General features: G+C 37.7%; 121 protein-coding genes, 2 tRNA genes and 1 riboswitch (2 of these 124 only partly in view). Of the genes, 47 read left to right on the top strand and 76 right to left on the bottom strand.

The annotated features are described in order from the left end of the window. The 4 genes in view from hemF to purD are tightly spaced (at most 58 nt apart) and all read right to left on the bottom strand, a layout consistent with a single transcriptional unit that may run on beyond the window. A protein-coding gene (hemF, locus tag OOL07_RS00920) for an oxygen-dependent coproporphyrinogen oxidase (protein WP_264694277.1) crosses the window boundary here: on the bottom strand, positions 1-763 show its 5' portion. 167 nt of this gene lie to the left of the window's left edge; the window shows 763 of its 930 coding nt (coding positions 1-763); the start codon lies at positions 761-763; its stop codon lies beyond the left edge, outside the window. Between the two features lie 56 nt (positions 764-819). After that, positions 820-1,380, bottom strand: coding sequence for an L-threonylcarbamoyladenylate synthase type 1 TsaC (gene tsaC, locus OOL07_RS00915; protein WP_264694274.1), 561 nt, complete (start codon positions 1,378-1,380; stop codon positions 820-822). Between the two features lie 4 nt (positions 1,381-1,384). Beyond that, complete coding sequence (locus OOL07_RS00910) at positions 1,385-2,257, bottom strand: phosphoribulokinase (RefSeq protein WP_264694272.1); 873 nt, start codon at positions 2,255-2,257, stop codon at positions 1,385-1,387. A 58-nt stretch (positions 2,258-2,315) separates the two neighbouring features. Continuing rightward, on the bottom strand, positions 2,316-3,614 hold the full coding sequence (gene purD, locus OOL07_RS00905; protein WP_264694270.1) for a phosphoribosylamine--glycine ligase: 1,299 nt from the start codon (positions 3,612-3,614) through the stop codon (positions 2,316-2,318). A 153-nt stretch (positions 3,615-3,767) separates the two neighbouring features. Further along, positions 3,768-3,865, top strand: a riboswitch (TPP riboswitch). Positions 3,866-3,921: 56 nt separating this feature from the next. On the opposite strand from purD, the gene thiC reads away from it, so the two are divergent. Further along, positions 3,922-5,796, top strand: a complete 1,875-nt coding sequence (gene thiC / locus OOL07_RS00900) for a phosphomethylpyrimidine synthase ThiC (RefSeq protein ID WP_264694268.1) — start codon at positions 3,922-3,924, stop codon at positions 5,794-5,796. A 59-nt stretch (positions 5,797-5,855) separates the two neighbouring features. Here thiC and OOL07_RS00895 read toward each other — a convergent pair whose 3' ends face one another. From OOL07_RS00895 to mutH, 3 genes are read right to left on the bottom strand one after another with little or no spacing between them, the layout of a single operon-like run. Then, a complete protein-coding gene (locus tag OOL07_RS00895; protein ID WP_264694266.1) occupies positions 5,856-6,761 on the bottom strand; it encodes an ROK family protein in 906 nt (301 codons plus the stop codon). A 16-nt stretch (positions 6,762-6,777) separates the two neighbouring features. Next, on the bottom strand, positions 6,778-7,389 hold the full coding sequence (locus tag OOL07_RS00890) for a VanZ family protein (protein ID WP_264694264.1): 612 nt from the start codon (positions 7,387-7,389) through the stop codon (positions 6,778-6,780). An 18-nt stretch (positions 7,390-7,407) separates the two neighbouring features. Beyond that, on the bottom strand, positions 7,408-8,085 hold the full coding sequence (mutH, locus tag OOL07_RS00885; RefSeq protein ID WP_264694262.1) for a DNA mismatch repair endonuclease MutH: 678 nt from the start codon (positions 8,083-8,085) through the stop codon (positions 7,408-7,410). Between the two features lie 73 nt (positions 8,086-8,158). Between mutH and OOL07_RS00880 the strand changes: the two genes are divergently transcribed. From OOL07_RS00880 to OOL07_RS00835, 10 genes are all read left to right on the top strand, one after another. Beyond that, complete coding sequence (locus OOL07_RS00880) at positions 8,159-9,814, top strand: DUF262 domain-containing protein (protein WP_264694260.1); 1,656 nt, start codon at positions 8,159-8,161, stop codon at positions 9,812-9,814. A gap of 16 nt (positions 9,815-9,830) precedes the next feature. Then, entirely contained in the window at positions 9,831-10,757 is a 927-nt protein-coding gene (locus tag OOL07_RS00875) for an ABC transporter ATP-binding protein (protein WP_264694258.1), read from the top strand. Then, a complete protein-coding gene (locus OOL07_RS00870; protein WP_264694256.1) occupies positions 10,754-11,530 on the top strand; it encodes an ABC transporter permease in 777 nt (258 codons plus the stop codon). The genes OOL07_RS00875 and OOL07_RS00870 overlap by 4 nt, the downstream gene beginning before the upstream one ends. Before the next feature lie 34 nt (positions 11,531-11,564). After that, positions 11,565-12,356, top strand: a complete 792-nt coding sequence (locus tag OOL07_RS00865; RefSeq protein ID WP_264694254.1) for an undecaprenyl-diphosphate phosphatase — start codon at positions 11,565-11,567, stop codon at positions 12,354-12,356. Positions 12,357-12,452: 96 nt separating this feature from the next. After that, complete coding sequence (rplM, locus tag OOL07_RS00860) at positions 12,453-12,881, top strand: 50S ribosomal protein L13 (RefSeq protein WP_264694251.1); 429 nt, start codon at positions 12,453-12,455, stop codon at positions 12,879-12,881. A 20-nt stretch (positions 12,882-12,901) separates the two neighbouring features. Beyond that, positions 12,902-13,291 (top strand): 30S ribosomal protein S9, encoded by a 390-nt coding sequence (rpsI, locus tag OOL07_RS00855; RefSeq protein WP_413774096.1) that lies wholly within the window; start codon positions 12,902-12,904, stop codon positions 13,289-13,291. A 14-nt stretch (positions 13,292-13,305) separates the two neighbouring features. After that, positions 13,306-13,379, top strand: a tRNA-Gln gene (locus tag OOL07_RS00850). Between the two features lie 283 nt (positions 13,380-13,662). Then, on the top strand, positions 13,663-13,875 hold the full coding sequence (locus OOL07_RS00845; protein WP_264694249.1) for a cold-shock protein: 213 nt from the start codon (positions 13,663-13,665) through the stop codon (positions 13,873-13,875). 90 nt (positions 13,876-13,965) lie between these two features. Further along, positions 13,966-14,238, top strand: a complete 273-nt coding sequence (locus OOL07_RS00840; protein ID WP_264694247.1) for an RNA recognition motif domain-containing protein — start codon at positions 13,966-13,968, stop codon at positions 14,236-14,238. Positions 14,239-14,333: 95 nt separating this feature from the next. Further along, positions 14,334-15,860: a DEAD/DEAH box helicase gene (locus tag OOL07_RS00835; protein WP_264694245.1), complete on the top strand. Its 1,527-nt coding sequence runs from the start codon at positions 14,334-14,336 to the stop codon at positions 15,858-15,860. Positions 15,861-15,918: 58 nt separating this feature from the next. Here the strand turns inward: OOL07_RS00835 and OOL07_RS00830 are convergent, their stop codons facing one another. Further along, entirely contained in the window at positions 15,919-16,902 is a 984-nt protein-coding gene (locus OOL07_RS00830) for a multicopper oxidase domain-containing protein (protein WP_264694242.1), read from the bottom strand. Between the two features lie 202 nt (positions 16,903-17,104). On the opposite strand from OOL07_RS00830, the gene hldE reads away from it, so the two are divergent. From hldE to waaA, 3 genes are read left to right on the top strand one after another with little or no spacing between them, the layout of a single operon-like run. Then, complete coding sequence (gene hldE, locus OOL07_RS00825; RefSeq protein WP_264694240.1) at positions 17,105-18,538, top strand: bifunctional D-glycero-beta-D-manno-heptose-7-phosphate kinase/D-glycero-beta-D-manno-heptose 1-phosphate adenylyltransferase HldE; 1,434 nt, start codon at positions 17,105-17,107, stop codon at positions 18,536-18,538. 12 nt (positions 18,539-18,550) lie between these two features. Continuing rightward, positions 18,551-19,507, top strand: coding sequence for an ADP-glyceromanno-heptose 6-epimerase (gene rfaD, locus OOL07_RS00820; protein ID WP_264694238.1), 957 nt, complete (start codon positions 18,551-18,553; stop codon positions 19,505-19,507). A gap of 6 nt (positions 19,508-19,513) precedes the next feature. Next, positions 19,514-20,797, top strand: coding sequence for a lipid IV(A) 3-deoxy-D-manno-octulosonic acid transferase (waaA, locus tag OOL07_RS00815; RefSeq protein WP_264694236.1), 1,284 nt, complete (start codon positions 19,514-19,516; stop codon positions 20,795-20,797). On the opposite strand, the gene OOL07_RS00810 is transcribed toward waaA, so the two are convergent. The 3 genes from OOL07_RS00810 to OOL07_RS00800 all read right to left on the bottom strand — a co-directional run bounded on the left by OOL07_RS00810 (position 20,794) and on the right by OOL07_RS00800 (position 23,216). Then, positions 20,794-22,125, bottom strand: a complete 1,332-nt coding sequence (locus tag OOL07_RS00810) for a TolC family outer membrane protein (protein ID WP_264694234.1) — start codon at positions 22,123-22,125, stop codon at positions 20,794-20,796. The two genes, waaA and OOL07_RS00810, sit on opposite strands and share 4 nt — an antisense overlap. A gap of 94 nt (positions 22,126-22,219) precedes the next feature. Next, positions 22,220-22,858: a protein-L-isoaspartate O-methyltransferase family protein gene (locus OOL07_RS00805; RefSeq protein ID WP_264694232.1), complete on the bottom strand. Its 639-nt coding sequence runs from the start codon at positions 22,856-22,858 to the stop codon at positions 22,220-22,222. 103 nt (positions 22,859-22,961) lie between these two features. Beyond that, positions 22,962-23,216, bottom strand: a complete 255-nt coding sequence (locus OOL07_RS00800) for a sulfurtransferase TusA family protein (protein ID WP_413774095.1) — start codon at positions 23,214-23,216, stop codon at positions 22,962-22,964. Between the two features lie 145 nt (positions 23,217-23,361). On the opposite strand from OOL07_RS00800, the gene OOL07_RS00795 reads away from it, so the two are divergent. Continuing rightward, the gene (locus OOL07_RS00795) at positions 23,362-24,867 is read left to right on the top strand and encodes a beta-barrel assembly-enhancing protease (protein WP_264694230.1); all 1,506 of its coding nucleotides are present in this window, start codon (positions 23,362-23,364) and stop codon (positions 24,865-24,867) included. Here the strand turns inward: OOL07_RS00795 and lpxD are convergent, their stop codons facing one another. The 10 genes from lpxD to nfi all read right to left on the bottom strand — a co-directional run bounded on the left by lpxD (position 24,868) and on the right by nfi (position 33,209). Then, positions 24,868-25,908, bottom strand: a complete 1,041-nt coding sequence (lpxD, locus tag OOL07_RS00790; RefSeq protein WP_264694228.1) for a UDP-3-O-(3-hydroxymyristoyl)glucosamine N-acyltransferase — start codon at positions 25,906-25,908, stop codon at positions 24,868-24,870. A gap of 8 nt (positions 25,909-25,916) precedes the next feature. Beyond that, on the bottom strand, positions 25,917-26,336 hold the full coding sequence (gene hemJ, locus OOL07_RS00785; RefSeq protein WP_264694226.1) for a protoporphyrinogen oxidase HemJ: 420 nt from the start codon (positions 26,334-26,336) through the stop codon (positions 25,917-25,919). A gap of 100 nt (positions 26,337-26,436) precedes the next feature. Continuing rightward, positions 26,437-27,807 carry a DNA repair protein RadA gene (gene radA, locus OOL07_RS00780; protein WP_264694224.1) on the bottom strand — a complete coding sequence of 457 codons (1,371 nt, stop codon included), beginning with the start codon at positions 27,805-27,807 and terminating at the stop codon, positions 26,437-26,439. A 4-nt stretch (positions 27,808-27,811) separates the two neighbouring features. Further along, positions 27,812-28,882, bottom strand: a complete 1,071-nt coding sequence (gene alr, locus OOL07_RS00775; RefSeq protein WP_264694222.1) for an alanine racemase — start codon at positions 28,880-28,882, stop codon at positions 27,812-27,814. Between the two features lie 41 nt (positions 28,883-28,923). Further along, on the bottom strand, positions 28,924-30,315 hold the full coding sequence (gene dnaB, locus OOL07_RS00770) for a replicative DNA helicase (RefSeq protein ID WP_264694219.1): 1,392 nt from the start codon (positions 30,313-30,315) through the stop codon (positions 28,924-28,926). Between the two features lie 65 nt (positions 30,316-30,380). Continuing rightward, positions 30,381-30,833, bottom strand: coding sequence for a 50S ribosomal protein L9 (rplI, locus tag OOL07_RS00765; RefSeq protein ID WP_264694217.1), 453 nt, complete (start codon positions 30,831-30,833; stop codon positions 30,381-30,383). Between the two features lie 43 nt (positions 30,834-30,876). Then, a complete protein-coding gene (rpsR, locus tag OOL07_RS00760) occupies positions 30,877-31,101 on the bottom strand; it encodes a 30S ribosomal protein S18 (protein ID WP_264694214.1) in 225 nt (74 codons plus the stop codon). Positions 31,102-31,185: 84 nt separating this feature from the next. Beyond that, positions 31,186-31,593 carry a 30S ribosomal protein S6 gene (rpsF, locus tag OOL07_RS00755; protein WP_264694212.1) on the bottom strand — a complete coding sequence of 136 codons (408 nt, stop codon included), beginning with the start codon at positions 31,591-31,593 and terminating at the stop codon, positions 31,186-31,188. Between the two features lie 145 nt (positions 31,594-31,738). Further along, on the bottom strand, positions 31,739-32,524 hold the full coding sequence (gene rlmB, locus OOL07_RS00750) for a 23S rRNA (guanosine(2251)-2'-O)-methyltransferase RlmB (protein WP_264694210.1): 786 nt from the start codon (positions 32,522-32,524) through the stop codon (positions 31,739-31,741). 28 nt (positions 32,525-32,552) lie between these two features. Then, a complete protein-coding gene (gene nfi, locus OOL07_RS00745; protein ID WP_264694208.1) occupies positions 32,553-33,209 on the bottom strand; it encodes a deoxyribonuclease V in 657 nt (218 codons plus the stop codon). Positions 33,210-33,262: 53 nt separating this feature from the next. Here nfi and OOL07_RS00740 point away from each other — a divergent pair, with 53 nt between their 5' ends. Beyond that, positions 33,263-33,511: a glutaredoxin family protein gene (locus OOL07_RS00740; RefSeq protein WP_264694206.1), complete on the top strand. Its 249-nt coding sequence runs from the start codon at positions 33,263-33,265 to the stop codon at positions 33,509-33,511. 20 nt (positions 33,512-33,531) lie between these two features. Here OOL07_RS00740 and OOL07_RS00735 read toward each other — a convergent pair whose 3' ends face one another. From OOL07_RS00735 to gspE, 7 genes are all read right to left on the bottom strand, one after another. Beyond that, positions 33,532-33,933 (bottom strand): hypothetical protein, encoded by a 402-nt coding sequence (locus tag OOL07_RS00735; protein ID WP_264694204.1) that lies wholly within the window; start codon positions 33,931-33,933, stop codon positions 33,532-33,534. 96 nt (positions 33,934-34,029) lie between these two features. Continuing rightward, complete coding sequence (locus OOL07_RS00730; protein ID WP_264694202.1) at positions 34,030-34,362, bottom strand: DMT family transporter; 333 nt, start codon at positions 34,360-34,362, stop codon at positions 34,030-34,032. A 28-nt stretch (positions 34,363-34,390) separates the two neighbouring features. After that, positions 34,391-34,804 carry a type IV pilus modification PilV family protein gene (locus OOL07_RS00725; protein WP_264694199.1) on the bottom strand — a complete coding sequence of 138 codons (414 nt, stop codon included), beginning with the start codon at positions 34,802-34,804 and terminating at the stop codon, positions 34,391-34,393. Next, entirely contained in the window at positions 34,797-35,243 is a 447-nt protein-coding gene (locus tag OOL07_RS00720) for a GspH/FimT family pseudopilin (RefSeq protein WP_264694197.1), read from the bottom strand. Before OOL07_RS00720 ends, OOL07_RS00725 begins: the two co-directional genes overlap by 8 nt. A 73-nt stretch (positions 35,244-35,316) precedes the next feature. Next, complete coding sequence (gene gspG / locus OOL07_RS00715) at positions 35,317-35,757, bottom strand: type II secretion system major pseudopilin GspG (protein WP_264696293.1); 441 nt, start codon at positions 35,755-35,757, stop codon at positions 35,317-35,319. 15 nt (positions 35,758-35,772) lie between these two features. Then, positions 35,773-37,005 (bottom strand): type II secretion system F family protein, encoded by a 1,233-nt coding sequence (locus tag OOL07_RS00710; RefSeq protein ID WP_264694195.1) that lies wholly within the window; start codon positions 37,003-37,005, stop codon positions 35,773-35,775. 4 nt (positions 37,006-37,009) lie between these two features. Then, entirely contained in the window at positions 37,010-38,731 is a 1,722-nt protein-coding gene (gene gspE / locus OOL07_RS00705; RefSeq protein WP_264694193.1) for a type II secretion system ATPase GspE, read from the bottom strand. Between the two features lie 170 nt (positions 38,732-38,901). On the opposite strand from gspE, the gene asd reads away from it, so the two are divergent. Continuing rightward, entirely contained in the window at positions 38,902-39,786 is an 885-nt protein-coding gene (gene asd / locus OOL07_RS00700) for an archaetidylserine decarboxylase (protein WP_264694190.1), read from the top strand. A 10-nt stretch (positions 39,787-39,796) separates the two neighbouring features. On the opposite strand, the gene rnr is transcribed toward asd, so the two are convergent. Next, positions 39,797-41,962, bottom strand: coding sequence for a ribonuclease R (rnr, locus tag OOL07_RS00695; protein ID WP_264694188.1), 2,166 nt, complete (start codon positions 41,960-41,962; stop codon positions 39,797-39,799). A 61-nt stretch (positions 41,963-42,023) separates the two neighbouring features. On the opposite strand from rnr, the gene OOL07_RS00690 reads away from it, so the two are divergent. Beyond that, positions 42,024-42,110: transfer RNA gene (locus OOL07_RS00690), tRNA-Leu, on the top strand. A gap of 40 nt (positions 42,111-42,150) precedes the next feature. Here the strand turns inward: OOL07_RS00690 and OOL07_RS00685 are convergent. Both OOL07_RS00685 and OOL07_RS00680 read right to left on the bottom strand, forming a co-directional pair. Further along, positions 42,151-43,065, bottom strand: a complete 915-nt coding sequence (locus tag OOL07_RS00685) for a hypothetical protein (RefSeq protein ID WP_264694185.1) — start codon at positions 43,063-43,065, stop codon at positions 42,151-42,153. 171 nt (positions 43,066-43,236) lie between these two features. Continuing rightward, a complete protein-coding gene (locus OOL07_RS00680; RefSeq protein ID WP_264694183.1) occupies positions 43,237-43,521 on the bottom strand; it encodes an HU family DNA-binding protein in 285 nt (94 codons plus the stop codon). 124 nt (positions 43,522-43,645) lie between these two features. Between OOL07_RS00680 and OOL07_RS00675 the strand changes: the two genes are divergently transcribed. After that, positions 43,646-44,086: an RrF2 family transcriptional regulator gene (locus OOL07_RS00675; protein WP_264694181.1), complete on the top strand. Its 441-nt coding sequence runs from the start codon at positions 43,646-43,648 to the stop codon at positions 44,084-44,086. Between the two features lie 24 nt (positions 44,087-44,110). Here OOL07_RS00675 and OOL07_RS00670 read toward each other — a convergent pair whose 3' ends face one another. The 5 genes from OOL07_RS00670 to OOL07_RS00650 form a co-directional block, all read right to left on the bottom strand. Next, a complete protein-coding gene (locus tag OOL07_RS00670; RefSeq protein ID WP_264694179.1) occupies positions 44,111-44,698 on the bottom strand; it encodes a hypothetical protein in 588 nt (195 codons plus the stop codon). Continuing rightward, a complete protein-coding gene (locus OOL07_RS00665) occupies positions 44,695-45,312 on the bottom strand; it encodes an SCO family protein (RefSeq protein WP_264694177.1) in 618 nt (205 codons plus the stop codon). Before OOL07_RS00665 ends, OOL07_RS00670 begins: the two co-directional genes overlap by 4 nt. Before the next feature lie 119 nt (positions 45,313-45,431). Further along, positions 45,432-46,943 (bottom strand): cbb3-type cytochrome c oxidase subunit I, encoded by a 1,512-nt coding sequence (locus tag OOL07_RS00660; protein ID WP_264694175.1) that lies wholly within the window; start codon positions 46,941-46,943, stop codon positions 45,432-45,434. 29 nt (positions 46,944-46,972) lie between these two features. Continuing rightward, positions 46,973-47,536 (bottom strand): cupredoxin domain-containing protein, encoded by a 564-nt coding sequence (locus tag OOL07_RS00655; protein WP_264694173.1) that lies wholly within the window; start codon positions 47,534-47,536, stop codon positions 46,973-46,975. A gap of 263 nt (positions 47,537-47,799) precedes the next feature. Beyond that, positions 47,800-49,230 carry a pyridoxal phosphate-dependent decarboxylase family protein gene (locus OOL07_RS00650; protein WP_264694171.1) on the bottom strand — a complete coding sequence of 477 codons (1,431 nt, stop codon included), beginning with the start codon at positions 49,228-49,230 and terminating at the stop codon, positions 47,800-47,802. Between the two features lie 115 nt (positions 49,231-49,345). On the opposite strand from OOL07_RS00650, the gene OOL07_RS00645 reads away from it, so the two are divergent. Beyond that, positions 49,346-51,343 carry a LysM peptidoglycan-binding domain-containing protein gene (locus OOL07_RS00645; protein ID WP_264694169.1) on the top strand — a complete coding sequence of 666 codons (1,998 nt, stop codon included), beginning with the start codon at positions 49,346-49,348 and terminating at the stop codon, positions 51,341-51,343. Positions 51,344-51,352: 9 nt separating this feature from the next. Here the strand turns inward: OOL07_RS00645 and dusA are convergent, their stop codons facing one another. Next, the gene (gene dusA / locus OOL07_RS00640) at positions 51,353-52,330 is read right to left on the bottom strand and encodes a tRNA dihydrouridine(20/20a) synthase DusA (protein WP_264694167.1); all 978 of its coding nucleotides are present in this window, start codon (positions 52,328-52,330) and stop codon (positions 51,353-51,355) included. 101 nt (positions 52,331-52,431) lie between these two features. Between dusA and leuC the strand changes: the two genes are divergently transcribed. From leuC to OOL07_RS00620, 4 genes are read left to right on the top strand one after another with little or no spacing between them, the layout of a single operon-like run. Then, on the top strand, positions 52,432-53,847 hold the full coding sequence (gene leuC / locus OOL07_RS00635; protein ID WP_264694165.1) for a 3-isopropylmalate dehydratase large subunit: 1,416 nt from the start codon (positions 52,432-52,434) through the stop codon (positions 53,845-53,847). 29 nt (positions 53,848-53,876) lie between these two features. Next, positions 53,877-54,917, top strand: a complete 1,041-nt coding sequence (locus tag OOL07_RS00630; protein WP_264694163.1) for a glycosyltransferase family 2 protein — start codon at positions 53,877-53,879, stop codon at positions 54,915-54,917. A gap of 6 nt (positions 54,918-54,923) precedes the next feature. After that, positions 54,924-55,904, top strand: a complete 981-nt coding sequence (locus OOL07_RS00625) for an NAD-dependent epimerase/dehydratase family protein (RefSeq protein ID WP_264694161.1) — start codon at positions 54,924-54,926, stop codon at positions 55,902-55,904. 11 nt (positions 55,905-55,915) lie between these two features. Then, a complete protein-coding gene (locus OOL07_RS00620; RefSeq protein ID WP_264694159.1) occupies positions 55,916-56,632 on the top strand; it encodes a metal-dependent hydrolase in 717 nt (238 codons plus the stop codon). Here OOL07_RS00620 and OOL07_RS00615 read toward each other — a convergent pair. The 29 genes from OOL07_RS00615 to lptM all read right to left on the bottom strand — a co-directional run bounded on the left by OOL07_RS00615 (position 56,625) and on the right by lptM (position 85,191). Beyond that, positions 56,625-56,969, bottom strand: coding sequence for a 4a-hydroxytetrahydrobiopterin dehydratase (locus OOL07_RS00615; protein ID WP_264694158.1), 345 nt, complete (start codon positions 56,967-56,969; stop codon positions 56,625-56,627). The genes OOL07_RS00620 and OOL07_RS00615 overlap by 8 nt on opposite strands. 48 nt (positions 56,970-57,017) lie before the next feature. Then, positions 57,018-57,707, bottom strand: coding sequence for a type 1 glutamine amidotransferase (locus tag OOL07_RS00610; RefSeq protein WP_264694157.1), 690 nt, complete (start codon positions 57,705-57,707; stop codon positions 57,018-57,020). A gap of 7 nt (positions 57,708-57,714) precedes the next feature. Then, positions 57,715-58,035, bottom strand: coding sequence for a quaternary ammonium compound efflux SMR transporter SugE (gene sugE / locus OOL07_RS00605; protein WP_264696292.1), 321 nt, complete (start codon positions 58,033-58,035; stop codon positions 57,715-57,717). Positions 58,036-58,110: 75 nt separating this feature from the next. Further along, complete coding sequence (sugE, locus tag OOL07_RS00600) at positions 58,111-58,428, bottom strand: quaternary ammonium compound efflux SMR transporter SugE (RefSeq protein ID WP_264696291.1); 318 nt, start codon at positions 58,426-58,428, stop codon at positions 58,111-58,113. 8 nt (positions 58,429-58,436) lie between these two features. Beyond that, a complete protein-coding gene (locus OOL07_RS00595) occupies positions 58,437-60,698 on the bottom strand; it encodes a glycosyltransferase (protein WP_264694156.1) in 2,262 nt (753 codons plus the stop codon). Positions 60,699-60,710: 12 nt separating this feature from the next. After that, on the bottom strand, positions 60,711-62,318 hold the full coding sequence (locus OOL07_RS00590) for a class I SAM-dependent methyltransferase (protein WP_264694154.1): 1,608 nt from the start codon (positions 62,316-62,318) through the stop codon (positions 60,711-60,713). Positions 62,319-62,335: 17 nt separating this feature from the next. Further along, on the bottom strand, positions 62,336-62,920 hold the full coding sequence (locus OOL07_RS00585) for an acyltransferase (RefSeq protein ID WP_264696290.1): 585 nt from the start codon (positions 62,918-62,920) through the stop codon (positions 62,336-62,338). Between the two features lie 19 nt (positions 62,921-62,939). Further along, entirely contained in the window at positions 62,940-63,848 is a 909-nt protein-coding gene (locus tag OOL07_RS00580; RefSeq protein WP_264694152.1) for a lysophospholipid acyltransferase family protein, read from the bottom strand. Then, on the bottom strand, positions 63,835-65,013 hold the full coding sequence (locus OOL07_RS00575) for an ABC transporter ATP-binding protein (protein ID WP_264694149.1): 1,179 nt from the start codon (positions 65,011-65,013) through the stop codon (positions 63,835-63,837). The genes OOL07_RS00580 and OOL07_RS00575 overlap by 14 nt, the downstream gene beginning before the upstream one ends. Before the next feature lie 17 nt (positions 65,014-65,030). Then, entirely contained in the window at positions 65,031-65,819 is a 789-nt protein-coding gene (locus tag OOL07_RS00570; RefSeq protein WP_264694147.1) for an ABC transporter permease, read from the bottom strand. Between the two features lie 106 nt (positions 65,820-65,925). Beyond that, positions 65,926-67,371, bottom strand: a complete 1,446-nt coding sequence (locus OOL07_RS00565) for a hypothetical protein (protein WP_264694145.1) — start codon at positions 67,369-67,371, stop codon at positions 65,926-65,928. Then, positions 67,346-68,215, bottom strand: coding sequence for a hypothetical protein (locus OOL07_RS00560; protein ID WP_264694143.1), 870 nt, complete (start codon positions 68,213-68,215; stop codon positions 67,346-67,348). Before OOL07_RS00560 ends, OOL07_RS00565 begins: the two co-directional genes overlap by 26 nt. Positions 68,216-68,294: 79 nt before the next feature. Further along, positions 68,295-69,191 carry a peptidylprolyl isomerase gene (locus OOL07_RS00555; protein WP_264694141.1) on the bottom strand — a complete coding sequence of 299 codons (897 nt, stop codon included), beginning with the start codon at positions 69,189-69,191 and terminating at the stop codon, positions 68,295-68,297. A gap of 145 nt (positions 69,192-69,336) precedes the next feature. Beyond that, a complete protein-coding gene (locus OOL07_RS00550) occupies positions 69,337-70,758 on the bottom strand; it encodes a hypothetical protein (protein WP_264694139.1) in 1,422 nt (473 codons plus the stop codon). Continuing rightward, the gene (locus OOL07_RS00545) at positions 70,755-71,054 is read right to left on the bottom strand and encodes a hypothetical protein (protein WP_264694137.1); all 300 of its coding nucleotides are present in this window, start codon (positions 71,052-71,054) and stop codon (positions 70,755-70,757) included. Before OOL07_RS00545 ends, OOL07_RS00550 begins: the two co-directional genes overlap by 4 nt. Positions 71,055-71,127: 73 nt before the next feature. Continuing rightward, on the bottom strand, positions 71,128-71,556 hold the full coding sequence (locus OOL07_RS00540) for a hypothetical protein (protein ID WP_264694135.1): 429 nt from the start codon (positions 71,554-71,556) through the stop codon (positions 71,128-71,130). Positions 71,557-71,857: 301 nt separating this feature from the next. Continuing rightward, positions 71,858-74,512 carry a type II secretion system secretin GspD gene (gene gspD, locus OOL07_RS00535; RefSeq protein ID WP_264694132.1) on the bottom strand — a complete coding sequence of 885 codons (2,655 nt, stop codon included), beginning with the start codon at positions 74,510-74,512 and terminating at the stop codon, positions 71,858-71,860. A gap of 66 nt (positions 74,513-74,578) precedes the next feature. After that, the gene (locus OOL07_RS00530) at positions 74,579-75,115 is read right to left on the bottom strand and encodes a hypothetical protein (RefSeq protein WP_264694130.1); all 537 of its coding nucleotides are present in this window, start codon (positions 75,113-75,115) and stop codon (positions 74,579-74,581) included. A 43-nt stretch (positions 75,116-75,158) separates the two neighbouring features. Beyond that, positions 75,159-75,776: a type II secretion system protein GspM gene (gene gspM / locus OOL07_RS00525; RefSeq protein ID WP_264694128.1), complete on the bottom strand. Its 618-nt coding sequence runs from the start codon at positions 75,774-75,776 to the stop codon at positions 75,159-75,161. Further along, a complete protein-coding gene (locus OOL07_RS00520) occupies positions 75,773-76,888 on the bottom strand; it encodes a PilN domain-containing protein (RefSeq protein ID WP_264694126.1) in 1,116 nt (371 codons plus the stop codon). Before OOL07_RS00520 ends, gspM begins: the two co-directional genes overlap by 4 nt. A 50-nt stretch (positions 76,889-76,938) precedes the next feature. Then, on the bottom strand, positions 76,939-77,868 hold the full coding sequence (locus OOL07_RS00515; RefSeq protein WP_264694124.1) for a type II secretion system minor pseudopilin: 930 nt from the start codon (positions 77,866-77,868) through the stop codon (positions 76,939-76,941). Further along, positions 77,858-78,532: a prepilin-type N-terminal cleavage/methylation domain-containing protein gene (locus tag OOL07_RS00510; RefSeq protein ID WP_264694122.1), complete on the bottom strand. Its 675-nt coding sequence runs from the start codon at positions 78,530-78,532 to the stop codon at positions 77,858-77,860. Before OOL07_RS00510 ends, OOL07_RS00515 begins: the two co-directional genes overlap by 11 nt. Continuing rightward, entirely contained in the window at positions 78,532-80,475 is a 1,944-nt protein-coding gene (locus OOL07_RS00505) for a hypothetical protein (RefSeq protein WP_264694120.1), read from the bottom strand. The genes OOL07_RS00510 and OOL07_RS00505 overlap by 1 nt, the downstream gene beginning before the upstream one ends. Positions 80,476-80,643: 168 nt before the next feature. Further along, positions 80,644-80,973 (bottom strand): c-type cytochrome, encoded by a 330-nt coding sequence (locus tag OOL07_RS00500; protein WP_264694118.1) that lies wholly within the window; start codon positions 80,971-80,973, stop codon positions 80,644-80,646. Positions 80,974-81,168: 195 nt separating this feature from the next. Next, a complete protein-coding gene (xerC, locus tag OOL07_RS00495; RefSeq protein ID WP_264694116.1) occupies positions 81,169-82,086 on the bottom strand; it encodes a tyrosine recombinase XerC in 918 nt (305 codons plus the stop codon). A 170-nt stretch (positions 82,087-82,256) separates the two neighbouring features. Continuing rightward, positions 82,257-83,099, bottom strand: a complete 843-nt coding sequence (dapF, locus tag OOL07_RS00490) for a diaminopimelate epimerase (RefSeq protein WP_264694113.1) — start codon at positions 83,097-83,099, stop codon at positions 82,257-82,259. A 6-nt stretch (positions 83,100-83,105) separates the two neighbouring features. Further along, the gene (locus OOL07_RS00485; RefSeq protein WP_264694110.1) at positions 83,106-83,774 is read right to left on the bottom strand and encodes an O-methyltransferase; all 669 of its coding nucleotides are present in this window, start codon (positions 83,772-83,774) and stop codon (positions 83,106-83,108) included. 23 nt (positions 83,775-83,797) lie between these two features. Continuing rightward, positions 83,798-85,048, bottom strand: a complete 1,251-nt coding sequence (gene lysA / locus OOL07_RS00480; RefSeq protein WP_264694106.1) for a diaminopimelate decarboxylase — start codon at positions 85,046-85,048, stop codon at positions 83,798-83,800. 8 nt (positions 85,049-85,056) lie between these two features. Beyond that, on the bottom strand, positions 85,057-85,191 hold the full coding sequence (gene lptM / locus OOL07_RS09240; RefSeq protein WP_413774115.1) for an LPS translocon maturation chaperone LptM: 135 nt from the start codon (positions 85,189-85,191) through the stop codon (positions 85,057-85,059). Between the two features lie 123 nt (positions 85,192-85,314). On the opposite strand from lptM, the gene pilB reads away from it, so the two are divergent. From pilB to yacG, 5 genes are read left to right on the top strand one after another with little or no spacing between them, the layout of a single operon-like run. Then, a complete protein-coding gene (gene pilB / locus OOL07_RS00475) occupies positions 85,315-87,021 on the top strand; it encodes a type IV-A pilus assembly ATPase PilB (RefSeq protein WP_264694104.1) in 1,707 nt (568 codons plus the stop codon). Between the two features lie 7 nt (positions 87,022-87,028). After that, a complete protein-coding gene (locus OOL07_RS00470) occupies positions 87,029-88,243 on the top strand; it encodes a type II secretion system F family protein (protein WP_264694102.1) in 1,215 nt (404 codons plus the stop codon). A 27-nt stretch (positions 88,244-88,270) separates the two neighbouring features. Continuing rightward, a complete protein-coding gene (locus OOL07_RS00465) occupies positions 88,271-89,140 on the top strand; it encodes a prepilin peptidase (RefSeq protein ID WP_264694100.1) in 870 nt (289 codons plus the stop codon). Then, positions 89,097-89,750 (top strand): dephospho-CoA kinase, encoded by a 654-nt coding sequence (gene coaE / locus OOL07_RS00460; RefSeq protein WP_264694098.1) that lies wholly within the window; start codon positions 89,097-89,099, stop codon positions 89,748-89,750. Before OOL07_RS00465 ends, coaE begins: the two co-directional genes overlap by 44 nt. Positions 89,751-89,756: 6 nt before the next feature. Continuing rightward, positions 89,757-89,969: a DNA gyrase inhibitor YacG gene (gene yacG, locus OOL07_RS00455; protein ID WP_264694096.1), complete on the top strand. Its 213-nt coding sequence runs from the start codon at positions 89,757-89,759 to the stop codon at positions 89,967-89,969. On the opposite strand, the gene OOL07_RS00450 is transcribed toward yacG, so the two are convergent. Then, positions 89,966-90,928, bottom strand: coding sequence for a Nudix family hydrolase (locus tag OOL07_RS00450; RefSeq protein ID WP_264694094.1), 963 nt, complete (start codon positions 90,926-90,928; stop codon positions 89,966-89,968). The genes yacG and OOL07_RS00450 overlap by 4 nt on opposite strands. A 33-nt stretch (positions 90,929-90,961) precedes the next feature. Between OOL07_RS00450 and OOL07_RS00445 the strand changes: the two genes are divergently transcribed. Next, the gene (locus OOL07_RS00445) at positions 90,962-91,162 is read left to right on the top strand and encodes a DUF2905 domain-containing protein (protein WP_264694092.1); all 201 of its coding nucleotides are present in this window, start codon (positions 90,962-90,964) and stop codon (positions 91,160-91,162) included. 10 nt (positions 91,163-91,172) lie between these two features. Here OOL07_RS00445 and OOL07_RS00440 read toward each other — a convergent pair whose 3' ends face one another. From OOL07_RS00440 to OOL07_RS00425, 4 genes are all read right to left on the bottom strand, one after another. Next, positions 91,173-91,403, bottom strand: coding sequence for a zinc-finger domain-containing protein (locus tag OOL07_RS00440; protein ID WP_264694090.1), 231 nt, complete (start codon positions 91,401-91,403; stop codon positions 91,173-91,175). Between the two features lie 20 nt (positions 91,404-91,423). Next, a complete protein-coding gene (gene nadA, locus OOL07_RS00435; protein ID WP_264694088.1) occupies positions 91,424-92,533 on the bottom strand; it encodes a quinolinate synthase NadA in 1,110 nt (369 codons plus the stop codon). Positions 92,534-92,632: 99 nt separating this feature from the next. Next, positions 92,633-94,420, bottom strand: a complete 1,788-nt coding sequence (gene aspS / locus OOL07_RS00430; protein ID WP_264694086.1) for an aspartate--tRNA ligase — start codon at positions 94,418-94,420, stop codon at positions 92,633-92,635. A gap of 84 nt (positions 94,421-94,504) precedes the next feature. After that, positions 94,505-94,828, bottom strand: a complete 324-nt coding sequence (locus tag OOL07_RS00425) for an FmdB family zinc ribbon protein (RefSeq protein WP_264694084.1) — start codon at positions 94,826-94,828, stop codon at positions 94,505-94,507. Positions 94,829-95,124: 296 nt separating this feature from the next. Here OOL07_RS00425 and petA point away from each other — a divergent pair, with 296 nt between their 5' ends. From petA to OOL07_RS00395, 6 genes are all read left to right on the top strand, one after another. After that, positions 95,125-95,733 (top strand): ubiquinol-cytochrome c reductase iron-sulfur subunit, encoded by a 609-nt coding sequence (gene petA / locus OOL07_RS00420; protein WP_264694082.1) that lies wholly within the window; start codon positions 95,125-95,127, stop codon positions 95,731-95,733. Continuing rightward, positions 95,733-96,959, top strand: coding sequence for a cytochrome b (locus OOL07_RS00415; RefSeq protein ID WP_319804015.1), 1,227 nt, complete (start codon positions 95,733-95,735; stop codon positions 96,957-96,959). Before petA ends, OOL07_RS00415 begins: the two co-directional genes overlap by 1 nt. Further along, on the top strand, positions 96,956-97,678 hold the full coding sequence (locus tag OOL07_RS00410) for a cytochrome c1 (protein ID WP_264694079.1): 723 nt from the start codon (positions 96,956-96,958) through the stop codon (positions 97,676-97,678). Before OOL07_RS00415 ends, OOL07_RS00410 begins: the two co-directional genes overlap by 4 nt. Before the next feature lie 103 nt (positions 97,679-97,781). After that, positions 97,782-98,411, top strand: a complete 630-nt coding sequence (locus OOL07_RS00405) for a glutathione S-transferase N-terminal domain-containing protein (protein WP_264694077.1) — start codon at positions 97,782-97,784, stop codon at positions 98,409-98,411. A gap of 11 nt (positions 98,412-98,422) precedes the next feature. After that, positions 98,423-98,836, top strand: coding sequence for a ClpXP protease specificity-enhancing factor (locus OOL07_RS00400; protein ID WP_264694075.1), 414 nt, complete (start codon positions 98,423-98,425; stop codon positions 98,834-98,836). 25 nt (positions 98,837-98,861) lie between these two features. Then, entirely contained in the window at positions 98,862-99,512 is a 651-nt protein-coding gene (locus OOL07_RS00395; protein ID WP_264694073.1) for an epoxyqueuosine reductase QueH, read from the top strand. Here OOL07_RS00395 and gltX read toward each other — a convergent pair. Continuing rightward, a complete protein-coding gene (gltX, locus tag OOL07_RS00390) occupies positions 99,509-100,921 on the bottom strand; it encodes a glutamate--tRNA ligase (protein ID WP_264694071.1) in 1,413 nt (470 codons plus the stop codon). The two genes, OOL07_RS00395 and gltX, sit on opposite strands and share 4 nt — an antisense overlap. Before the next feature lie 146 nt (positions 100,922-101,067). Between gltX and OOL07_RS00385 the strand changes: the two genes are divergently transcribed. The 4 genes from OOL07_RS00385 to OOL07_RS00370 all read left to right on the top strand — a co-directional run bounded on the left by OOL07_RS00385 (position 101,068) and on the right by OOL07_RS00370 (position 106,185). Then, a complete protein-coding gene (locus tag OOL07_RS00385) occupies positions 101,068-102,645 on the top strand; it encodes a Re/Si-specific NAD(P)(+) transhydrogenase subunit alpha (protein WP_264694069.1) in 1,578 nt (525 codons plus the stop codon). Positions 102,646-102,661: 16 nt separating this feature from the next. Then, positions 102,662-104,071, top strand: coding sequence for a Re/Si-specific NAD(P)(+) transhydrogenase subunit beta (gene pntB, locus OOL07_RS00380; RefSeq protein ID WP_264696288.1), 1,410 nt, complete (start codon positions 102,662-102,664; stop codon positions 104,069-104,071). A gap of 298 nt (positions 104,072-104,369) precedes the next feature. Continuing rightward, positions 104,370-105,290, top strand: coding sequence for an ATP-grasp domain-containing protein (locus OOL07_RS00375; RefSeq protein ID WP_264694067.1), 921 nt, complete (start codon positions 104,370-104,372; stop codon positions 105,288-105,290). A 4-nt stretch (positions 105,291-105,294) separates the two neighbouring features. Then, positions 105,295-106,185 (top strand): RimK family alpha-L-glutamate ligase, encoded by an 891-nt coding sequence (locus tag OOL07_RS00370; protein ID WP_264694065.1) that lies wholly within the window; start codon positions 105,295-105,297, stop codon positions 106,183-106,185. On the opposite strand, the gene OOL07_RS00365 is transcribed toward OOL07_RS00370, so the two are convergent. Then, positions 106,172-106,894 carry a HisA/HisF-related TIM barrel protein gene (locus OOL07_RS00365; protein WP_264694063.1) on the bottom strand — a complete coding sequence of 241 codons (723 nt, stop codon included), beginning with the start codon at positions 106,892-106,894 and terminating at the stop codon, positions 106,172-106,174. The two genes, OOL07_RS00370 and OOL07_RS00365, sit on opposite strands and share 14 nt — an antisense overlap. 18 nt (positions 106,895-106,912) lie before the next feature. On the opposite strand from OOL07_RS00365, the gene OOL07_RS00360 reads away from it, so the two are divergent. The 7 genes from OOL07_RS00360 to OOL07_RS00330 all read left to right on the top strand — a co-directional run bounded on the left by OOL07_RS00360 (position 106,913) and on the right by OOL07_RS00330 (position 113,458). Next, positions 106,913-107,944: an ATP-grasp domain-containing protein gene (locus tag OOL07_RS00360; protein ID WP_264694061.1), complete on the top strand. Its 1,032-nt coding sequence runs from the start codon at positions 106,913-106,915 to the stop codon at positions 107,942-107,944. 5 nt (positions 107,945-107,949) lie between these two features. After that, positions 107,950-108,993, top strand: a complete 1,044-nt coding sequence (locus tag OOL07_RS00355) for a hydantoinase/oxoprolinase family protein (RefSeq protein ID WP_264694058.1) — start codon at positions 107,950-107,952, stop codon at positions 108,991-108,993. 6 nt (positions 108,994-108,999) lie between these two features. Continuing rightward, entirely contained in the window at positions 109,000-110,394 is a 1,395-nt protein-coding gene (gene pabB, locus OOL07_RS00350) for an aminodeoxychorismate synthase component I (RefSeq protein WP_264694056.1), read from the top strand. 5 nt (positions 110,395-110,399) lie between these two features. Continuing rightward, entirely contained in the window at positions 110,400-111,005 is a 606-nt protein-coding gene (locus OOL07_RS00345; RefSeq protein WP_264694053.1) for an amino acid kinase family protein, read from the top strand. Between the two features lie 171 nt (positions 111,006-111,176). Further along, positions 111,177-112,130, top strand: a complete 954-nt coding sequence (locus OOL07_RS00340) for a choice-of-anchor A family protein (RefSeq protein ID WP_264694051.1) — start codon at positions 111,177-111,179, stop codon at positions 112,128-112,130. 550 nt (positions 112,131-112,680) lie between these two features. Continuing rightward, positions 112,681-113,232 (top strand): ice-binding family protein, encoded by a 552-nt coding sequence (locus OOL07_RS00335; RefSeq protein WP_264694048.1) that lies wholly within the window; start codon positions 112,681-112,683, stop codon positions 113,230-113,232. Then, entirely contained in the window at positions 113,213-113,458 is a 246-nt protein-coding gene (locus OOL07_RS00330) for a PEP-CTERM sorting domain-containing protein (RefSeq protein WP_264694046.1), read from the top strand. The genes OOL07_RS00335 and OOL07_RS00330 overlap by 20 nt, the downstream gene beginning before the upstream one ends. Before the next feature lie 88 nt (positions 113,459-113,546). Here OOL07_RS00330 and aroB read toward each other — a convergent pair whose 3' ends face one another. The 3 genes in view from aroB to OOL07_RS00315 are tightly spaced (at most 20 nt apart) and all read right to left on the bottom strand, a layout consistent with a single transcriptional unit that may run on beyond the window. Beyond that, positions 113,547-114,623, bottom strand: coding sequence for a 3-dehydroquinate synthase (aroB, locus tag OOL07_RS00325; RefSeq protein WP_264694044.1), 1,077 nt, complete (start codon positions 114,621-114,623; stop codon positions 113,547-113,549). Positions 114,624-114,629: 6 nt separating this feature from the next. Then, the gene (locus tag OOL07_RS00320; RefSeq protein ID WP_264694042.1) at positions 114,630-115,148 is read right to left on the bottom strand and encodes a shikimate kinase; all 519 of its coding nucleotides are present in this window, start codon (positions 115,146-115,148) and stop codon (positions 114,630-114,632) included. Positions 115,149-115,168: 20 nt separating this feature from the next. After that, positions 115,169-115,343: the final stretch of a type IV pilus secretin PilQ gene (locus OOL07_RS00315; protein WP_264694040.1), read on the bottom strand. Its footprint extends 2,114 nt past the window's final position; only the last 175 of its 2,289 coding nucleotides appear in the window; its start codon lies off the right edge, out of view; the stop codon is at positions 115,169-115,171.

The following is a 115,343-nucleotide window of genomic DNA, read 5'->3' as shown; positions in this document are numbered from 1 at the left end:
TTCCCCGATCGTAGAGCAGATTAAATTCTACATATCGTCCTCTACGATAGAGTTGAAAGTCCCGTTCCCGATCTCCGTAGGCTATATTTTTACGTCGCTGTACAATGGGCAGGTAAGCAGATAAATAATGATCACCTACACTTTTCATAAAACTAAAACAACGATCAAATCCCCATTCATTTAAATCGTCAAAGAATAAGCCACCTACACCTCGAGTTTCATCTCGGTGTTTTAAGTAAAAATACTTATCGCACCATTTCTTATACTGATCATAGACTGAATCCCCAAAAGGCATGCAAGCTTTCTGTGCAACCTGATGCCAGTGAATTGCATCCTCTTCAAAAGGATAATAAGGGGTTAAATCAAACCCTCCTCCAAACCACCATAAAGGAGTAGTATTTTCTTTAGTTGCTACAAAAAAACGTACATTTGCATGGGACGTAGGTATATAAGGATTACGAGGGTGAATAACAAGAGAGATCCCTAAAGCTTCATATCTTCTGCCTGAAAGCTCAGGTCGTTGAGCTGTTGCTGATGGGGGAAGATTTTCTCCGAAAACATGGGAAAAATTAACACCACCTTGCTCTAAAATTGCTCCATTAGTACATACTCTAGTACGTCCTCCACCGCCACCGATTGATCGCTGCCAGTTATCCTCAATGAAGTGAGTAGCACCATCTTCCTGTGCTAATGTGTTACAGATTTTATCTTGTAAATTAAGTAAATAGCTTTTAACTATAGCAACATCAATATTAGAATCCATACTCTATTATGAAAAACCTGTTTATATGCTTATCCTAATCAAAGATAGGATGTATTTTAGCGTATTTGTTTTCCTGTCTTTCCATCAAAAATATCGCTAGGATTGACTCTACCGCTGGTTTCCCCCTTAAGAATAAAGTCAACCTGTTTATGGAAGCACTTATATACCTGAAAGGTAGTTCTTGCTGGCGGTTGTCTAGTACGATTAGCACTGGTAGAGATAATTGCACTATTTACTGTCTCGCACAAGGCAATGACTAAAGGGTGATTAGTTACCCGTACTGCAAGCGTATTATGTTTTCCTCTTAACCAAGAAGGTATACTTGGTTTAGCAGGTAGTAGCCAAGTAGTTGGACCTGGCCAGGTCTTAACTAGCCGATCCTTAATTTCATTGGGTAGAGGAAGCAAGTAGGGTTGTAACTGAGAAAAATTAGCAGCAATAACAATTAATCCCTTAGTTTTAGGACGATCTTTAATATGTAATATTCGATCCACTGCCTTTTTATTTAGAGGCTCGCAACCTAAACCAAAAACGCTCTCTGTAGGATAAGCAATAACCCCGCCATTACGAATGGTAGAGGCGGCAACCCGTATAGGTATATTTAGAGCTGCCGCCATAAAATTAGCTATGCTCCTGTTTTCTTGCCATGATGTCATGAATAATAGGGGTGAGTACTACTTCCATGGCTAGTCCCATCTTCCCTCCAGGTACTACAATAGTATTTGCTCGGGACATAAACGAGCCATTGAGCATCTTTAGGTAATAAGGGAAATCAGCCATATGGGGATTCCTAAACCGAATTACTACATTACTTTCATCTGGGGTAGGAATATCTCTGGCGATAAAAGGATCAGAGGTATCTACCAGGGGGACTCTTTGAAAATTAATATGGGTATGGGTAAACTGCGGACAAATATAGTGTACATAATCTGGCATCCGCTTTAGAATAATTTGCACTACTGCCTCGGATGAATAGCCCCGATTGAGGCAATCCCTATGAATTTTTTGAATCCACTCTAAATTAACAACAGGTACAACCCCTATAAGTAAATCTACATGGCGGGCTACATTAACTTGATCAGTAATGATTCCCCCATGTAATCCTTCGTAGAAAAGTAAATGACTATCCGGATCTATAGGCTCCCATGAGGTAAATGTACCTGGAGCATGACCATAGAGTGCTGCTTCCTTATCATCATGGACATATAAACGTTTCTTTCCTGTACCATGATCTGAATACTCTTTAAATAAAGCCTCTAACTTATCTAGCTCATTAGCATCTGGACCAAAATGAGTAAGTATCTTCCCTTGAGCTTCGTATTCTGCAGTTTTCTCTTTCATTGCTTGCCGATCATAGCGATGAAAACTATCTCCCTCAATGACTACAGGTTTAATATCTTCCCGACGGAACATATCATTAAAAGCATGCTTCACAGTGGAAGTACCTGCCCCTGATGAACCAGTTACAGCGATAATGGGATGTGCTACGGACATCAATTTCTCCTAAATGAAATGGACTAAATAAAAATTTTTAATTATTTTTATGTGTTTCTTATAAATTATTTTCTCTAGCAATGGCACGATATCCAATATCTGTACGATAATAGCTATTTTGCCATGTAATTTTCTGTACAAGACTATAAGTTGTTCTTTGGGCTTCAGTGATAGAATCACCTAAGCTGCATACACATAGTACTCGCCCGCCAGCCGTTAAGATACGCCCTTCTTTTTCAATGGTACCTGCATGAAATACTTTACTCATACCATCAAACTTAGATAGAGGCAATCCATAAATTAGATCATTTATCGGATAAGAGCTAGGATAACCTTTTGCTGCCATAACTACCCCTAATGCAGCTTTAGAATCCCACTCTATAGAAGTTTTATCTAAATTTCCCTCTATAGCCTTCATACACAATTCAGCTAAATCCGATTGTAACCGCATCATAATGGGTTGCGTTTCAGGATCGCCAAAACGGCAATTATACTCTAACACTTTAGGGGTGCCAGTTTCATCAATCATTAAGCCTGCGTATAAAAAGCCTTTATAAGGATGTCCTTCTTTTGCCATCCCATGTATAGTAGGCAGTATAATCTCTTCAATAACTCGATGATAAATTGCTTCGGTAATTACTGGAGCTGGAGAATAAGCTCCCATCCCCCCTGTATTGGGACCTTTATCCATATTATCTCGTGCCTTATGATCCTGAGAGCTAGCAAAAGGCAAAATATTTTTGCCATCCGCCATTACAATAAAACTAGCTTCCTCTCCAGCCAAAAATTCTTCTATGACAATTTGTTTACCTGCTTCACCAAATATATTATCTAGTAAAATGCTTTGCACTGCATCAACCGCTTCCTCATGGCTATGGGCAATAATCACCCCCTTTCCCGCTGCTAAACCATCTGCTTTAATAACAATAGGCATGGTTTGGCTATAGATATATTCGACTGCTCGATTTATAAGTTTTATATCAAATACTTGATACCGTGCGGTGGGAATACCATGGCGGGTTAAAAAACTTTTTGCAAAAGATTTTGATTCTTCTAGACGAGCGGCTAATCGATGAGGTCCAAAACAATTCAAACCAGCCTTTTCAAAAGTATCTACAATCCCTAGCATTAAAGGAGCTTCCGGACCTACTAGGGTAAACTTAACTTGTTCTGATAAAGCAAAATTAACCAAAGTAACGACATCATCTGCTTTAATTGGAATATTTTTGACTTTAAATTCCAATGCTGTTCCTGGATTACCCGGTGCTACATAAACTTGGCTTATTTGGGATGACTGAGCAAGCTTCCATGCCAATGCATGCTCACGCCCTCCACCACCTACTACTAAGGCTTTCATAGATAAAAAAATCCAAAATTAATAATTAGGAGAGAAAATATATTCTCAAGCGTTGAAAAATTAATCACTAGTGTAATATTGATCTATGCTTACTATTATCTTATGAATATAGAAAATTATTTATAAATCATTTATCGTAATAGCTTTAAAATCGTTTTTCGCTAGGGGTGTCGAGTGAATCATTCGGCTGAGAGAGTCCCTTTGAACCTGATCCGGTTAATACTGGCGTAGGAAAGCTGATAGTTACTTATATCTTCCCAGTAATACTGCCGGTTTTATCATATAAAAACCTGAATGGAGATAAGTCATGAGTGCTATCCTAGAAAAATTTTTATCTACTCAAGCACGAGTAGATGAGAATGCTATCCAACCATTTCCTAATTCCCAAAAAATTTATGTTACTGGCAGTCGTCCTGATATCCAAGTCCCTATGCGGGAAATCACTCTCTCCGATACACAACATAGTAATGGAAAAGAAAAAAATCTACCACTCACCGTGTATGATACCTCTGGTCCCTACACTAATCCACAAGCTTCTATTGATATTAGAAAAGGGTTAACTGAAATTCGCAACCCTTGGATTGAAGATCGGAAAGATACCCAACTATTATCCCAAACTAATTCTCAATATAGCTACCAACAAGCCAATGATTCTAGCTTAGATTATTTACGATTTCCAAATAAAAAACTGCCTCGGCAAGCACAAAAGGATCGCAATGTTAGCCAAATGCACTACGCCAGACAAGGGATAATCACTCCTGAGATGGAATTTATAGCAATTAGAGAAAATCAGCGACTATCTGAATATAAAGCACAATGCTTTAGACAACATCCTGGTCAATCTTTCGGTGCTCAGCTACCTGATGAAATTACCCTAGAGTTTGTACGATCAGAAGTGGCTAGAGGTCGAGCAATTATCCCAGCTAATATTAATCATCCTGAAATTGAACCCATGATCATTGGGCGTAATTTTTTAGTCAAAATCAATGCCAATATCGGTAATTCTGCTATAACATCTAGTATTTCTGAAGAAGTAGATAAAATGACTTGGGCGATTCGCTGGGGTGCAGATACGGTGATGGATCTTTCCACCGGTAAGCATATCCACGAAACCCGAGAATGGATTATTCGAAATTCTCCTGTGCCAATTGGCACTGTTCCTATCTATCAAGCATTAGAAAAAGTAGGCGGGATTGCTGAAGATCTTACTTGGGAAATTTTTCGAGATACTTTATTAGAACAGGCAGAACAAGGGGTAGACTATTTTACCATCCATGCAGGAGTACGCCTTGCTTATGTACCACTTACTGCAAGCCGTCTTACTGGTATTGTTTCTCGGGGTGGCTCTATTATGGCTAAATGGTGTCTTGCTCATCATCAAGAAAATTTCCTTTACACCCATTTTGAGGAGATTTGCCATATTATGAAAGCCTATGATATTTCCTTCTCCTTAGGTGATGGATTACGCCCCGGATCTATTGCCGATGCTAATGATAAGGCCCAATTTGCAGAACTAGAAACCCTAGGCGAACTTACTCAAATTGCATGGAAGCATGATGTACAAACCATGATAGAAGGTCCCGGTCATGTCCCCATGCACTTAATTAAGGAAAACATGGATAAGCAGCTTTCCTGCTGTGGTGAAGCTCCTTTTTATACTCTTGGACCTTTAACTACTGATATTGCTCCTGGCTATGATCATATTACTTCTGGAATTGGTGCAGCTTTAATCGGTTGGTATGGTACTGCTATGCTATGTTACGTGACGCCTAAAGAGCATTTGGGATTACCTAATAAAAGAGATGTTAGAGAAGGAATCATTACCTATAAAATTGCTGCCCATGCAGCAGACTTAGCTAAAGGTCATCCTAGTGCTCAAATCCGAGATAATGCCCTTTCCAAAGCCAGATTTGAATTTCGCTGGGAAGATCAATTTAATATTGGGCTAGATCCAGATCGTGCTAGGGAATACCACGATGAAACCTTACCTAAAGAATCGGCAAAAACTGCCCATTTCTGTTCTATGTGTGGTCCTAAATTCTGCTCCATGAAAATCTCTCAGGATGTACGAGATTACGCAGCAGAACAAGGAATAGAAACAGATACAGTGTTAGCTCATGGTATGGCAGAAAAAGCAGCGGAATTCCGCCATCAAGGCAGTAAAATCTATCGAGAAGCCTAAATAGAAATATTAAAAGAGGATCTACACAGATCCTCTTTTTTAAAAAAACTATTGCTTAATTATTCTATATTCCATAACCAAGCAGCACCTCGTACACCACTAGAATCTCCATAGGTAGGCGGTACGAGCTGGGTATTGACTTCATCGGAAAATACATAACTTTTCCATCGTTTAGGTACGTTACAATAAAGTCGTTGAAGATTAGATAAGCCGCCACCTAATACAATAACGTTAGGATCTAAAATGTTAATGACATGGGCTAAAGCTCGAGCTAGTCGATCTTCATAAGCTTGCAATACTGCCTCACAGATTTGATCCCCTTGAGTTGCTTTTAGATCAATTTCTTTAGGATTTAGAATTTTACCACTTACACTTTGGTAATCCCTTGCTAACCCTGGGCCAGAAAGCCAAGTTTCAACGCAGCCTTGTTTGCCACAATAACACATAGGAGGATGGCTAAATTCTTCTCCATGGGACCAAGGTAGTGGATTATGCCCCCACTCTCCTGCAATAGCATTAGCACCGGTGAGGATTTTTCTATCTATTACAATACCCCCACCAGTACCCGTACCAATAATTACCCCAAAAACAACCGCTGCACCTGCTGCCGATCCATCGGTTGCTTCAGAAAGAGCAAGGCAATTAGCATCATTTTCTAGTCGAACAGATCTTTGAAGTAATTTTTCTAAGTCTTGTTTTAAGGGTTGCTCATTGAGACAAGTAGAATTAGCATTTTTAATTCTACTTGTTACTAGGGAAAGTGTGCCCGGCGTACCAATACCTACTGTGCCTTGTTGCCCTAATTCCTGTTCTGTTTTCAGTATCAGGGAGCAAATAGCCTCTAAGGTGGCTTGATATTCTCCTTGAGGGGTAGGTTTTCTTCTTCGTAATAGTACTGCCCCTGAATCATCCAAGGCAATCAGCTCAATCTTTGTGCCACCTAGATCTACCCCAATCCGAATCACTCTCTATCCTAGAATCTCATCTATAAAACTTTAACAGTAAATTTTCTACCCAAATTAGCCTTACTTTTTTAGCTGCTCGATACAATCCATAGCCGCTAAAAACCCCTAAAGTGTCCGCTAGCATATCTCCATACTCAAAGTCTCGCCCTGTAAGATCCTGTAAAAACTCTATAGCAATCCCTAAAGAGATAAAAAATATCCCAAACCATAAATGAGATCTAGCTGGATAAATTTGACTAAACCACCAAGCCAATAATCCATAGGCTAAAAAATGCTCCATTTTATCTTGATAGACAATAAGAAAATTTAAATCGGCTAGTGAAGGGGTAAGACTCAAATAAATAATACCTATAACCCCTAACCAACCTAAAAAACGCCATAATTTTAAAAATTTAAAATTTTCCATGAAAAACTCTAGGTGAGTACTAAGTTGATCAAATAGTTGGATAAAAAATAACCAAACGATTAGCAAGATAAAAACAATATAGAATTTAAAAAAATCATGATGAACTAGCCAAGCTCTAAAATGGGATAAAGAAGGAGTATAGCTAAGCCAAGTTACCCCAGTAATCCCTAACCAGCCGAATAATCGCCAAATTTTTAAAAATTTCAGATTCTCATAAGTCATTATTCAGTTTTACAATGCCTAAGTCATATAGTGGTGAGATAAGATAGTGTGCGTAAATGTAGAGCGTAAATAGAATCCTTTATAACCAGTAGAGATATAATTTATCTTTTCATCCATCCCTTTATAGCTTACTTGATTATTAGTTACAGGACGAATTTGTAAATAAACGCCTTGGTGAGCAGTGATTTCTGTTAACTTTTCTAAATTTGCTATTTCAGTAAGCTCATCCCAGTCAATCTTTAAAATTTCTTGCTGTATAGAATTAGGACTCCAAAGTAAAGGCATGCCAATCTGGCGTTTTGAAATTGGGATATTATTTTCTGCCTCTACTGGGATCCATAATACTCGATTTAATTTATGATAAACCCTACTCTGCTCCCAGCAGGTATTTAAATCACCTAAAGATAGGGTACATACAAAGGTGGATTCTTTAGGTTGACTGTTTTGTTTAAGTGGTAAAGTTTTTACCTCTATCCCTAACCGAGGAAAATCAGGAATAGGTCGAGTGCTTGCTTTAGCCCCTAAGGCAGATTCTAATAAATTACCTACCCATCCTCTGGCATGATATAAATCTTTAGGTACTGTCCAATTTAAGGCTGCTGCAACTTCACCTAAGGTTAGTCCAGCAAATCTTTGTGCTTTCGCTAATACTTCCTGCTCGCTGATAGGATCAGTAATATCATAGGATAAACCCATTTTTATGATAGCCTAAGCGAGGATTATTTCTTAACATAGAAATCTAAAAAATATAAATAATATAAAACCCATCATGCTAGCAAAACAAACTACATTACAAGAAATTATTGAAGGTACAAGACAGTATATTGTTCCTCTTTTTCAAAGAACCTATAGTTGGAAAAAGAAGCAATGGGAAGTTTTATGGGAGGATTTAATCGAGCTAAGTGAAATAGATACCCCTCATGCTCATTTTATGGGCTCTATAGTAAGTGTGCAAATTGACTCTAGCCCTGAAGGAATGCTGAAGTTTCTGCTTATTGATGGGCAGCAACGGCTAACCACCATTTTTATAGTACTAGCATTACTTCGTAATAAGCTAGAAGAGCAAGGAAGTGGTGATTTTGCAGATGAAATTAATGATTTGCTTATTAATCGTCATAAGCAAGGAGATGATCATTATAAATTAATACCTACTCAAGAAGATAATATCACTTATCAAAATTTAATTAATAACAAACTTGGTAAAGAAAAAAATTTACTTACGGATGCTTATCGTTTTTTTGAAAAGCAATTAAAAGAAACTAATTATGATTTTCATAAACTTAAACGAATCATTACTAACTACCTTTCAATAGTAAGTATCGTGTTAGATCGCAATGATAATCCCTATTTGGTTTTTGAAAGTCTCAATGCTAAAGGACAGCCTTTAACCCAAGCAGATCTAGTTCGTAATCATCTTTTCATGCAAATCGAGAAAGCAGAACAACAAGAAATTTACCGAAAATACTGGAACCCTATGCAAGATGCTCTAGTAGACGAAAAAAAAGATAATCTAACAGAGTTTATCCGCCGCTTTTTAACGATGAAAGAGGGAAATACAGTTGGAAAAGACAATGTTTATTTTACTCTAAAAGAAAAGGTAAAGGGTGGGAATAAAGATACAATTGAATATATCAAAGAATTATACAGATATTCTTTTTTTTACAGGAAAATAAAAAATCCAGCATTTGAAGAAGAACCTACTCTTCAAAGGTGCTTATCTAAATTAAGCAGAATCGAAGTAACTGTTGCTTATCCACTAATTCTTAGTTTTTATAATGATTATGATAAACATCGTATAAGTAAAGACGATTTTAGTAGTCTACTACTAATAATAGAGAATTATGTGATTAGAAGGCTTTTATGTAACTATCCTAAACACAAACTGTATAAAGTATTTCCAACTATTTATACTAAAATTCAAGATAAATATTCAAATAATATGATTGAGGGACTTAAGAAAACCCTTCAAAATGAAGGATATCCTAAAAATGCGGAATTTACTTCTTGGTTCCATAAAATAAAAATTTATAAAAGCAGCAGTAATTCAACCAATAAATTCATCTTAGAAGCGATTGAACAAAGCTATAATCATAAAGAATCTATTTCTTTTGAGAAACTTACTGTGGAACACATAATGCCTCAGACTCTTACATATAAGTGGAAAGAGGATTTAGGGGAAAATTGGGAAGAAATTTATGATCAGTATCTTGACACTATCGGGAATCTAACCCTCACAGGGTACAATTCAGAACTGTCCAATGGTGGTTTTTCTGAAAAAAAGAAGAAATTAAATGAAAGTAACCTTGAGATGAACAAATACTTTACCCAACACCAAATTGAAAGATGGGGAGAATCGGAAATAAAAGCAAGAGCAGAAATACTTGCTACAAAAGCCTTAGAGATTTGGCCTTATCTTGGTGATTAAATACTACTAGATCCAAATGGATGCACTGGTTATAGAGAATTTACAAAAAGTCTATCGTAATCAATTTACCGCACTTAGAGGCATTAACCTTAGGGTAGCTCAAGGGGATTTTTTTGCTCTACTTGGCCCTAATGGGGCTGGAAAATCCACTACCATTGGGATTTTAAGCTCTTTAGTCACTAAAAGTGCAGGGAAAATTTCTGTATTTGGGATGGACTTAGATGAACAACCCGAGGAAGTGAAAAGTATGATTGGTCTCGTTCCTCAAGAGTTTAACTGTAACGGCTTTGAGCGGATTTCTAATATTTTAGCCACCCAAGCAGGTTACTATGGGATTAAAGCAAAAACTGCTCGAATTAACGCCGAGCAACGATTAAAGCAATTAGGATTATGGGAAAAACGCAATGAGTATTCCCGTAATTTATCTGGGGGAATGAAGCGACGCTTGATGATTGCTAGAGCCTTAGTCCATAACCCTAAGCTATTGATTTTAGATGAACCTACCGCTGGAGTGGATATTGAGCTACGCCGATCCATGTGGCAGTTTCTTCGAGAAACCAATCATGCGGGTACTACCATTATTTTAACAACTCACTATCTTGAAGAAGCGGAACAGTTATGTCGCAATATTGCCATTATTGATCATGGCACTATTGTGGAAAATAGCTCTATGCGGGTTTTATTAGAAAAACTTCACCAAGAAACTTTGGTGCTTTATTTAAAGCAGGGGATGAGTACTGTTCCTGTTATTTCTGGTTATACTCTCCATTCAGTGGATGATACCACTTTAGAAGTAGAGATAAAGAAGGGAGATAGTCTCAATCATTTATTTACTGGCTTATCTCAGGCAGGAATTCAAGTGTTACGAGTTAAAAATAAAACTAACCGTTTAGAGGAGCTTTTTGTTAATTTAATTAGTAAGGGTAATGCTACTGCTCAATGAGTAAGTTAAAGCGATATTATATTACTTTTCACACCCTAGCAGGTCGAGAAATTCGCCGCTTTATTCGAATTTGGATTCAAACCCTACTCCCCCCTGCAGTCACCATGACTTTATATTTTGTTATTTTCGGAGGACTAATTGGCGGGCAGATTGGACCGATGGAAGGGTTTAGCTATATGGAATATATTGCTCCCGGATTAGTGATGATGGCCATTATTAATCACTCCTATATGAATGTAGTTTCTTCTTTATTTAGTGCAAAATTTCAGCACTATATAGAAGAATTAATTGTTTCCCCTACCCCTAATAGTATTATTTTACTGGGTTATGTGACCGGTGGGGTAGTACGAGGATTAATGGCAGGAATCATTGTTTTTTTCATTGCTAACCTTTTTACCCATATTAAAATAGAGCATTTACTGCTGACTTGTATGGTAGCAGTTTTGACTGCTGGAGTATTTTCTCTAGGTGGTTTTATTAACGCAGTTTTTGCTAAGGACTTTGATGGGATTTCTATTGTCCCTAATTTTATTCTTACCCCTCTCACCTATCTTGGCGGCGTATTCTATTCAATTAAATTGATGCCTGAATTTGGGCAGACAGCTTCTCTATTTAATCCTATTTTTTATATGGTCAATGGATTTCGCTATGGCATGCTTGGATCTTCTGATGTGAATATCCAAGTTGCTTTTACCATTATTATCATTTTCTTAATTGTACTCAGTATTGTTGCTCTCTATTTATTAAATAAGGGTATAGGAATAAGAACATAACACTCATTATAAAAATATAAAAGGTATTATTTTTATGGAATTTACCCACACTTTAGCGCTTGCCATTTTACAAGGATTAACCGAATTTCTTCCTATTTCTAGTTCTGCTCATCTTGTCTTGCTGCCTAAGCTTTTCGGTTGGCAAGATCAAGGAGTAGCTTTTGATGTGGTTTTACATCTAGGGACATTATCTGCCGTCATTTTTTATTTTCGATCTGAATTATCGAAAATGACCAAGGATTGGTTTAAATCCTTAGTTTCTTTTAAGTTAGTCGGAGAAAGCCGGCTTGCTTGGGCTGTTTTATTTGGTACTGTTCCAGTAGGATTAGTAGGGCTTATGGTTCATGATGTTGTAGATAATGTTCGATCTGCTACCATTCTTGCTTGGAGTACTATTATTTTTGGCTTACTTTTAGGTTATGCCGATATTGAAGGTAACCGAACTCGAGATGAGCATAGTCTTACGTGGAAAGATGTGGTAATTATTGGGCTTGCTCAGGCAGTAGCACTCATTCCGGGTACTTCTCGCTCAGGTATTACAATGACCGCAGGTCTTATGTTAGGGCTTACTCGAGAAGGGGCTGCACGGTTTTCTTTTTTACTTTCTATCCCTGTGATTATTTTAGCAGGCAGCTTAGAAGGATTTGGACTACTCCGTCATCCTGAAGCAGTAGATTGGAGCGCACTAGTTTTAGGTACCTTAATATCTGCCTTAGTAGGTTATTTGTGTATCCACTTTTTTCTAAAAGCCTTACAATATGTAGGTATGGTTCCTTTTATGATATACCGCCTAATATTAGGTGGTATTATACTTTGGCTATTGTAAGTTTAACCCTAAGATACTTAGGGTTACCTTGACAAGACCAATGTTAATCCATATAGTTTTTGATTTTAATTTAGATAGTTGCGGGAGCAATAACGAATGAAGACCTTTAGTGCCAAGCCTAAAGAAGTACGGCGCGATTGGTATCTAGTAGATGCAGATGGGAAAACACTTGGGCGCCTAGCCAGTGAAATTGCCCGCCGTTTACGAGGAAAACATAAAGCGATTTATACTCCTCATGTAGATACCGGAGATTACATTGTTGTAATTAATGCAGAAAAAATACGTACAACAGGTAGAAAATTAGAACAAAAACGCTATTATTGGCATAGCGAATATCCAGGTGGGATTAAATTTCGTACCTTAGCACAACTTTTAGATCGTACGCCAGAGAGGGTAATAGAAACCGCAGTGAGGGGGATGCTACCTAAAAATCCTCTAGGTCGTGCTATGTTTCGTAAGCTAAAAGTTTATGGTAACGCAGATCATCCTCATACTGCACAACAACCCCAGCCTTTAAACATTTAACTAGGTTATAAGCATTAATTATGTCAGAAAAATATTATGCTACGGGTCGTCGTAAAACATCTACTGCCCGTGTTTATTTAAGCAAAGGCAGCGGGAATATTATCATTAACCGCCGTAGTATAGATGAGTACTTTGGTAGAAAAACATCACGAATGGTTGTCCGCCAACCCTTAGAACTTGCTACTTTAAGTGAAGAATTAGATGTGCAAGTTTTCGTTCGAGGAGGAGGTAATAGCGGTCAAGCAGGTGCTATCCGTCATGGTATTGCTCGTGCACTTGTAAATTACAATGAAACCCTAAAACCCTCTTTACGTAAAGCAGGATTTATTACTCGAGATGCACGAGCTGTTGAGCGTAAAAAAGTTGGGCTTCATAAAGCAAGAAAAGCTCCACAATACTCGAAGCGTTAATAGCGTTTCAGTTTTGGGGGATCGTCTAGTGGTAGGACAGTGGACTCTGACTCCACGAACCTAGGTTCGAATCCTAGTCCCCCAGCCAAGGGATAAATTTAAATAGAAATAACTCTATTTATTTCATAGAGATACTGCTGTCTCTTAAAAGATTTAGAATTAATTTTCTATTATTTATAAATAACCCCTTGTAATTATTTATTTAGTTTTCTATGATACGCAAGAGTACTAAGGGTGGCGTTTTCGCATTAGCGTAGTAGTTTTTATTCCTTCCAAACTTATTTGCTCTCGCTTATTCGCTTCCAAACGCTTGGTAATTTCATGGTATTATCCATGTAACTATTAGTTATATTTATTTTTGAGAGTTTTTTATGTCAGAACAACAGACAGGAACCGTAAAGTGGTTCAATGATTCAAAAGGTTATGGTTTTATACAGCGAGAAGGCGGAGATGATTTATTTGTTCATTACCGTTCCATTTCAGGTAACGGTCATAGGACATTAAAAGAAGGACAGCATGTTAGTTTTGTTGAGGTTCAAGGGCAAAAAGGTCCTCAAGCTGACAATGTAGTTGTAATTCAATAACTCATAGTGCTTGAAATCTAGGGAGAGGATAAATATCATATTTATCCTCTCCAAATCCTTTCTTTTGCTTTAAATTTTTAGAGATGCTTAATGATCAAACTTTTTATACGTGGATTACCTTCAAATACAACTGAAGAAACTCTTACTGAATTGTTCTCAGGCTTTGGCACAGTGCGTGCTTTAACTTTGCATAAAGATCTGTTCACCGGTCAAGCACGAGGTACCGCCTTAATTGATATGGAAGGTCATGAGGGGCGTGCGGCTATTGCAGGCTTAAATGGATCTCAGATTCAAGGATCTACTCTCTATGTAAGCCAAACTAAGGAAGATAAACGGCGCTTAAGAGGCGGTAGACGACGCTAGCTATATATTCTTTAATTTGGCCTGTTTTTTTTCTAACCAAAATAATACTACCTTGTTTTTAGGGTAGTTGTCCTATTTAGGATATTTGTAACAATATGTCATCTCAAGTAGATTCTACTACTTCTTTCGAGTTTTTTTCCATTAACGGACTCATTCTTCAAGCACTGAAAGAATTAAAGTATCAAAATCCAACTTTAATTCAAGTCCAAGCAATTCCCTCTTTCTTAAAAGGCTACGATTTAGTAGGTCAAGCACAGACAGGTACTGGAAAAACTGCAGCATTTGCCATTCCTATTTTAAATCAAATAAATTTACAGCAACAAGATACGCAAGCATTAATTTTAACGCCTACCCGTGAGTTAGCCATTCAAGTTACAGAGGCTTTTCGTAGTTATGCAAAATACTTAACAGGGTTTAGTACTTTTCCTATTTATGGTGGACAGCCTATGGGGAAGCAATTACAACAACTTAAGCATGGCATACAGGTTGTAGTTGGTACCCCAGGAAGGGTAATGGATCATTTACGACGTAAAAGTTTGCGGTTAGATCAGCTTACTACAGTTGTACTTGATGAAGCTGATGAAATGCTGAAGATGGGGTTTATTGAGGATATAGAGTGGATTTTACAGCAGATTCCTCATAAATGCCAAACTGCACTCTTCTCAGCAACGATGCCTCGCTCTATTCGTAATATAGCAAATAAATATCTAAATAATCCTCAAGATATTAAAATTAACCAAGAAGTTAAAACACTTCCAGAAATAACTCAACGTTATTGGCTGGCCTCTAAATTACCTAAATTAGATGCTTTATCTAGAATTTTAGAAATGGAGGGAAATAGTGCAGCCATTATTTTTGTACGTACTAAAGCAGCTACAGAAGAAGTAGCAAAATATTTACAGCAACATGGCTATAGTGCAGCAGCACTCCATGGGGATATGTCTCAAGCTTTAAGGGAGAAAGTGGTAGCTCAGCTTAAAGATAGCACATTAAATATTGTAGTTGCCACTGATGTGGCTGCTCGTGGGCTTGATGTAGAGCGGATAGGTCATGTAATCAATTATGATACTCCCTATGATACAGAAACATATATCCATCGCATTGGACGCACTGGTCGTGCAGGTAGAACTGGAATAGCTACTCTTTTTGTTACTTCTCGTGAACAGAGAGTATTAAATAATATTCAAAAAGTAACTAAACACCCAATTCATAGGATTAATCTACCTAGTGCCCAGCAGATTCAAGAGCAGCGGGTTAAACAATTTAAGGAAAAAATCACAGAAACATTAAAAAAAGAAGAAGTATCTGATTTCCGAAACTTAGTACAACAGTGGATCCAGCAGGAAGGGTTTTCAGCACTTGATATTGCTGCAGCACTTACTCTGTCTATACAGGGAAACCGTCCTTTAATAGATAAATCAATAACAGAAGTTCAAGATACTCCATCTAAAAAGAGAAAAACTACAGAAGCTAATATTAATGGTAGATCACAAAAAGACCAACTGAGAGAAAAGAACAAGCCGTATCAAAAAGCAAGAAAAAAGCATAAAGTTTATTCTTCAACCTCTTTCAAACGAAAGAAATCTTTAGTTACTCCTGATCTATCAACAGCAAATAGCTAAGAAATCAATACTCCATAACACTGCGGATTTAACAGTTGAATCCGCAGTGTTGTTTAAGTTAAGGTGATATTTGATAAGTGGTAACCATGCCGGCATCCATGTGATCTGCAACGTGGCAATGGTATTGCCATTCTCCGATATTATCAGCTTTCATATCAGCCGTAATCATAGAAGCAGGTAATAGTTCCAGAACATCTCCACGTTGCGCTGGAGGAGATCCTATTAACACAGTCTTACCATGCCAATGTGGTGTATGAAGATCGTTCTCATTACCCATACCAAGCACATGCCAACGTACTTGTTCCCCATTTTTTGCAATCAGACCTTTTAAATTACCAAAAATATAGCCATTAATACTGTGCATTAATCCTGCTTCATCACCTGATAGTTTATTAAAGATAAAAAAAGCAGTAATAAATTCACGGTCTACGTCTTTAGGACTGCCATCAGGGTTAGCCATACCTTGGCGTGTAACAATAATAGGTCCTAAGAGGCCTGAGTTTATATCGCTACTTGATTCCACGTGGGAATGATACCACCATACTTTAGAGGAAGGATCGCCTTTTGAAGGTCCACTTGTTTGATCTGCAGACCAAGTGTAATCAAAGCATTGCCCTGAATGAACCTCAGCGCCAGATCCCGGAGATGTAGACGAGTTTACTCCATAGTAGAGTGCTCCTTCATTATCTTTAGTATATCGTAGCCCATGTGGATGCATACTATAGGCACTACCCAATGTTGTATGATTACAAAAATGAACCTTAATGCTATCCCCCACTTCAGCACGAATAATAGGTCCTAAAATACCCAACCATTGGGGTTGAGATTTAGGTTTAGTAAAAGATCCATCTGTGTACTCAATATAGCGTACGGCGGGGAAAACATGATTATATGGCTTTGGTATAGCACAAGGAGCAGGCTGATCCATACAGTGAACAAGGTTCTGACCACTAGGGGCAAAATCCCAATTAGTGTCTTCTGCTGCAATATAATATTCTCGTGTTACACCAGCACTATCTGAATAGTCACTACTGCTAGCCAATGATGGTAATAATAGAAATAAAATTAAGAATATCTGATTAAATTCCTTCACTATAGTAATATCTCAGTAAGTTAATTTTTATTAAAATGATAATAATTCGTGTTTATATTAACAATATAATATCAAAAATTAAATACCTAATAACCTCGAAATCTATATTCCTTCGTTAGGGTATTTTAGATAAAATTAAACATTTCATTATATGTCTTACAGCTTACCTAATTTCACCTCTGCTCGAATATTAGTGATTGGTGATGTCATCCTAGACCGCTACTGGCACGGCACCACTGATCGTATTTCCCCTGAGGCCCCTGTCCCTATTGTCCATATTAAAAATCAAGAAGATCGGGCTGGAGGAGCAGGAAATGTAGCAATTAATACCGCTACCTTAGGGGCATCCACTACCTTGTTAGGGCTTATAGGAACTGACCAAGAATCTAGTTCATTAAAAAGTTTACTTATGCAACAAGGGGTTTGTTGCTATTTAGAATCTCTATCTGATAGACCCACAATTACTAAGCTACGCATTGTTAGCCATCACCAGCAGTTAATACGTTTAGATTTTGAGGAAAATTTTGATCACTGTCATGAAGGATTGATTCTCGCTCAGTACCGAACGATTTTACAAAGTACTCCTCCTAATATCATTATATTTTCTGATTATGGTAAAAAAACCATCACTCATCCTAATAAATTGATTTCCTTAGCGCATAATTTCAAGATACCTATTTCGGTTGATCCTAAGGGTAAAAATTTTTCTATCTACTATGGTGCAAATATAATTACTCCTAATTTGCCTGAATTTGAAGCTATTGTTGGGTCATGTGCTACTAATGAAGTATTAGTTGAAAGAGGCGAGCGGCTAAGAGAAGAATTAGGATTAGAAGCATTACTTATCACTCGGGGGGAGCAAGGAATGACTTTGATACAAAAAAATACTGCTCCTTTTCATTTACCTACTCAAGCAAGGGAAGTATTTGATGTGACTGGTGCTGGAGATACAGTAATTTCAATCTTAGCCGCTAGTTTAGCTGCTGGATGTAATTATCAAGAAGCTACTCGCCTTGCTAATATAGCTGCAGGTCTTGTAGTAGGTAAATTAGGAACAGCAAGTGTTACATCCCATGAACTTCAAGGGGCTCTTCAAGCATCAGTAAATACTGATTGTGGTGTCTTTACTCAAGATGAGTTATATCGATTGGTCCAAGACGCAAAAAATAGGGGGGAGAGAATTGTCATGACTAATGGCTGTTTTGATATTCTACACCCTGGTCATGTACATTACTTAGCACAAGCAAAAAAATTAGGAGATCGGCTGGTTGTTGCGGTAAATGATAATAATTCAGTTAAGCGGCTTAAAGGCGAATCAAGGCCCGTGAATACTCTTATGTCACGAATGACTATGATTTCAGCTCTTCGAGATGTAGATTGGGTTGTTCCTTTTTCGGAAGATACACCTGCTGCTCTGATTGCCCAGCTTTGCCCAGATATTCTAGTTAAAGGAGGAGATTATACCCCAGATCAAGTAGCTGGTGCTGATATCGTCCTTGCCTATGGAGGAAAGGTTGTTATTCTAGATTATTTAGAAGGTTATTCTACTACCCAAATGATTAATACGATTTCCAAAAAGAATTAAAAGATTAATTTTATGATTATTGTAACAGGTGGGGCAGGATTTATTGGTAGTAACATCGTTTATGCACTCAACCAGCAAGGTTATAGAGATATTTTAGTAGTAGATAACCTGACTCGAGGAGAAAAATTTACTAACTTGGTTGATTGTGAGATCGCTGATTATTGGGATAAGCATCAATTTTTAGAAGCTATTTTAGCTAAAAAAAATCATTTTTCTTCTATAGAAGCTATTATCCATCAAGGGGCTTGTAGTGATACTACCGAGTGGAATGGGCAGTATATGATGGAAAATAACTTCCAGTACTCAAAAATACTATTACATCACTGCATGGAATACAAAATTCCTTTTCTGTACGCATCAAGTGCTGCTATTTATGGTAGTGGTACTTTATTTTATGAAGCTCGAGAATACGAATATCCTTGTAATGTATATGGTTATTCTAAATTCTTATTCGATCAGTATGTAAGACAGCACTACTTTCCAACTCCACCTGCTCAAATTGTAGGATTTCGTTATTTTAACGTGTATGGTCCTCGAGAGTCTCACAAAGAATCTATGGCGAGTGTTGCCTATCATGCTTATAGGCAGTTAAAGGATTCAGGGCGTATTAAACTTTTTGAAGGGTATGCTGGTTATGATCATGGGATGCAGCAGCGGGATTTTGTTTATATTGATGATGTGGCTGCAGTTAATCTGTGGTTTTTAGAAAACCCTCATCTTTCAGGAATTTTCAATGTAGGTACAGGAAAAGCACAAACTTTTAATGAATTAGCTCAAGCAGTTATTGACTATTATCAGCAAGGAGAGATTGAATATATTCCTTTTCCTAACCATCTTCGGGGACATTATCAAAGTTTTACTCAGGCAGACATAAGTAACCTTAAAAAATCAGGTTATACCGCTCCTTTTGCTTCAGTACAAGAAGGGGTGTTCCAGTATATGCAATGGTTAGATCATCAGAATAATTAACTTATTTTGCAAGTTCTGTATAACCTACTATTTTACTTAGCTACACCTTTTATCCTGCTTCGCTTACTATGGCGAAGTTATCGAGCACCTGCCTATCTTCGCCGATGGTCAGAAAGATTTGGTTTTATTCCTCTTCTCCCTAAAAAACCAGTTATCTTAATTCATAGTGTATCTGTAGGGGAAGTTCATGCAAGCTTACCTTTAATTAGAAGGTTACTTGATCGCTATCCAGATCATGTACTGTTAATCACTACGATGACTCCTACCGGATCGGATCAGGTAAAAAAATATTTTGACTCTTGTAATCGTGTCATTCATTACTATCTTCCATATGATTTACCTGATTGTGTTTCCCGATTTTTAAAGCGATCTCAGCCTAAATTAGCAATTATTTTTGAAACAGAGCTTTGGCCTAATTTATTGAGTCAATGCAAGTATCGAAATATTCCAGTAATCTTAGCAAACGCTCGTCTCTCTAAACGCTCTGCTCGTAGATATGCTTATTTAAGTTTGTTAGCTCAAAAAATGCTTTCAGTACTTACTTATATTGCCGCTCAAAGTACTACTGATTCAAGACGCTTTATTACATTAGGTGCTGACCCTAATAAGGTAAGTGTAATGGGTAATTTAAAATTTGAGATTGATTTTCCTTCCGATCTGGAAAGTAAAGGGTACCAACTAAGGCAGAGATGGGGAGGAATACAACGCCCTATTTGGATTGCTGCTAGCACTCACCAAGGAGAAGAAAAACAGGTTTTAGAAGGTTTTAAACAGGTGCAAGAATTTTTTCCGAAAGCTTTATTAGTTCTAGTACCTCGCCATCCAGAGCGTTTTCATAAGGTATATCAATTATGCAAACATGAAGGATTTACTATACAACGCCGTAGTCAATCATTAGATTGTACTCTAGAAACTAACATCTTTCTTGGAGATAGCATGGGAGAGCTACCTCTATTTTTTGCAGCGGCAGATATTGTATTTTTAGGCGGTAGCTTGGTGCCTATAGGCGGTCATAATCCTCTAGAAGCGGCTGCATTAGGGAAAGGGATTATTTTAGGACCCTATACATTTAATTTCGCAAATATTAGTAAACGGCTATTAAAGGTAGATGCAGCAATACAAATTAGCAGCCCGCAAAGCCTTACCCAAACAGTACTTTTCTATTTCAATAATCCAGATAAATTAATTAGGGCAGGTCAAAAAGGAAAAGAATTCGTGATTCAAAATCAAGGTGCTTCTGAAAAATTATTAACCTTGGTTGAATCTTGTCTCAATAGGATTGAAGTTTAATGCAACCAGCTATTCATCATAGTTAAGTCCTCAAGAGTTACAATACCAGCTCCTTGTTTCAGGACAAGGGTATTGACTAAATAATCGTAGCGAGCTTTAGCATAATCTCGAAGAGCACTATATAAATTACTGCGAATAACAAGTAGATCTACTGCAGTTTGCGTACCTACTTTATAACCTTCTTCTGTAGATTCCAATGAGCTTTGGTTAGAAATAATTGCTTGTTTAAGTGCTTTTACTTGGCTGATCTGGGAGGTAACATCTAAATAAGCTTGGCGCGTTTGTAAATAGACTTGTCTTCGAGTGCTTTCCAGCTGTTGCATCGCCTGCTCCAGTTGGTGCTGTGATTGGCGAGTTTTAGACATCACCATCCCTCCTTGGAAGATAGGTAAATTAAATTGCAATCCGATTACATCTTGGCGTGTGCTAAATCCACCGAAACGACCACCCCCTGTGATAATTGATCCGTCAGATCCTACAATATCTAAAGTAGGATAATGGCCTGATTTTTGTAGCTCTATTCCTTGGCGTGCATTGGCTACCGCTGCTTCCGATGCATCAATGAGTGGATTTTGTTGCAAAGCAGTGGCAGACCATTTATCAATATCTATAGGGTCTGGATAAATCAATGGTGTTTCTTTCTGCAACCCATTAAGTTCCGGAATATATTGACCCACTACCTGTCGCAATTGCTCTTTGGCTACAGCCAACGTTTTTTGTGCATCAATTTCCTGAAATACAGCCAAGTCATAGGCCGCTTCAGCTGCATTCGCATCTACAATAGTAGCTAGTCCTACTTTAAACCGCTCTTTGGCCTGTTCCAATTGCTCGCCAATAGACTTTTTGTTCATTGTAGCAAACTCTAAATCTGACTGAGCCCCAAGGATACCAAAATAAAACTGTGCCACTTGCACTAAAAGTATTTGTTCTTGGTTCACTAGATTCGCTTCAGCTTGAGCGATGGTGGCATCGGCTTGTTTTAGCTGAATAAAGCTATCTCGATGATAAATAGGTTGGCTTAGATTTAATGTGTAGCCAAAACTATCAAAATTACCCCGAAACCCAGGTACAATGTTCTTACTTACTAAGCTAATGTCTTGATTTGTCCAATTATAGTTAGAGCTTAACCCAATAGTTGGGAAGAAAAGTGCTTTTGCTTGAGGTTTTGCTTCCAATGCTGCTTGCAGGGCAGCAACTTGATTTTGTAAATCTGGATTAGTTTGCCGAGCAAGTTGATATGCCTCCAAAAGATCTGTCCCTTGTGCAGGCAACAACAAGAAAAAACTAAATAGTAGCCCTAAAAAAAATTGATAAATGATAACTGGCATAACCCTAGATGGGAGGGTAAAATTAGAATTTAAATTATACATACATGAATGTATGTTATAGTAGAATATAATACCTGTCTAGTTTTTAAAAAAACTAAAAATCAAAATTTGACTTAATAGTACTGTTAATCAAAAATGGTAGTGAAGTTTCAAATAACTCTTCATAGGACCACTTTTCAACTTCAATACGAGTAATCAGAGTTGCTTTCATTGCAGCACCTTGACCTAATATGGCAAATAAACGCCCATTAATATGTAATGCTTGCAAAAAAGATTTAGGTAAAGTAGCTAGGGCACCGGAAATAATAATGGCATTAAAACCACCCTCTTGAATCCAACCACCTGCTATATCTTTAGTTTGTAACGATATATTACTGGGGTAATTTTCACCTAGTCGTTGTAAATTTGGGTAAATATCAACACTAGTTACTGAATTAACAAGACCTGATAGTACCACTGTAAGATAGCCTGTGCCAGTACCCACTTCCAAAACAGAATCAGTTTTTTGTAAGTTTAAACTTTGTAGTAAACGACCTTCAAAATTAGGAGAAAGCATAATTTGCCCATGCCCAATAGGGATCTGGGTATCGGCATAAGCTAAATTCTTGAATACGGGAGGCACGAAATTTTCTCTAGGAACTTCAAGAAGCCGGTCTAATATACTTTGCTCAAATACATCCCAAGTACGTACTTGCTGTTGTACCATATTTAAACGAGCTTGCTCTAAATTCATTTTAATCTCACTTATACAGTATTTATAAATTTTATTGGATTAAAGAGTAAGGATTTTTATTGGAGGATGCAATACCTTCGAATTGTTAAGGCAAATTATGATATCAAATTTGCATAGTCCTTGTGCCTTTGCGAATAAAAAAATGGTATTTACTCTCTTTTTCAAAGAATTTCAAAAGATCATTTTTTGTAATGCGGGAAAAGGCTTGGATATCTTTTAAAGAGTCTGGATCAGTAGCTATTGCGTATAAAACTTGCCCTTCCTCTAAGGTAGCTAATGTTTTACGAATACGCAGCAAAGGTAAGGGGCATGCCAAACCAGTAGCATCGATTGCTATATCATAATTAATAATAGACATTGATTTTAAATAAAAAGTACTTATATCTAATGATTAGAGAAAAACCATTATTTTTTAAATAAATATTTATAGAAATAACCTACATAAAACAAAAGCTGATTTAAACTGAATAATAGAGAATAAGTATTTTACTCTCAAAAAAATTGTGTATTTAAGCCTCTCTATCATAATTAAGCAAAGAAAAAATTTATTAACCCTTATAGGAAGTATCACCTTTCTTATTGGGTTAAGAGTAAATGCTGATGAAATTAAATTGCCTGAAATGGGCGATCACTCTGCCGTTACCCTTTCTCCAGAACAAGAGCGCCGTATTGGTCAGCAGTTTATGCAACAATTACGCGGTGCGGTACCTATTGTTGACGATCCAGAACTTACTACTTATATCCAATCTCTAGGCTATAAATTAGTAGCTCAAAGTGATAACGGCGGGCAGAATTTCACCTTTTTCATTATTAAAAATCCTACTATTAATGCTTTTGCAGCCCCTGGTGGCTATATTGGAATTCATTCCGAGCTGATTTTAAATACTCAAACTGAAGGAGAATTGGCTGCAGTGATGGCACACGAAATTGCCCATATTACTCAACATCATTTAGCTCGATCCTTTGAACACAGCAGTCGCTTAAGTCTACCTATGACTGCTGCTATATTAGCGGCTATTATAGCAGGAGCTGCCAGTGGAAATCCTGATGCCGCTATGGCTGGATTAATTGCTGCCCAAGCAGGATCTACCCAATCTCAGATTAATACCACTCGAGCTAATGAGAAAGAGGCGGATCGAATAGGAATGCAAACCCTCAGTAAATCCGGCTATGATCCCTTTGCGATGCCTTCTTTTTTTGAACGATTACAACAAGCAAGTAGATATTATGGGCTTGAACCTCCAGAAATTCTAAGTAGTCACCCAGTGACAAGAAACCGAATTGCTGATGCTGTCGGCAGAGCTGAAAAGTTAGTTACAAATAATACTCGCCAGCTTTTAGTGAAAAATGAAAATGATCTTAAATTTTATTTAATGCGTGCAAGGCTTCAAGTACTCTCTAGTGAAGATGATAGCGAAACGGTTAAATATTTTAATCAATCATTAAAAACAGGGCACTATTTAAATAAAGAAGCTACTCAATATGGATATGCTTTAGCGTTGGATAATGCTGGAAATAGAAATGAGGCGAAAAGACAAATTTTAGCTTTACTAGAACGGGATAAAGATAATCTTACCTATCAACTCGCCTTTGCGGAAATAGAGGAGTCAATAGGTCAGCTTAAAACAGCATTTGATATTTATAAGAAAGCACTAGATTTATATCCAAGTGATTACACGATAGTGATTAATTATACTCAAGCACTGCTTAGAAATAATCAACCTCATATTGCTAGGGATTTGCTTAGGGCACAGATGGAATTAGGTCAAAAGAATGGTTGGACTTATTTATTACTGGCTAGAGCCGAAGAAAATATAGGTAATCAAGCCGAATCCCATCGCTGGATGGCTGAATATTATTACGACTATGGTCAGATTGGTATGGCAATCAGCCAGTTAAAATTAGCGAGTAAATCTATAGGAAATGATTTTCATGAACACTCTAAAATTGATGCTCGCTTGCGAGAATTAGAAGCAGAAGTAAAGATAAATAAAAATAGTGATTTATAGCTATTTATTAGCTTTTTCAAGCTTATTGAGCCGAGTTTCTAGTTCAGCAATTTTTTTCTTTAATACCGAGATACGATTCATTTCCGCTAAAGCTCGGCGGTTTTTTGCAATAGGTTGAGCAGGACTACCTGTTACCACCATATTGGGCGGAATACTCTTAGCAACACCTGATTGAGCAGTGACTATGGCACCATCCCCTATTTTAATATGACCCACTAAACCTACTTGCCCTGCTAAAGTTACCCAATTTCCAACTTTACTACTACCAGAAATACCCACTTGGCTTACAATAACACTATGCTCACCAATTTCTACGTTATGAGCAATTTGAACAAGATTATCAATTTTGCTTCCTAGACCAATCCTTGTTGCTCCTAACATTCCTCGATCAATGGTAGTATTACATTGAATCTCTACATCATCAGCAATTTCAACCCAACCTATTTGAGGTACCTTAAAATAACCTTGCGGTGGGTCAGGCGCAAATCCAAATCCATCACCACCAATCACTGACCCAGGATGAAAAATGACTCGGTTTCCAACAATGACTCGTTCAAGTAAAGTGACCCGAGGATGAAGAATACAGAGATCCCCAAGAGTTGTATTTTTACCTACATAGCAAAATGGGAACAATATAGTATTTGTACCAATCTTAACATTATCTTCAATAACGCAATAAGCCCCAATACTGCAGTTTTCTGCAACCTCTACATTATTACCAATAATTGCAGTTGGGTGAATATTAGGATCAGGAAAAATAAAGGTGTTGAACCATTTATTGATAACCCTTGCAAAATCTCGGTACGGGTTAGGAGAAAAAATTACAGTGCAGTTAATAAACTGATCTTTATTTTTAGAGCTGATAATAAAGGCAGTCGCTTTTGATTGTTTTATCTGATTAGCATACCGGTGATGAGTATAAAAGCTTAAATCCCCACTTTGTGCTTTATCTAATGAGGCTACCCCAGAAATAACTGCAGTTTTATCCCCTAGGATTTCACAGCCTAAAAATTGAGCAATTTCTATTAATTGAACTTCCATATTATTTTTTAAAATGGCTTCACAGCCACTAAAACCACTACCCCAATTAAAATAAGTACGGGAAATTCATTAAACCAGCGATAAAAAATATGGCTATATCGATTTCGATTCTCACGAAAAGTAACTAATAATTTTCCACAATACCAGTGATAGTTTATTAAAACTAACACTAAAGCAAGTTTAGCGTGGAGCCATCCTGCAGTTAGCCACGTTGGGGTAAGATAAATAAGCCATAACCCAAATACAATAGCTAACACCCCGCTAGGAGTCATGATTCCTCGGTATAGTTTACGCTCCATCACTTTAAACCGCTCTTGCCCCAACTCATCTTCACATTGAGCATGGTAAACAAATAAGCGAGGCAAATAAAATAATCCAGCAAACCAAGCTACTACGAAAATAATATGAAACGCTTTTACCCAGAGCATGCTATGTACAATTTCTATTAAAAAACATATTGGTTTTATTATAGTTGATAGGTAGATAAAAATTTTTTGAAAAGATATAAAAAATGAAGATTGTACTAAATTAACTCTTCAACGTTTCTAATACTTCACTAATACGGCTTACCGGAGTAATACGGGCTTCTTTAGGGATATGTTTAGGGAGGTTAGCTTTAGGTAAGATTGCTTGTTTAAACCCGTGTTTAATAGCAGCGGCTAAACGCTCTTCCCCCCCAGGCACAGGGCGGATTTCCCCTGTAAGTCCTACCTCCCCAAATAAAATTAAATCTTGTGGCAAAGGATTATCTCTCAAGCTAGAAACAATAGCAGCGAGGATAGCTAAATCTGCTCCAGTTTCATTCACTCGCACACCACCCACCACGTTAATAAAAACATCTTGAGCGCTAGGCATCATGGCACCATGACGGTGAATAATAGCAAGGAGCATGGCTAAACGATTAGGTTCTAAACCCACCGTAACTCGCCTTGGACTAGCTAGGTGGCTATCATCCACCAAAGCTTGTACTTCTACTAACAAGGGGCGGCTTCCCTCTCGAATCACAGTAACTGCGCTACCTGGTACTGACTCTTTACCTCGAGCGAGAAAAATAGCAGAAGGATTATTTACTTCTCGCAATCCTTGCTCGGTCATAGAAAAAACTCCTAGTTCATTGACTGCTCCAAAGCGGTTTTTGACAGCACGGAGGACTCGAAGTCGTTCGCCATCATCTCCTTCAAAATAAAGCACTGTATCCACCATATGCTCTAATATTCGAGGACCTGCTAAAGCTCCATCTTTAGTTACATGACCCACTAAAATGACGGCAACTCCATTCTGTTTTGCATAACGAAGTAGTTGACCGGCACTCTCTCGTACTTGAGTTACGGTACCAGGTGCAGACTGAAATTGCTCCGAATACAGAGTTTGAATAGAGTCTACTACCATTACCAAAGGCTGTTCTTTTTCAGCTACCGCAAGAGATCGTTCAATTAGGGTATCAGCAAGAAGCCGTACTGGGGCTTTAGCTAGGTTTAATCGTTGCGCTCTTAGATAAATTTGAGCAAGAGATTCTTCTCCCGTAAGATAAAGTACTCGACCTTGCTGGGTAATCCCTATAGCGGCAAGTGCTTGTAAAAGTAAGGTAGATTTACCTATGCCAGGATTGCCTCCTATTAATACTACAGAACCTGCTACTAACCCACCTCCAAGTACCCGATCTAATTCAGAAAGACCTGAAGGTAGTCTGAACTCCGTATTGCTCTGTACTTCTGCTAACGGTTGAACAGTACTCAAAGTACCTGAATAATTGGTATAACGCTCTTGCCGTGTTACTGGAGGGAGCTTTGATAGCTCCTCTAAGGTATTCCAAGAGCCACATCCGGGACATTGCCCTACCCAGCGAGTAGTTTCACTACCACATTGATGGCACTGATAAGCCATATTTTTTTTAGCCATGGTATTAAACTAAAATTCTAGGTACTCTTGGAGTAACTTGGCATACAAGTTCATACGGAATTGTACTTGCGCAGTGAGCAACTCTCTCTACAGGTAAGTCTTCTCCCCAAGCGATTACGGGATCTCCTACCTGAGCATTGAGTTGAGTACGTAAATCTACGGTAATCATATCCATGGAGACTCGCCCAATAATAGGAACAGGGGCTCCATTCACTAGTATAGGGGTTTCATTTTCTATATGGCGCGGATAACCATCTCCATAACCTAGTGCAACTACGCCTACAGGCATAGATTCTGGACAAATCCAAGTAGAACCGTAGCCTACTTTGTCTCCAGTATATAGATGTTGAATAGCGATTAATTGGCTCTTTAAGGTCATGATAGGTTTAAGCCCTAGTTCTGATCCTGTACGATCCTTAAAAGGAGAGATACCATAAAGCATTAATCCTGGACGTACCCAATCTAATTGAGATTGAGGATAAGCTATAATTGCTGCTGAATTTGCAAAACTACAAGGAAGGTTAATTTCTAAATGATTAAAAATTTCTAATTGGGCTTGGGTAAACGAATCACTAGATCTATCCGCATTAGCAAAATGACTCATCAGACCAATAATAGATGAAACTGATGAACAATTACGAATAATCGTAATAGCTTCATAGATCTGCCTAGGAGGAAATCCCAAGCGGTGCATACCAGTATCCACTTTAACCCATACGGAAATTGGATTAGGGAGTATTACTTGCTGCAATAGATTTAACTGAGAGATATGATGGATTACAAGACTCAAATGATGAGTAGAAGCGTGTTCTAAATCTGCTTTGTTTGAAACTCCACTAAGTAAGATAATAGGGCAATGTATTCTATTTTGCCGTAGCCTAATCCCTTCTTCTAATCTAGCAACCCCAAAAGAATCTACACCTCTAATTAGTAATTTTGCTACTTCTACGACACCATGACCATAACCATCTGCTTTAATAATTCCTATGACCTTACTACGAGGTGCTTTTTTGCGTACTATATCTAAATTATACTGTAGAGCAGCTGTGTTAATAAGTGCTTGAGGGTAATCCAAGAGGAAATTTAATTCACTTATTTACTAACTATATGTAATTTTTACTCATAAGGATTTTGAGTGTAATTTTCAAATCGAGTGTATTCTCCCCTAAAAGTTAAGCGCACTGTGCCAATAGGACCATTACGCTGTTTACCTATAATAATTTCAGCCGTGCCTTTCTCTGGACTATCTTCGTTATAGACTTCATCTCGATAAATAAAAATAATTAAATCTGCATCTTGCTCAATAGCTCCAGATTCCCGAAGATCGGACATAACAGGTTTTTTACTAGGTCTTCCTTCTAAGCTGCGATTGAGCTGAGATAAAGCTAGAACAGGTACATTAAATTCTTTAGCAATGGTTTTTAAATTTCGAGAGATTTCTGAAATCTCTGTAGCTCTATTTTCTTTACTACCCGGTACTTGCATGAGTTGTAAATAATCAATCAGAATAAGCCCTAAATTTTCCTGCTCTCTAACTAGTCTACGAATGCGGGCCCGTAATTCTGAAGGAGAAAGTGCTGGAGTATCATCAATAAAAATGGGAGCCTCATTTAAAGATTTAATAGCTATTGTGAGTTTAGGCCAATCTTCATCCCTTAAGCGTCCTGTTCTAACCCGTCCCTGATCGATACGCCCTATAGAAGACATCATGCGCATCACTAGCTGATCTGCAGGCATTTCCATGCTAAATATGGCAGTAGATAAGTGCCGTTTTACTGCGGCATATTCTGCAATATTCATTGCAAAACTAGTTTTCCCCATAGAAGGTCTACCCGCAATAATAACTAAATCTCCTTTCCCAAATCCAGAGGTAAGTGCATCAAAATCAACAAAACCTGAAGGAATACCAATAATGGGATTGTCTTGTTCATGTAAATAGGCAATCCGGTCAACTGCTTTTGTTAATAATGTTTTTATATCAAAAAAATTTTGCCTAACTCGATTACCTTGCTCTGCTATGGCAAAGATTTTTTTCTCTGCCTCATCAAGCAATTCCTTACTTCCTCGACCTTCAGGAAAATAACCACTCTGTGCTACCTCTGTACCAATATGAATAATTTGGCGTAGAACAGAGCGCTCCCGTACTACATCTGCATAGGCTTTAATATTAGCAGCGGTAGGGGTATTTTGTACTAAGGCTACAATATAAGGAAGCCCTCCTACTTTTTCTAAAGCTTGCTGATCACGCAGGTATTCCGAAAGAGTAATTGCATCACAAGGCTGGGAGGCTTCGATTAACCTATTAATCCCATCAAATAAAATAATATGCTCAGATTTATAAAAATCGTCAGGCTCGAGGATATCACCAATATGATCCCAAGCCTGATTATCTAATAATAATCCACCTAATACGGATTGTTCTGCTTCTACAGAATGAGGAGGAATTTTTAGAGAATTAAGATTCTTATCTTCTTGTTCTTGATAAATAAACCTACTTATTTCTCCCATATAAATACCCTATAGAGGATATAGGATATTTTTAAAATAAAATTAAATATACCTATGCTGATTTTCTAAGCTTCGGCAATAATAACTACTTTAATCGATGCTGATATATCTAAATGTAAATAAATTTCTAGATTATAATCACCTACTTGCCGTAATGGTCCATTATGTAGCCTAATCTCTTTCTTATGTACCTCAACCCCTGCTTTATTCAAGGTAGTAGCGATATCTGTAGCACCAATTGAGCCAAATAGCTTACCTTCAGCACCTGCATTAGCAGAAATTGTAACCGATCCTAAGGATTCTATTGCTTGTTTGCGTTTTTCTGCTGCCATAGCAAGTTCAGTCTCAGCTTTTTCTAATTCTGATCTACGAGATTCAAAATAAGCCTCATTTGCCTTTGTAGCAGGAACTGCTTTACCATTAGGAATTAAATAATTCCTTGCATAGCCTGGTTTTACAGATACTGTATTCCCAAGGGTCCCTAAATTTAATACTTGCTCCAGTAATATGATTTCCATTATCTTTTCCTACATATTGATGAATATTTAAAGATCAAACTAATTAATGGTGATCACAGTAAGGGAGCAGCGCTAAATAGCGTGCACGCTTTATCGCTTTAGATAGTTGTCGTTGGTATTTTGTTTTAGTCCCTACAATTCTACTAGGTATAATTCTACCTGTTTCAGTAATGTAGTCTCTAAGAGTTGCTAGATCTTTATAATCAATTTCCTTAACTCCTTCGGCTGTGAAACGACAAAACCTTTTACGTCTAAAATAGTGTGCCATAATCTATCTTCTATAACCTATTGCAATATAATAGTTAACAATTAAAATTTTAACACCGACCAGGTGCTCATTAGTGTCTAATTACTAGGTATTACTATCCTCATCCTCATCTTCTGATTCAAAGCGATTATGCCTAGAATAATTTGAGTGAGAATCATGGTGGTGCCCAGCCTCTTCGCCCTTAACTAAAAATGAAGATTCTGTAATTGCCTCGTCTCTACGGATCGCTATATTCCTTAGTATGGCATCATTAAATCGAAAAGCATTATTTAATTCTTCAAGTGCCTCTGAAGTGCATTCGATATTCATTAATACGTAGTGTGCTTTGTAAACTTTTTGAATTGGATAGGCGAGCTGGCGTCGACCCCAATCTTCTAATCGATGTATAGATCCACCATCTTTTTCAATTATTTGACGATATCGATCAAGCATAGTAGGCACTTGAGCACTCTGATCTGGATGGGTTAAAAATACAATTTCATAATGTCTCATACATGACCCCTTACGGTTTATAAAAGCTACCTTCTTTAAGTAAGGCAGCAAGGAGATAAATGATAATTATCTATATTCTATATAGAGATGGGAATTATACGATAGCTACCGACAAATCACAAAAAATCCCTAGATTTAAGCCTAATCAATTTAAATATCCTCGTTGGCGTTGAATCTCGAAAAGAAAAACACCAGTAGCTACGGAAACATTCAGGCTACCAATTGCACCACACATAGGGATAGATGCTAAGTAATCACAATGTGTTTGCACTAACCTTCTTAATCCTTTACCTTCAGCGCCTAATACCACAGCAATAGAACCTTTTAATTCCATTTGGTAGAGCGATGTTCCTTCGCTAACTACTGCACCAACCACCCACACTCCCTGATCTTTTAGCTTATTTATAGTTCTAGTTAAGTTAGTAACGGTAATAAAAGGGACTCGCTCTGCTGCACCACTTGCTACTTTACGTACTGTAGATGTTATCGATACTGCTTGATCTTTAGGAACAATGACGCCATGGACACCTGCTGCCTCTGCAGTACGTAGACAAGCACCTAGATTATGGGGATCCTGAATACTATCTAAAATAAGTAAGAAAGGAGAATCAGTTAAACCTTTCAATAGGGTAAACAATTGATCTTCAGTAGTAGGTAGCTGGGTTAAAAATTGAACGGCAACTCCTTGATGATTCGCACCTAAACTAAGATCATCAAGATTTTTCTGAGTAACAAAAAAAGGAGTAACCCCTCGAGTATATGCAAGGATCTTAATTTTTTCAATCTGCTGATCTTCTCGATTCTGATTAATCCAGAGCGAGATAATTTCTGTACTCTCTTCTGTAAGTACGCTACACACCGAATGTAATCCGTAGGCAAAATTTTCTTGGTGGCTATTTTCTCTATGAGAGTTTTTATATTTTTTATTCATAAGCGGCTAAAAAAGTAATAATTACTTACTATTTTCTGTTGCTTGCTAGTTTATCAGCCAAACGAGTAGGTTCAGGTAATCGATACCGGATAACACAAGCGAGAGAATATTTAATCGCAGTTTGCAAACTAATTTTATGTCCTATAGAGATGAAAATAGGTCGTACTCCTGCTTTAGTACGCAATACTACACCAATAGTTTCGTTTTTATCTATTAAAGACACCCAACTACCTACTGTATCTGGAATTGGATCATATTTTCCAATTAAGCGGGATTTACCTACACCAATACTAGGGATATTTGTTTCCACACCTACATGACAAGCATTACCAAATCTCCTCGGGTGAGCGATTCCATGACCGTCACAGAGAATTAAATCTGGTGCTTTATTTAACTTTGTTAAGGCAGTTAATATGGCAGGGCATTCACGGAAAGACAAAAACCCCGGTATGTAAGGCAATTGGGTCGGTTGTCGTATAACTACCTCTTCTATTACCTTTAAATTACTAAGAGATAGGGTTACCGCAGCTGCTCGGGTAATTTTACCTTGTTCTTCAAACCCTACATCCACTCCTGCAACGATTTTTATCTCTTTAAAACAATCCTCCCTAATCACTTGAGCAGAAAGTCGCTCTTGTTGCTCTTTTGCTTTATTGGGGAAATTAGGAAAATCAAACCAAGTCATGGAAGCTGATCATTATTATGTTAGTATCTATTTTTTAAGCTAGACCATAAACTATGGAAATCCCTACAGAATTTATCCTATACCATACTGCTGGTTGCCATTTATGCGATAAGGCACGGGCACTTATTGCTCAAATACCTTATCTAATTGTGAAAGAGATAGAAATTGGAGATAGTGCTCAGCTAATGGATTGTTATGGAACAAAAATACCAGTACTCTTTAGTACTAAAACACAAGCCGCGCTAAATTGGCCTTTTACCCTACAAGATATAATACAAGCTATCCAAGTAGATAAAAATTAAAAATTTAACAAAGCGAGCGATTATGGATGAGGAGGATCATATACCCCCATGGGTCGAATAGCATATTCTTTATCTACCAATTTTCCCTCTTTATCAAATTCATACGTAACTACATAAGTAGTACCTTGGTCATTACTCCAGTGCCCCTCTACGGGAACATCTTTAGTATACTGGTATACTGTATATTTTCCCTCTTCCTCTATTTTATCTGGGGTACCTAATAACTTTCGCACATCGGCTTCTGTAGTTTTATTATAAATTAAATTAGAATCTTTAAACTGTGCCCTTGCGGCTTCCTCGGTTCTAGGAGGAAGCTCATCGTCCATGCCAAAGGCCATATGTTTATAACTATCTATTTGAGGACAACCTGCTAAGAGGCCTGCAATACTAACGGTAATAAAGGTGAAAATAAATTTTTTCATTTTTTAATCAAAAAATTGATCTATCAAAATAATAGGTGATTTTAATCTAGTAAAGGATGAAATATATTCAATAGCAAATTCTAGCTTAAATACAATTTAATGTGCTATAGGTTTTGAAAAAATATTCATCACCAAAATACCTAGTGTAATAAATCCCATGCCAACAGTAGCAGCTAAATCTAATTTCTGCCCATAAATCACCCAAGCAGATATGGCTACTAAAACAACACCAGCTCCTGCCCATATAGCATAAGCAATACCTAGCGGTATCGTACGAAGTGTAAGGGAGAAACAGTAAAAAGCATTTAAATAACCAATAATCACTATACTTGTAAAGAAGGGTTTAGAAAAACCATTGCTCTCCTTAAGAGCCGTGGTAGCAACGACTTCACTAAGAATAGCAATTCCTAAATATACCCAGTCTTTCATTCTTTTAATCTTAAATAATGAATTTTACTTACATTAACCCTAATCTAAATGTATTTAAAGTAACTGTTCGTTTTTTATAAGTAGATTCCCAAAATACTTCAACTTTTACTTTATATAATACAGGGATTGAGCTAGCTTGGTTATTAAATCCTCCGTTTAACCCCTGGGTTGGATCGATCTGCTCATAAAGCGTAATAGTTGTACGCCAATGATACTTCTCATCAAATTCCCCCCCATTAACCCCTTCTAAATAAGGAGTTTCTATACCGATAGTAGCTAATTTAGATTCGGCAAGTGAAGTAGCATAGGTATATTCTTCCGAGAGCTGACTTGCGTTCATTCCCGTTGAAAATATTTGCAGCAGGACACCTAAGGAAATACTTAAAATTGCAAATGCAACGAGTACTTCCAATAAAGAGAATCCTTTTTCTTCTTTAATCAAGAATTTTAATTTGACCTGTAAGCCAATTAATATCTACTTGATATTTACTTGTTCCCCGTTCAAGGGTAACTCGTCCTCCAGTAGAAGTCCCATCTGGGAAAAACTTAATTTTACCCGATCTATCTGAATCTACTTGAGAGCGTGCGGTAACTAAATCAATTTCTATATTTTTAGGAAGAGAATATTTACGCTCCCTATCTGTAATCGTAAAGCTACGACTTTCTAGATCCAAAGTAAGGGCAGCTTCCTTATGATAAGTGATTGCGTAGCTACGGGTATATTTTAACCCAGCCGCTAGCCTTCGTGCTGCCCCTCTTATTTCAGTACCCGCTATTTTACCCTCTAACATAGGAGGGACTAAAGATATCATGATCCCAGCAAGGGTTAATACAACCAATAGTTCAACTAAAGTAAATCCTATTTGGTTTTTAGTAATCAAATAGATTTAAACTCTTTTTTTTAGTTGACAAATAGTTACTAATAACGAGCTAGACTAAAAATATACAGAGATACTACTCCCAGCTGGCAACATCTTGATTTTCCCCTTCCCCGCCTTCAACCCCATCAGCACCTAAAGAGTAAACATCAAAGGGACCGTGCTCTCCAGGAGAACGATAGTGATAATCATTACCCCATGAGTCTTTAGGTACTTGTTTTTTCTTTAAATAGGGGCCATCCCAATTCTTAGCACCAGCAGGTGCTTCTATCAGTGCTTGAAGCCCTTCAGATGTACTCGGATAATGCCCCACATCTAAACGATAGAGATCAAGAACAGAGGCGATATTTTCAATTTGAAGCCGAGTTGAATCCGATTTTGCTCCACCTAAGTATTTCATAACTTGAGGACCTACCAACCCTGCGAGTAGTCCTAAAATTACCAATACGACTAATAATTCAATTAAAGTAAATCCCTTATTTACATGGGATAATCTACTGAATTTTTTCAGTTTCATCATTATTCCTCTAAATTAAAACGCTAGATCATTTACACTTAAAATAGCAACTAAAATAGACATAATAATGCCTGCAATTACTACGCCTAAAGTAAGAATTAAAATAGGTTCTAGTAGAGCAAGCAATCGCTTTACAGTAGTTTCTACTTCTCCATCATAAGTTTCTGCCACTTGTCCCAGCATGTCTTCTAGCTGCCCTGTTTCTTCTCCAACTTTAATCATTTGTACTGCCATTCTTGGAAATAAACCAGTTTCTAATAAGGGATCGGCCATCCTATTCCCTTGGCGTAAAGAATTCGCTACTTCTCCAAGTGCTTCGGCTAATACTAAATTTCCTAAAGTATCTTTAACAATTTCTAATGCAGAAAGTAATGGAACGCCATTTAATAACAAAGTACTTAGAGTTCTAGATAGTCGAGCCATTTCTAATTTAGCAACTAAATCTCCCACTAAAGGCAATCGTAATAGCCATCCATCCCACTGATAACGACATTCTGGGATTTGTAATTGATAACGTGCTAATAAAACTATTCCTACAAAACCTAACAGTAATGCCCACCAATAATTTTGTAGTAATTCACCTGCAGCAATGACAATTTGAGTTGCTAGTGGCAGTGCTTTACCCGCACTATCAAATAATTGCTGAAATTGAGGTACAACAAAAGCCAGTAAGATAATCACAGAAAGCCCCGCAACACCTACTAGAATTATGGGATAAATTAATGCAGAGGTAATTAAGTTCTTTAAGGCTTTTGCACGCTCCATGAAATCGGCCAATCGCCCTAAAATAATATCTACTGCTCCACCTGCTTCCCCCGCTCTTACCATACTGATATACAGGGAAGAGAAATCTCCCTCTTGAGCTTCCATAGCTTCTGCAAGAGAAGCACCACCTCGTACTTTATTCTGTACATGAGCTAATAACTCCTTTACCGGTCCCTCATCGGTAATTTCTATTAAAATGCTAAACGCCCGATCTAAAGGTAATCCAGCCCGTAATAAAGTAGCCAATTCCCTTGTAATTATGCCAATTTCATTTTGATTAACCTTTTTTTTACTATTAAATAAGCTAATTCCATTCGTTTGTTTTGTTCGACGTACTCTCCCTGATCCTGATTCCTCAATTCTAATGGGAATATAGCTTTGACCATGAAGCCATTCAATAACACCTTCTTCCCCATCAGCACGATGATCCCCTTCTATAATTTCTCCAGATAGAGTTGTTGCTTTATAGTGAAAAATGGGCATGTGCTTAGTTATCCTGGCTTACCCGAATTACTTCCTCTAAAGTTGTAAACCCAGAAAGTGCTTTGCTTAGCCCATCTTCATACATGATTCGCATCCCTTCTTTTTGGGCTTGGTCTTGAATACTTCCAGAATCTGCATGTTGAAGTACTAATCGACGAATAGGATCGCTCATCACTAGAAATTCCATAATTGCTGCTCGCCCATGATAACCAATCCCTCCACAGTGCTCACAGCCTACCGGGCGATAAAGTACAATCTGATTTTCATTACTAAAACGATAGAGTTTCATTTCTTCTATAAGTTCAGGTAAAGCCTCATAAGGTTCAGCACAATGCTTACATAAAGTACGTACTAACCGTTGGGCTAAAATACCACTTACGGTAGAAGTAAGTAAGTAATCTTCAATCCCCATATCTAGGAGTCGAGTGATCCCTCCAGCCGCATCATTAGTATGAAGGGTGGAAAGCACTAAGTGTCCTGTTAATGAGGATTGTACTGCAATACTTGCGGTCTCCCGATCTCGCATTTCTCCAATCATAATGACATCTGGATCTTGGCGTACGATAGATCGTAGGGCACCTGAAAAGGTTAATCCAATTTGAGCTTTAACTTGTATTTGATTGATTCCCTCTAGTTGATACTCTACGGGATCTTCTACAGTTATAATTTTACGATCTGGTGTATTTAGTTTATTCAATGCGGTATAAAGCGTAGTACTCTTACCACTTCCCGTAGGACCGGTTACAACAATGATTCCATGAGGAAGTTCTAATACTTGTAAAAACCGAGTAAGTGTATCCCCCTCAAAGCCTAGTGCAGTAAAATCTAAAACTATATTACCTTTATCTAATAAACGAAGTACTACACTTTCCCCGTATAAGGTAGGTACGGTAGAGACACGTAAATCTAATTCTCGCCCTTGGATTCTAATTTGAATACGACCATCTTGCGGCAAGCGTCTTTCTGCGATATTCAATTTTGCCATAATTTTAAAGCGGGAAATCACTGCTGCTCTAGAACGAGCTGGAGGTGCTTCTACGTCCTGTAATACCCCATCTACTCGATAACGTACCCGTAGATTATTCTCAAAGGGCTCAATATGAATATCAGAAGCTCTAGATTCTATAGCCCGTTGAATAAGCAAATTAACTAAACGAACAACGGGTGCTTCACTTGCCATGTCTTTTAAATGCTGTACATCTGTTTCAGAATCATCATCTGCACCTAGGTGCTCAACAATTTGACCCATGGCAGATTTACTACTCCCTGCTTGACGTTCAAAAAATGCGTCTAGTTCAGAAGGTAATGCAATTTGTAATTTTACGGATTTACCATAAGCTAATGCGATGGCATTTTGTACATAAATATCTCCAGGATCAGCCATAGCCAATGTGATAGACTTATTTTCCTCTAGTATAGGAATTGCTCTAGATTCTTTGAGAAATTTAAGGGATATTTGTTTCTCTGGTTCTTCATAGGAATCATCGGCTGCTGTCCATAAAGGTAAAGAAAGTAGAGCAGAAAAAGCTTCAGCGACATCTCGTTCAGAAACTAAACCTAATCGAGCAAGCATAGTTGAAAACCGTATCCCTTCATCTACTGCAAGTCGTTTTGCATGTTGAGATTCAGTAGGACGTAACTTTCCTTGATCAATTAAATATTGGCTCAACTCTTCATCTAAATTTTCTATATTAGATCTAGAAATTACAGCGGATGATTGTTCCATAAAAATATATGATTTAGTGATTACCTAAATATAGATAATTTTAAAAAACACATGGTGGCTACTACCTAGCATTTAATTCCTAGATAATGGGGTAGAATAGATCAAACTATTATAGTCAAAGACAACCTATGTTATCTTTAAAAAAGAAAAAGGACAAAAACATCTAATTTATGGCTAATAATGCCTCACATCGGCTTCGAGACTGGTTATTGAGTTTATATCAATACTTATTACCTCAGCATATTTTATCTCTACTAATATATCACTTTACGCGACATAAAATTCGTTGGCTTACCCAGTTAGAAATTCACTTATTTAGGATCATTTTCAGGGTAAATATGGATGAGGCAAAAATCCCTTATGCTAAAGAGTATCCTAATTTTAATACTTTCTTTAGCCGTGCATTACGAGAGAGTGTACGCCCTATTGCTAAACATGGAGAAATTGCCTGTCCAGTAGATGGCCATATTAGTCAAATCGGCACATTAAATCGTGGAAAACTAATTCAAGCGAAGGGCTGGCATTATCAACTTACTGATTTACTTGGTCATCCTCAAATTAGTTTAGATTCTTTTTACCAAGGATCTTTTGCTACTTTTTATCTCCACCCCAGAGATTATCACCGGGTCCATATGCCATTAGATGGACATTTAGAAGAAATGATTTATATTCCAGGTCGTTTATTTTCTGTTAGCCCTAAAACAGTCAATGGCGTACCTCATCTTTTTTCCCATAATGAACGAGTAATTAATATATTTAATACTGAAATAGGTCCTATGATTATGATTCTTGTAGGTGCTATTTTTGTTGGGAGTATTGAAACAGTGTGGGCTGGTCAAATCACACCACCCTATCAAGGTCATACCCGCCATTGGGGTTACACAGAAGAAAACAAGATACCTAAGTTAAGTAAAGGTCAAGAAATGGGTCGTTTTAATATGGGATCTACGGTAATCCTAATTTTTCCTACTAAATCTATGAAGTGGCTATCTCATTTATCTCCAAATACACATGTACTAATAGGTCAGAGTGTAGGTATTTTAAATAAAAGTTAGTAATTATTATTTAAGTGAGTAGCAAATCTATTTTTCGCTCATCCATATTCACATGTGCTACATTAACTAATAATTTATCGCCTAGCTGATAAGTTTTGTGGGTTCGTTCTCCTACAAGCTGGTAATTAGCAGAATCAAAATGAAAATAATCTTTATCCAAAGCACTGATATGAATCAATCCTTCTATATAAATATCACAAAGTTCAACAAATAACCCAAACCCAGTTACCCCAGTAATTAGACCATTAAAGGTTTCGCCTACTTTATTTACCATATATTCACACTTGAGCCAATTTATCGCATCTCGAGTTGCCTCATCTGCACGTCGCTCTGTCATAGAACAATGAGCACCTAAATCTAGCGTATTTTCTTTATTATAGGGAAATGTTTGTAGAGCTCTTTTTTCTAAGATATGATGGATACCCCGATGCACTAATAAATCTGAGTAGCGCCGGATAGGCGAAGTAAAATGGGTATACTCTTTAAGTGCTAGCCCGAAGTGGGTACTATCCGTTGATGTATAGACTGCCTGTTTCAAGCTACGTAATATAGCAGTTTGAATTAAATGAAAATCTGGTCGTTCTTGAATTGAATGTAACAACTGAGAAAAATCCTTACTCTGTGGATTATTACCCCCTAGTAGTTCTACCCCCAATTTTCCTAAAAATTTTCGTAAATCAAGTAGTTTTTCCTCTGCAGGATGCTCGTGGGTACGAAAAAGACTGGGGATTTTATTTTGCTTTAAAAAATGCGCAGCAGCAATATTTGCTAAAATCATAAACTCTTCAATGAGTCGATGAATAGGAGTGCGTACTCTGAGTTGAATATTTTTTATCTTTTGATACTTATCAAAAATAATTTGACTTTCCTCTATTTCAAAATCAATTGTACCTCGGCGAACTCTTGCTTTATGCAACACTTGATAGAGTGCGTACATTTTTTCCAGATGGGGTAATAGAGAATGATAAGTTTTTTTAAGCTCTAGATTATTTTTTAGTAGCATTTCAGCAACTTGCTGATAGGTAAGACGAGCAGCTGATTTAACTATTCCAGGATAAAAGTTAAAATTATGTAAACCCCCACGTGGACCAATTTCCAGTTCACAAACAAGTGCTAATCGATCTTCTTGAGGCTTAAGAGAACATAAATTGTTGGAAAGAACTTCCGGTAACATGGGGATAACTTGGTTTGGAAAATATACTGAGTTACCTCGCTCTTTTGCTTCATCATCTATCGCAGAATGTATAGGCACATACTGGCTTACATCTGCAATAGCTACCCACAATCGCCAATTCTTTCCTTCTTGTGATGCATAAACTGCATCATCGAAATCTTGAGCATCTTCTCCATCAATAGTGACTAAGGGTAATGTTCGTAAATCTACCCGCTTTTCGATTTCTATTTTAGAAATATTAGGTTTAAATTTTTTTACCTCCTTTAATAGCTCTTTTGACCAATAATGAGGCAAGTCGTAATTATAAATAGCAGTTTCTACTTCTATATTCGGGGTTTTATAATCTCCTAATATTGTAGCAATCTTTCCAATTGGAGGTGTTTTATTAGTGGGTTGTTGTGTAATTTCAGCAACTGCTATTTGATTAGGCTTAATACCTTTTTGAAATTTTGTAGGAATAAGAATATCTTGATTTAATCGATGATTACTAGGGATTAAAAAGCCTTGTTTTTGTTCTATAACAAAACGCCCTACAATTTGCTTATTACCATGTCTTAAAATCTCTACAATACTCCCCTCTTTTCGATCTCGTTTATCTATACCAATAACACGAGCAATCACCCTATCTCCATGGAGTACAGAGCGCATCTCTTGTATAGAGAGATAAAGATCTTCCCCCCCCTCATCGGGAGCTAAAAAACCATAACCATCTCGATGACCGATAATTTGACCAGAAATAAGCTTTGGTTGAGATACAATACTATAAGCACGGTGATGATTACGGCTAATTTGGCCTTCCCTAACCATTGCTTTAAGGCGTCGGTAAAAGGCCTTCTGAGACTTATTATCCTTTAATCCTAGGTTTTTTATCAGATCTCGGGAAGTAATCGGTTTATTTTGGTGTTTTAAACACTCAATAATATATTCTCTACTAGGTATAGGCTGGCCATACTTTTGGCACTCACGAGTGAAATAAGGATCTTCTTTTTTCCATTTATCCATTGACAAGTCATCTTTAGGTAAGTACAGTTTGTTTGCCTTAGAATCATTTCTTTTTAAAACTGCCGAGGTGGCGGAATTGGTAGACGCGCATGGTTCAGGTCCATGTGAGGGAAACCTTGTGGAGGTTCAAATCCTCTCCTCGGCACCAGATTACTAAAAAATATTTTTTTCTGAAAATACAGTTAGTATTAACGTCTCACCTTATTTATAACACCTATTGTGCTACAAATCATTCTTATAAAAAATGGGACAATCGTAGGTCTAACAAGACGCTGATCATAGCCGGATAAACGCCGCTCATTTTCGGACAAACAAATTTCAAGAAGATCAACTAATTGAATTTCTACACCAATTTGTTCTGCACCAGTAATTGCAAAATTAGCATCTCGTAGTTCTTTATTTTTATCTAATCCCTTAGCAAGACCAACTCGTTCCCATATTAGAAATACCCATACTGCTAAAATCCGAGTAAAAAACCAAGGTTTCTGCCATATTTTCAAATTACGTTTATACCAAACTACCCAGTTTACAAAGAATAGGATATGACGTGCTTCTTCTTGAATAACTGGCTCAAAAGTATCCGTCAACGCTGTCGGAAAAAAACCGGATCGTTTTGCACTTTCAAATAAGCCAAAAGCAAAAAAACTATCAATACATTCACTATAGCCCGTTACCATCCATGCCCACTCTGGGTTTTTAGGGACCATATAATGGGGTTCATAGGCTATGGTAACATTATAAAACTTAGCAAGCCTACTTAATACTTCTTTATGACGCTTTTCCTCAGCTGCATCCATATCTAAAGCAGCACGTAATGTTAAATCGTTGATTGTTTTTGCATAGGTAGCGACCCGGAGCGAAGCTCGCCCTTCAGTTTGTATTGCAATATCCCAAATAGGAAGGCTAGCTACTCGCTTTAATTCTTTATCGGAGAGCCTAGGCCAATCCATCACTGCAGGTTTATAGGGATTATGGGTTTCTAAAAGTAAAGAGCAGAACATCTCTTTATGGGTATCAGATCCTAGCCGGATAGATCCAGGCTTAGGATCTGACCAGTTTCGCATTTTATAATCAGCATCTGTAATTACGGTAGATGAGGTCATGATTACTTTTATCTAAAAAAACAATAGCTATTAAATTATTGAAAATTTAAGTAATAGAGAAACTCTATGACTATGCTGCTCATATAACAAATATGATCAAGTACGCTTGTTTTTAAATTTTAAAATTTAAACAAGCGTATTTGATCTTCTAAGGCAAAAATTTTAATAAAATTACTTCTTTTTCTTTTGCACCGATTCTTTAAGAGTTTTTCCCGCCTTAAAAGTAGGAATATTTGCTGCTTTTATAGTGATTTCTTCGCCAGTTTTAGGGTGTCTTCCTGAACGAGCTGCTCTAGTTTGTACTGTAAAAGAACCAAAGCCAATTAGACTGATCGTTTCCTTTTTCTTTAGAGTTTCAGTAATAGTTTGTAGAAAAGAATCTACTGCATGATGGGATTCTTTTTGAGACAAATTTGCTTTTGAAGCAACGAAATTAACTAATTCTGTTTTATTCATAGTTAGTATATTCTCCTAAACAAGTAATTGGATTGATTTGATTATGTATTTTATTTTAATTTAAGCTAAAATTAACATTTATTTTAAATAAATGTTATGTGTTGTTTATCAAAAGAGAAAAACTATGCAACTTACACAGTATACAGATTATTCTATACGGGTTTTAATTTATCTCTGCATCCATGATAAGCAACTTGCAACGATTAGCGAAATTGCAAAGAGTTATCATATTTCTCGTAACCACCTTGGGAAAATTGTGCACCATCTAGCTCTTTCCGGGTATATTAGCACTTCCCGTGGTAAAGGAGGCGGTATGCGTTTATCTCGTTCTCCTGAAAAAATTATTTTAGGAGACGTAATACGTAAAACTGAAGGTGAAATTCATCTTGCTGAATGTTTTAGCGACTTGCACAATACTTGCCCTATTTCGGCTTTTTGCCAACTCAAGGGTGTACTTTATGAAGCACGAAATTCTTTTTTTTCCGTACTAGATAGTTATACATTAGCTGATATTGTTAAAAATGAATGCAGCCTTCGTTGCGCATTACCCGCTAACACTATCTAAACTTTTTTTAATTTCTAACATCACTTATTTAATGATGTTAGAAATTAGCTTACCCCAACGTACGCCAAATAAAATTTGGAATGACCAGCTTACTGCCCAAATAGTACCAAGCATAAGTAGGCTACGACCTAAGATTTGCTGATCTCCAAGTAAATAATTTGCACACAAGCGATTCGGAAGGACTACATAAAGCCAGCCTAGACGCATAAAAGTAGCCCAGAACTCTAACATAAGTACTCCCCGAGCAATAGGAGGGAGTTGATACCAACTTAATCCAAGTGCTGTGCCAATGAATAAAGGTACAGTAATAAATTTTACAAGCTCAAAATATGGATCTGAAATAGCAGTATCTAAAGAACGTGGCAGCATCCAATAAAACATAGTAAAAACTACTAATACAGTACCGCTAATTCCCCAGCGATTCCATAAATTAATAGCCCCCTTAATTCTATTTGAGAGAGTGGGTACTATCCTCCAACCAATAATAGCTAATACAGGCAACTGTACCAACATATGCATTGTCATGCTACTTTCTAAGAAGTAACGTAGTGGAGGCAAAGCTAAAGATAGCCATAAAATATAGAGACTATATTTTGTTATTTTAGCTTTCATAATCTTTCGTTCGTAAGTATTTCATGTAAATAATCCTGTAAATGGTTATATTCATCATCACTAAAAATAGCGACTAACTGCCCATCAGGATTGATTATTTGGTAGCCAGCAGAATGAGTAAACCCCCCTTTTTTGTCAGGGATTACAATAATTTTAAAAAAATCTAAAATAGCTTGATTTTCATTGGTGCTAATAGGCCGTGCCGCAGACCAATAATTACTATTTGCACAAAAATGAGAGAGATGATTTCTAAGAACCTGCGGAGTATCTCGTTCAGGATCAAAACTAATACTTAGTAAATGTAATTTATTTTGGCTAAGTAATTCTTTGAAGTTAGTTTGTAGATCTTTTAATCCACTACCTAATATTAAGCAAGCATCAGTGCAAGAAGTATAGATAAAATCTATTACAGTATAGTGACCCTGCCACTCATCGGATAACATAGGATTTTCATTTTCATCCTCTAAATGAAAATTAGGCACCTTGCGTGGACGATCTCTAACTTCTACTTTTCGAGCAGTGTCTGTTGTAAATGCTCTACCCTTGTCTGTTGCTACCCATAAAACCGCTACCCCAGATAACCCTAGCAATACACTTAAAAGTAAGGTTCTCATAACTACTGATCCTCACAATACTAAGTTTTAGAAATTATTATCAATAAATTATCTAACTAGGTAATATGAAAATACATAACTGGGTTCGCCCCTAACTTTTAATTAGGGGCGAATTACAATTAATGTCTAGAATATCCTAAAGCTGGATCAGTTGCTTTAGGTAATTTAATAAATACCCGAACAGCAAACAGTAGTAGACCGAGCGTTACTAATACCCCTGCTATAGCACCCCATTGAGCATAAGGTACCCAAGGATCCATATGTACTGCCCAACGGCGAGGAATACCATGAGCTCCGCTCGTTAAGAATACTAATACAAGCATAAGTACGCCAGTAACATAAGTATATAGAGCAAGTTTCTCAATTAGTGGTGGATTTGCTTCATCCTCTGGAGTGGTAAAGAGATAGAGACTAAATCCGATAATCATAGGTAAAAGACCGAGGAGTAAGTAAAAATGGAAATGCCCAGGTACCCATAATGTATTGTGAAGTACTGAATTAAAGGCCATCATAGAATCAACAACAGCTGGGATACCACCAGCAGCCCATCCAAAAATGGAAAGCACAAGTAACTTAGCTGGGGTACTCCATTGAATACCAGAGCGGTAAACCATCATTAGAGTACCGTAACCGGTCACAATCATGACAGGTAATCCACTACAATAGGATAGTACTTGACCAGCAATGACTGCCCAAGCAGGCATAGGGAAATCCATATATAAGTGGTGAGGATAAACACCCATAATGGTAAAGACTGCTACAAACCATGCAGCATAAAATACCTTAGATGTGTGATATGGACGCTTAGTATAACGAGGAAGTAACTCATATACGGCAGGTACAGATGAGTAGATCGCTGCGTTAATAATAACATGACCAAAAAAGTAAATTAGATTTTTAACTAACAGTGGGTCAGGTTTAAATTCAGGATTAACCGCATTAATAAGCATAATAATTAATGCAACCGCACCGGCAGCAATTCCCATAAAATCAACAATTAATACAACTGTACCAATAGTGACAGTCACTGGATGATGGGTATCTAGAGGATCTTTCCCAAAAAGCTGTGTTACTCCTAAAGCACGGGCAAGGCTCCCATAACGTGAAAGTAGTCCACGGGCAATATCTAAAAGTAGAATTAAAAACCCAACCCCAATAAGGAGCAGACCTGAAAGAAACCCTATTGCAGCACCTACAGACCATACCCCAAGAGAAGTGGTTGGTAGTGGATATAGAAAGGTCCAAGCCCCTGCGTATCCTCCAATAAAGATAGAAGCAAGGATAATCACTACCCCAGTTAGAAAGATACAAAAATTAATCCAAAATATCTTAGTACTTAATTGAACATACTGGCGTAAGAAATACCACAGAATACTAAATCCGACGACACCAGAGATACCTACTACCCCTACACCATGCATCGTCATAATTTGGTAGAAAAGGCTATCATCTACCCCTGCTAGTTTTCCTTGAGCTGCACGCATGGTGGCGCCTGCAACCATCATAAGTAAGAAAACTAAAAAACCAGTAATAATATGAGTTTTTACTGCTACAAGTGCACTGCGATTCTCAGCATCACTATAGCTTATATCATCTGCACTATGGTTTGCGTGCTCTAGTTTAGTTGTCATAACTGCCTCACTCTATTTTACCTTTACTGCTACTTATCTAAATTTATATCTTTATCTTCTTCAGTATCTGCCTTCACAGTAAAGTCACTTACCATGCCATGATGAGCAAGCCCACAATACTCTAGACAAAGAATATGATATTTACCAGGTTTATCAAAAGTATAAACTAACTTATTAGTATACTCTGGCATTGCTTGTGTTTGACCAAGTAGATTTAAATCATCATCGTAGATACCAAACCCATGGTTCACATCTTCACTGGTTACTTCAAAAACTACAGGTTTTTGTGTTACTAAAGAATCAGTACTCATATCCCAATACCACTGATGACCAGTAACCTTGACAATTTGATTCTCCTTTTTACTGTCATAGTTCTTGGTTTGCGAAGGGATAGGGAAAGGATTAAGTGTTAGTAGTGTTAATACAACGCCTAAAACAACTAAAATATAAAACCACTTAGTTCGAAACGCATACCATGCTCCGCTAAAAGAGGAGTAATCTTCTTGTGTTTTGGCGCTATTGATTACAGTGTAGAACACTACGATAAGCGCCACCATACCAAATAGTGTTATTGACCATGCTATTGATTGCATTGTGTGTACCCTTTACTCATCATTGGTTTACCAAAAATTTAATGTATATTTATAATACACCTTTTACAGGTAAAAAAAAGAATTTATCATTCTCCTTAAACTTTATTTGGACCATTTTAGTCTACTTTTAAAATAAAGTGAATTCTTTAGAAGGATTATTTACTGAAAAAAAACGCTAGAGATCAAAGCTAGAGTGGCAAGATAGAATAAAGATAATAAATAGAATTTAATAAAATAAAAAATTAATAAGCTCACTAAACTTATTAATTTTGTACTCTCATTTTTTTTATCGCCTCTTGAATAATTTTTAATCCTTCCTCAAGAGTAGACTGTTGGGTACGCAGATGAAGAATACAAATTCTTAAAAAAAACTGCCCATTAAGTTCAGTTCCTGAAAGCATAATTTTTTTAGATTGGTTGATTAAAGCCAAGAGTTTTCTATTTTGATTATTTTCATTTATTTGATTGATATGATTAAAACGCTGTCTAAAAGCGAATAGGGAAAGCTCTGGAGGAGTTACTATCTCTATATCAGATTCTAAAGAAAGTCTTTCCCAAGCCCAAACAGCTAACCTACGTTTTTCAGCCAGTGCTTGCCGAAATACACCTACACCATGAAGTTTAAAAGGAAACCAAAGCCGAAGACCTCGCCAATCTCGAGAAAGCTCTGGAGAAAGTTCCCTAAAATCTAAATGAGTATTATCTTTTTGTGGATCAGGCAAATAAGCAGCTGATATTTCAAAGACACGACGTAAATCCTCCATATTTTTTACAAATAAAACCCCAGTTCCATAGGCTAAAAACAATCCTTTATGAGGATCTACTGTGACAGAATCGGCCTGCTCCATTCCCTTAAATAGAGATTGAAGTTCTGAAACAAGGTAAAAAACCGCACCATAGGCACCATCGATATGAAACCAAAGTTGATATTTCGCTGCAAGTTGGGCAATTCTCTCTAAGGGATCTATAGCACCCGTATTTACAGTACCTACAGTACCACAAACAAAAAATGGCAACAAACCTGCCTCTTTATCTTTTTGAATTGCTTGCTCAAGGAAATCAATACGCAACCGAAATTGGCTGTCTACCGGGATAGGCCGTAAATTTTCTCTAGGAATTGCTGCTACTTGCACTGCTTTAGTAATTGCATAATGAGCTTGACTCGAATAATAAACAGTACCTCTTAATAATTGGTTACCTAAATATTTATCCCTAGCAGCTACCATAGCAATCAAGGTGGACATAGATCCACCTGAAGTGAATAAGCCCAAGGTACCTTTAGGCAATCCTATTAATTCAGCAAGCCATCTTAGGGCTTGAGTTTCTAGTTCAACTGCAGCAGGAGCAGACTCCCACATACCAGTATATCGATTAACTACTGCAGCAATAAACTCAGCAATTGCTGAAGAAAATAATCCCCCCCCAGGTACATAAGCAAGATAGCCCGGGCTTGCTGGATTCATAGCAGGTGGGATAATTTCGTTAAAAATAAAATCTAATATACTTTGAGAATTGGAAGGTAATTCTGGTATTTTATCTTTAAGCCAATCCGCTTCTGAATTAAATTTCTCAAGATTCTGTACTGGCTGATCATGGATAGTACTCATAAAATAGGCAATTTTCTGTGCAATCTCTGCTAAAAGTATTTGAGCATCTTCAGATGAGAGATTTAGTGGAATTGATTTCTGATTCACTCTGTTTTTACTACTCCGAAAATACCAACAGGGTACATTTTTTAAAAAAATGGTTAAAATAACCTTTTTAACTAGATAGATTTAATTACATTTATTTTTTTATTCTAATTCGCTAATGGTAAAGCGTAAAAACATAATTTTTTCTTTTGCTTTAGGACTAGTAAGCTTCTTAATCACTACGCCAATTTTAGCAGAGAGCTCAGCTAACCCATTCCCTCTCTCATCAGAGCTAGAGCAAGATCTTCAGTTTTGGATTCGAGTTTACACTGAAATTGATACTTATCATGGGTTTATCCACGACAGTGATCATATTAATGTTATCTATAATACGGTTGCACTACCTAAAAGTGGTAACGAAAATATAGTTAAGGATCAGATAGACTACTATAAGAACCTTTTATTGAAGGTAGCCCAAGGAAAAGAAAAAAACCTCTCTACTGAAGAAAAAAAAATACTTGCTCTCTGGCCAAAAAATATAACTCATCAGGAACTTCGTGCTGCTGCCGATAGAATTCGTTTTCAACGAGGACAAGCGGATCGGTTCAAAGAGGGGTTAATTCGATCAGGGGCTTATAAGGATTTTATTTATAAAACGTTAAAATCATCTGGGCTGCCACAGGAATTAGCCGTATTACCCCATGTAGAATCTTCTTTTAATCCAGAAGCTTATTCAAAAGTAGGTGCAGCAGGATTGTGGCAATTTACCCGAGCTACTGGACAGCGTTTTTTACAGATTAATCATATTATTGATGAACGGCGAGATCCTTTTCAATCTACCATTGCAGCAACCCAGCTTCTCCAATATAACTATGAAATGCTAAAAAGCTGGCCTCTTGCAATTACTGCTTATAATCATGGAGTATCTGGTATGGTTCAAGCAAAAAAACAATTAAATACCTCAGATATTGCCACTATTCGCCAGCAGTATAAAAGTCCTATTTTTGGTTTTGCTTCAAAGAATTTTTATCTCTCTTTTTTAGCCGCCCTAGAAGTAGATAAAAATGCAAATCACTATTTTGGTACGCTTACACTCAATAAACCTAACAATGATGAGATAATAGAACTTGCCCATTTTGCTCCTGCTCACTCTCTAGCTCAGGTATTTAAAGTAAGCAAAGAGGAACTAAAAAAAGCAAATCCTGCTTTACTTGAACCCATTTGGCATAGCATTAAGTATGTACCTCAGGGCTATAAATTACATATTCCTTGTGCTCCTACTTGCCGCCGGGCAAAAATAATTGCTTTTTTATCACCTTGGCAAGAGTTTGATCAACAAATCCCAGATCAATTTTATCAAGTACAGCAAGGGCAAACTTTATCGGAGATAGCAACAAAGCATGGAGTTGCAATAGATATACTCGCTCAGATTAACAACCTTTCTCGCCCTTATCCCATAAGGGTAGGTCAAAAATTGCGACTACCAGAGACATCACCAATAAAAACGTTAGCTAAAACTGAAATAAAAGAATCTCATGTATTAAACACTAATAAAGTGCCTACTTTGGCAGAATATACAGTACAACAGGGAGATACTTTATCTGGTATTGCCCAGAGATTTGGTATTCAAGCTCATAAGATTACTAATTTTAATAAAATCTCTGATCCTCGTAACCTTCAGATAGGTCAAAATCTCCAATTACCTATTGCTAAATCAGATTATACTATTCAGCAAGGAGATACTTTATCTACTATTGCTCAAAAATTTAAAGTAAAACCTCATGTATTAGCCGCATTTAATGGAATTTCTGATCCTAGAAAAATCCAGATTGGACAGCATTTGCGATTACCTACTCATACAGAGGTAACAAACTATACGATACAATCAGGGGATACTTTATCTACCATTGCGAAGCAATTTGGAATGAACTCCCAAGAGCTAGCCCGCCTAAACGATATTTCCGATCCAAGGAAGATTAGAGTAGGACAACAACTCAAATTACTTGGTGCTATCACTAAGGACTATATAGTGCGACAAGGAGATACCCTATCTACTATTGCCCAACGATTTGGTATCACTCTGCAAGCACTATTAGACTCTAATGGCATCAATGATAAACACCAAATTTATATTGGTCAGCGTTTACAATTGGCTCAATCACCGATAGAAAATTAAGTAGAAAATTTAAAGAGTGTTAGGTATTTTCTTCAAAGCAGCTTGCACTACAGAGATGCCAGAATCGTAAGGAATACCACTTAAGGATCGACGCCAAATTCTCCCTTTCGGCATACCCTGGAATAAGCTTAGGGTAGATCGAACTATAGTAGCGAGTTTTGTTCCCTGTTTTAATTGCCTTTCTATATAAGGTAAGAAAGCTTCTATAATTTCATGGCGAGTAGGTATGGGATGATCATGGTCATAGAGAGTATGATCTACCCTAGAGAGCAGATAAGGATTATGATAAGCAGCACGACCGATCATAACCCCATCAACTTGTGTTAAATGAGTACGTGTATCCTCCAAAGTAATTACGCCCCCATTAAGCACTATTCTTAGCTGAGGAAAATCTTGTTTGATACGATAAACGGTTTCGTAGCATAAAGGGGGAATTTCTCTATTCTCCTTAGGACTTAATCCATGAAGCCACGCTTTTCGGCTATGGAGAATCACTGTGCTACATCCAGCTTGAGCAATTTTAGCAATAAACTGGCTTAAAAATTCATAGGAGTCATAGTGATCTACCCCAATTCTCGTTTTAACAGTAATTGGAATTGGGCTTATCTGCACCATCTCAGAGACACATTCAGCGACCAGATCTGGCTCTTTCATCAAACAGACCCCAAAGCTTCCAGATTGCACTCTTGGGCTAGGACAGCCCACATTTAAATTTACTTCATCAAATCCATAATCTATAGCCATACGGGTACAGAGTGCTAAATCTTTTGGATTACTTCCACCGAGCTGGAGTGCGATAGGGTGTTCTTGGTTTGAATAGGTCAAAAAACGCTTTTGATCTCCATAAATAAGCGCTCCTGTGGTTACCATTTCGGTATAGAGCAATACATGATAAGAGATAAGGCGTAAAAAATAGCGGCAATGACGATCTGTCCATCCCATCATTGGAGCAACCGAAATTTTATGGTTTAAATTTTGAAAATACATATTTTTAATATTTAAATATATTTAACTTAAATAAAGTTAAATATGTGGGTAGAATGAAAATATTTATTAAATTATAAGAGAGAGCGATGGAGAGATAGATAATGGCTGGAAAAACCTTATATGACAAACTTTGGGATTCCCATCTAGTGCGTACTGATCCAAGTGGCACTGCCCTACTCTATATTGATCGCCATTTAATTCACGAAGTTACCTCTCCTCAAGCATTTGAAGGACTACGACTTGCGGGGCGTCAGCCTTGGAGAATAGAGACTAATCTGGCGGTACCAGATCATAATGTTCCTACTATTCACCGCAACCAAGGAATTGAAGATCCCACTTCTCTGGCTCAGGTAGCTGCTTTAGATAAGAATTGTGAAGAGTATAAGTTAACTGAGTTTAAAATGGATGATCCGCGCCAAGGAATTGTTCATATTATAGGTCCTGAGCAAGGGGCTACCCTTCCTGGTATGACAGTAGTATGTGGCGATTCCCACACGGCAACCCATGGTGCCTTTGGGGCACTTGCTTTTGGTATTGGCACCTCTGAAGTAGAACATGTACTTGCTACCCAATGTTTACTTCAGAAAAAATCAAAAAATATGCTGATTCAAGTAGAAGGTAAACTTCCCTTTGGGGTTTATAGCAAGGATGTAATTTTAGCGATTATTCAAAAAATAGGTACTGCAGGAGGCACTGGCTACACTATTGAATTTACAGGAGAAGTAATCAGAAACTTTTCCATGGAAGGGCGGATGACCCTTTGTAATATGGCGATTGAAGCCGGAGCCAGAGCAGGATTAGTGGGGGTTGATGAAACTACTATTACCTATCTCAAAGGGCGTCCTTTTGCCCCTAGACCAGAATATTGGGATCAGGCAGTAACATACTGGCAAGGTTTAAAAAGCGATTCTGATGCGTATTTTGATGAGGTGATTACCTTAGATGCTAATCACTTAAAACCTCAAGTTAGTTGGGGCACCTCTCCTGAAATGGTTGTACCTATAGATGATACGGTCCCAGATCCAAAACAAGAGCCTGATGCTACTAAAAGAAGTAGTATGGAGCGTGCCTTGCATTATATGGGACTTGAAGCAAATACGCCAATAAACGAAATTTATTTAGATGTAATTTTTATTGGATCTTGTACTAATGCTCGGATTGAAGATCTACGAGAAGCAGCAAAAGTAGTGGATGGCCATAAGATTGCAGAAAATATAAAACGAGCCCTGATTGTTCCTGGTTCTGGATTAGTTAAACATCAAGCAGAGACAGAAGGGTTAGATGAAATTTTTGTTAAAGCTGGGTTTCAATGGCGAGAGCCTGGCTGCTCTATGTGTCTTGCCATGAATGCAGATCGGTTAGAGCCCGGAGAGCGCTGTGCATCTACTTCAAATCGTAATTTTGAAGGTCGTCAAGGTCAAGGAGGACGTACTCATTTAGTAAGCCCTGCAATGGCTGCTGCCGCTGCAATTACCGGTCATTTTATAGATGTTTCAACGTTAGCAAAACCCATTTAATACACACTTGTCACTCTAATAAAATAGATATGGGAAGTCGTAATCATCAAATTCATAATGGTAGGGATAGCCATAATCATAATGCTGAAAACAACATATTAATTTCGATTATTATCGTAAATTTTAATGGTGGCACATTACTCTCTCAATCAGTATCTGCTGTTTTAGAAGCACCAATTTCTTTGGAAGTAATTATCGTTGATAATGGATCAGCTGACAATAGCCTCGTCCATTTAGAAAATTCTGTAGGCGCAGATTCACGAATTTGCATTATTAAGAATCATAAAAATCTTGGCTTCTCTTGTGCAAATAATATTGCCTTACAACACACTAAGGGAGAATATATTCTTTTACTCAATCCAGATTGTATTGTTCCTCCAGATACGCTTCCTTACTTGATTCGCTTTATGGAAACTCAACCTAAGGTAGGTATGACTGGTTGTTTAATTCAAAACCCAGATGGTAGTGAGCAAGCAGGTTGTCGCAGAAGAATCCCTACCCCGGGTCGCTCTTTAATTCGAGTATTATATTTACATAAACTTTTCCCTAAGCAATTTAAATTACAGGGATTTGAATGTACTCAAGATCCTCTTCCCATTCATCCTATGCAAGTGGATGCTATCTCTGGTGCTTTTATGTTGGTGAGAAATTCAGCACTGAGCAAGGTAGGATTAATGGATGAAAATTATTTTCTTCATTGTGAAGATTTAGATTGGTGCATGCGCTTTAAACAATCAGGTTGGGATATCCTATTTGTGCCGGAGGTAACCGTTATTCATTATAAAGGTGCTTGTAGCTGGCAATACCCTCTTACAGTACTTTGGCATAAACATAAAGGAATGGCTTATTTTTATCATAAATTCTTTCAATCTAAATATCCATTAATATTTACTTGGTTAATTATCTTGGGTATTTGGAGTCGCTTTTCCATACTGGCGGGCGTAACTTTCTCTCAACATCTCATAATGAAATTTAAGCCCAAACGACCCCATTACCTCTCAGAAAAGCCAGTAAATCAAACACAAGAAAAAATTTTTCCTCTACAAAATAACCATAAATCCCAGCTATAGGTCTATATGGCAGTATTAGTGACAGGAGCAACGGGATTTATTGGCCAACACTTGATGGCTGCACTGATTTCAGATCAATGCCCCATTCATGTACTGACTCGGGATATTCATAAAGCTCAAGCACTATGGAATAATGATTTAATCAAAGTTTTTCAAATAGATTCCATAGATCAAAATCAAACAACTAGCCTATGGAAAAATGTAGAGATTGTTTTTCATTTAGCCTGTGGTAGTTTTGCAGAAAATGATATGGAAAACTACCAAAAATCTATTGTGATGATGACTCAGTCCTTATTAACGCAGGCTATCAAGGCTAAGGTAAAACAATTTATATTTGTCAGTAGTGTAAAAGCAATGGGGGAAAAAACAGAGCATTGTTTAAATGAAAATAGTCCAGCCCTTCCTGAAACTGCTTATGGAAAAGCAAAATTAACAGCAGAACAACAAGTGCTTGCAGCCGGAAAAGACCATATTATTTGTAGTAGTGTTTTGCGTCTTCCCATGGTTTATGGAAAAAGTACAAAAAGTAGTATCCTACAGATGGTCAGAGCTATTTATCGAGGTTATTTCCCTTCTTTATCTAAAATAAATAATCACCGCTCCATGGTTCATGTGCTTGATGTGGTGCAAGCAATGATGCTGATTGCTAGAAACCCTAAAATCTCTTGCCAGCAAGCCTATCTAGTTACCGATGGCCAGAGCTATTCTACAGATCAAATATACGCTTTGATTTGCCATGCTTTAAATCGAACTATACCTCGATGGTGTATCCCTATAGGAGTACTTATTTTTGGTGCAAGAATAGGAGATTTTATCCAGAGAATTTTTAAAATACCTATTCCATTAAACCCTAAAACTTTGGATAAGCTAACCAGTTCAGCTTGGTATAGCACTAAAAAAATTCAAACCGAACTAGGCTATCGCCCTCAATATTCTTTAACCACTGCCCTGCCAGAAATTATTGATCAAGTTAAACAGCTCAACTAAGTAATTTCTACATGGCGAATTTTAATACTCATATTGCAGGTGCAATGATGGTAAGCGGTATTGGGATTACTGCCTTAATGGTTACCCGTACTTTCCCCATATCTACTTTAACTGCCTATTTTATCTTAGGGGTAATTGGCGGTATTTTGCCAGATATTGATTCTAAAAGCTCCATTGCCATTCGCTGGATTTTTAATACCTTAGGAATCGCCGTGGGTTTTTTTGGAGTTTTATATGGAAACATTTTTTATCATCTTTCCATATTGGAACTCATTTTAATATGGATAGGGTTATTCATCCTAATCCGCTATGGATTAGCTTCTCTATTTACTTGGCTTACTATACATCGAGGACTTATTCACTCTATTCCAATGGGAATAGCCATTGGATTATCCTTTGTCATTATCTCAAGATATATTTTAGAGGTTCCAATTTTAGAGGCTTGGTTTGGTGGTATTTTTCTACTCATTGGCTTTATTACCCACCTTCTATTAGATGAACTCTACAGCGTAGATCTGAGAGGAGTTCGATTAAAGCGCTCTTTTGGTACGGCATTAAGCTTAGGTAGCTTACAAGCACCCATAAAAACCTTGCTACTCTATTTGGTTACTGGAGCATTAATTTATTATGCACCACCCATAGATAGCTTTATTCGTTTTATCCAAAATGATCGGTTACATCAACTGCTTTTAAAAAAATTACTTCCTTTAAAAGATTGGTTTAGCTAAAAGGTAACAATTGATCGGTCTTAGCCGCCATAATAAAGTCATTTTTATGAAGCCCTTCAATTTTATGAGTCCACCAAGTCACCGTGACTTTCCCATATTCTGTTAAAATACTTGGGTGATGATTATAGGCTTCTGCTATTTCTCCTACTTTATTAGTAAATTCTAAAGCAGTGATAAAATCACTAAAAGGAAATACCCGCCGAAGACGAAAAATATTACCCTCCTCTATCATCTTCCATTTTGACACTTGCGGAGATAGTTCTTTTATTTCTTCTTCCGTAATTAAAGAAGAATCTACCCTACAAGCCTCACATTCCATAGCAATCAATTTTTCCATAATATTATCCTCCATATCATTTTCTGCCCCCTATCCATACCTTTTAATTTAGTCCGGTAATTTATCTAATAGGGTGATCATAGCTTCTTTAGCTTTTTTAAAGCCCTCTTCATTATTCAGTATCTGATCTTGAGTTTGAATATATTTACCTAACCCCAATTCATCTCCGCAATGTTCAATAAGCTTTTGTGCATTTTTAGTTTGTATCTCTAAGTGGAATTGCAGAGCAAGTACTTTCTTATTGTAAACAAATCCTTGCTGTATGCACCCCTCGCTTTGGGCGATATGAATTGCTCCTTTAGGCAAAGTAAAGGTATCTCCATGCCAATGGAATACCTCTAATCCTTGAGGTAAAAAATTAAGCCAAGAGCTATTTTTTGCCCCTTGAGTAAATTCCACTGGAAACCAGCCAATTTCCTTATCAGGATTTTTTATCACTGATGCACCTAATACATCTGCAATAAGCTGTGCTCCTAAACACACCCCTATCACTCCTTTATCTGCTTTAATGACTTGCTCAATAAATTCTTTCTCTTGAGTAAGCCAAGGATATATTTGTTCTTCATAAATATTCATAGGCCCACCCATCACAACAAGCCAATCTATTTCTTCAAGATTAGGAAGGGATTGTCCTTGATAAAATCGGGTACCTGATAAATAGTGATGATGACTATGTGCCCAAGGCTCTATGGATCCTAGGGTTTCAAAAGACACATGCTGAAAATAGTGAATATTCATAAGCTAACTATGGCGGAGATGTTAATTTAAGCCCTATGATTCCAGAAATAATTAAAGCTATACAAATCAATCGAGGAAAAGCAGCTGATTCAGAAAAAAGGACAATTCCTAAAATAGCAGTACCTATCGCCCCAATCCCTGTATAAACTGCGTAACCTGTACCTATAGGAATGGTTTTAAGTGCTTGGGACAATAAATAAATACTAACACTCATAACACTTATATTAAACACGCTAGGCCAAAACTTACTAAATCCTTCTGCGTATTTCAAACTTACTGCCCAACATATTTCAAATAAGCCAGCAACTATTAAAACTATCCATGCCATCACTTATTTTAACCTCCAAGTAACAATTGTCTTAAGCGATAACGCTAAAAATAGTGAATATTAATAAGCTAACCATTATGGGGACGTTAATTTAAGCCCTATGATCCCAGAGATAATTAAAGCTATACAAATCAATCGAGGAAAAGCAGCTGATTCAGAAAAAAAAATAATCCCCAAAATAGCGGTACCAGCTGCTCCAACCCCTGTCCAAACAGCGTAACCTGTACCTATAGGAATAGTTTTAAGTGCTTGAGATAATAAATAAACACTGACACTCATGGCAGTTAAAGTAAACATACTAGGCCAAAACTTACTAAAGCCTTCAGTATATTTCAAACCGACTGCCCAGCATATTTCAAACAAGCCCGCTATTATTAAAATAATCCATGCTATCACTTATTTTAACCTCCAAGTAACAATTGTCTTAAGCGATAACGCCAAGAGTCAGGCAATTGCCTCTCTGCCCATCTCCCGAGAGATGTATAGCGAAACCGTATCCCAATCCTTAAAATTTTTATAAAAACACCCTTCAGTAATCCCTCTGATTTTCTATCCTGAGCAATGCCTACCCCTAAACAAGCAGCTTCATAAATCCGTCGAGATGAGAGCTTATCTAGTACAACTATAGAGTCAGATAAACAATACTGCTGATAATATTGTGTAAGTAGGTGCACAATGCGTTGTTCTTCTTCCAGGTCAGGGTAGTTTTTCGGTGCTGGTAAAAGATCTTTTTTCTCTTTAAGCTGGGTTGCAATATCCACTGTTTGATTTAGCATTGATTCTAAATTAGGCCAATTCTCCATAAGCCAGCCGCTGTTTTGCCTACTTTCTACCCGCTCTTTTAATGCCCCAATGGGAGGTACAAGTACTGGTTTATGTGCAGCCCAAGCATCAGAAAGGGCATAACAAAAAGTCTCAGGACCAGTAGACGGAAAAACCACTAAAGCAATACCATAATAATTCAGTAGGTTTATAATATTTTCTGGTTGATAAGGACCATGAAGCGTAAATACATAATCTTTACTTTGATAAGCCTCATACTGGCGATCTGTATAACCAATCACAACCCAGCGAATGGCTAATTTTCTTTTTCTCGTTTGCTCTACTAACCATTCTAAGTTCCTAGCTCCTTTAATGCCACTAATTGCACCAATAACCCCAATATGAACCATGCCATCTTGAGGGAGCAAAAAACAACGCTCTTCTCCAATTAAAGCAGGAGCAATATTGATACGATGCAGGTTAGGCACATGGTGGATTGAAACACTGGGGAAATATTGGGTAAAAATATCCACGACCCATTGAGAAGGGGCCAATATAAATTTAGCTTTTTCTAAAAAAGCCCGATGTTGAGATCGCCAATTATTAATATCTATCCCAGTAAAAGAACCTTGCTTATTTAGACATGCTTGGCATTGGACAAGATCAGTGACTCCATAGCAAAATTCCTTTTTATCATTGAGTAAATTAATAGTAGGACAGGCTAAAAAGAAATCATGGAGATTTACTCCATAGGGAATAGAGGTCTGGGCGAAGACGGATAATAACCCATCTCGACAGCCAGAAATCTGATGGATATGACAAAAGCTAATATTTAACCACCCACATAAAGATTCAAATAGATTTACCCACAACTCATCCTGTTGATGTTTGAAGCTATAACTTCGTTGCTCACCTTTTTCATCTATTTCTTTAATAATCCATTCATGGTTGAGGGCAATTAAAAAATAATGCCGATATTCTTGAGTAGCATGAGCAATATTTCGTGCGTATTTTTCAGTCCCTCCTCCATGACCATGAAGTACATGGAGAATACCTAAGGTGCTAGATTTAACAAGTAAATTAAACTGGGTTTGAATAACATGTCTAATAGGTTTAATGGGATCTACTTTAATAAATTGAGTGACCTGAGAAAGATAACTAGGATGTTTTTTTAATAAAGCTGCCATTTGCTTTTCTGCAAGGGCTTTTTTTTCCTCTCCAAAAGAGCTACTACCTACATGGGCTACATAGGCATCTGGGCATAATACATTTCGATATCCTCTAGCTACAGCTCGCATACAAAAATCGTTTTCTTCCCCATAGCCTCGACCAAAAGTTTCTTCATCAAATAAACCAATCTTATCTAATAGATGACGGCGAATATAAAGACAAAATCCTACTCCGGTGGGAATATCTAAGCTATGAGGCAAGGGAGCAATTTCCATTGCCTGCACCAGTAAATCTAAATTTTCTGGTACGGTATTTTCTTGGCAAAATTGGGGAAAAGAGCAAATTTCTCCGTTATTAGAAAAGGGAGTGATGGTACCAATTCTAGGATCAGAATCGGCACATTTTTTAAGCTTATCCAGCCACTTTGGAGTTACGATAGTATCGGAATTTAGGAGAATTACATCCCGAGTACTCGATCCCATTCCGTAATTGACCGTAGCTACAAACCCTTTATTTTCTGGATTTTCAAGCAGCAGGATATTGGGTTTGTTTTTTACTTTTAATTCTTGAAATAAACTCTGAATTCTTGGATCGGTAGATTTATCATCAATGAGAATAAGTCTATAATCCTTCTCTTCTGTATGGTGCCAAACACTCTCTAAGCATGCAAGTAACTGATCATAGGCGTTGTAAACAGGAATAATAACATCAATAATTTTTTGTGTGCCCATGTACCTTGTAGTTTAAAATTTAAAAAGATTGATGATTTTTAAATAGCGCTGCTTTAACGGTCGAAATGGTCGGCGTAACCAACCTAGCCAACTATTTTGATAGGTAAGCTGAAATTCTAAAGATTGGAGCACTTTATTTTGATCACTAATCTGATGATTTAAAGATTGGATTTGATCGGAAAGTGGAGCGTATTGTGCTATTTCATCTAAAAGACAAACAATTCGTGAATCTTTTTCATTGTTTTGCTGGCTGAGTAAATTAATCTGTAAATCTTTTTCGTTATTTTGTTGCTCTTTGGCTTGTTTTTCGCTCTCTTTAAGCTCGATGATTCTATCTTGAATGTTAGCTTGCTCTCGATACCATTCAATTAATTTATCCTGTTCAATAATGTTACGATCTCTTTGCTTGATGTGTTGAGACAGAGCTAAAAAATCTGCAGACATAGGCCAAGAGAGTTTTAATTCTAAGCATCCTCCATTTTGAAGGGATTTTAAACTATCCTTGTCTAAGGGTAATTCAAAGTAAGGATCTTCTCCAGTCAGTAAGGTATTAGCATCAAAATTATTTATCTTATCTATAAAGTACACTTGATGAATTACATTGAATTGTAACTGTGCACTACCTTTCTGCCAGTACACAATATTATTTATTTGATTATATAAAATAATCTCATAAAGCTGTAAAAATCCAGGACGATCAGCTAAATCTACCCGAATGCCACTAGGAGGATTATTCATAGGAGGAATAGGCAAGAAAATGGTTTGACGCTCTGCACCAATGACTCCTAGACTATAATTACTGTTATATTCCTGATAGGGTTCTTCATCAAATCGCCAATAGATTTGGGTAGCAAAATGAAATTGATTAGAGCGATTATTTTCAGCTAATAAATTAGTTTCTTCTTGCCCAATAGTCGCCTCAACGATAAATTGATAAGTTAAACTATCCGGATAAGCCTTTAATAGATTAAAAATTTGAGGTGGCAGAGTATCCACATAATATTGCCGAAATTCACTATCTCTTAAATCACAGAGTACTGTATCCATAGAGCATATTGCTAAATGGTGATGAGTTAAGAAGGCAAAGAGGGATTTGCGAGTAAAAAACCGTACATGGGTGGTATCTAATAGTCCTTCTGGACCATAGAAAAAATCCCCTGCCAGTAAACTAGCAATCACTCCAGCGTGGGCAATATTAGGAATTGAGAGCAGTATTTTTCCATTAGAGGCTAGCAAATCAGCAAATTGGGATACAATTAGTTCTGGATTCCTTAAGTGCTCTAAGACATCAGCACAAATAATATAGTCATACTTTTCTTGAAATAAGGCGCTGAGGTTGGCTTGCTCTAAATCTGTTTGGCAAAGCTGACGATAAAAAGGCGCGGCAATTTTAGCCTGCACCTCATCTTTTTCTACCCCATCTACCGTGCATTTTAAATCCTGAGCTAGATATTTTCCTAAAACTCCGGGACCGGTGCCTAAATCTAAAATTTGACTATTGGGTTTTATTAGGCGAGCAATTTTTGCCAAGGAATTATTAGCTTTTGGATCAAAATCCCGAGTATAAACGTGGTTGGAATCCCTCTCTGTATCAGGTGAGATATGAAGTTCTTCATTCATAAGTTAAATTTCTTTCGCTAAAACCACCTAAATCTTTTAGGTGTATGCCCACGGCGATAGTGTTTTATTTTGGCTGGATTACCCACCGCTACCCCATAGGGAGGAATCGATCGAGTCACCACACTACCTGCACCTACCACGCAGCCTTCGCCTAATTGCACTCCCTGCAAAATGGTTGCTCCTGCCCCAACCCAAGCCCCCTTGCCAATACGAACAGGGGCATGGGTAATTGAATTACGAGCAATGATTGCATGACCTTGATGAATTTCATGGCCAGCAGATAAAATTCGTACATGAGGACCAATGAGTACTTCTTCTTCGATAACCAATCCCCCTTCCCCTGAGAGATAACAATCTACATTAATAATAGTTTTATCCTGAATGATAAGTTTGGCATTAGAAAGTAGCTCCGTATCTCCAAGCACTAAGCGGACATAGTCAAACAAAATTACTTGGTTGCCTAAATAGATTCCCTGATTTGGTTTAGTAGATACGTCTCTACGCATCACAGTCACCGTAGGACTAATTTGACAATCCTTGCCTAACTTATCAATCCCTAGAAAAGAATCTACCTTTTCTGGAAATCCTAATTGATCTGCCATCACTTAACAGCTTGGTAAATTAACGAGATTTATGATGAAAAAATTCTTCCACCCAATCCCAACAATGCCATGCAGGGGGCATTTGAGTGATCAAATCAGAAAAATAACCTGCCAAGTACTCCATAAATGCTTGAGGATTATCACCAGATAATGGATCACTAATGTGAAGCTGGCGGATTCCAGTAGTTAGATTGATCCCCACACTAAATGCTACCACGGGAATTTGCTCCCGAATCGCAAACTTTACCAAGCCACTGGGCCACCAAGCCTGCCGATCAAATAAACTAATGGGTAAACAAGCCCCTACTTCCCGAGGGGGTACATCTATTAGAGCAGTAATTGCTTTGCCTTCATGGATTGCCGCTTTCATTTGAGTAATACTGCCCCCTTTATAGATGACCGAGCTACCGCTGGCACGTTTTATTTCTTTAATCCGTAATCGAGTATACCCATAGGCTATCCATCTTTTGGGAAAACTGGCTCTATTAAAGCGAGCAGATAAAAAAGCAGCACTTATCCCTTGAGTGTGTAAATGACGCAAAGACCATAGACCTGCCCCCCAATGAAAGGTAATCCCAAGAAAGGGAGGTTTGGGCCAAGTACCAGTAACTTGCATATATTGATCTATCCAGCGATGAGAGCGACATCGGGATAAATATAAATCTCCCTGATCGACTAACTGAATTAGCCGATAAGTCCAGAGCCATTGCACTGGATCTTCAATGTGGATAACTCGTTGAGCTTCTGCAAGCGCTCCGTTTCCTTGAGCACCGTAAAACCATGGACAGTGGGTGGTTATCCATTGAAAAATACGAAACGCCCAGCCCCAAGGCAACAATATTGCTATACTCGGCACTAGGATTCGCTCTAAAAAATCCTTAGTTTCCTGTTTAAATCGAGCAACAGAAAATCTATTACTGCCATTCATGATCAAGACGACACACGCCTAATTCCCTGGTTTGCCCAGTCACTTGAAAAGTTTGCTCCATCGTATCAAACAGCCGTACCCCTTCTGGATCCATCCCATGAGCACGAAGCGTATATTGACCGGGCAATAAAGCAATATTAGGAAATACCAGCTGAAAAGTAAAAAGATGATCCACTACTGGCTGAAGTACCATGCGATCAATATCGGAAATTAAGCCATAAATCTCTGCCCTATTGGCACGAATAATCCCGATGGCAACCACCGGAGGTCGATTATCTGGAGAATAAACCATCCCCTTGACTTTGAGCTGTCCTCCCATAGGAATTTGAGGAAAGTTATCCCCCTCAAGGACGAGTTCTGTCAGGTGATAAGTGGCAGAAGTATTTTTGGCTGTAACTTCAAATTTCACCCTTTGAGGGCTTGTCTTTTTCTCATGGTAGCTTAAATAGGCCTGGCTAACCCCAAAGGCATCCCCATAATCCATCACCTGCCCTTGGTGAATCCAAAGGGCTTTTTGGCATAGTTTTTGGATATGGAACATACTATGGGAACAGAGTAATAAAGTGCCTCCTTGAGTTAAATAATTCTCTAGCCACTGAATGCATTTTTTTTGAAAAGATTCATCACCTACTGCTAAGACTTCATCGGTAATTAAAATTTCAGGCTTTAGAGCAGTCATTAAGGCAAAACCAAGACGAACTACCATCCCAGAAGAATAATGCTTAATAGGGGAATCGATATAAGATCTAATATCAGCAAAGCTGATGATTTGCTCAAGGTTATCTTTAATCTCCCCTTGGCTCATTCCCATTAACGCTCCTGAAAGCCATAGGTTTTCTCGTCCAGTATATTCTGGATGAAATCCTGCCCCTAGCTCTAGTAAAGCCCCAATCCGACCAAAAACCTGCACCTTACCTTGGGAAGATGGGATCACTCCGGCAATATGTTTTAACAGGGTGGATTTTCCTGCCCCATTTTCTCCAATAATGCCTAAGGATTCTCCTTGATAGAGGGAAAAAGAAATATCTTCTAATACTGGTTGAGCGGGGTAGTCATTTTTGCCTTTTAAAATGGCTTTTAAGGCGTGAAACCGATGGGAAGCAGTGGTTAATTTTGGGTAGGATTTGCTTAAATGGCTGACCTCAATCAGTAATTTTTTACCCATAGAAAATACTGCTCTTTTTATAAAAAAGCTTCAAACTGATGAGCACAGCGGCGGAAAAACCATAACCCAACGGCAAAAAGAGCAGCACTTAACAAAACAGCTACTCCATCTATCACACTAAAACTCATCTCGCCGAACAGCAATAATTCCCGTAGGTGATCAAAAAAATAACTCAAGGGGTTGAGTAATAGTAAGGTATGGAAAGGTTCAGGCACTAGAGAAATGGGATAGAGAATGGGGGAGGCGTAAAACAAGAGCATTAAAACAGAGGCTAAAATATGCTCCATATCCCGAAAAAATACTTGTAAGGCGGCTAATATAAACGCTAATCCTAACGTAAACAACAACCATAATCCTAGTAATAATAGAACCCAAGGAAGCATCAGTAGATGAATGTGGGCACCGAATATTGTTAAAATGGCTAAAATGAATAAAAACCCTGTGCCATGAACGGCATAGCTTCCCCCTACCGTGCTATAAATGAGTAATTCTGGAGCTAGAGCGACTTTTTTAAGTACATGAGCATGATTAGTAATCGCCCCTAAGGCTCGCTGAATTCCTTCTTGAAAAGCCAGCCAAGGCCATAGGGCAATGGCAACAAATTCCACAAAACTATGTTGTGCCAGCTCTGGAAAACGAACTTTAAAAATGGTGGCAAACACTAAAGCGTACAACGCCAATTGGGCAATAGGCTGAAACAATACCCACAGATAACCGCTAATACTGCCTAAATAGCGATTTTTAATTTCCCGTAGCCAAAGTTGGTAAAAAATACTTCGAGACTGGAAAATAAGTGGGATGATCATCCAATCATTTTATCACAGCCATTAAAGAAAACAGGGGGCGATTGCCCCCTGAGTAATATTCCCTTAAAGGGATTTAATGGATTAGTACCATGTAGAGGCTTAAGGATTAACCGGTACCACCTGTGCTAGTTCCTGTTCCAGTACCACCTGTGCTAGTTCCTGTTCCGGTGCCACCTGTGCTAGTTCCAGTGCTAGTTCCTGTTCCGGTGCCACCTGTGCTAGTTCCAGTGCTAGTTCCTGTTCCAGTACCACCTGTGCTAGTTCCTGTTCCGGTGCCACCTGTGCTAGTTCCAGTGCTAGTTCCTGTTCCAGTACCACCTGTGCTAGTTCCTGTTCCGGTGCCACCTGTGCTAGTTCCAGTGCTAGTTCCTGTTCCAGTACCACCTGTGCTAGTTCCTGTTCCGGTGCCACCTGTGCTAGTTCCTGTTCCGGTGCCACCTGTGCTAGTTCCAGTGCTAGTTCCTGTTCCAGTACCACCTGTGCTAGTTCCTGTTCCGGTGCCACCTGTGCTAGTTCCAGTGCTAGTTCCTGTTCCAGTACCACCTGTGCTAGTTCCAGTGCTAGTTCCTGTTCCAGTACCACCTGTGCTAGTTCCTGTTCCGGTGCCACCTGTGCTAGTTCCAGTGCTAGTTCCTGTTCCAGTACCACCTGTGCTAGTTCCAGTGCTAGTTCCTGTCCCAGTACCACCTGTGCTAGTTCCAGATGATCCGGTAGTGCATATACCATTTGCTATGGTACCATTGACACAGCGCTCATAGGTATGGATAAACTCAGCACCAAAGTTATTCAGTACGCCTGATTGTACTACCCCATTTTGGAACCGCTCTACTGCAAAACCAATGACAGGTAAGCCAAGAAACGTATTGGTTCCTTTCATAGTATGGCTAGGGGTTAAGTCCAGATTAACCCAACCACTGGGCTGAATATTACCACTACTCTGAATGACATTGAGTAGCTGTGATCCTAACACAGAGGTATTACTTTGGCTGTTAAAGCTCAGTACTGTGACTTCATAAGGTAATGCATTGCTTACCCCTTGAACTACAGGGCGTGGGGAAAAACCAATCGTGCTGGTTTGACCAATAGCCACCTGTTCTTCTCTGCCATAAATGGTGGCATTAATAGGCTCTGGAGCGGTACCTTTCCCATTGGCATTAAACACTACCGTATAAGGAGCAACTGCTGCAGTAGGGGCACTACCTGGGTTAGAAACGCCTGCACTGGTACAGAAAGTATTAATATTACCGTTTTGATCTCCATTGATCGTAGTGCCACTAGAGCCAGAGCTGCTTGGATTTTGAAATGGCACGTAATACCATTTGGTAGGTTGGGTAATCACCCAATCGGTCCCCGCATTTAAGCCAGTATCAATGGTATATTGATTCATAATCGCACTGCGCATTAAAGTTGCACTGACTGCATCTACCCCATTGGTAGGGCAGCCATTCATCAACACTGGAGCAGTAGGGGTAGATAAGTATTTTGCAAATTTAAAATTACCCGCCCAAGTATCTGTGGCAACTTGACTAGATTCCTCCTGGAGTAAAGACATTGCTGGTAGTAGCTGCACTGGCCAGATTAGGCTCATCGGTACCTAATGGTACATGGTTAGCAGTACCGGTTCCCTGGAAGGTGTGATCAATTGCAACCGCATTGACCCCATAGTTAACCGCATCGGCCACATCAATAATATTGGCCTCTCCCATTAATCCACCCGTGGGCTCGCTCACCCCACTCACGTTACCTATGGTAGACCAATTACCATCTGTCCACGCATTAACTAACGCTTGGCAATTGTTAGGCATCCCTGCACTGTTATGCTTGGCCCAAGTGGCTGGGGTAAATTGTTGCCCTGAGCTTAAACTTGCATTAGTTCCCGTAGCAGCGTCAGAAGTATCGTTGATAACCCCCATCTCTAGAATTTCTACATAACCTTCTGTAGTACGATCTAACCCTTCTCCAGCACCATCAGGGAAATAAACAGAGGAGCTCAGATTAGAAAATTCACTGGGGATAAATTCTACTCCTCCTTGAGGAATTGCTGGCACGGTACAGGAGGTATCAGCGGTAGAGAGCATACCCCCTCCGTTTGGACTCATAGTGAGCGCACCGGTCCATATATCTTGAGGAGAGAGGTAGACATCAAAGTCTAAGACTTCCCAGCTATTTTTTCCTTCACGAAAACGAACTTTAACTTCTTTTGTTTGATTGGTGGTATTAACAATGACAATGGAGGTAGTCATAGCACTGCCACTATCAGAAGTCCGTACCGTATAGTACGGAAAATAAAGGGCATCGCCTGATCCATCTGGGTTTAGGTTAACTGCTTGAGCACCTTGCCACGCTCCAACACCTACTGCTAGAGCTAGGGCGGTGGCTAGTTTTGTCTTTTTCATTCTATATTATCTCCTTGTTAGCTTAATAATAGATGTTTATTATTTAGTTAGGGAAGTAAAAAATTTATTAGGATTCATCTTAAAAATTACTATCTTTATTTTTTTGTTTCATAGACTGAATAAATTCATTAATTGCTTCATAATTAACTTCTACCTCTTTTGCTTTATTAATTGCTTCAATATGTTGCTGGGTAATTTGTTCAGCATAGTTAGTTTTAATACTCTGAATAAGGCTATCCTTTACCTCATTGAAGGATTGTAATCGAGCAGGTTTGCGACCTTTTAAGGAAACTATATGATAGCCGAATTGAGTTTTAACAACAGGGCTTATATCACCTATTTTTTTTAGAGCAAAAGCAGTTTCCTCAAAAGGTTCGACAGTATCCCCATGTGCAATCCACCCTATATCCCCTTTATTTTCTTTTACGCTAGGGTCTTGGGAATATTCAAGGGCTAAATCAGCAAAAGATTGTTTTTTCTCAAGGGCTTGTTTTTGTATTTTTTCCGCAAGTTGTTTGGCTTCTTCTTCAGCTGCTTCGTTATTTTCTTTAGACTTAATAATAATATGAGCAACGTCTACTTGTGCAGGTAACTGATACTGATCTTTATTAGCTCGGTATTGTTCTTTAGCAAGAGTCTCATAATCTGGATCTTTAGCTAATGCTTGCTGGCGTAATAGGTTTAACCTTGCTTTACCTAGGGCTGTTTCTATTGCAATTTGGATTTGCCTCTGCACTTCAGGATCTTGTTCTAATTTTAAATCTCTCGCTTCTTGAGCTAGTACTCGATATAAGAAAACATGATTAATAATATCATTAACTTGTTTAGCATGCTGTGCAATTTCTTCTCGATATTGGTAAGGATAGCCAGCAAGTGCAGCTCCAAAATCTGCTGGAGTAACCGTGATATTTTTATATTCAATAAAAGGAACGATTTTCTGGTTGTCAACAGCATGTGCATTTGTATAAAAATACAAGCTTATAGTAATTCCTAGGCTATAAAAAAATTTCTTTATTTTCACAACTTAGTTATTAATAGAAATTAAACGGATTATTATACTCTATAAAAAAGGGCAGGGGAAATCCCCTGCCCTTAGTATTACCACTAACCTAATAACCTAATTAAGGTGTTGGTTTCGTTGATGCTGATACTCCGGTAGTGCATATACCATTTGCTATGGTACCATTGACACAGCGCTCATAGGTATGGATAAACTCAGCACCAAAGTTATTCAGTACGCCTGATTGTACTACCCCATTTTGGAACCGCTCTACTGCAAAACCAATGACAGGTAAGCCAAGAAACGTATTGGTTCCTTTCATAGTATGGCTAGGGGTTAAGTCCAGATTAACCCAACCACTGGGCTGAATATTACCACTACTCTGAATGACATTGAGTAGCTGTGATCCTAACACAGAGGTATTACTTTGGCTGTTAAAGCTCAGTACTGTGACTTCATAAGGTAATGCATTGCTTACCCCTTGAACTACAGGGCGTGGGGAAAAACCAATCGTGCTGGTTTGACCAATAGCCACCTGTTCTTCTCTGCCATAAATGGTGGCATTAATAGGCTCTGGAGCGGTACCTTTCCCATTGGCATTAAACACTACCGTATAAGGAGCAACTGCTGCAGTAGGGGCACTACCTGGGTTAGAAACGCCTGCACTGGTACAGAAAGTATTAATATTACCGTTTTGATCTCCATTGATCGTAGTGCCACTAGAGCCAGAGCTGCTTGGATTTTGAAATGGCACGTAATACCATTTGGTAGGTTGGGTAATCACCCAATCGGTCCCCGCATTTAAGCCAGTATCAATGGTATATTGATTCATAATCGCACTGCGCATTAAAGTTGCACTGACTGCATCTACCCCATTGGTAGGGCAGCCATTCATCAACACTGGAGCAGTAGGGGTAGATAAGTATTTTGCAAATTTAAAATTACCCGCCCAAGTATCTGTGGCAACTTGACTAGATTCTCCTGGAGTAAAGACATTGCTGGTAGTAGCTGCACTGGCCAGATTAGGCTCATCGGTACCTAATGGTACATGGTTAGCAGTACCGGTTCCCTGGAAGGTGTGATCAATTGCAACCGCATTGACCCCATAGTTAACCGCATCGGCCACATCAATAATATTGGCCTCTCCCATTAATCCACCCGTGGGCTCGCTCACCCCACTCACGTTACCTATGGTAGACCAATTACCATCTGTCCACGCATTAACTAACGCTTGGCAATTGTTAGGCATCCCTGCACTGTTATGCTTGGCCCAAGTGGCTGGGGTAAATTGTTGCCCTGAGCTTAAACTTGCATTAGTTCCCGTAGCAGCGTCAGAAGTATCGTTGATAACCCCCATCTCTAGAATTTCTACATAACCTTCTGTAGTACGATCTAACCCTTCTCCAGCACCATCAGGGAAATAAACAGAGGAGCTCAGATTAGAAAATTCACTGGGGATAAATTCTACTCCTCCTTGAGGAATTGCTGGCACGGTACAGGAGGTATCAGCGGTAGAGAGCATACCCCCTCCGTTTGGACTCATAGTGGCGCACCGGTCCATATATCTTGAGGAGAGAGGTAGACATCAAAGTCTAAGACTTCCCAGCTATTTTTTCCTTCACGAAAACGAACTTTAACTTCTTTTGTTTGATTGGTGGTATTAACAATGACAATGGAGGTAGTCATAGCACTGCCACTATCAGAAGTCCGTACCGTATAGTACGGAAAATAAAGGGCATCGCCTGATCCATCTGGGTTTAGGTTAACTGCTTGAGCACCTTGCCACGCTCCAACACCTACTGCTAGAGCTAGGGCGGTGGCTAGTTTTGTCTTTTTCATTCTATATTATCTCCTTGTTACAATTTTTTAATGAAGAATAACCATGGTTTTTAATTTTAAAAACCATATATAGTTATTTTGGGATATAATACCACCATTGATCTTGCTCTTTGATCCATTTCTCCTTAATAATTTGCTTATGTTGTCCCGGCACCATTTGACCCACATGACCAGTATAAGTAAATGTTAAATTTAACACTACATTACACAAGGTCTCCTCACAGGAGACTTTGGTGAGTTCAATATTTTCCCAATGTACTGCATTACCAAAACGAGATTTATAAAGATCTAGGGAATGAACTCCTCGATATCCGGGACTAAGATAACTATAAGCTCCTTGCCAATTTTGAGTAATTAAAGCTTGCCAGCGGGCGACTGTTCTCTGTCCTACTTGTTGCTCTACCGGTATTTTAAGAGTACACCCTATGAGGCTAAATAAACCTAAGAGCAAGGTCAACCCTAGTAAGTGAGTCAATATTTGAATAAGGCTTCGATTTAACAAAAGATTACTACTTTTCTAAATAGTATAGGTTAACGATGGTTGCTATAAGTTCTTTTATCTTAAGCGATATTTATAAAAATTCAACAAAATTGAATTATAAATTTTCTTTTTAGAAAATACAATAAATGATTACACTAATTTATTAATTTATTAGAAGTTAATCTATTATCAAACTCATTATATAAAGCAGTAATTAAGATTCACAATAAATTAAAGCTCTTGAATTCATAAAATCAAGGGGTTTAGTACTTAAAATTCCTCATAATGATTAGATATAAACGAGCCCTATTCTAGAATCTAGCTAGTGATAGGTGGTATTTTGATCTAAATCTTCTTGATCATTTAAGCGTGTTGGATCTTCATAAGGCACAGGACCATACCCAATGGGTTCTTGATTGCCTATCACATCTACGTCCCCCATATGCGTTCTTACATTAGTTTGCTCTACAATACGTTCATTGCTTATGACATCTTCGGCATATTTCATTTTCTTCCGCATCTCATTGGTCACTAAGGTAGCATCGGTTTGATTTTCTACTACTCTTGGAGTCATGAGAACTACTAATTCGGTACGCTTTTTACCATTGGTGGTAGAACCAAAGAGATTACCAATAATAGGGATTTTGTACAAGGCAGGTATCCCTGATTTATTAAAGGTATCATTGGTTTGAATTAATCCACCTAAGACAATGGTTTGACCGTCTTGAACGGTCACTACACTTTGAAAAGCTCTTTGCAAGAAGGTTGGGTTATCAATGCCTCCTGACTTAAGGCTAGCGCCCACATCAGTGACCTGTTGATCAATTTCAAGGGTGACTCGCCCACCGGCGTTTACCCTCGGGGTAACTGCAAGCATCACACCTGTGTTTTTATATTGTACTTGAGAAGTGAGTGCACCACCGCCAGCAATACCACCTAGGGCAGCTTGACTAGATAAAATTGGCACCTGAGACCCTACCATAATTTGAGCCGTTTGATTATCTAATACTAACAGCTGGGGTGAAGAAAGTACATTGAGCTTACTTTCTTGAGCTGCCATATTTAATAAAGCATTGACTGAAGCACCGCTAGTGACCGCATAGGTAAATCCACCCGGAACTGCTGCACTAGTCATAGGACTGAGCGGAAATCCTGAGTTACTCACCCCAGTACCACCGAAATTATCATTACCATTACCTTTACCAATCGCATTTTTAAAAAACCATTCAATACCTAAGCTCAGATTTCCTGATAGTTGTACTTCTGCAATGGAAGCCTCGACTAAAACTTGCCGTGGTGGAATATCTACTTGTCTGAGTACAGCTTTAATTTTTTCGTACATAGGTGGTTTTGCGGCAATCAATAAAGCATTATTAGTAATATCTGGTACGATCCGTACTTCAGGCTCCTCTTGTTCTTTTTTATTTTTTCCCTTCAGTGCTGCTCCTAATGCTTTAAGCTTAGTCTTTGAGCCACCTTCATCAGCCCCAGCTGGGTAGGCAATCACCTCTGGGTTTTCCAAGCTATTTATTTGTGTATTAGATTCTAGATGGGTAGTTTTTTTAGTTGCTTTAAATGAAGCCCTGGTGCCACCACCACTCATACCACCGCTACTGCCAAATCCACCGCCACTCATACCCATGCCACCACTACTGCCCATGCCACCACTCATCCCTCCCCCCATACCACCGCTTCTACCCATACCACCTGAGGATAAACTGCTTCTTTGCTGACCAGGGGCAACTCGACCACCCCCTCCTGCAGAACCACTTCCTTCAATACCAAAAGTTTCCTGTAGTAGCATGGCTAGATCTTCGGCCACTCCATTTTGCACTTGATAAAAATAAAAGTGTTCTTGATCTTCTTCTTGCTCACCTAAATCTAGGCGTTTAATCCAAGTTTCTGCCTCTTTTAAGTATTCAGACTGGGATGTAATGACTAAAATCCCATTGAGCTGCTCAAGGGGTACCATCCGAAACATACCTGCCAGTGGGGTATTTGCCTCAGGACCAAATAGGGTTTCTAGTGCTTGAGAAATAGCAGTGGCATCACTTTGTTTTAGGCGATAAAGCCCAACAGACATGCCTTTCAGCCAATTGACATCAAAAATATCGACGGTCTCTTGCCATTGATCTAGCTCTTGATGACTGCCTGCTAAGATAATTAAGCTGCGTACTGGATCAACTCGTATAATGGATCCTTCTGGCACAAATGGAGTCAGAATTTTTTCCATTTCCCCAGCACCAATATATTTTAAAGGAACAATCCGCACCTGATAGCCAATACCTCCCTGTCCAGAGGTCATCTTTAGATGAGGCGTAAGATTACCTGGAATAGCTTGATTAGCTGGAATCACTTTATACATCCCTTGTACACGCACGAGGGCTGCCCCATTCATGCCTAATAGAGATTCTAAGGTAGGAATAAGCATATTTTTTCCTAAGGGGCGACCCGTTTGTACCGTCACCACACCTTGAATTGCAGGGTCAATCACATAGTTTTCTTCTAAAATGTCCCCAAGTAGAGTTTTGACGACCTCTTGAATACTTGTGTTTTCAAAATTAAGTAAAACCGCTCCTTCTACTAGCTGGAATTCTTGTGGTTTTTGAGCTGCTTTTTGGTTAAAAAATTGATTATTACCAGGGTAGCGATCAGCTTTTGTTTTTTTATCTTTATCTTTATCTTCTTTAGCCATTTTAATCTCTCCATTTTTACTCAATCCTTTAGACTGCTCTTGTTTAGATAGATGTTGGAGAGATTTACCTTCTGATAAGGGCGTAGTGGTTGCTACTTGTGTTGTTTCTTTAGATTTTTTTGGATCTACACGGCTTCGTGTGGTTGGAAAGTGAGAGAGATGGCTACTGCAGGCAGTAAAAAAAACTAAAATGCTTACAAGTACCCCATAAAATTGTAAGAAATTCCACTTTTTTGATATTTTTTTAGGTAAAAACAGAAAAACTAATAACTTAGGTGGCATATTATAGATAAGAATTTTAAAGTACTTGGCGTCTGGAATTTTCTAATATAAAGAATAGAATACTGTCTATCGTTTGATGGGTCGAGTAGCTTTTTTAGGGTTAGAGGCAAAAATTCGCACTAAATCTAAAGTTTCAGTACGATTTTTTAGACTAAAAACTACACTATGAGAGAGGATATTCTGAATTTTCCAGTTCTCTAGTTGTTCTCCTTGGGAGAGACGCAGTATCTTTTTCTCCTTATGATCCTCTAACAATGCTACTGCCTTGCCTCCATCCATTGCTATGCCATTTAAAGTAAATCGATCTTTAATAGATGGTTGCTCTATTTGTTTATTATTTTTACTTCTTCTAGCACGTTCTTCAGGGGTAAGATTATCTTCATCTTCCTCCTCTGGATCCAATGGTTTACGATCTGGGTGAAATAAGGGACGTGCAATGATTTCCTGATAATGAGTCAAAGGGGGGAGAGTATTATTCAAAGAATCTTTTTTTAGACTTTGTTCTTTTTCAGATTCTGCCCCTAGCCCAGAAAATGAAGATGATTCTAAGCTTTTATTTGCAGTAACTGGAAATTTTAATTCCCAAAGAATGATTAATATCATTAAAGCACATAGACTAATTAACCCTAAAATAAGAATCTTATACCTAGGGCTTAATTGCCTCACTTGTACCTCTCATATACCCATATAAATCAAAATTTACAGTCAACTCGGTTTTTTCAATAATATTTTTAGGATCAATACGGCTACGCTGGCGAATTTGTCGTCCTGAGATTTGAATATTTTCTATAAAGAGTAAAGGGCGATGAGACTCCAGAGTATAAAATAATTGCCTCAGCATATTTACCCCTCCGCTTAATCGAATCTTGATTCCAATTTTAAAAAAATTTTTATTGTTAATAATCGGTAAATTTTGGGTGCTAGTTAAAATACCACCACTTGATTCTACTGCTGTTTTTACCCATTGGCGGAGTTGCGTAGCAGCTAATGCGTCTGATTGTTGTCCTAGATAAAGATGATTGTGGCTTTGATCTTGATTAAGCTTTTCAAGCTTTGCAGTTAATTCTGGCTCGCGGGCAATAATTCGTCGATAGCGATTTAGTTTCTGGGTAGAAGTTTCAATATTATCCCGATAATACTTATGTTTGTCTAGGATAGGTTGTAGAGTTATTAGGTATAATAAAAATAATACTACAAGTAGTAGCCCGATAGCAGCTACACTATGCCATTTTTTAGGTAAGTTATCTAGAGAAATAGATCTCATGGAGTAGCTTCTAGTAATAAAAGTCGAGCAGTAATGTGAAAACGATCTCTATTTGTTACTTGGTTAGTAGTTACTGGAGATCGAAATTGTACCTGCTCAAAATAAGAAGAATTCTCTAATAAGGTGATTAGAGCAGAAGCTTCCTGTGCTTCTCCTTGAATATCTATTTGATCTTTATTAATAGTAAATTGGGTAATCCAAATACTATCTGGGAATAAACGGGTAAGTTCATAGAGCAAATTTATAATAATAGGTGCTTGCCCTTTTTGGATTGCAAGAAATTCCGAGTTTTCAACTGCTTCATCTACTTGATTACGAATGGTAATTACTCTATTAGCTTGGAGTTGTGCTGCAGTTGTTTCTGCCATAAGTTTAATGACTATTGAGCGCTCTTGCCATAGAGGTAATAATAGTGCAGCAACAATGAGCAGGAAAAACAAGGTCCCTAGAGCAAAGGCAATTTTGCTTTGTAGTGTTAGGGTTTTATGCGCACGAGATTCTAAAGGTAATAAGTTAATTTGCCCTTCATACTGGGCACCTACCACATCTACTCTTTCTGGCTGTAAATCCCATTTTGTTAGTTTAGTGAGCCACTGCGTTAAAATCTTCTTAGGTACAAGGGCGAGATCTACTACAATTTTTTTTGTCCCACTTGTATAGCGATTAATAATTGTGTAATCGTAATATACTTGGTTAGCGTTAAATGGAGTATATCGCTCCATTTCAAAGGCAAGAACTTGGCGAAGATTTTCTTCTGCCGCTAAGGGAAGCTCTATACGCTTAACCAAGGTGTGTTTGGGGAATAATCTAAAGATAAGCTGGTTGTTTTCTCCAAATAATATGCTATCCCAATGTTGAGCACCATCATAAAATCCCACTTCCTCCTGTTGACCTTTTTGATCACGAATAATGCGTAGCCCATCGCCCTGTGGCGTGAGGATAATTTTTGTTTTTTCTTTCCATAGGAATTTTTGTAAGGATTGAGGTATACAATACTTTAGCCCTTCCCACCACCAAGCAAAAAATCGATTTAATCCGGGAGAAGAAGTGAGAAAATTTTTAAAAGAGTTCTGTCCAGTTCGGTTAGACCATTTTAGTGTTAAAAAACCCATTGCACGCAAAATATTTAGTAATTGAAATTTAAGACAGTACCAAATAAAAACTAATCACTTTTCCATTCAAACACGCTAAGATTAGGCATTACGGACCTTGCTCCTACTCCTTGTACTGCAACAGTACCAGATCCCGTGCTATTAACGGAAATAATCGCCTCAGCGATCGCACTGCCACCATTAATAATTTCAACCTCTGATCGTATTTTATAGGTCTGCCCTCCATTTAAACCCTGAAATTCAGCACCCGTGGGAAGAACAGGAGGGCTTTGCCCTTGTAATTTTCTTGTTTCTCGTGCTTGTATATAGGATTCAATTAAATCTGGAGTAGTTCCTGGAATAGCCATTAATACTTCGGGAGGAGCTACACTTGGATTAATGCCTCCTTGTTTAGAAAATATCGTAACAAAGGGAGCTATTTGTTGATATAGTTCAGAGGTCATGCCCAATATTTGTTGTAGCTCGATAATATTTTCAAAAGGTCCATTTTTAGGACCATGAGATAGTCCAGCTGCTATATAATCTTGACTTTCTGCACCTTGAGGTTGGCGAATATTATCCGGATCAGTCCAGTCTTTAATTTTATCTATTAAAGGAAATACCTCTTGGTTTGGTATACCTATAGTAATAAGCAATCCTATAAAAAGATTAACATTGCCTGTATTAATATCAATTAAACCACTTACATCCTGTATTGAGATGGCAACAACGTTATTATCGATTAGCCAAGAATAGATTGTTCCATCGGGGGTAAATTGGCGACCCATAGGGCGTTGTAAATCAAAAGCAGCATAAGCAACTCCTCCTTCAGCTAGAGCTCTGGCTTCTGCTTGCTCTGTTAAGTGGGTAACTAAGTTGGTTTCAACCCGAACTGTATAGGTAAAACTACTGGCAATAACGGCAACTAAAGTAATGACCCATAATACAATTACAAGGGCAATACCACAGTTTTTTGTGTCTTTTGATTTATTAGCGACCAAAACGAATTGCTCCTGCACCCCCTCCCATCGTATTTTGAGGATCAACCTGAATTTTAGCAACAATTTCGGGCCATTCCATATCATTAGTTTCAATTTTCAATTGTACTAATTGTGGGGGCTGAGTGGGATTATCCCAATAACTATACCAATTAGATCCTAAGTTTTGGTTTAGAGCACCAAAGTAAGAAAAACGAATTGTAGAAATATTCTCCAGAAGTATCTCCTGATCTGAATTGTTGATTTGCTGCTCATTAGGACGATAGGGTCGCCAATACATCACAAGTGTTGCTTCACCGTCCTTATATGTTAGCTCATAAGTAATCCAATATAGTCCACCCAAATCTAGCTCCTCTAAAAAAGGAGCGACAAAAGAAATACTTTGCTCAGATCCAGAAAATGCTAACACTCTTCCCCGATTTGGCACCATATAAAAAGGTAAGCTTAAGGAGCGAATTTGGTGGCGAAAGAGATGATTGATGACTCTAAAGCGTTCAGTAGCACTATTTTTGCTTTCCACTCCTTCCCAACTACGAGTAGCTAGCCGCAACCCAGCAAAAAGAATCACTAGAATAATGCCCATTAAGGTAATGGCGATGAGTAATTCTACTAAAGTAAATCCTGATATTTTTTGGCTATGGGAATGACTATTTACCAAAGTAGTCATTAATGTAGACCTTCTGAATTAATTAAACTAGCCACAGTTTGTACTGCAGTAATAGTTGCTGTATGGGTAGCTGCAGTCATGGCAGCTTGATTTATTTCTGCTTGAGCTTTTTCTGCTAAAGCTGCTTGGGTAGCTGCGGTGGTTGCGGCTTGTTTTGCAGCAGCGGTAGCAATTTGTACTGCTTCAACTACAATAGGTTCGAAATTAGGTTGGATAGGCTGATGAATACCTATGCTGGTTAGAGAACTAAGTTGGGTGGCTGCAGTAAATGCAGCTTGAACCGCAGCAAGCTTTGCTGGTTGTTCTGTAGCAGCTACTGCAGTTTGAATCATCGTCTCTATGTCTGGAGTTGGAGCTGGAGTAGTTATTGGAGGGGTAGGTTGATTTACGTTGATAGATGTATTGTTTTGATTACATGGGGCAGGATCGGCGGTAGAAATACAAGATTGAAAGCTATGAGCATACGAACTACTGAAAAAGCTAGTGGTATCGGCATAGCTGCTTTTAAATTGTTGTACGCTAAATCCAGTCACTGGCAAACCATAATATATGGTACCGTCTTTGGCTTTTAATTGCTGATGAAGATCAGTGGCTAAATGAGCTTTAACCCACCCGTTAAAAACTTCCTCTCCCGTAACAATACTTGATTCTAAGTTGGAAGTACTCAATGGTATGTTTGTTTCAGAGTCTTGGCTGTAGCTAAAGATATTGACTGCCCAAGGTAGTACATTTGTCGCTGAAGTAGATATTGAAAATAAAGTAGCCTGCTTTTTCCCTTCTTCTCTATCAAATAGAGTAATTCCTATATTTTCTGGAGCACCTGTTGCCCCAAAGCTACTAGTGAATGGAGCTATTCCAGCATTTGAACTTAAATTATTTAAGGGCGTATAGTACCACTTGGTAGGAAAAGTAAGTATCCATGAAGTTTCTCCGGCTAAACTAGGATCAATAGTGACCTGGTTAAAAACTGTATTGCTCATCAGTATTGCACTGACCGCATTAACTCCTTGCGTAGGGTTGCCTCGAATTATAGCCTCTTGATTAGGATTATTCGTATACCCAGAAAATGATTGACCTACACCGGACCAATTTGTCGTGATTACTTTGTCTTTAATTATCTGGCTGGTAATATCAGCACTAGAGAAATCTGGTCCATAGACTTGTGGTGGAAGATGGTTAACCGCACCTATATTATAGAAAGTATGATCAATAACGATCGGTTTTATGCTATAGCTAGTTCCTTGTGCAACATTTACGATTATTCCAGTGCCTGTGAGTCCTCCTGTGGGACTGGAGACACCTGCTGTATGGTCTGAAATTACACCATCTACCCAAGCACCTTGATTCCAAGCATCTGTTAAAGCTTGGCAGTTATTTGGGATTCCATTTGTATGAGTTGCATCGGTTGCAGGAGTAAAACTTGGATTGTTTTCTGGATTATTAATCACCCCCATCTCTAATATTTCTATGTAACCCTGTGTTAATCGGCTTTGAGGTGTACCCAAACCGCCATCAATTGCTTCTATTTTTCCATTATTATTTTGAGTGAATCCACTAGTTTTGAAGAGGAGTCCTCCTAGAGGAATAGAGGGAATAGTGCAGGATTTATCTGATGTATTTATCAGTACACCGTTATCACTAGAAGTTAATGTTCCTATCCAGTTATCTTTAGGTGAAAGATAGAGATGAAAACTAAGTACCTCCCAGCCATTTTCTCCTTCTCGAAACCGAACTTTAACTTCTTTAACTTGATCGGTAGTATTGGTAAGAGAAATAGATGTATTAAAACTATTGGCAACTGTGTAATAAGGAAATACTAAAGCATCTCCTACATTATCTGGATTTAAATTTATACCCCATAGTCTAGGAGATATACTCCAAAAATTGATAGCAATAAGTATTACACTCTTGACTTGCTTTAGACTTCTTCTTTTAAAGAACATGAAAATCCCTTAATAAATGCATCGAAACAAGCACTAAATTTTAAATACAGGATTAGTTACTAGAGTAATTTAGAGAGGGAATATATAGATTGGTTTAAAAAATACTTATCAAAAAGAAAACGCTGGCGTATTGCCAGCGTTCCCTAAAGGTGAAACTAAAAAATGAAATTAACCGCCAGTGACAAATGCAGCAATATTGGCTATATCATCATCGCTGAGTGCTTTGGCCTTTGCATTCATAATAACACCGGCACCTTTTCCTACTCTTGCTCCAGACTTAAATGCGTGAAGCTGTTCTACAATGAAGCTTGCATCTTTATCTTTGAGTACAGGAAACATCTTTGCATTAACACTTTGTCCTTCACTACCATGGCATGCGGCACAGCCATTTTTTACATAAGCATCTTTTCCAGCACCTGCATCAGCCGCTAAAACTGATGTGGAAGTCAAAGTAAGTGCAGTAACACCGACTAAAGCAAAAAATATATTTCTTAACATTTTTCCTCCTATTAATTCTCAACGTTAGAATCTAGTCTCAACCATTGCGCTAGATTTTAATAATATTTAGTCCAGAATTACCATTCTAGCTTAGAATAGCGAGCTAGCCAAAATTAGTTTTGGCTACGATTAACACTAAGGTAAAGTTTTATTCAAAAAACACGATCTTAACTTTGAAATTGGTCATTCTTAACACTATGGTGTACGTGCTTTTCTTTTTGCTCTAGGATGTGCTTGATCATATACTTTTGCTAAGTGTTGAAAATCTAAGTGGGTATAGATCTGGGTTGTACTAATACTTTCATGACCCAATAATTCTTGTACTGCCCGTAAATCACCGCTGTTCTCTAATAAATGAGTTGCAAATGCATGGCGCAAGCGGTGAGGATGGATAGCTACATTAAATCCTTGCATATGCCCCCATAAATTCAGACGTTTTTGGATTGCCCGTGGAGAGATGCGATATCCCCGCCGGGTAATAAATACAGCTTGCTCACCGCTGCGAATCCAAGCTGATCTTAAACTAAACCAACGGCTTAATACTGCCATTGCTTGACGACCTACGGGTACTTCTCTGGTTTTAGCTCCTTTGCCTACCACTCGAACCATTCCAGAATTTAAATCTAAATTCTCCCTATTTAAATGAGCAAGCTCGGATAAGCGTAGTCCTGATGAGTAAAATAGCTCTAATATTGCCCAGTCACGAATTAATAACTCCTTATTAACCTCCGAGTTGATATTAAAAAGCTGGGCAATTTGATCGGTATCAAGACTATGGGGAAGCTTGCGATCTTCCTTTGGAGGAGTAATACCCTCTATGGGGTTATGATCTACTCCATGTTCTTTTCGCAAATAGATATAAAAACTCCGTGTCGCAGAGAGTAAACGTTGAATACTACGACTGGATAACCCTTCTTTAGAAAGACTAGTAATCAGTGTTCGTACTTTACGAGGATTGAATTGCTTCCAATTTGCTACATCTTCTTGATCACAAAAAGCTATCACTTTTTTTAAATCATGCTGATAGCTTGTCATCGTATGGGGTGATAAATTCCGTTCGTATTTAAGGTGGTGAATAAAATTATCTACCCAAATCTTTTGATGGTTTTCCATAGGAATATAATAATTATATGAGTTTATAATAAACCTATAGCCAGTAATAAAAGTGGTCTATAGGTGGTAGATATACTCTGTTAAATATCTTAATTATGTTAAGAGCTATCGAATAATTTTTTTTCCATCTTTATTACCTCTGGTGAATAAAGAAACACTTTTCATTAAAATTAACGGCTCATATCGAGTGTAATTGAACCTTCAAAAACAACTGTTGAAGGTCCGGTCATAAATAATGGGTTATTTTCTCCCTGCCAAGTAATATGTAAAGATCCTCCGGGTAAATGTACCGCAACTGATTCAGCTAGCCAGCCCTGATTTCTGCCTACCGCTACTGCAGCACAAGCTCCTGTGCCGCAAGCAGGTGTTTCTCCTACCCCTCGCTCATAGACTCTTAAATTGATTTCATGGGAAGATATTTTTTCTACAAAACCTACGTTAACTTGTTGTGGAAACAAGGGATGAGATTCTAATTCTGGTCCCCAAATTGCTACAGGTGCTGTAGTAACATCTGGAACTTGTAATACACAATGGGGGTTACCCATGGATACCGCACCAATATTGATGGATTGATTAGCTACCGTTAATGGGTAGAATAGTGCTTCTGCATCTACCCCAAAGGGAATTTGTTTGGGATCAAAGCGTGGAATACCCATATTAACCGTAACATACTGGTTTTCCTCTCTTTGGAGTTGAATCACTCCTCCCTTAGTAGCCACATGAAGTATATTTTTATTACTTAGCCCATAATGATGGATATAGTGAGCAAAACAACGTGCTCCATTGCCACATTGTTCTGCTTCTCCGCCATCTTGATTAAAAATTCGATAGCCAAAATCAACCTGACTGGAAGGAGGAGATGTAATGAGTAATACTTGATCGCAACCAATTCCTAGTCGACGATCGGCAATACGCTTAATCTGGGAAGAAGTGAGGGATATGGGCTGAGAAATGGTATTAATAACCACAAAATCATTGCCTAACCCCTGCATCTTAGTAAAAGCGATGTTCATTACAATCTAACCTAGCTTGATAGACATTTCTAAGCCCCCTTCAAATGGAAGGGTTTGAGTCGTATATTTGTGGGTTTTAAGATATGTAAAGAAATCAGCATAACCTTTGCGGAAACTTTCAGTATTGTCTGCAATAATGACTGCACCTGGGCGTAAATATGGATCTATAATTTCAAGGGCAGGCTCTACCATAGGTAGCCATATATCCATTAGCACGAAATCCAAATTGTGAGGAAGAGATTTGAGTGTTTGTCGTAAATCTCCTTCTCGTAAATCTATTTGATCGACTAATCCTGCTTCAAAAAAATGTGCACGAGCGGCAGCAGCTTTAATTGATTCATATTCAGTAGCAATCACAGTGCCACCACCATTATCTCGTATTGCCGCAGCAAGATATAGGGTTGAGACTCCATATGAAGTACCTATTTCTACTGCTTTTTGAGCACCAATTGCACGGCATAAGTGGTAGCAGAATTGTGCTTTATCCTGATCAAGTGCTATCAATTTATCTTGCCAAAATGTCCGCCCAGCAATCATATCAGAGGCAGAACCTGCTATAGATTTTGAGCCAGCTATAGCAATATAATTTTGCACCTCTTCGTTTTGTACAGCGCTACGAGTATGTAGTCGCTTAAGTAAGGTACTTAACTTTTCATCCTCTTGAAGACTATTCATTTATTTGTTTTCTATACCTATTGCTATTTTGGTAAAAGGGATTCCCCTTCATAGAGAGAAGAGATTGTCTCTCGCTTTCTTATTAAGTAAGCTTGGTCTTTATCCACCATAATCTCTGCTGCTCTAGGACGTGAGTTGTAGTTAGAACTCATAGTAAATCCATAGGCACCTGCCGATCGCACTGCAAGTAAATCACCCCTTTGGGTATCAAGGTATCGATCTTTTCCTAGAAAATCCCCCGTCTCACATACAGGTCCTACCACATCTGAGCATATAGGATTAGATTCTGGTTTGATCTGTACTGGCACAATATCTTGCCAAGCATTATAAAGAGCAGGACGAATCAGATCATTCATGGCACTATCTACAACAATAAAATTTTTGTCACCTGTTTGTTTTAAATATTCTACCTGAGTTAAAAGAATACCACTATTACCTACAATAGCACGCCCCGGTTCAAGCCAGATTTCTATACTCCGTGTTCCTAATTTTTTAAGAAGTGCGGTCACATATTGCTGAGGGCTAGGAGGAATTTCGTCACGATAAGTAATTCCTAGTCCTCCTCCTAAATCTAAATGATGAATAGGAATTTGTTGTTGTTCTAGCGTCTCTAGCAAAGTAAGTACTCGATCTAAAGCATCAATAAAAGGAGAAAGAGAGGTTAATTGAGATCCAATATGACAATCTATGCCTAATAAATCAATATTAGATAGATTAACTCCATAATTATAAAAATTTATTGCGTTGTTTATTTCGATCCCAAATTTATTTTCATGTAATCCGGTAGAGATATAAGGATGGGTTTGAGCGTCAATATCAGGGTTCACCCGTAAAGAAACAGGTGCTCGGAGATTTAAAGATTGAGCGATACTATTTAATTGAATAAGCTCTGCTTGGGATTCTACATTAAAGCAGGCGATCCCTATCTGTAGAGCTCTTTTCATTTCATCAATACGCTTACCCACACCAGAGAAGACTATTTTTTTAGGATTTCCACCTGCGACCAATACTCGTTCTAATTCCCCTAAAGATACAATATCAAAGCCAGATCCAAGCTGAGCTAAAATATTTAAAACCGCAATATTACTATTTGCTTTGACGGCATAGCAGATTTGGTGGGGATAATTTTGAAAAGCCTGATCAAAAGCTTTCCATTGATTTTCAATTCCGCTACGAGAATAAACATAACAGGGCGTGCCAAAGCGGGTCGCAATTTCCGTTAAGGGGACTTGCTCAGCCCATAAAATATTATGGTGATAATTGAAATAGTGCATAACTTAGTTTAACTCATTATTTTATGGGAGTTTTCTTTTTGCTTCGGTAAATACAAGGGTCCTTTTTGTCCACAAGCATTTATGGACAAGGTAATAAAAAATAATAAAATAATCTTTAATATTTTCCTTTGATACCTATACATATTATTCATTTTAGGCTTCAATCATAAAATTAAAATTTATTATAATTAACTTTATATATTTATAATAATTAATTATTTTTATAGTAAAAAAGATAATTTTTACTATGTGGATATATAAAAACTATGACACCATCAAAAACACAAATTGCCACCTTATCTCATTGCCTTGCAGCTCATAATCTATTAAGTGAATCAGATGCTCTGCTCTATTATAAAAAATCTATACAAGAAAATATCTCTTTTATCTCCTATTTAACTCAGCACAAGCTAGTTGATAGCCTGACTATTGCCCAAATTGCTTCCCAAGAATTTGGAATACCGTTGTTTAGTTTAAATGTTTTAGATATTAGCTATAGCCCTCAAAATCTCATTGAAGAAAAACTAATTCATGAGCATCGAATATTTCCTTTATTTAAACGGGGGAATAAGTTATTTATCGCAATTTCTGATCCTACTAACCAACAGGCACTCAGTAATATTAAATTTTATACTGGAATAAGCATTGAGCCTATCTTAGTAGAGGAAGATAAGCTCTCTTCTGCAATTGATAAAATCAATCAAGGTCATGGAAGAGCACTAGCAGAACTCAGTAGCACTTTGGAAACCGTTGCGAGTACTCAAAATGAAGATGAGGTAGAAGAAAATTTTATTGAGTCAGACGAGGAAGACGCTCCTATAGTTCGTTTTGTAAATCGTCTACTTCTTGATGCCATCAACCGTGGAGCTTCAGATATTCATTTTGAGCCTTATGAAAAAACCTATCGGGTGCGTTATCGGCAAGATGGTATTCTACACGAGGTAGCTACTCCTCCGGTAAATTTATCCCCCCGAATTACTGCTCGAATTAAGGTAATGGCACGATTAGATATTGCAGAGCGGCGGATTCCTCAGGATGGGCGGATGAAAGCAAAAATTTCTGACAAAAAATCCATTGATTTCCGAGTCAGTACTTGCCCTACCTTATTTGGAGAAAAGGCAGTACTTAGAATTTTAGATCCTACTAGTGCCCAAATCGGTATTCACTCTTTAGGTTATGAACCAGAACAGCAAAAGATATTTTTAGATACTATCCATCAATCTTACGGCATGGTATTGGTTACTGGACCCACTGGAAGTGGTAAAACCGTTTCTCTTTACACCGCACTAAATATTCTCAACACGGGGAATATAAATATTTCTACCGCTGAAGATCCTGCGGAAATCAACGTACCAGGGATTAATCAAGTCAATGTGTATCCCAAAGTAGGACTTACTTTTGCCAGTGCTCTTAGATCTTTCCTACGTCAAGATCCTGATGTGATTATGGTAGGTGAGATTCGAGATCTAGAAACTGCAGAGATTGCCATTAAAGCAGCACAAACAGGGCATATGGTGCTCTCTACCCTACATACTAATGATGCCCCTCAAACTCTAACTCGATTAGTTAATATGGGGGTACCTTCTTATAACATCGCCTCTGCTGTCTCCTTAATTATTGCGCAACGGTTAGTGCGTCGTTTATGCACTCATTGTAAAACAAAAGAGCATATCCCTGATCAGGTGCTCCTAGAAGAAGGGTTTACTGAAGGGCAAATCGCAGATAGGCCTATTTTTTATAGAGCAAATGGTTGTGATCATTGTGCTGGAGGATATAAAGGTCGTATTGGTATCTATCAGGTGATGCCTGTCTCTGAAATCATGGGAGAAATAATTATGGGCGGAGGAAATTCAATGGAATTAGCAGGTCAGGCAAAAAAGGAGGGTATTGCAGACTTACGCCAATCTGGATTTAAAAAAATTATTTCTGGAGTAACAAGCTTAGAGGAAGTAAACCGAGTAACTAAAGAGTGATTGTGCCATGGCTGAAGCAAAAAATAGTACTTTTATTTGGGAAGGAAATAATCGTCAGGGTCAAGCAATAAAAGGAGAAATAGAAGGTAAAAATATTAGTTTAATCAAAGCTAACTTACGCCGCCAAGGGGTTACATCTCTTAAAATCAAAAAAAAGCCTGCTCCTCTTTTTAGCTTTTCTAAGAATAAAATTTCTCCAAAAGAAATTGCTCTATTTAGTCGCCAAGTAGCTACTATGATGTCTGCAGGTATTCCTATGATTCAGTCCTTCGATTTAATTGGACGTAGTCATGAAAATGAAGCAATGAAAAGGCTTGCTAAAAACATAAGAGAAGAAGTAGAAGGTGGTAGTACATTTGCCGAAGCATTACAAAAACATCCAAAACATTTCGATAATCTATTTTGTAACTTAGTTCATGCTGGGGAACAATCCGGTACCCTAGAAACTCTACTAGATAAAATTGCAACTTACAAAGAAAGAACAGAATCGGTTAAAGGAAAAATAAAAAAAGCCTTATTTTATCCTCTCGCTATTATGGTGGTTGCTTTTATCATTACTGCAATTTTACTTATTTTTGTGATTCCTAAATTTAAAGATCTATTTACCGGTTTTGGAGCAGATTTACCGGCAATTACTTTATTTGTTATGAATCTCTCTGAATTTTTTAAAGCCTGGTGGTGGGCAATTTTCTCTGGGATAGGAGTCACTATTTATACGCTGATTACCGCAAAAAATCGTTCTAAGAGCGTAGAGTATCTTTTCGATAAGATGATACTTAGAATACCAGTCATTGGATCGGCATTGAATAAAGCCATTATTTCTAGATACGCTCGTACTCTTTCTACCATGTTTGCTGCTGGCGTTCCTCTAGTTGAAGCATTAAAATCTGTGGCAAATGCTTCAGGTAATATGATTTATACTGAAGGAATTTTAAAAATTCGAGATGAAGTATCTACTGGTAGTCGTCTATATATAGCAATGCGTGATAGCGGGCTTTTCCCTGACATGGTTGTGCAGATGGTATCTATTGGTGAAGAGGCAGGATCTATCAGCCAAATGCTTACGAAAATAGCAGATTCTTATGAAGAGGAGGTCAATAATACGGTAGATAGTTTAAGTAGTCTTATGGAGCCTGTGATTATGGCTATACTTGGAGTTATTATTGGTGGTTTAGTCATTGCCATGTATCTTCCTATCTTTAAAATGGGATCGGTCATTTAAATTACTTATTATAAAAATCATCTTACTATGGAATTTATATATTTTTTTGACGATCATCCAGGTTCGTTTTTCACTTCATCATTCATAATAGGTTTAATGATAGGTAGCTTCTTAAATGTAGTTATTTATCGCTTACCTTTGATGATAGAGAGAACCTGGAAATACCAATGTGCAGAATTACAAGGTAATCCATTGCCGAAATCTGAATCATTTAACTTATGGCTTCCCTACTCCCATTGTCCTCATTGTAAAAAAACTATTTACCCTTGGGAAAATATCCCCATATTGAGCTATCTTGTACTTCGAGGGCATTGTAGCCGCTGTAAAACTAATATTTCCCCCCGTTACCCTCTAGTAGAGCTCCTTACAGGGATGTTCTCCCTCGTGGTTGCTCTGCATTTTGGTATCACTTGGGAAGGGTTAGCTGCATTAACGTTAACTTATGCGCTAATTGTACTTAGCTTAATTGATTTTGATCATCAAATTTTGCCAGATGATATTACCTTACCCTTTCTCTGGTTAGGGCTTATTCTAAGTCTATTTGATTTATTTACTGATGCTCATAGTAGTATTATAGGAGCCGTGGCTGGATATCTTTTCTTTTGGCTTATTTACCAATTGTTCCGCATTTTAGTCCGTAAAGAAGCTATGGGATATGGTGATTTTAAGCTTTTAAGTATGTTAGGAGCATGGCTTGGATGGAAGATGCTCCCGATGATTATTCTATTTTCTTCTTTTGGAGGGGCTATATTCGGAAGTTTATGGCTTTATTTTACTAAGCAAACCAAAGAAACTCCCCTCTCTTTTGGTCCTTATATTGCTACTTCAGGATGGATAGCCTTAATGTGGGGAGATGATATTAATCATCTTTACTTGTCCCTCTCTAAACTTGGTTGATAAAACTATTTATAAAATTGGGCTTACCGGAGGAATTGGCAGTGGTAAGTCTACCGTAGCTCAAGTTTTCTCAACCCTTGGAGTGCCTATTATTGATGCAGATACTATCGCTCGAGAACTAGTTGCTCCAAACCAGCCTGCTTTAGCTGAAATTGTACAGATATTTGGTCCAGAGGTTTTGGATTCTAAAGGAACTCTAAATCGACCGTATCTCCATCAGCGAATATTTAGTGATGAGCAGGAAAAGAGAAAATTAGAGACTATTTTACATCCCAAAATTATTAAGGAAATTTATCACCGAGTCCGTCAGTATATAGGGATTAAGCCTTATTGTATTTTAGTTATTCCCCTGTTATTGGAAATAGGTCTAGAAAAATCTGTAGATCGTATTTTAGTAGTTGATATTCCTAAATCCTTGCAGTTTGAGCGAGTTAAAAAGAGAAACGGATTTTCAAATGAAAAAATTCAATCTATTCTATATACCCAATGTGCTCAAGCACTTCGCCTAAGTGCTGCTGATGATTGCCTAATTAACAGCCAAGGTTTAATTACTTTAGCAGAACAAATAAACTGTTATCATCAATATTATCTTTCCTTGGCTAAAGGATAAAAATTTATGGTAAGTGAATCGAGTAAACGTACTGTTCCCTGCCCTACCTGTAAAAAAGAAACTATTTGGTCAGAAGAAAATCCTTGGCGACCTTTTTGTAGCGAACGGTGCCGTTTAGTTGACTTAGGTGCTTGGGCAGGAGAGAGACACTATATTCCTGGCGAAGAATTCCTTAATAAGGATACTATCGAAAATAGCTATCCTGAAAATAAAGATTAATTAAAAGAAGGTAACTTTAACGATTTTCCCCATAAAACACCAATTGCTGCAATTCCTTGTGCCCCATAATTCCAAGATTCTTGAATGTGGTCCAAGGTTAGCCCACCTAAACCATAAACTGGAAAAGGGACTTCCTTTATAAACTCTTGAAATTGCTGCCAACCCATAGATGAAGTATTAGGATGGGATTGGGTTTTAAATACTGGTCCTAAGACCGCAAAATCAACACCAATCCTAGCAGCATGGGCTAACTCTTCTTTATTATGACAAGAAGCTACCACCCATTGATCAGAATCTAAGGGTCGGTTAGATAAATTCATTAATTGGTTACTCGTAAGATGAATTCCATCTACGTTAACTGTGTTTATCCATTCAAAGTGAGAATTTACTAATAGAGCTGCCTGATAATTAGCACAAAGGTTTTTTGCTTTTTCTGCTAAATAAATATAATCAGCTTGGCTGATATTTTTAACTCTTAATTGTATTAAGCGTATTCCTGAATCTAAGGATACTTTTAAGTTTGCTAAAAATTCTTGCTGATTTCCCGCAAAATCACTAGTAATCAAATAGATTGAAGGAAGGAGAATCGCTTTAATGATATGTTGGCTGGCCGGAGGAAAGGCGTAATTTTTTAAGTCCTGGGGAAAAACCCAAACAATAGGTTGCCCCTCTTTTCCTCTAGGAACCCCTGAAAATCTATTAATTTTATATACGTTTAATTGAATTAATCTATCTGGGTAGTGATAGTAAGTTTGCAATAGGGGTCGGGCACTAAGTATAGTAATATCTAATTCTTCTTTGAGCTCTCTAATAAGTGCTTCATAAGTATTTTCCCTTAATTCTAGTTTCCCCCCAGGAAATTCCCATAAATTGCCCTGATGCACATGGAGGGCACGTTTAGCTAAAAGTACTTGCCCTTGTTGATTGATAATTACACCAATCGCTACTTGGTGTAGCATAAAATATTAACTAAATCTAAAAGGGGAAATACCATGCAGCGAATATTGATGATATTAGGAGTGTTATTTATTTTAGTGGGGCTAGCTTGGCCGTGGCTTACTAAATTAAACCTAGGCCAGCTTCCGGGAGATATTGCAATAAAGCGAGAAAATTTTAGTTTTTACTTCCCTATTACAACTTCTATTTTGACTAGCATTATCATCAGCTTAATATTTTGGCTCTTTCGCCGTTAATACTTATTTTTCAATAGATATTATGTTTTTTAGGATGAGAATGCCAATCTTTTAAAATATATAGAGCACTACAATAAGGACATTCTCTTGTTCCTGTTTCAGTGATGGGGATATAGACTCGAGGATGGGAATTCCAATTTTCCATCGATGGCATAGGACAAGAAAGGGGAAGGTCGGCATAAGTAACTTCATAAGTATGCTCTGCATTAGGCAGAATTTTGTGGGCGGTTGTTTCACTCATAATTATTTTTTCTATTTAATTTAAGAAATTTCAAGCATTCTATCTAAGGTTAAACGAGCAAGTTCTGCATCCTTTTCTGGTACTTTAATTTGATTCACAATGTTATCTTGGGCTAAATTTTCTAAGGACCAAGCTAAGTGCTGCGGATCGGTACGAAACATAGTCGAACACATACACACCGTAGGCGACATGAAGTGAATGAATTTACCTTCATGTTTAAATCGCTCATGCAATCGATTAACTAAATTAAGCTCAGTTCCTACTAGCCATCGAGTGTTTGGTGGACTTTCCGTAATGGTTTTAATAATATATTCAGTGGATCCTATATAGTGGGATTTTTGGCATACTTCAAAGCTATTTTCAGGATGGGAAATTACCTTCGCATCAGGGTATCGCTCAAGGAAACGATCGATATGCTCAGGCTGGAACATTTGATGGACAGAGCAATGTCCTTGCCACAAGATAATTTTTGCATCACGGATTTTCTCTGGTATTAATCCTCCACGAGACCTTAGAAAATTCCATACTACCATTTGTTCTAAAGGGATTCCCATTTTATAAGCAGTATTTCTTCCTAAGTGCTGATCGGGGAAAAATAATACTTTTTCTCCTTGTTCAAATGCCCAATTCAGTACCGCTCGGGCATTACTAGAAGTGCATACAATCCCTCCATGTCGCCCACAAAAAGCCTTTAAATTAGCTGCGGAGTTAATATAGGTCACAGGGATAATTTTTTGAGTATCTATTATTTGCCCTAGCTCTTTCCATGCACGTTCTACTTTTGCTAAATCTGCCATATCAGCCATAGAACACCCAGCTGCAAGATCGGGTAGTACCACCACTTGATCAGGGCGAGAGAGAATATCAGCTACTTCTGCCATGAAATGCACGCCGCAGAAAACAATATATTTTGCATCGGAAGCAGCTGCTTGGCGAGATAGCTTTAAAGAATCTCCAGAATAATCGGCAAACCGAATCACCTCTTCTCTTTGGTAATGATGACCAAGAATCACTAACTTTGATCCTAATGATTCTTTCGCTTTAAGTGCTCGAGCTTGGCAAGCCTCATCATTTAGATCCATGTAATTTTGGATTGCTATTGCTGCTTCAGCCATAATTCTAGCCTCCATTAAAAACTAGTCAATAATTACTTGTGCGTAAAATACGCATACCACAATCAATTCAATTTAGCACGGTAGCATCTATAGATTATAAAATATGTTCGCTATTTATTTTACAATAGATGGCTGATGAATTGTCTTAATTTTTAATTCTCGAAGCTGAGATTCTGAAACTGAACCGGGTGCTTCTGTTAATGGACAGCTGGCAGTTTGCGTTTTTGGAAAAGCAATCACTTCTCGAATTGAGTTACTCCCAGTCATTAACATAGCCAAGCGGTCTAAACCAAACGCAATGCCTCCATGGGGAGGACAGCCGTATTTTAATGCATTAAGTAAAAATCCAAATTTTTCTTGGGCTTCTTCATCATTTATTCCTAAAAGCCGAAACACTTGTGCTTGAATTTTAGCTTGAAAAATACGCATGGATCCTCCGCCAGCTTCAGTGCCATTGAGTACTAAATCATAAGCTCGAGATCGGCAAGTGGCTGGATCTTGTTCAAGTAAAGAAAGATCTTCTTCTTTAGGAGAGGTAAATGGGTGATGAAGTGCATACCATCTATTTTCTTTTTCATCCCATTCAAACATGGGGAAATCAACTACCCATAATGGTCGCCAGCCTTGCTCAACTAATCCATGATCATGGCCAAGTCTAACTCGAAGTGCACCTAAAGCTTCATTTACAATAGAAGATTTATCAGCACCAAAGAACAAAATATCCCCATCTACTGCTTGGGTACGATTTAAAATTTCCCCTACTACTTCATCAGGTAAGAATTTAAGGATAGGAGATTGTAATCCTTCAATTCCTTGGCTGCAGTTTATTACTTTAATATAGGCAAGCCCCTTAGCTCCATAGGTTGCAGTAAATTTTGTATAATCATCAATTTCTTTTCGGCTTAATTTTGCCCCATCAGGCAATCGTAATACTGCCACTCTGCTTTGGGGATTTTTTGCTGGATCTGAGAAAACTTTAAATTCTACTTCTCTCATTAAATCTCCAATATCGATGAGTTTCAAAGGAATTCGCAGATCAGGCTTGTCTGAACCAAATTGATTAAGAGCCTCTGTATAAGACATCCGTATAAAAGGAGTAGTTAGCTGGACATTGACTACCGTAGCAAATAATTTGACAATCATTTGTTCCATCAGATCCATTAGGGTATCTTCATGGAGAAATGAGGTTTCTATATCTAACTGGGTAAATTCAGGTTGCCGATCAGCTCTTAAGTCTTCATCTCGAAAACAGTGGGCAACTTGATAGTAACGATCTATCCCAGCGACCATAAGGAGCTGTTTGAATAGCTGAGGAGATTGGGGTAGAGCAAAAAACTCACCTGGATGGGTTCGGCTAGGTACAAGAAAATCTCTGGCCCCCTCTGGAGTGGATTTAGTTAAAATAGGGGTATCAATATCAATAAATCCTTGGCTGTCCAAAAAATTCCTTAACCGCTGCACAATTAAAGAGCGAGTGCGTAGCCGCTGTAAATTTTCAGGACGACGAAGATCAATATAGCGATAACGTAACCGGGTTTCTTCTCCTACTTCCATTTTTTCATCTACTGGAAATGGGGGAGTTTCTGAAGTATTGAGGATTCTTAGATTTTGCCCCCAAACTTCTATTTGGCCAGTTGCTAAATCTAAATTTTCAGTTCCTTCTGGGCGTGATCGTACTTGTCCTTTTACTTGAAGAACATATTCACTTCTTACCTGATTTGCAAAAGTAAAACTCTCTGGGGAGTGCTGAGGATCAAAAACTAATTGAACAATACCTTCTCTATCCCGAAGATCGATGAAAATAACCCCTCCATGATCCCGGCGGCGATTTACCCAGCCGCAAACAATAACCTCTTGATCCAGATGATTGATAGATAAATCCCCGCAGTAGTGGCTGCGCATGAATACTCCTCAGAATAAATATAGTTAAGCCAATAAGTGTAAGCGACAATACCTTTATTAATAAAGGGAAATACTAAATAAATTTTATTTGCTCGTTGATATGGTAGGTGCACTACTTTCTTTAGACTGAGTTACTGTTGGTCCAGCACTATCTTTACTACTCTCTGTATTACTTGAGCCCTCCTTTGAGGCATTACTTGATGAGGCTAAATTTCGTTTGTTTTTATTACTTTTAAAATCTGTTTCATACCAGCCACCGCCTTTTAGGCGAAAACCTGCAGCTGAAATTAATTTACTTAGTTGGTGCGTATTGCAAGAGGGACATTGAGATAATGGTGTATCTGTAATTTTTTGTAAAACCTCTATCTCATGACCACATGCTTGGCAACGATATTCATAAATAGGCATAGTTCTCCCCTAATATTAAAACTTAAAATTTGGCAATCTCAATATCAAAATATTTTGATAGCAATTTAGCTATTAAATAGTTAAAGAGTATTCAATAATATTTATCTTTCAAAACTTCATACACTAAACTAGGTTTAAAACTAATTTAGTATGATAGAACTGTCAGATGGACACCCAGCTTCCAATACCTTTTATGGTAGAATTGCTGGACACAAAAAAGTACTATAGATTCTTGTTTTTTAGCAAGATTAGTTTTTATTTTAATAGTTTACCTTATTAATAAGGGAGTAAAATACATGAGCATAACAGACAACGTCGATCAAGGTAGACGTCGCCTTGTTACAGCGGCTGCTACTGCCGTTGGTGGGGTGGGTATAGGATTTGCGGCAGTGCCGTTTATCCAATCTATGCAGCCAAGTGCACAAGCACAAGCTGCAGGTGCACCGGTAGAAGTTGATATTAGTAGGCTTGAAGCAGGCCATTTAATGACTGTTGAATGGCGTGGTCAGCCTGTATGGGTATTTCACCGTACACCAGAAGAGCTAAAAGAGTTAGATGAGATAACAAATAGTGGGAAACTTCGTGACCCTAATAGCGATCAAGTATCACAGCAGCCTGAATCAGACAAAAACAATTACCGATCACAAAAACCTGAAATTGGTGTACTTGTGGGAATTTGTACCCATTTAGGCTGCTCTCCTAGCTATCGCCCAGATATAGCCCCTGAAGATTTAGGATCTGACTGGAAAGGTGGGTTTTTTTGCCCATGTCATGGTTCTCGTTTTGATCTTGCAGGTAGAGTATATGAGGGTGTTCCAGCTCCATTAAATCTAGTTGTACCTCCTTATCGCTATCTTGCTGAAAATAAGATATTGATTGGGGAAAACGAAGGAGATAAGGCTTAATGAAAAATATAGTCGTTCAAGTATTTGATTGGATAGATGATCGCCTTCCAATAGCTAAGCCATGGAAAGATCATATGGCTGAATACTATGCACCAAAGAATTTTAATATTTGGTATTACTTTGGATCTATAGCTTTATTAGTACTAGTTATTCAGCTTGCCAGTGGTTTATTTTTAACCATGCACTTCAAACCAGATGCAACTCTTGCTTTTAGCAGTGTTGAGCATATTATGCGAGATGTGCAATGGGGCTGGTTGATGCGCTATATGCACTCTACTGGCTCCTCTGCCTTCTTTATTGCTGTGTATCTTCATATGTTTAGAGGATTAATCTACGGATCCTATAGATACCCAAGAGAGCTTATCTGGATTATTGGGATGATTATTTATGTCATGCTCATGGCTGAAGCCTTTATGGGTTATCTACAACCATGGGGGCAAATGTCCTATTGGGGTGCTCAAGTTATTATCTCTCTCTTTGGTGCTATTCCCTATATTGGCACAGGCCTAGTTGAATGGATTAGAGGGGATTTTGTAGTATCTGATCCTACTCTCAATCGTTTCTTTGCCTTTCATGTGTTCTTAGTGCCTATACTTCTACTGGCCATGGTCGTTGCTCACATTATAGCCCTCCACGAAAAAGGTTCTAACAACCCAGATGGAGTAGAAATTAAAGCGACTAAAGGTAAGGATGGTATTCCTCTTGATGGTATTCCATTTCATCCTTACTATACCGTAAAAGATTTATGGGGTTATGCAATATTCTTATTTATCTTTGCTGCCATTATTTTTTATTCCCCTCAACTCGGTGGATGGTTCTTAGAAAATGACAATTTTGAACCTGCTAACCCACTAAAAACACCTACTGAAATTAAGCCTCTATGGTATTTAACACCATTTTATTCCATATTACGCGCAGTACCTGATAAGCTCTTTGGTGTTATTGCAATGGGAATGTCTCTTGTTGTATGGTTTTTCTTACCTTGGTTAGATCGTAGCCCAGTAAAATCCATTCGCTATAAAGGGATGTACTCTAAAATCACTCTAGCCATTTTTGTAATCAGCTTTATCATATTGGGTTATTTAGGAACAAAGCCGGTAAGCCCAGAAAAGACTATGATTGCACGGCTATGCTCAATACTGTATTTTTCCTATTTCATCTTTATGCCAATTTATACTAAATTGGAAAAGACTAAACCCGTTCCAGAGAGGGTGATCTACAAATGAAAAAAGTTATCGCTTGTTTATTATTTTTGATTTCATCAACTACTTTGGTATCGGCCTCTGAATCCAATTATCCGCTTGATAAAGTCAATATCGATCTAAATAATAAGGATTCCCTCTATAGAGGGGCAAAAATCTTTGTTCATCGATGCTTAACTTGTCACTCAGCACAGTATATGCGCTATAACCGAGTAGCCAAAGATTTGGGATTAGATGAAGAAGATGTTAAGAAGCATTTAATGTTCACTACCGATAAAATTGGTGATCCCATGACTATCACTATGCGCCCTGAAGATTCTAAGAAATGGTTTGGCGTGACACCACCAGATTTAACCTTAGTGACCCGTTATAAAGGTGCAGAGTGGCTTCATACTTACTTACGGACTTTTTACTTAGATCCTAAACGTCCTAATGGGGTAAATAACCTTGTATTTAAAGATACTGCTATGCCAAATCCGCTATGGTCTTTACAAGGTTGGCAAACTCTTATTGAAAAGGGGGATAAAAAGGGTACTCCTGAGTTAAAGGTATCAGAGCCTGGCTCAATGACTCCTAAAGAGTTTGAAGTTGCACTAGATGATTTAGTCAATTTCTTAGCTTATGCAGGCGAACCTGCACAGCTTGAGCGTCAAAAATATGGTCCAAAAGTACTATTCTTTCTCGCTATATTCTGTGTTGTCACCTATTTACTGAAAAAAGAATACTGGAAAGACGTGCACTGATCTGAATCTAGACAGCTCTATTTCATAGCTAGAGCTGTCTAGTGATTTCACAATGGATAGCGTTATTACTAATAGCCTAATTCTACTTTAAGGAAAAACCATAATGCCTATCTCTAATAAAAAAGGGACAATGATTTTATTTTCAGATCCCTTATGTCCAACATGCCACTGTATTCGCATTATCGTAGCTGAAAAAGATATTCCAGTATCTATCGAATATACGGACATTCATTGCCCACCTAAAAATCTAGTAAAAATAAATTCTTATCAGCCAATTCCTATACTAATTGACCGGGATTTCACACTGTATAATCCAAAAATTATTATTGAATATTTCGATGAACGATATCCCCATCCTCCTCTAATGCCAATAGATCCTGCGAGTAGAGCACAAGTTCGCATGATGATCCATCATATTGAGCAAGAATGGCATAGTTTATTAGGATTTAGACCTAATGAAGACATTTCAGTTAAAGCCCGAAATAGGTTAAAATCTGATCTGGTAATACTTTCTGCTGCTTTGGAGAAAACCTCTTTTTTTATGAGTGAATGCTTTTCTTTACTAGATGCTACTCTAGCCCCCCTACTTTGGAGATTACCCACAATAGGAATCAATTTTTCTCCTAAAACAAAGACTGTTGAGAAATATATTCATCGTATTTTTTCTAGACAATCCTTTCAACAAAGCTTAAGTGATTTTGAGCGAACTATGAGAACTAAATTTACTATCTAACCTAGCAAACTATGGATAACGCTTCTAATCTTCCTCCTATCAGTTCAAGCCGCCCTTATTTAATTCGTGCTTTTTATGAATGGATTACGGATAATCAATTAACGCCCTATTTGGTAGTGAATACTAATTTTCCAGATGTAAAAGTACCTGAGCAATATATTTCTGATGGAAAGATCATTCTTAACACGCATCCTCACTCAGTAAAAAATCTATCATTAGAAAATGAATGGATTAGCTTTTCAGCACGCTTTTCTGGGGTTGTGCATGAAATTATCTTTCCGGTGTGCGCAACCCTTGCTATTTATGCCAAAGAAAATGGACAAGGCATGACCTTCCCTCAAGAAAATCTTCCGCCACCAACTTCTCCTCCAGATAAAGATATTAAGGATAAGAGTCGTAAACCTATGCTACGGGTTGTGAAATAATCTATCTAAAATTATATGAATTACTATGCCTGAATTTGAATACCCAAATCTGAATCTACCTGAAGGGCATAGTAGGTTGTTACTTCACTCCTGTTGTGCTCCATGTTCTGGTGAAGTCATGGAAGCAATTACTGCATCTGGCATTGATTACGCTATTTTTTTCTATAATCCCAACATTCACCCTATTCAAGAATATGAATTACGTAAACAGGAAAATATCCGCTTTGCCCAAAAACACCATATTGAATTTATTGACTCAGATTACGATGTAGATAATTGGTTCCATCGAGTCAAAGGCTTTGAAAATGAGCCAGAGCGAGGTGCTCGTTGTACTCTATGTTTTGATATGCGCTTTGAGCGTACTGCTCTATACGCCTATGAGCATGGCTTTGATACCATTACCAGCTCTTTAGGGATTTCTCGTTGGAAAAATATGGATCAGATTAATCAAAGTGGTATTCAAGCTGCAGCTCGCTATCTTGATATGATCTACTGGACTTATAACTGGCGCAAAAAAGGTGGATCCCAGAGAATGCTAGAGATTAGCAAAAGAGAACAATTCTATATGCAAGAATACTGTGGTTGTGTTTATTCCCTACGGGATACCAATCGCTGGCGCCAATCCAGAGGAAAAGAACGCATCAAGATTGGCGTGAAGTACTATGGTAAGGATTAGCTAGCTTTCCCGTTTTTCTGAATCCATCCAGCTACTTTCTCTATACGACTAAGGGTTTTTTCCTTACCTAATAATTCAAGCGTAATGTCAATTGGTGGAGAGATAGCTCTACCCATCACTGCTACCCTCAAAGGTTGAGCTAATTTTGCGAGCTTCAAGTTATACTTTTCAACTACTGAAGAAATAGTTTGATGAATTTCAGGGGCTGCCCAAGAGGGCAAGTTTTTAAAATGGACTTTTAAAGCTTGTAATGGCTCTAAGATACTTATTGTTAAATGCTTTTCAGCAGCTGTACTTTCATATTCTTCAAAATCACAGTAGAAAGGTACGCAATTTTGAGCCATTTCTACTAAAGTTTTTGCTCGTTCTTGTTGTGCTTTAATTAAATCAATTAAATTAGGTCCTTGAGAAATATTTATTTTTAGTTGCTCTAAGTGCCAATGTAAGTGTTGAGCAATATAATGCGGATTGCTACTTTTTATATAGTGCTGGTTTAACCATTGGAGTTTTTCTGGGTTAAATACTGAAGCAGATTGATTAACATCTTTAATATCAAAGAATTGAGTCATCTCTTCAATAGTAAATACTTCCTGATCCCCATAGGACCAGCCTAATCGTACTAGATAATTGAGTAATGCCTCTGGTAAATATCCTAGATCCCGATAACTCATGACACTCACTGCTCCATGACGCTTTGAGAGACGCTGCTTATCTGTACCTAGGATCATAGGGATATGAGCATAATTTGGAGGCTCTTTACCAAGAGCTGAGAAAATATTACTTTGTCGTGGGGTATTATTTAAGTGATCATCACCCCGAATCACATGGGTAATCCTCATATCCATATCATCTACTACAACAGTAAGATTATAGGTTGGCGTGCCATCGGTACGGGCAATGATTAAATCATCTAATTCACTGTTTTGAAATACAACAGTACCTCGTACTAAATCTCGTATTACTACCTGCCCTTCTACAGGATTTTTGAATCGAATGACATAAGGTATTCCTTCTTTAGGTAAGGAAATATGACGACACTTTCCATCGTATCGAGGCTTTTCTTTCCGTGCCATTTGCTCGGTGCGGTGTATCTCAAGTTCCTCCTTAGTACAATAACAGCGATAGGCATGGTGAGAATCAATAAGCTGATTAATAATTTCTTGGTAACGAGAAAACCGCCCTGTTTGATAGAAAGGACCTTGATCATAATCTAGACCTAACCAAGCCATGCTATCTAAAATAGCATTGACCGATTCAGTAGATGATCGCTCTAGATCCGTATCTTCAATACGTAAGATGAAATTCCCGCCCTGCTTGCGGGCATAAAGCCAAGAAAAAAGTGCAGTACGAGCACCACCAATATGTAAATAACCAGTAGGGCTAGGGGCAAACCGTGTGCAAATTGTCATAATAGATTCATTTGAATTAAAAGAAGCATAAAAATTTATTGTTTCTTATATTATAAATACTTAAACTGCTTTTTCTAAGATAATTAGAACTTACAAAGTTTTATAAGTGTGAGATAATCCCTAGCTTATAGTGGGAGTAGTAAAAGATGCAAATTGGGATACCAAAAGAACTTTATAGTAATGAAAAGCGTGTTGCTACTACGCCAGAAGTAGCTGATCATTTACAAAAATTAGGATTTTCTGTAGCCATTGAGTCAGGAGCAGGGCTAAATGCCAACTTCTCTGATGAATCCTACCGCCAAGTAGGTGTAACCATTACTCAAGATGCTAAATCCTTATGGGAAAGCTCGGATATTATCTTAAAAGTACGCCCTCCTGAGACATACATTAAGCCAGAAATAGATGAAATTGCACTATTACGGGAAGGTAGTACTTTAATCAGTTTTATTTGGCCTGCTCAAAATAAAGAATTATTAGAGAAGCTCGCCGCTAAAAATATCACTGTTTTAGCAATAGATAGCGTACCTCGAATTTCCAGAGCGCAAAAACTAGATACCCTAAGCTCCATGGCTAATGTAGCAGGATATCGAGCTGTTATAGAAGCCTCAAGCCATTTTGGTCGTTTTTTTACCGGACAAATCACTGCTGCAGGTAAAATTCCTCCTGCTAAAGTATTGGTGATCGGTGCAGGGGTAGCCGGTCTTTCTGCTATTGGTACTGCTTCTGGGTTAGGTGCTATTGTTCGGGCTTTTGATACTCGTCCTGAAGTCAAAGAACAAATAGAAAGCATGGGTGCTGAATTCCTTGAGCTAGATTTTAAGGAAGAAGGATCAGGGGCAGGCGGTTACGCTAAGGAGATGAGTAAGCAATTTATTGAAGCAGAGATGGCTCTTTTTGCTCAGCAAGCTGCTGAAGTCGATATTATTATTACTACTGCCCTTATTCCCGGTAAAAAGGCTCCAGTGCTTATTACTGAAGAGATGGTAAAATCTATGAAAACAGGGAGTGTGATTGTGGATTTAGCAGCAGAACAAGGGGGAAATTGTGCTCTGACTAAGGCAGATAGTGTAGTAACTAGCCATGGAGTGATTATTATTGGTTATACAGACTTAACTAGCCGGCTTCCTACTCAGTCAAGCCAATTATACGCCACTAATTTACGCCATTTACTTGAAGAACTTTGCCCAGAAAAAGATGGAGTGCTCCACTTAGATATGGAAAATGAGGTACTTCGAGGAGTCACTGCAGTAAATCAAGGAGAAATTACTTGGCCGCCACCAGCACCAAAAATATCTGCTACTTCAGCAGCTAACTCGGTTGATTACTCCACTCTTCCTCCTATAAAAGAGTATGTCAAGGAAAGCAAGTGTCCCCTCTCTAAAAAAGAGCAAATGATTGTTTTATTTATGGGGCTAGGTGGCTTGGGTTTATGGGGATTAGGTGCTGCTGCTCCTTCTTCGTTTATGCCTCATTTAATGGTATTTATTCTTTCTTGCTTTATAGGTTATCAAGTAATTTGGAATGTAACTGCTTCTTTGCATACTCCATTAATGAGCGTTACTAATGCAATTAGTAGCATTATTATCATTGGGGCTTTAATTCAGATTACAAACTCTGGGTTCTTTTTAGGGTTAATTGCTGCCGTTGCAATACTAATTACTAGTGTCAATATCACTGGTGGTTTTTTCGTAACCCAACGTATGCTACGGATGTTTAAGAAATAGGAGCTTAATAAAGGTGATGTCTCAAGGTTTAGTGACCGTAGCTTATATCGGTGCAACTATTTTATTTATTCTCAGTCTAGGTGGTTTAAGCCATCAAGAAACCTCTCAGCGAGGTAATTTCTATGGTATGGCAGGAATGGCGATAGCTATTCTAGCGACCATCTGCAGTGGTGCTATTCATGGCTTTTTTGCTTATCTAGCATTGATTACGACCATGGGTGTAGGTGCTTACTATGGTGTTAAAATTGCTAGAGAAGTAAAGATGACCGAAATGCCAGAGCTAGTTGCCGTGCTTCATAGCTCAGTAGGGTTGGCTGCAATTTTAGTAGGTTATGTTAATTTCTTTGGATCCAAAACTCAATTTACTGGCATAGAGGAATCAATTCATAATGTAGAAACCTATTTAGGTATTCTTATTGGGGCTATGACTTTTTCTGGATCTGTAGTTGCCTTTGGTAAACTCAGTGGAAAAATAGATGGTAAACCTCTACTCCTTCCTGCTCGCCATTGGTTAAATTTAGGGCTTTTTATCCTTATGTTTTGGTTTGGAAAATCTTTTACAGGAACTGAGAGCACAGGTTTAGGATTTCTCTATCTATTTTTAATGACATTGATCGCTCTTGGCTTTGGAGTCCATATGGTGATGGCAATTGGTGGTGCAGATATGCCAGTCGTTATCTCGATGCTCAATAGTTACTCGGGTTGGGCTGCTGCGGCGACAGGGTTTATGCTCAATAATGATTTGCTCATTGTTATTGGTGCCCTAGTAGGTAGTAGTGGTGCGATTTTAAGCTATATCATGTGTCGTGCTATGAACCGTAACTTTGTTAGCGTGATTATGGGTGGCTTTGGTACTGGATCAGGACAATCCAGTGCGGCTACTGCAAGCGGTGGCGAAGTAGTTGCTGTTTCTGCAGAAGATACGGCTGATTTATTAAAATCTGCTAAAAATGTCATTATTGTTCCTGGCTATGGCATGGCAGTAGCACATGCTCAACATATTGTCTATGAGATTACCCGTTTATTACGAGAGAAAAAAACCACCGTACGGTTTGCTATCCATCCAGTAGCGGGGCGTATGCCTGGGCATATGAATGTATTATTGGCTGAAGCCAAGGTACCCTACGATATCGTATTAGAAATGGATGAAGTCAATGAGGATTTTCCAAATACTGATATAGTAGTTGTTATCGGAGCTAATGACATTGTTAATCCATCAGCACAAGAGGATCCTCATGGTCCTATTGGAGGAATGCCTGTACTCGAGGTATGGAAAGCCAAAACTACAATAGTCTTAAAACGGAGTATGGCATCAGGTTATGCAGGGGTAGATAACCCTTTATTCTATCGGGAAAATACTCGAATGTTATTTGGGGATGCAAGAGAGAGCTTAGACACCGTTCTTTCTCATCTTCACGATAGATAATTTTCATGATTTAAACCTAGCTCCTATGATTAATTAGGGGCTAGAGCCCTTCATATCTCACTTTTTTAATCTAAAAATAAATAACTATTTTCCCAAGAATATTTGGGATCCTTCTTGGCCTATTGTCGTTATCGCAGTAACTGTTCGAGCACTTGCTCAAGCCGCAATAACAACTGGATATAAAAGAGTATTTGCAGCTGATTATTTTGGGGACGTAGAGACAAGAGAATTTGCTATAGATTGGGTAAAAATCTCTCCCTATACCACTACAGAAAAATGCTGCTTATCTCTAATGGAGATGCTAGCAGGAGAAAAGCAGCCTATCGGATTAATATTTGGCGGAGGTATTGAAAATCATCTTGAATTACTTAAAGAATTAAACAAGAAATGGATTCTTTTAGGCAATACCTATTATCAAGTTAAAAATCTAAAAGATTTTACTTATTTTTTTCCTCTACTAGAAGAGCTTAGTATTCCTACCCCTCAGATCCAGATTCACCCACCTAGTCACCCTGAAGGTTGGCTATATAAATCAGTCTATGGTACAGGGGGTAGTCATATTAGACTTGCCAATCAGTGTGCTTTCACTTCTGATTCTGGCTACTATTTTCAGAAAAAAATAAATGGCCAAGCAGGATCAGTACTCTTTCTTGCTAACGGTAAGTACTGCCAGATTATTGGGTATAATCTACTCATCATTGCACCTACAAAGACTACTCCCTATCGATATGGGGGAATTTTTGCTCCTTTTAAACTGAGTTATTCCAACCGCACTCTTTTAAAAAAATATATAGAAAAAATCGTACTCACTACAGAATTAAGAGGATTAAATGGTTTAGATTTCATTCAGGATAAAAATGAAAAAATCTGGGTACTAGAAATTAATCCAAGACCTCCTGCTGCTATGGATTTATATCAGGATTTATTTAATCCACTAAGTGCCCATATTAATGGTTGTTTAGGTAACACATTACCTATAAAAATAAAATCTATAGCTCAAACACAAGGCTTTATTATTCTCTACGCTCCTTATGATTTAATCATCCCCTCTTATATAACTTGGCCTAATTTTTGCCATGATTATCCTGCTAATGGCAGTGTTATTAATCAAGGAGATCCTATTTGTACAATACATGCTAAGGGAGCAAATATTGATCTTTGCTATCAGCAAATAGCCCAACGATTCACTCAATTATTAACGCTATTTTCTCCCTGCTAACTCTATGTCCTGTGTTGTTATTTTTAATCATAATCATGGCTGGCATAGCCAACAGCTAGCATCTGCTCTAGTTGATTGTAAGGTAGAAATAATTTACTCAAATTTATCTCAGTGTAAAGTAGATCTTAGCTTACCGTTTGGGCTTTATATTCCGGGATTGAACAATCAATTACCTGATGGAGTGGTTGTACGAGGTATTGCTGGAGGTAGCTTAGAGCAGATTAGCTTTAGACTAGATATACTTCATTGTTTAGAAAAACTAGGAGTACCTATATTTAATAATCCCTCTGCTATTGAACGTACTGTAGATAAAGCAAGAACTTCTTTTCTTTTACACCATAAAGCTATTCCTACACCTCGTACTTGGGTTTGTGAAACCAAAGAGCAAGCACAAGCGGTAATTGTTCAAGCAGCACAAGAAAATTATCAATTAATTATAAAACCTTTATTTGGTAGCCAAGGTAGGGGAATTAGTTTTATTGATCGCAATAACTTAGAAAAAATTATTCCTGAAGGAGAATTGTATTACCTACAAGAATATATTTCACCAGCTATTCCAAACCAGTGGAAAGATTGGCGAATTTTTGTAATTCAACATCGTACTGTTGCAGCGATGATCCGTTATGGACAATCTTGGATTACTAACGCTGCTCAGGGTGCTATCTGTATTCCCATAGTAGACTTAGATTCAGAAATTAATCAGCTGGCTTGTCAAGCTACTCGAGCTGTAGGTGTAGATTATGGAGGGGTAGACATTATTCAGTCTATAAATGGATATCAAGTATTAGAAGTAAATAGTATTCCTGCTTGGAAAGCACTTCAGAGAGTCACTAAAAGCAATCTTGCTCAAACATTAGTTAATGAACTCATTATAAAAAAACTTAAATACCTTTAGGAAATTCTATCCCTACTAGATCTCTTGGATTCAAATGCCCGTAATGAAGAATACTAGCGATCAAAGCACCACTAGCACCCCAAGTCTTTAATTGCTTTAAATCCCCTAAAGAAGAAATTCCTCCCGCAGCAAATAGTTTCCCATTTTTAGCTTGCTTTGATTTTAGCTGAGATAAGAATCGCCAATTAGGTCCTTTTTGGCTCCCCACCGAATCTAAATCCATTCCAATAATAGTTTCTGACCATAGCTGAGATTGCTGGACTAAGCAAGCTGAATCAAGGAAATAATTATTTTTATAATCTAGAGAAAGAATAATTTTTTTAGCCCAAGAATAATTCCATAATTTTTCCCAAGTAGTTAAATTAGTAATACTTTCTGTACCAATGACAGGTCGAGTGATGCCTAAAGTAAATAATTGCTCAATCCCTATATGATTTGTTGTACCTGAATCTACCCATAAATTTAAGCTAGGGAAATTTAAGGCAATTTTAGCAATAACTGAATAATTATTGCCCTGACTCATTAAAGAATCTAGGTCAGCAAGATAAAGATAAGAAAAAGGATACCAAGCTAGTAAGTTAGTAACGATTTCTATAGGATCAGAGTGTTTAGTAAATGATGAAATTAAAGGTAAATAGTGCTTTCGTTCTTTACCTGTAGCATAGACTACTTTACCTCCCATTAAATCAAGTACTGGAACTAGCTTCATTTTTTAGTTAAACCAATAGTGAAAATTTTAGTATATGAATATATAACTAGTGGTGCTTTATGTGAAAATTCTCTACCTGCCTCATTAATGAAGGAAGGAGATTTGATACTGCAAGCAGTGCTTAGAGATTTTTTAGAAGTTAGGGAAGTAAAAGTTATTATTTTACGAGATTACCGCTTACCTACCCTTTCTTATATTCGTTATTATCATACTATTTATACTCTTTCCCAATTTCATCAAACTTGGCAATATTGTTTAGATAAAGTAGATGCGGTATTACCCATCGCTCCCGAATCCAGAAATACTTTAACTAAAATTCAAGAGAAAATTCTAAAAGCAGGAAAAATTTTGCTTGGCTGCCATCCTCAAGCAACACAAATTGCCTCTAGTAAAATAGAAACAGAGAAATACCTAAAAGCAGCTAGTTTAAGTATACCTACTACAATAAGCTTGCTAGATTGGAGATTAGATAAGACTAGTAAGGAAGAATCTTTAATTTGTAAACCAAATGATGGCGCCGGCTGCATTGATACATTTTATTTTAAAGCACCTTTAGATCTACATTTATGGAAACAAAAAAATATCTTTGATGCAAAAAACTATATTGTTCAGCCCTATATTCAAGGACAAGCAATGAGTCTTACTCTGATTTGTGATGGAGATAAAACACTATTACTAAGTGTTAATCAGCAACAAATAAAAATCAAAAAAGATAAAATTTACCTTAATGCTATATTAATCAATGCTATCATGGCTGAAAATCCTATTTATCATCATCTACAAGAGATAGCAAATACTATTGCCAATACCCTACCTAGGTTATGGGGATTTATTGGAATTGATTTAATTATTGCTCAAAACCAATCACTTATTATTCTAGAAATCAATCCTCGTCTTACTACAAGCTATTTAGGATTGCGAACTGTTTATGGTATTTCTCCTATGCGATGGCTATTTACCTTATTAAATGAAGGATTGGATAAAATAGTATTGCCTTCTAATTTTGGCCATCAACCCTTCCTCTCTCTGAGAGAAAAAATAGTAAGGTAAATTATATGACATTTACGGTCAGTGGTTGGGATATTGGAGGCGCACACTTAAAAGCAGCACTTACAGATTCTCAAGGAAAAATCATTATATGCGATCAGGTAGTTTGCCCCTTATGGCAAGGGATAGATCAATTAACTGCTGCTTTTAATCAGATGAAACATAAATTGGGGAGCATTGGGCATATTGTAGTCATTACCATGACTGGGGAGTTAGTAGATATTTTTAAGGATCGCTATGAAGGGGTGGTTGCAATTTTAAACTCTGTTCATCAGTTCTTTACAGATATACCCATATATATATTTTCTGGAATCCATGGATTTGTTGAGTTGGATCAAGCCTATAAACTTATAGCTTCTATTGCATCTGCTAACTATTTAGCTACCAGCCAGTTAGCGGCAAATTTTTGGCATGAAGGGTTATTATTAGATATAGGTAGCACTACCAGCGATTTTATTCCTTTTAAAAATGACACTCCTTGCCCTCAAGGTACAGACGATCACGCTCGATTAATCAACGGGGAGCTAGTTTATTCTGGAGTAGTGCGTACTCCTCTAATGGCTATTTGCAAAAAAGCTCCTTTTCATGGAAATTGGGTACGGCTTACTGCAGAGCACTTTGCAACTACCGCTGATATATATCATATGCTGGGATTATTGCCTCAAGATTCAGATCTCCATCCAAGTGCGGATCGCCAAGGAAAACTTCCTCAAGATTGTGCTAGAAGACTTGCCAGAATGATAGGCATGGACTATGAAAATGAGTCTCTTAATTTTTGGCATCAACTAGCTATCTATTTTTATGAGAAGCAATGCCAGCAGTTGACTGAAGCAATTTTTCAAATCCTCTCTAGAATATCTTTAGTTGCTGAGACTCCCATTATTGGCGTAGGTATTGGACGGTTTTTAGCCCTTGAGTGTGCCAGAAGAATAAATCGACCTTATTTTGATTTTTCTCAAGTATTAAAATTAGGTGTAGATACCATAGATTCTAGCCACGGTCCTGCATTGGCTATTGCCCAATTAGGTTGGGAGCAATTACAAAAACATTAATTTTCTATGCATCAGCAACAGGTACAATGGGTTGAATTACCCTACTCTGAATGCTCTGCATCCTTATTTGAAACAATTTATTCAGAGCCATGGCCTATTTTTTTAGATAGTGGCTGGCCTAGTGATCGGTCAGGTCGTTTTGATATTATTGCCGCTGATCCTTTTATTACCCTAAAAACTAAAGGGTTAATCACTGAAATTGGCTATCGCACTAGCAAAATTTTAAGCACCCAAAACTCTCTTATCTTACTGCAAAGAGAGTTAGATCGTTTCAGTGGTAAACAACTCCCTAACTTTCTTTCTGAAATTCCGTTATCAGGAGGAGCTATGGGGTATTTCAGTTATGATTTAGCACGTCGATTTGAAACCCTACCTAGCATAACCGCAGATATAGAACAAATGCCAGAAATGGCAATTGGCATCTATGATTGGGTGGTTATCGTAGATCATCACTGCCAAGCAACTTTTTTAGTAACACAAGGTTATGATCCTCATACCCAAGTTCATTGGGATTCTTTAAAAGCACGCTTAAGTAAAGCAATACGATCTAATCAGCATTTTTTTCATATTGAAAATTATCCCCAATCCAATTTAAGCAAAGAAAGCTATAATTGGGCTTTTGATCGTATTCAAAACTATATCTGTGCAGGAGATTGCTATCAAGTTAATTTAGCCCAACGCTTTGAGTCAAAAGCCTATGGCGATTCTTGGGCTCTTTACTCTTATTTACGAGAAATTAACCCTGCCCCTTTTAGCAGTTTTTTTTCTATTCCAGAGGGTAGTATTTTAAGCACTTCTCCGGAAAGGTTTTTAAAAGTATCTGGAGATAGAGTTGAAACTATCCCAATTAAAGGAACTCGACCTAGAGATATAAACCCTGTTATTGATACTCAATTGGCAGTTAATCTACAAAATAGTAGTAAAGATCAAGCAGAGAACATTATGATTGTAGATCTATTGCGTAATGATCTAGGTCGAGTATGTACTCTAGGATCTATCCAAGTAATGCAACTTTGCACTGTTCAATCTTTTGCTACAGTACATCATTTAGCCAGCACTATCCACGGACAACTTGCTTCCGGAAAAAATACCCTTGATTTATTACAAGCCTGCTTTCCGGGGGGATCTATAACAGGCGCCCCTAAAATACGTGCCATGGAAATTATAGAGGAACTAGAACCTCATCGTCGTGGAATCTATTGTGGTAGCCTTGGCTATATTAGCTTTGAAGGTAATATGGATATTAACATTGCCATACGCACTCTAGTATATAATCAAAACTCTCTACGGTTTTGGGTAGGTAGTGGCATTGTAGCGGATTCAGATCGAAGTGCTGAATATCAAGAGACCTTAGATAAAGCAGCAGCTATTTTTCAAGCACTGAACCCATATTATCGTTAGCTAAAATGTTTCAAGATATCTGGATAATTAAACTAGGAGGAAGCCTCTATAGTAGTAGCTGCCTTCCGCTTTGGCTTGATCAAATAAAAAATAAAGGAAAGTGTGTCATTGTACCGGGAGGTGGTCCTTTTGCTGATCAAGTTCGTACCGCTCAAAAGCAATGGAAGTTTGCTGATTCCTATGCCCATCATATGGCTTTGCTTGCAATGGATCAATTTGGTTATCTATTACAAAGCTTAGCTCCAGAACTCTCCCTAGCCGCTGGTATAGCAGAAATAAATAAGGCATTAGAAGAAAATAAAATACCCATTTGGTTACCTTCAAAAGAACTTATTAACCATTCAGATATTCCCCAAACTTGGGAAATGACCTCAGATAGTCTAGCTCTATGGCTAACCTACCAATTAGCAGCTAGCCGACTTATTTTAGTTAAAAGTATAAAACTAAGCCAAACTAAATTAAAAGCGATAGACCTTGCGCAACAGGGGATTGTTGATCCCATATTTCCTGTATTACTAAATACGCATAATATTTCTTGTTATATCCTCCATGCTGATCAGTACAATCAGATATCTGATGTAGATACATATTTCAATATTACAAATAGTTAATTTACTAATTATATGACAATATATGTCACAAACGTAATATGTATTTATCTAGCTGTAATTATTAATATTTAATAATTTTAATGTAAAATATGGTCTTATTATGTGATAAAAATAGTCACTTAATGTATAAGAACTAAAGTCTATAGCTTTTATTATAAAGAGGCTTAATTTATGAAAAAAATATTAATAACCATCACTTTATTTATCATTTCTAGTACTTCATTTGCAACTCCACTACTACAAGATTACTCTTTACTCTCTACTCGTGGAAACACGAATATTAGCGGTTCAATTTCTGGAAATATAGGTAGTAGTAATACTCTTAATATGTATTTGGGGGCTAAAATTTATGGAGATGTGCTCTATGGCAATTTTTTAGATCCAGACTCTAATACTACTACTACTGCAATTCAATCACCCCACACTGCTAATCAGAATATAGATTCTAGCTACTGGAATAGTCTTTATGATGATATTTCTGCTGCTTCTAGTGCTGCTAGTGGTATGACTGTAGATCCAAATAATTCCTTGAGTAGCATTACGGGAAATACTGTATTAACTGGCACAGGAGATGCTGAACCCTCTGTATTTAATATCTCTGGGGGTATAAATTTAGGAGGTGCTGATACTCTGACTCTTAGTGGCTCAGCCGATGAGCAATTTATAATTAATGTCGATGGAGGTGCAACTTTTGGTATTGGATCCTCTATTGTCCTTGATGGCGGTGTCACCGCTAATCACGTTCTTTTTAATATAGAAAATGGCGATCTTCAAGGGTTGGGAGGTGTTAAATTATTTGGTACTTTTCTTTTACCAAATGGTAATTTGAATTTATCTGGTGGTGCAAGTTTAATAGGCAATGTTTTAACTGGCGGTACTGGTACAGATAGTATCTCAAGTGGATCAATGATGAATATGTCAATTAGCCCTGGTACATCAGGAATCCCCTATACTGGACCTACTGCTGATACTGCTACTAATACTGTGCTTCCAGGATTAATAAATCCAAATAATGGAAATGATTCTAGTGCAATATCAGAGCCTACTCCCCTATTCATGATTTTGCTAGGATTAATAGGTCTTAGCATGATTACCCGTATGAGAAAAATAACCTATTATCTATAAGAAATTAAACTAAAAAAATTATAAATACTCGCTTAGGGATAGAATAATCCTAAGCGAGATCTTGTATTACTTTACTCCTTCTCTCATTTCCACAAATTTATCCTAGCTTTTTTGCTTATAAAACAAGCCAGTTCTTAAAGATTTAAAGACAATTATCGCTTAAGCCTTTCTCTTTAGAGCTATAGATAAAATCCCTTATAAGCCTCAATATTTTATTGAGAACCTACTCTAAAATTCCAAAGTGACAATTTACGTCATATTTTTAAGTTATATCGGTAGAAAACATAAATATTCTATTTATTATAATTAATAAGATAGCGATGATGGTATAAAAGTTGCTACTCATGTTTTGCGATATATGGGTTATTTAGCCCAAAACGAATAACAAAAAAAGTTTATTTAAGCACATAAATAATATAAAAGAATAATTCTGATTATAAATAAAAAATTATTAGCATTAATTCTCCTTGGAGCCTCTAGTATTACTCTTGCTTCTCCTATTAACCTAGGTGATGCAGGAAATTTTGCATTACTCACCACAAATGGTGGAATGATTGCGGGTACTACTTCAATGACTGGTAGTGGATCTATCAATGGAAATGTAGGTACCAGTGGTGCATTAACATTAACTGGTAGTAGAACTATTAATGGAAATACGGAGTATGGTGATAGTTTTAGTGGAAATAGCTCCCATGTTACTGGTACAGCTACCCAAAATACAAATAGTAGTTATTGGAATGATTTATATAGTGACATAAAAAATGTTTCTGATGCTGCCAACAGTACAACTGCAGATCAAAGTTTAAGTGGCATTAGTGGTACTACTACCCTAAGTAGTGCAGATGGATCCGTGTTTGATATTTCAGGAAATATAAACCTTACAGGCTCAAACACACTAACACTTAGCGGATCAGCAACAGATGAGTTTATTATTAATGTAACTGGTGATGTAAGCCTCAAAGGATCATCTGCTATTATTCTTGCCGGTGGTCTAACCGCAGATCATGTGCTATTTAACGTAGGTGGAGATTTTAGTGCTACTGGATCTAGTGCTTCTTTTGCAGGAACTTTTCTTCTAGCTAATGGTATTTTTCAGTGGTAGTAAGGTTATCAACGGTAGCATTTTAGCTGGAGGTAAAAGTAAGAGTAGTATCACTGGTAGTGCTACCGTAAATTATGTCGGTTATAGTGGATTTACTGGTGATAGTGGCGACCCTAGCGATCCAACTGCGGGCGACTCTGGCACTTCAACTGTACCAGAGCCTTCCTCACTTTTAATGATGTTACTAGGGCTGGTAAGCTTCAGACTTATTTTTTACAGAAAATAATCAATAACAGCACTACGTATTACTGCTTAATCTCATTGATAAATTGCTTAGTACTTAGCCTAAGGCATTTTGCCTATAGACTAAGTATCTATTGAAATTCTTGAATAATTTCTCCTAGTAAAGAATATGGGAAATCACTGGTCACTACTGCTTCTCCTAACTGTTTAAGTAATACTAACCGTAATTGACCATTAGCCACTTTTTTATCTACTGCCATTAGTTCTAAGAAGCGTTGGGTATTTATTTCTTGAGGGGGTTGTGTAGGAAGCCCTACTTGGGTAAGTAGGTGGGTAATTCGCTTAACATCATAGTCAGATAACCACTCTAAGCGACGAGATAGATTTGCTGCCATGATCATCCCTACGCCAACAGCTTCTCCATGAAGCCAATTACCATAGCCCATTCCTGTTTCTATAGCATGACCAAAAGTATGACCTAGATTTAAAGTTGCTCGAATTCCCGACTCTCTTTCGTCAGCTGCAACCACTTCTGCCTTATTTTGGCAAGAACGCTCGATAGCCTGTATCAGTATATTTTGATCCCGCTTTAATAGCCGATCCATATGCTTTTCAAGCCATAGAAAAAAATCAAGATCTCGAATTAACCCGTATTTAACAATTTCTGCAATACCTGCTTTAAATTGCCTTTCATCTAAGGTATTCAAAGTATCTATATCGGCTAAAACACATAGGGGCTGATAAAAAGCTCCAATCATATTTTTCCCTAAAGGGTGATTGACTCCTGTTTTTCCTCCTACCGAAGAATCTACTTGTGCAAGTAGTGTGGTAGGAATTTGAATAAAGGGAATGCCCCGTTGATAACACGCAGCGGCAAACCCTGCCATATCACCCACTACGCCACCACCTAAAGCAATTAGAGTAGTTTTCCTAGAAAATTTATCTTTAAGAAGCCTATCGAAGATTGGCGTGATTCCTTCTAAGGTTTTATATTGCTCTCCATCGGGTAGAGTAATTTCAGTGCAGCGATAATTGCTTAAATTATTGATCACTCTAGATAAATATAAAGGAGCAATTGTTTCATTTGTGACAATCACAACTTCAGATCCAGCAATATGACGATCCAATAGGGATTTTTGATAAAGTAAATTACTTCCAATATAAATTGGGTAACCACGATCTTGAATATCAATTGAGAGGGTTATCATGAGAGGTTATTCAATGGGTCTTAATCGATGAAGGATTTCGTCAGTAATTGCCTTAATTGTTTTTTTTTCAGTACAAATAGTTATATCCGAGATTTCTCGATAGAGCGGATCCCGTTTATGAAATAACTGGGTTAAATAATCTAATGGATTATCTTTTTGAAGTAACGGGCGATTTTTATCATAAGCAATACGGCGATATAAAAACTCTACTGGTGCATATAAATAAACTACTAAGCCTTGTGCTGCCAGCAACATTCTGCTTTTCTCATTAAGAATTGCTCCTCCTCCGGTGGCAAGTACAATATTGTTTAGTTTTACTAGCTCGGTAATTGTTTTATATTCTCGTAGCCTAAATCCTTCCTCTCCTTCTATATCAAAAATTGTAGGAATGCTCGCTTGTGTACTTTGTTCAATTTCATGATCGCTATCATAGAAAGTTTTTCCTAAAATTTTTGCTAAAGATTTTCCAATGGTTGTTTTTCCTACGCCCATTGGGCCAATAAAGAAAATATTCTGCTGGACCATTTTGGAGATAATTTTGCCAATTAGCTAAATTGAGCGGATTCTTCGATAATTTTAGGCGTTATGAAAATCAGTAATTCACTTTTTTGGGTACTATCTACAGTACCACGAAATAATGCACCAATGTAGGGTATACCTCCTAGAAAAGGTACTTTGTTTTTTTGTCTATTGCCCTGTTCTTCATATATTCCGCCCAGT

Source organism: Candidatus Nitrosacidococcus sp. I8, assembly GCF_945836005.1.
Taxonomy (GTDB): Bacteria; Pseudomonadota; Gammaproteobacteria; order Nitrosococcales; family Nitrosococcaceae; genus Nitrosacidococcus.
The sequence above is the reverse complement of the archived record's forward strand: the minus strand, read 5'-3'. Positions and strand labels throughout refer to the sequence as shown.

Coding starts and splice junctions, on each gene's coding strand:
- rplI (WP_264694217.1), bottom strand. CDS start 30,833: ATGGAAATCATATTACTGGAGCAAGTATTAAATTTAGGGACCCTTGGG.
- OOL07_RS00485 (WP_264694110.1), bottom strand. CDS start 83,774: ATGAATAGTCTTCAAGAGGATGAAAAGTTAAGTACCTTACTTAAGCGA.
- purD (WP_264694270.1), bottom strand. CDS start 3,614: ATGAAAGCCTTAGTAGTAGGTGGTGGAGGGCGTGAGCATGCATTGGCA.
- hemJ (WP_264694226.1), bottom strand. CDS start 26,336: ATGCTCTGGGTAAAAGCGTTTCATATTATTTTCGTAGTAGCTTGGTTT.
- OOL07_RS00675 (WP_264694181.1), top strand. CDS start 43,646: ATGCAACTTACACAGTATACAGATTATTCTATACGGGTTTTAATTTAT.
- OOL07_RS00530 (WP_264694130.1), bottom strand. CDS start 75,115: ATGATATTAATCATTCTTTGGGAATTAAAATTTCCAGTTACTGCAAAT.
- rlmB (WP_264694210.1), bottom strand. CDS start 32,524: ATGAATAAAAAATATAAAAACTCTCATAGAGAAAATAGCCACCAAGAA.
- OOL07_RS00735 (WP_264694204.1), bottom strand. CDS start 33,933: ATGAAAAAATTTATTTTCACCTTTATTACCGTTAGTATTGCAGGCCTC.
- OOL07_RS00570 (WP_264694147.1), bottom strand. CDS start 65,819: ATGATCATCCCACTTATTTTCCAGTCTCGAAGTATTTTTTACCAACTT.
- OOL07_RS00500 (WP_264694118.1), bottom strand. CDS start 80,973: ATGTTAAGAAATATATTTTTTGCTTTAGTCGGTGTTACTGCACTTACT.
- OOL07_RS00370 (WP_264694065.1), top strand. CDS start 105,295: ATGTCCTGTGTTGTTATTTTTAATCATAATCATGGCTGGCATAGCCAA.
- pntB (WP_264696288.1), top strand. CDS start 102,662: ATGTCTCAAGGTTTAGTGACCGTAGCTTATATCGGTGCAACTATTTTA.
- pabB (WP_264694056.1), top strand. CDS start 109,000: ATGCATCAGCAACAGGTACAATGGGTTGAATTACCCTACTCTGAATGC.
- OOL07_RS00335 (WP_264694048.1), top strand. CDS start 112,681: ATGATTGCGGGTACTACTTCAATGACTGGTAGTGGATCTATCAATGGA.
- gspM (WP_264694128.1), bottom strand. CDS start 75,776: ATGAGATCTATTTCTCTAGATAACTTACCTAAAAAATGGCATAGTGTA.
- OOL07_RS00385 (WP_264694069.1), top strand. CDS start 101,068: ATGCAAATTGGGATACCAAAAGAACTTTATAGTAATGAAAAGCGTGTT.
- OOL07_RS00660 (WP_264694175.1), bottom strand. CDS start 46,943: ATGACAACTAAACTAGAGCACGCAAACCATAGTGCAGATGATATAAGC.
- mutH (WP_264694262.1), bottom strand. CDS start 8,085: ATGGGTTTATCCTATGATATTACTGATCCTATCAGCGAGCAGGAAGTA.
- OOL07_RS00845 (WP_264694249.1), top strand. CDS start 13,663: ATGTCAGAACAACAGACAGGAACCGTAAAGTGGTTCAATGATTCAAAA.
- OOL07_RS00440 (WP_264694090.1), bottom strand. CDS start 91,403: ATGAGTGAAACAACCGCCCACAAAATTCTGCCTAATGCAGAGCATACT.
- rpsI (WP_413774096.1), top strand. CDS start 12,902: ATGTCAGAAAAATATTATGCTACGGGTCGTCGTAAAACATCTACTGCC.
- sugE (WP_264696292.1), bottom strand. CDS start 58,035: ATGGCATGGATAGTTTTAATAGTTGCTGGCTTATTTGAAATATGTTGG.
- OOL07_RS00375 (WP_264694067.1), top strand. CDS start 104,370: ATGCTAGCAGGAGAAAAGCAGCCTATCGGATTAATATTTGGCGGAGGT.
- OOL07_RS00610 (WP_264694157.1), bottom strand. CDS start 57,707: ATGAATATTCACTATTTTCAGCATGTGTCTTTTGAAACCCTAGGATCC.
- gspD (WP_264694132.1), bottom strand. CDS start 74,512: ATGCCACCTAAGTTATTAGTTTTTCTGTTTTTACCTAAAAAAATATCA.
- OOL07_RS00710 (WP_264694195.1), bottom strand. CDS start 37,005: ATGCCCATTTTTCACTATAAAGCAACAACTCTATCTGGAGAAATTATA.
- dapF (WP_264694113.1), bottom strand. CDS start 83,099: ATGAACATCGCTTTTACTAAGATGCAGGGGTTAGGCAATGATTTTGTG.
- rpsR (WP_264694214.1), bottom strand. CDS start 31,101: ATGGCACACTATTTTAGACGTAAAAGGTTTTGTCGTTTCACAGCCGAA.
- petA (WP_264694082.1), top strand. CDS start 95,125: ATGAGCATAACAGACAACGTCGATCAAGGTAGACGTCGCCTTGTTACA.
- OOL07_RS00590 (WP_264694154.1), bottom strand. CDS start 62,318: ATGAATGAAGAACTTCATATCTCACCTGATACAGAGAGGGATTCCAAC.
- OOL07_RS00810 (WP_264694234.1), bottom strand. CDS start 22,125: ATGCCAGTTATCATTTATCAATTTTTTTTAGGGCTACTATTTAGTTTT.
- yacG (WP_264694096.1), top strand. CDS start 89,757: ATGGTAAGTGAATCGAGTAAACGTACTGTTCCCTGCCCTACCTGTAAA.
- OOL07_RS00320 (WP_264694042.1), bottom strand. CDS start 115,148: ATGGTCCAGCAGAATATTTTCTTTATTGGCCCAATGGGCGTAGGAAAA.
- coaE (WP_264694098.1), top strand. CDS start 89,097: ATGATATTAATCATCTTTACTTGTCCCTCTCTAAACTTGGTTGATAAA.
- tsaC (WP_264694274.1), bottom strand. CDS start 1,380: ATGGCGGCAGCTCTAAATATACCTATACGGGTTGCCGCCTCTACCATT.
- OOL07_RS00890 (WP_264694264.1), bottom strand. CDS start 7,389: ATGACTTATGAGAATCTGAAATTTTTAAAAATTTGGCGATTATTCGGC.
- OOL07_RS00800 (WP_413774095.1), bottom strand. CDS start 23,216: ATGTCTATTATTAATTATGATATAGCAATCGATGCTACTGGTTTGGCA.
- OOL07_RS00330 (WP_264694046.1), top strand. CDS start 113,213: ATGGTATTTTTCAGTGGTAGTAAGGTTATCAACGGTAGCATTTTAGCT.
- OOL07_RS00595 (WP_264694156.1), bottom strand. CDS start 60,698: ATGGGCACACAAAAAATTATTGATGTTATTATTCCTGTTTACAACGCC.
- OOL07_RS00415 (WP_319804015.1), top strand. CDS start 95,733: ATGAAAAATATAGTCGTTCAAGTATTTGATTGGATAGATGATCGCCTT.
- OOL07_RS00565 (WP_264694145.1), bottom strand. CDS start 67,371: ATGTCTTTACTCCAGGAGGAATCTAGTCAAGTTGCCACAGATACTTGG.
- dusA (WP_264694167.1), bottom strand. CDS start 52,330: ATGTATTTTCAAAATTTAAACCATAAAATTTCGGTTGCTCCAATGATG.
- dnaB (WP_264694219.1), bottom strand. CDS start 30,315: ATGGGAGAAATAAGTAGGTTTATTTATCAAGAACAAGAAGATAAGAAT.
- OOL07_RS00345 (WP_264694053.1), top strand. CDS start 110,400: ATGTTTCAAGATATCTGGATAATTAAACTAGGAGGAAGCCTCTATAGT.
- OOL07_RS00580 (WP_264694152.1), bottom strand. CDS start 63,848: ATGAATGGCAGTAATAGATTTTCTGTTGCTCGATTTAAACAGGAAACT.
- OOL07_RS00365 (WP_264694063.1), bottom strand. CDS start 106,894: ATGAAGCTAGTTCCAGTACTTGATTTAATGGGAGGTAAAGTAGTCTAT.
- gspG (WP_264696293.1), bottom strand. CDS start 35,757: ATGAAACTGAAAAAATTCAGTAGATTATCCCATGTAAATAAGGGATTT.
- leuC (WP_264694165.1), top strand. CDS start 52,432: ATGGCTGGAAAAACCTTATATGACAAACTTTGGGATTCCCATCTAGTG.
- OOL07_RS00465 (WP_264694100.1), top strand. CDS start 88,271: ATGGAATTTATATATTTTTTTGACGATCATCCAGGTTCGTTTTTCACT.
- OOL07_RS00615 (WP_264694158.1), bottom strand. CDS start 56,969: ATGGAAAAATTGATTGCTATGGAATGTGAGGCTTGTAGGGTAGATTCT.
- lysA (WP_264694106.1), bottom strand. CDS start 85,048: ATGCACTATTTCAATTATCACCATAATATTTTATGGGCTGAGCAAGTC.
- asd (WP_264694190.1), top strand. CDS start 38,902: ATGGCTAATAATGCCTCACATCGGCTTCGAGACTGGTTATTGAGTTTA.
- lpxD (WP_264694228.1), bottom strand. CDS start 25,908: ATGGAAGTTCAATTAATAGAAATTGCTCAATTTTTAGGCTGTGAAATC.
- OOL07_RS00835 (WP_264694245.1), top strand. CDS start 14,334: ATGTCATCTCAAGTAGATTCTACTACTTCTTTCGAGTTTTTTTCCATT.
- OOL07_RS00405 (WP_264694077.1), top strand. CDS start 97,782: ATGCCTATCTCTAATAAAAAAGGGACAATGATTTTATTTTCAGATCCC.
- lptM (WP_413774115.1), bottom strand. CDS start 85,191: ATGTATAGGTATCAAAGGAAAATATTAAAGATTATTTTATTATTTTTT.
- OOL07_RS00875 (WP_264694258.1), top strand. CDS start 9,831: ATGGATGCACTGGTTATAGAGAATTTACAAAAAGTCTATCGTAATCAA.
- thiC (WP_264694268.1), top strand. CDS start 3,922: ATGAGTGCTATCCTAGAAAAATTTTTATCTACTCAAGCACGAGTAGAT.
- OOL07_RS00445 (WP_264694092.1), top strand. CDS start 90,962: ATGCAGCGAATATTGATGATATTAGGAGTGTTATTTATTTTAGTGGGG.
- OOL07_RS00550 (WP_264694139.1), bottom strand. CDS start 70,758: ATGAGTCCAAACGGAGGGGGTATGCTCTCTACCGCTGATACCTCCTGT.
- OOL07_RS00510 (WP_264694122.1), bottom strand. CDS start 78,532: ATGACTACTTTGGTAAATAGTCATTCCCATAGCCAAAAAATATCAGGA.
- OOL07_RS00450 (WP_264694094.1), bottom strand. CDS start 90,928: ATGCTACACCAAGTAGCGATTGGTGTAATTATCAATCAACAAGGGCAA.
- hldE (WP_264694240.1), top strand. CDS start 17,105: ATGTCTTACAGCTTACCTAATTTCACCTCTGCTCGAATATTAGTGATT.
- OOL07_RS00685 (WP_264694185.1), bottom strand. CDS start 43,065: ATGACCTCATCTACCGTAATTACAGATGCTGATTATAAAATGCGAAAC.
- xerC (WP_264694116.1), bottom strand. CDS start 82,086: ATGGAAAACCATCAAAAGATTTGGGTAGATAATTTTATTCACCACCTT.
- OOL07_RS00870 (WP_264694256.1), top strand. CDS start 10,754: ATGAGTAAGTTAAAGCGATATTATATTACTTTTCACACCCTAGCAGGT.
- OOL07_RS00410 (WP_264694079.1), top strand. CDS start 96,956: ATGAAAAAAGTTATCGCTTGTTTATTATTTTTGATTTCATCAACTACT.
- rpsF (WP_264694212.1), bottom strand. CDS start 31,593: ATGAGACATTATGAAATTGTATTTTTAACCCATCCAGATCAGAGTGCT.
- OOL07_RS00910 (WP_264694272.1), bottom strand. CDS start 2,257: ATGTCCGTAGCACATCCCATTATCGCTGTAACTGGTTCATCAGGGGCA.
- OOL07_RS00560 (WP_264694143.1), bottom strand. CDS start 68,215: ATGAAAAAGACAAAACTAGCCACCGCCCTAGCTCTAGCAGTAGGTGTT.
- OOL07_RS00680 (WP_264694183.1), bottom strand. CDS start 43,521: ATGAATAAAACAGAATTAGTTAATTTCGTTGCTTCAAAAGCAAATTTG.
- OOL07_RS00840 (WP_264694247.1), top strand. CDS start 13,966: ATGATCAAACTTTTTATACGTGGATTACCTTCAAATACAACTGAAGAA.
- OOL07_RS00355 (WP_264694058.1), top strand. CDS start 107,950: ATGACATTTACGGTCAGTGGTTGGGATATTGGAGGCGCACACTTAAAA.
- OOL07_RS00620 (WP_264694159.1), top strand. CDS start 55,916: ATGGCGAATTTTAATACTCATATTGCAGGTGCAATGATGGTAAGCGGT.
- OOL07_RS00655 (WP_264694173.1), bottom strand. CDS start 47,536: ATGCAATCAATAGCATGGTCAATAACACTATTTGGTATGGTGGCGCTT.
- rplM (WP_264694251.1), top strand. CDS start 12,453: ATGAAGACCTTTAGTGCCAAGCCTAAAGAAGTACGGCGCGATTGGTAT.
- radA (WP_264694224.1), bottom strand. CDS start 27,807: ATGGCTAAAAAAAATATGGCTTATCAGTGCCATCAATGTGGTAGTGAA.
- OOL07_RS00575 (WP_264694149.1), bottom strand. CDS start 65,013: ATGGGTAAAAAATTACTGATTGAGGTCAGCCATTTAAGCAAATCCTAC.
- OOL07_RS00395 (WP_264694073.1), top strand. CDS start 98,862: ATGCCTGAATTTGAATACCCAAATCTGAATCTACCTGAAGGGCATAGT.
- OOL07_RS00630 (WP_264694163.1), top strand. CDS start 53,877: ATGGGAAGTCGTAATCATCAAATTCATAATGGTAGGGATAGCCATAAT.
- OOL07_RS00505 (WP_264694120.1), bottom strand. CDS start 80,475: ATGTTCTTTAAAAGAAGAAGTCTAAAGCAAGTCAAGAGTGTAATACTT.
- OOL07_RS00665 (WP_264694177.1), bottom strand. CDS start 45,312: ATGAGAACCTTACTTTTAAGTGTATTGCTAGGGTTATCTGGGGTAGCG.
- OOL07_RS00865 (WP_264694254.1), top strand. CDS start 11,565: ATGGAATTTACCCACACTTTAGCGCTTGCCATTTTACAAGGATTAACC.
- pilB (WP_264694104.1), top strand. CDS start 85,315: ATGACACCATCAAAAACACAAATTGCCACCTTATCTCATTGCCTTGCA.
- rfaD (WP_264694238.1), top strand. CDS start 18,551: ATGATTATTGTAACAGGTGGGGCAGGATTTATTGGTAGTAACATCGTT.
- OOL07_RS00400 (WP_264694075.1), top strand. CDS start 98,423: ATGGATAACGCTTCTAATCTTCCTCCTATCAGTTCAAGCCGCCCTTAT.
- OOL07_RS00585 (WP_264696290.1), bottom strand. CDS start 62,920: ATGGCAGATCAATTAGGATTTCCAGAAAAGGTAGATTCTTTTCTAGGG.
- OOL07_RS00740 (WP_264694206.1), top strand. CDS start 33,263: ATGGAAATCCCTACAGAATTTATCCTATACCATACTGCTGGTTGCCAT.
- aroB (WP_264694044.1), bottom strand. CDS start 114,623: ATGATAACCCTCTCAATTGATATTCAAGATCGTGGTTACCCAATTTAT.
- gspE (WP_264694193.1), bottom strand. CDS start 38,731: ATGGAACAATCATCCGCTGTAATTTCTAGATCTAATATAGAAAATTTA.
- OOL07_RS00625 (WP_264694161.1), top strand. CDS start 54,924: ATGGCAGTATTAGTGACAGGAGCAACGGGATTTATTGGCCAACACTTG.
- OOL07_RS00470 (WP_264694102.1), top strand. CDS start 87,029: ATGGCTGAAGCAAAAAATAGTACTTTTATTTGGGAAGGAAATAATCGT.
- OOL07_RS00805 (WP_264694232.1), bottom strand. CDS start 22,858: ATGAATTTAGAGCAAGCTCGTTTAAATATGGTACAACAGCAAGTACGT.
- OOL07_RS00645 (WP_264694169.1), top strand. CDS start 49,346: ATGGTAAAGCGTAAAAACATAATTTTTTCTTTTGCTTTAGGACTAGTA.
- gltX (WP_264694071.1), bottom strand. CDS start 100,921: ATGACAATTTGCACACGGTTTGCCCCTAGCCCTACTGGTTATTTACAT.
- nfi (WP_264694208.1), bottom strand. CDS start 33,209: ATGACTTGGTTTGATTTTCCTAATTTCCCCAATAAAGCAAAAGAGCAA.
- OOL07_RS00520 (WP_264694126.1), bottom strand. CDS start 76,888: ATGGGTTTTTTAACACTAAAATGGTCTAACCGAACTGGACAGAACTCT.
- OOL07_RS00670 (WP_264694179.1), bottom strand. CDS start 44,698: ATGAAAGCTAAAATAACAAAATATAGTCTCTATATTTTATGGCTATCT.
- OOL07_RS00880 (WP_264694260.1), top strand. CDS start 8,159: ATGCTAGCAAAACAAACTACATTACAAGAAATTATTGAAGGTACAAGA.
- aspS (WP_264694086.1), bottom strand. CDS start 94,420: ATGCGCAGCCACTACTGCGGGGATTTATCTATCAATCATCTGGATCAA.
- OOL07_RS00545 (WP_264694137.1), bottom strand. CDS start 71,054: ATGAAAAAGACAAAACTAGCCACCGCCCTAGCTCTAGCAGTAGGTGTT.
- rnr (WP_264694188.1), bottom strand. CDS start 41,962: ATGGATAAATGGAAAAAAGAAGATCCTTATTTCACTCGTGAGTGCCAA.
- nadA (WP_264694088.1), bottom strand. CDS start 92,533: ATGGAGGCTAGAATTATGGCTGAAGCAGCAATAGCAATCCAAAATTAC.
- OOL07_RS00730 (WP_264694202.1), bottom strand. CDS start 34,362: ATGAAAGACTGGGTATATTTAGGAATTGCTATTCTTAGTGAAGTCGTT.
- OOL07_RS00425 (WP_264694084.1), bottom strand. CDS start 94,828: ATGCCTATTTATGAATATCGTTGCCAAGCATGTGGTCATGAGATAGAG.
- OOL07_RS00340 (WP_264694051.1), top strand. CDS start 111,177: ATGAAAAAAATATTAATAACCATCACTTTATTTATCATTTCTAGTACT.